The 115,343-nt window shown below is 45.2% G+C and carries 90 protein-coding genes and 1 pseudogene (2 of these 91 running past the window's edge); 59 read left to right on the top strand and 32 right to left on the bottom strand.

Translation table 11 applies throughout. The features are described from left to right. The 4 genes from DYH48_RS15745 to DYH48_RS15730 all read left to right on the top strand — a co-directional run. Positions 1-503, top strand: the final stretch of a protein-coding gene (locus DYH48_RS15745; protein ID WP_115335305.1) for a M16 family metallopeptidase. Its footprint begins 2,350 nt before the window's first position; 503 of the gene's 2,853 nt are visible here — the last part of the coding sequence; the start codon falls outside the window, past its left edge; it ends in the stop codon at positions 501-503. Positions 504-687: 184 nt separating this feature from the next. Beyond that, positions 688-2,337 (top strand): glutamate--cysteine ligase, encoded by a 1,650-nt coding sequence (gene gshA / locus DYH48_RS15740; RefSeq protein ID WP_107402434.1) that lies wholly within the window; start codon positions 688-690, stop codon positions 2,335-2,337. Beyond that, positions 2,334-2,798, top strand: coding sequence for a hypothetical protein (locus DYH48_RS15735; RefSeq protein WP_107402433.1), 465 nt, complete (start codon positions 2,334-2,336; stop codon positions 2,796-2,798). Before gshA ends, DYH48_RS15735 begins: the two co-directional genes overlap by 4 nt. Positions 2,799-2,963: 165 nt before the next feature. Further along, positions 2,964-3,581 (top strand): transglycosylase SLT domain-containing protein, encoded by a 618-nt coding sequence (locus tag DYH48_RS15730; RefSeq protein WP_305888104.1) that lies wholly within the window; start codon positions 2,964-2,966, stop codon positions 3,579-3,581. A 266-nt stretch (positions 3,582-3,847) separates the two neighbouring features. On the opposite strand, the gene DYH48_RS15725 is transcribed toward DYH48_RS15730, so the two are convergent. The 4 genes from DYH48_RS15725 to dauA all read right to left on the bottom strand — a co-directional run bounded on the left by DYH48_RS15725 (position 3,848) and on the right by dauA (position 8,892). After that, positions 3,848-5,101: a GGDEF domain-containing protein gene (locus tag DYH48_RS15725; protein WP_063883441.1), complete on the bottom strand. Its 1,254-nt coding sequence runs from the start codon at positions 5,099-5,101 to the stop codon at positions 3,848-3,850. A 163-nt stretch (positions 5,102-5,264) separates the two neighbouring features. Continuing rightward, positions 5,265-6,368, bottom strand: a complete 1,104-nt coding sequence (gene purK, locus DYH48_RS15720) for a 5-(carboxyamino)imidazole ribonucleotide synthase (RefSeq protein ID WP_115335303.1) — start codon at positions 6,366-6,368, stop codon at positions 5,265-5,267. Beyond that, complete coding sequence (purE, locus tag DYH48_RS15715; protein ID WP_006084961.1) at positions 6,368-6,859, bottom strand: 5-(carboxyamino)imidazole ribonucleotide mutase; 492 nt, start codon at positions 6,857-6,859, stop codon at positions 6,368-6,370. Before purE ends, purK begins: the two co-directional genes overlap by 1 nt. 269 nt (positions 6,860-7,128) lie before the next feature. Next, positions 7,129-8,892, bottom strand: coding sequence for a C4-dicarboxylic acid transporter DauA (gene dauA / locus DYH48_RS15710; RefSeq protein WP_115335302.1), 1,764 nt, complete (start codon positions 8,890-8,892; stop codon positions 7,129-7,131). 232 nt (positions 8,893-9,124) lie between these two features. On the opposite strand from dauA, the gene DYH48_RS15705 reads away from it, so the two are divergent. From DYH48_RS15705 to DYH48_RS15690, 4 genes are all read left to right on the top strand, one after another. Continuing rightward, the gene (locus DYH48_RS15705; RefSeq protein WP_115335301.1) at positions 9,125-10,996 is read left to right on the top strand and encodes a vWA domain-containing protein; all 1,872 of its coding nucleotides are present in this window, start codon (positions 9,125-9,127) and stop codon (positions 10,994-10,996) included. Positions 10,997-11,041: 45 nt separating this feature from the next. After that, entirely contained in the window at positions 11,042-11,647 is a 606-nt protein-coding gene (locus DYH48_RS15700; RefSeq protein WP_006080615.1) for a sigma-70 family RNA polymerase sigma factor, read from the top strand. Next, positions 11,640-12,365 carry a hypothetical protein gene (locus DYH48_RS15695; protein ID WP_115335300.1) on the top strand — a complete coding sequence of 242 codons (726 nt, stop codon included), beginning with the start codon at positions 11,640-11,642 and terminating at the stop codon, positions 12,363-12,365. Before DYH48_RS15700 ends, DYH48_RS15695 begins: the two co-directional genes overlap by 8 nt. A 234-nt stretch (positions 12,366-12,599) precedes the next feature. Then, complete coding sequence (locus DYH48_RS15690) at positions 12,600-13,136, top strand: hemerythrin domain-containing protein (RefSeq protein WP_012088517.1); 537 nt, start codon at positions 12,600-12,602, stop codon at positions 13,134-13,136. A gap of 380 nt (positions 13,137-13,516) precedes the next feature. On the opposite strand, the gene DYH48_RS15685 is transcribed toward DYH48_RS15690, so the two are convergent. From DYH48_RS15685 to DYH48_RS15665, 5 genes are all read right to left on the bottom strand, one after another. Beyond that, on the bottom strand, positions 13,517-13,702 hold the full coding sequence (locus DYH48_RS15685) for a DUF3545 family protein (protein WP_006080618.1): 186 nt from the start codon (positions 13,700-13,702) through the stop codon (positions 13,517-13,519). A gap of 216 nt (positions 13,703-13,918) precedes the next feature. After that, a complete protein-coding gene (gene pgi / locus DYH48_RS15680) occupies positions 13,919-15,556 on the bottom strand; it encodes a glucose-6-phosphate isomerase (RefSeq protein WP_115335299.1) in 1,638 nt (545 codons plus the stop codon). A gap of 19 nt (positions 15,557-15,575) precedes the next feature. After that, a complete protein-coding gene (gene tal, locus DYH48_RS15675) occupies positions 15,576-16,532 on the bottom strand; it encodes a transaldolase (RefSeq protein ID WP_006084969.1) in 957 nt (318 codons plus the stop codon). Between the two features lie 250 nt (positions 16,533-16,782). Next, the gene (locus tag DYH48_RS15670) at positions 16,783-17,892 is read right to left on the bottom strand and encodes an OmpA family protein (protein ID WP_006084970.1); all 1,110 of its coding nucleotides are present in this window, start codon (positions 17,890-17,892) and stop codon (positions 16,783-16,785) included. 239 nt (positions 17,893-18,131) lie between these two features. Beyond that, complete coding sequence (locus DYH48_RS15665) at positions 18,132-20,498, bottom strand: phosphoketolase family protein (protein ID WP_115335298.1); 2,367 nt, start codon at positions 20,496-20,498, stop codon at positions 18,132-18,134. A 433-nt stretch (positions 20,499-20,931) separates the two neighbouring features. Here DYH48_RS15665 and DYH48_RS15660 point away from each other — a divergent pair, with 433 nt between their 5' ends. Both DYH48_RS15660 and yaaA read left to right on the top strand, forming a co-directional pair. Continuing rightward, a complete protein-coding gene (locus DYH48_RS15660; RefSeq protein ID WP_006084972.1) occupies positions 20,932-22,374 on the top strand; it encodes an alanine/glycine:cation symporter family protein in 1,443 nt (480 codons plus the stop codon). 129 nt (positions 22,375-22,503) lie between these two features. Then, on the top strand, positions 22,504-23,277 hold the full coding sequence (gene yaaA, locus DYH48_RS15655; protein WP_115335297.1) for a peroxide stress protein YaaA: 774 nt from the start codon (positions 22,504-22,506) through the stop codon (positions 23,275-23,277). A 70-nt stretch (positions 23,278-23,347) separates the two neighbouring features. On the opposite strand, the gene DYH48_RS15650 is transcribed toward yaaA, so the two are convergent. Then, entirely contained in the window at positions 23,348-24,754 is a 1,407-nt protein-coding gene (locus DYH48_RS15650) for a M28 family metallopeptidase (RefSeq protein ID WP_115335296.1), read from the bottom strand. A gap of 136 nt (positions 24,755-24,890) precedes the next feature. Between DYH48_RS15650 and DYH48_RS15645 the strand changes: the two genes are divergently transcribed. After that, positions 24,891-25,187, top strand: coding sequence for an ArsR/SmtB family transcription factor (locus DYH48_RS15645; RefSeq protein ID WP_006084975.1), 297 nt, complete (start codon positions 24,891-24,893; stop codon positions 25,185-25,187). A 63-nt stretch (positions 25,188-25,250) separates the two neighbouring features. Here the strand turns inward: DYH48_RS15645 and rpsT are convergent, their stop codons facing one another. Further along, positions 25,251-25,517: a 30S ribosomal protein S20 gene (gene rpsT, locus DYH48_RS15640; protein WP_006080633.1), complete on the bottom strand. Its 267-nt coding sequence runs from the start codon at positions 25,515-25,517 to the stop codon at positions 25,251-25,253. A 252-nt stretch (positions 25,518-25,769) separates the two neighbouring features. Between rpsT and murJ the strand changes: the two genes are divergently transcribed. From murJ to DYH48_RS15580, 12 genes are all read left to right on the top strand, one after another. Next, positions 25,770-27,329 carry a murein biosynthesis integral membrane protein MurJ gene (gene murJ, locus DYH48_RS15635; RefSeq protein WP_115335295.1) on the top strand — a complete coding sequence of 520 codons (1,560 nt, stop codon included), beginning with the start codon at positions 25,770-25,772 and terminating at the stop codon, positions 27,327-27,329. Positions 27,330-27,394: 65 nt separating this feature from the next. Next, positions 27,395-28,330: a bifunctional riboflavin kinase/FAD synthetase gene (gene ribF / locus DYH48_RS15630; protein WP_006084977.1), complete on the top strand. Its 936-nt coding sequence runs from the start codon at positions 27,395-27,397 to the stop codon at positions 28,328-28,330. A 32-nt stretch (positions 28,331-28,362) separates the two neighbouring features. Beyond that, positions 28,363-31,185: an isoleucine--tRNA ligase gene (ileS, locus tag DYH48_RS15625; protein ID WP_012196769.1), complete on the top strand. Its 2,823-nt coding sequence runs from the start codon at positions 28,363-28,365 to the stop codon at positions 31,183-31,185. Positions 31,186-31,194: 9 nt separating this feature from the next. Beyond that, positions 31,195-31,710: a signal peptidase II gene (gene lspA, locus DYH48_RS15620; RefSeq protein WP_115335294.1), complete on the top strand. Its 516-nt coding sequence runs from the start codon at positions 31,195-31,197 to the stop codon at positions 31,708-31,710. Beyond that, entirely contained in the window at positions 31,707-32,129 is a 423-nt protein-coding gene (gene fkpB, locus DYH48_RS15615; RefSeq protein WP_006080638.1) for an FKBP-type peptidyl-prolyl cis-trans isomerase, read from the top strand. The genes lspA and fkpB overlap by 4 nt, the downstream gene beginning before the upstream one ends. A gap of 28 nt (positions 32,130-32,157) precedes the next feature. Beyond that, positions 32,158-33,087: a 4-hydroxy-3-methylbut-2-enyl diphosphate reductase gene (gene ispH / locus DYH48_RS15610; protein ID WP_172481247.1), complete on the top strand. Its 930-nt coding sequence runs from the start codon at positions 32,158-32,160 to the stop codon at positions 33,085-33,087. Positions 33,088-33,272: 185 nt separating this feature from the next. Further along, positions 33,273-33,860, top strand: a complete 588-nt coding sequence (pilV, locus tag DYH48_RS15605) for a type IV pilus modification protein PilV (RefSeq protein WP_172481246.1) — start codon at positions 33,273-33,275, stop codon at positions 33,858-33,860. A gap of 14 nt (positions 33,861-33,874) precedes the next feature. Beyond that, positions 33,875-34,843: a PilW family protein gene (locus DYH48_RS15600; protein WP_006080641.1), complete on the top strand. Its 969-nt coding sequence runs from the start codon at positions 33,875-33,877 to the stop codon at positions 34,841-34,843. 12 nt (positions 34,844-34,855) lie between these two features. Beyond that, the gene (locus DYH48_RS15595; protein ID WP_011846084.1) at positions 34,856-35,317 is read left to right on the top strand and encodes a pilus assembly PilX family protein; all 462 of its coding nucleotides are present in this window, start codon (positions 34,856-34,858) and stop codon (positions 35,315-35,317) included. Between the two features lie 2 nt (positions 35,318-35,319). Beyond that, positions 35,320-38,826, top strand: coding sequence for a pilus assembly protein (locus DYH48_RS15590; protein ID WP_115335291.1), 3,507 nt, complete (start codon positions 35,320-35,322; stop codon positions 38,824-38,826). An 11-nt stretch (positions 38,827-38,837) separates the two neighbouring features. Further along, complete coding sequence (locus tag DYH48_RS15585; protein WP_012088531.1) at positions 38,838-39,230, top strand: type IV pilin protein; 393 nt, start codon at positions 38,838-38,840, stop codon at positions 39,228-39,230. Next, a complete protein-coding gene (locus tag DYH48_RS15580; protein WP_071939253.1) occupies positions 39,227-39,532 on the top strand; it encodes a TapY2 family type IVa secretion system protein in 306 nt (101 codons plus the stop codon). The genes DYH48_RS15585 and DYH48_RS15580 overlap by 4 nt, the downstream gene beginning before the upstream one ends. Before the next feature lie 91 nt (positions 39,533-39,623). Here the strand turns inward: DYH48_RS15580 and DYH48_RS15575 are convergent, their stop codons facing one another. Together DYH48_RS15575 and DYH48_RS15570 are read right to left on the bottom strand one after the other, a co-directional pair. After that, positions 39,624-40,118 (bottom strand): GspH/FimT family pseudopilin, encoded by a 495-nt coding sequence (locus tag DYH48_RS15575; protein WP_115335290.1) that lies wholly within the window; start codon positions 40,116-40,118, stop codon positions 39,624-39,626. A 149-nt stretch (positions 40,119-40,267) separates the two neighbouring features. Further along, the gene (locus tag DYH48_RS15570; protein ID WP_115335289.1) at positions 40,268-40,780 is read right to left on the bottom strand and encodes a GspH/FimT family pseudopilin; all 513 of its coding nucleotides are present in this window, start codon (positions 40,778-40,780) and stop codon (positions 40,268-40,270) included. 241 nt (positions 40,781-41,021) lie between these two features. Between DYH48_RS15570 and glnB the strand changes: the two genes are divergently transcribed. Continuing rightward, the gene (gene glnB, locus DYH48_RS15565; RefSeq protein ID WP_012088533.1) at positions 41,022-41,360 is read left to right on the top strand and encodes a nitrogen regulatory protein P-II; all 339 of its coding nucleotides are present in this window, start codon (positions 41,022-41,024) and stop codon (positions 41,358-41,360) included. A gap of 186 nt (positions 41,361-41,546) precedes the next feature. Continuing rightward, positions 41,547-42,836, top strand: a complete 1,290-nt coding sequence (locus tag DYH48_RS15560; RefSeq protein WP_006084988.1) for an NAD(P)/FAD-dependent oxidoreductase — start codon at positions 41,547-41,549, stop codon at positions 42,834-42,836. A gap of 48 nt (positions 42,837-42,884) precedes the next feature. Here DYH48_RS15560 and DYH48_RS15555 read toward each other — a convergent pair whose 3' ends face one another. Next, positions 42,885-43,901 carry a LacI family DNA-binding transcriptional regulator gene (locus tag DYH48_RS15555; protein WP_006084989.1) on the bottom strand — a complete coding sequence of 339 codons (1,017 nt, stop codon included), beginning with the start codon at positions 43,899-43,901 and terminating at the stop codon, positions 42,885-42,887. Between the two features lie 428 nt (positions 43,902-44,329). On the opposite strand from DYH48_RS15555, the gene DYH48_RS15550 reads away from it, so the two are divergent. The 4 genes from DYH48_RS15550 to DYH48_RS15530 all read left to right on the top strand — a co-directional run bounded on the left by DYH48_RS15550 (position 44,330) and on the right by DYH48_RS15530 (position 49,947). Continuing rightward, positions 44,330-46,954, top strand: coding sequence for a TonB-dependent receptor (locus DYH48_RS15550; protein WP_107404014.1), 2,625 nt, complete (start codon positions 44,330-44,332; stop codon positions 46,952-46,954). A 165-nt stretch (positions 46,955-47,119) separates the two neighbouring features. After that, positions 47,120-47,542, top strand: coding sequence for an IS200/IS605 family transposase (tnpA, locus tag DYH48_RS15540; RefSeq protein WP_115335287.1), 423 nt, complete (start codon positions 47,120-47,122; stop codon positions 47,540-47,542). A gap of 154 nt (positions 47,543-47,696) precedes the next feature. After that, complete coding sequence (locus tag DYH48_RS15535; protein WP_115335286.1) at positions 47,697-49,220, top strand: tryptophan halogenase family protein; 1,524 nt, start codon at positions 47,697-47,699, stop codon at positions 49,218-49,220. 40 nt (positions 49,221-49,260) lie between these two features. After that, complete coding sequence (locus tag DYH48_RS15530) at positions 49,261-49,947, top strand: SapC family protein (RefSeq protein WP_115335285.1); 687 nt, start codon at positions 49,261-49,263, stop codon at positions 49,945-49,947. 103 nt (positions 49,948-50,050) lie between these two features. On the opposite strand, the gene DYH48_RS15525 is transcribed toward DYH48_RS15530, so the two are convergent. Next, a complete protein-coding gene (locus DYH48_RS15525) occupies positions 50,051-50,968 on the bottom strand; it encodes a sulfite exporter TauE/SafE family protein (RefSeq protein WP_115335284.1) in 918 nt (305 codons plus the stop codon). Between the two features lie 495 nt (positions 50,969-51,463). Between DYH48_RS15525 and DYH48_RS15520 the strand changes: the two genes are divergently transcribed. From DYH48_RS15520 to nagP, 8 genes are all read left to right on the top strand, one after another. After that, entirely contained in the window at positions 51,464-52,537 is a 1,074-nt protein-coding gene (locus tag DYH48_RS15520) for a substrate-binding periplasmic protein (RefSeq protein WP_115335283.1), read from the top strand. Further along, a complete protein-coding gene (locus DYH48_RS15515) occupies positions 52,537-54,024 on the top strand; it encodes a methyl-accepting chemotaxis protein (protein ID WP_115335282.1) in 1,488 nt (495 codons plus the stop codon). The genes DYH48_RS15520 and DYH48_RS15515 overlap by 1 nt, the downstream gene beginning before the upstream one ends. A gap of 28 nt (positions 54,025-54,052) precedes the next feature. Then, entirely contained in the window at positions 54,053-56,851 is a 2,799-nt protein-coding gene (locus DYH48_RS15510) for a beta-N-acetylhexosaminidase (protein ID WP_115335281.1), read from the top strand. A gap of 223 nt (positions 56,852-57,074) precedes the next feature. Continuing rightward, positions 57,075-58,010: an N-acetylglucosamine kinase gene (gene nagK / locus DYH48_RS15505; RefSeq protein ID WP_006080664.1), complete on the top strand. Its 936-nt coding sequence runs from the start codon at positions 57,075-57,077 to the stop codon at positions 58,008-58,010. A 17-nt stretch (positions 58,011-58,027) separates the two neighbouring features. Then, a complete protein-coding gene (gene nagB-II, locus DYH48_RS15500; protein WP_115335280.1) occupies positions 58,028-59,026 on the top strand; it encodes a glucosamine-6-phosphate deaminase NagB-II in 999 nt (332 codons plus the stop codon). A gap of 174 nt (positions 59,027-59,200) precedes the next feature. Then, positions 59,201-60,337 carry an N-acetylglucosamine-6-phosphate deacetylase gene (gene nagA, locus DYH48_RS15495; RefSeq protein ID WP_115335279.1) on the top strand — a complete coding sequence of 379 codons (1,137 nt, stop codon included), beginning with the start codon at positions 59,201-59,203 and terminating at the stop codon, positions 60,335-60,337. A 163-nt stretch (positions 60,338-60,500) separates the two neighbouring features. Continuing rightward, positions 60,501-61,655: a transmembrane glucosamine N-acetyltransferase NagX gene (gene nagX, locus DYH48_RS15490; protein WP_115335278.1), complete on the top strand. Its 1,155-nt coding sequence runs from the start codon at positions 60,501-60,503 to the stop codon at positions 61,653-61,655. A gap of 317 nt (positions 61,656-61,972) precedes the next feature. Next, complete coding sequence (gene nagP / locus DYH48_RS15485) at positions 61,973-63,271, top strand: N-acetylglucosamine MFS transporter NagP (RefSeq protein ID WP_011846103.1); 1,299 nt, start codon at positions 61,973-61,975, stop codon at positions 63,269-63,271. 102 nt (positions 63,272-63,373) lie between these two features. Here nagP and DYH48_RS15480 read toward each other — a convergent pair whose 3' ends face one another. The 4 genes from DYH48_RS15480 to aptA form a co-directional block, all read right to left on the bottom strand. After that, positions 63,374-64,096, bottom strand: coding sequence for a TorF family putative porin (locus DYH48_RS15480; RefSeq protein ID WP_012588307.1), 723 nt, complete (start codon positions 64,094-64,096; stop codon positions 63,374-63,376). Between the two features lie 183 nt (positions 64,097-64,279). Continuing rightward, a complete protein-coding gene (locus tag DYH48_RS15475) occupies positions 64,280-64,645 on the bottom strand; it encodes a cupin domain-containing protein (RefSeq protein WP_115335277.1) in 366 nt (121 codons plus the stop codon). Between the two features lie 30 nt (positions 64,646-64,675). Next, positions 64,676-66,166: a CoA-acylating methylmalonate-semialdehyde dehydrogenase gene (locus tag DYH48_RS15470; protein ID WP_115335276.1), complete on the bottom strand. Its 1,491-nt coding sequence runs from the start codon at positions 66,164-66,166 to the stop codon at positions 64,676-64,678. Positions 66,167-66,235: 69 nt separating this feature from the next. Then, the gene (aptA, locus tag DYH48_RS15465; RefSeq protein WP_115335275.1) at positions 66,236-67,600 is read right to left on the bottom strand and encodes an omega-aminotransferase AptA; all 1,365 of its coding nucleotides are present in this window, start codon (positions 67,598-67,600) and stop codon (positions 66,236-66,238) included. Between the two features lie 279 nt (positions 67,601-67,879). Between aptA and DYH48_RS15460 the strand changes: the two genes are divergently transcribed. The 3 genes from DYH48_RS15460 to DYH48_RS15450 all read left to right on the top strand — a co-directional run bounded on the left by DYH48_RS15460 (position 67,880) and on the right by DYH48_RS15450 (position 71,275). Beyond that, positions 67,880-69,376, top strand: coding sequence for an aldehyde dehydrogenase (locus tag DYH48_RS15460; protein WP_115335274.1), 1,497 nt, complete (start codon positions 67,880-67,882; stop codon positions 69,374-69,376). A 998-nt stretch (positions 69,377-70,374) separates the two neighbouring features. Beyond that, positions 70,375-70,713 carry a hypothetical protein gene (locus DYH48_RS15455; RefSeq protein ID WP_063884920.1) on the top strand — a complete coding sequence of 113 codons (339 nt, stop codon included), beginning with the start codon at positions 70,375-70,377 and terminating at the stop codon, positions 70,711-70,713. 85 nt (positions 70,714-70,798) lie between these two features. Beyond that, positions 70,799-71,275 carry a hypothetical protein gene (locus DYH48_RS15450; protein WP_063884499.1) on the top strand — a complete coding sequence of 159 codons (477 nt, stop codon included), beginning with the start codon at positions 70,799-70,801 and terminating at the stop codon, positions 71,273-71,275. Between the two features lie 337 nt (positions 71,276-71,612). Here the strand turns inward: DYH48_RS15450 and DYH48_RS15445 are convergent, their stop codons facing one another. Next, positions 71,613-72,371 carry an IS5-like element ISSod6 family transposase gene (locus DYH48_RS15445; protein WP_087486575.1) on the bottom strand — a complete coding sequence of 253 codons (759 nt, stop codon included), beginning with the start codon at positions 72,369-72,371 and terminating at the stop codon, positions 71,613-71,615. Positions 72,372-72,997: 626 nt separating this feature from the next. Here DYH48_RS15445 and DYH48_RS15435 point away from each other — a divergent pair. The 5 genes from DYH48_RS15435 to DYH48_RS15415 all read left to right on the top strand — a co-directional run bounded on the left by DYH48_RS15435 (position 72,998) and on the right by DYH48_RS15415 (position 77,199). Next, positions 72,998-73,411 (top strand): septal ring lytic transglycosylase RlpA family protein, encoded by a 414-nt coding sequence (locus DYH48_RS15435; RefSeq protein WP_012588301.1) that lies wholly within the window; start codon positions 72,998-73,000, stop codon positions 73,409-73,411. A 213-nt stretch (positions 73,412-73,624) separates the two neighbouring features. Then, positions 73,625-74,482 (top strand): sulfurtransferase, encoded by an 858-nt coding sequence (locus DYH48_RS15430; protein ID WP_115335272.1) that lies wholly within the window; start codon positions 73,625-73,627, stop codon positions 74,480-74,482. 99 nt (positions 74,483-74,581) lie between these two features. Next, the gene (locus DYH48_RS15425; RefSeq protein WP_006080691.1) at positions 74,582-75,094 is read left to right on the top strand and encodes a DUF2937 family protein; all 513 of its coding nucleotides are present in this window, start codon (positions 74,582-74,584) and stop codon (positions 75,092-75,094) included. A 132-nt stretch (positions 75,095-75,226) separates the two neighbouring features. Continuing rightward, positions 75,227-76,117: a tyrosine-type recombinase/integrase gene (locus DYH48_RS15420; protein ID WP_115334422.1), complete on the top strand. Its 891-nt coding sequence runs from the start codon at positions 75,227-75,229 to the stop codon at positions 76,115-76,117. Next, positions 76,114-77,199 carry an IS91 family transposase gene (locus tag DYH48_RS15415; RefSeq protein WP_115334421.1) on the top strand — a complete coding sequence of 362 codons (1,086 nt, stop codon included), beginning with the start codon at positions 76,114-76,116 and terminating at the stop codon, positions 77,197-77,199. Before DYH48_RS15420 ends, DYH48_RS15415 begins: the two co-directional genes overlap by 4 nt. A gap of 473 nt (positions 77,200-77,672) precedes the next feature. On the opposite strand, the gene DYH48_RS15410 is transcribed toward DYH48_RS15415, so the two are convergent. After that, positions 77,673-78,980, bottom strand: a complete 1,308-nt coding sequence (locus DYH48_RS15410; protein ID WP_115335271.1) for an NAD(P)/FAD-dependent oxidoreductase — start codon at positions 78,978-78,980, stop codon at positions 77,673-77,675. Positions 78,981-79,216: 236 nt separating this feature from the next. On the opposite strand from DYH48_RS15410, the pseudogene DYH48_RS15405 reads away from it, so the two are divergent. The 10 genes and pseudogenes from DYH48_RS15405 to gabT all read left to right on the top strand — a co-directional run bounded on the left by DYH48_RS15405 (position 79,217) and on the right by gabT (position 91,671). Further along, positions 79,217-79,764: pseudogene (locus tag DYH48_RS15405) on the top strand (cupin domain-containing protein). Positions 79,765-80,463: 699 nt separating this feature from the next. After that, complete coding sequence (locus tag DYH48_RS15400; RefSeq protein ID WP_115335270.1) at positions 80,464-81,225, top strand: gamma-glutamyl-gamma-aminobutyrate hydrolase family protein; 762 nt, start codon at positions 80,464-80,466, stop codon at positions 81,223-81,225. Positions 81,226-81,227: 2 nt separating this feature from the next. Further along, complete coding sequence (locus DYH48_RS15395) at positions 81,228-82,583, top strand: glutamine synthetase family protein (protein ID WP_006080696.1); 1,356 nt, start codon at positions 81,228-81,230, stop codon at positions 82,581-82,583. Positions 82,584-83,184: 601 nt separating this feature from the next. Further along, on the top strand, positions 83,185-84,285 hold the full coding sequence (locus DYH48_RS15390) for a polyamine ABC transporter substrate-binding protein (RefSeq protein ID WP_006085019.1): 1,101 nt from the start codon (positions 83,185-83,187) through the stop codon (positions 84,283-84,285). A 178-nt stretch (positions 84,286-84,463) separates the two neighbouring features. Next, the gene (potA, locus tag DYH48_RS15385; protein ID WP_006080699.1) at positions 84,464-85,600 is read left to right on the top strand and encodes a polyamine ABC transporter ATP-binding protein; all 1,137 of its coding nucleotides are present in this window, start codon (positions 84,464-84,466) and stop codon (positions 85,598-85,600) included. Further along, a complete protein-coding gene (locus DYH48_RS15380; protein WP_006080701.1) occupies positions 85,597-86,502 on the top strand; it encodes an ABC transporter permease subunit in 906 nt (301 codons plus the stop codon). The genes potA and DYH48_RS15380 overlap by 4 nt, the downstream gene beginning before the upstream one ends. Beyond that, entirely contained in the window at positions 86,499-87,314 is an 816-nt protein-coding gene (locus DYH48_RS15375) for an ABC transporter permease subunit (protein WP_107404033.1), read from the top strand. The genes DYH48_RS15380 and DYH48_RS15375 overlap by 4 nt, the downstream gene beginning before the upstream one ends. Before the next feature lie 261 nt (positions 87,315-87,575). Further along, positions 87,576-88,862, top strand: a complete 1,287-nt coding sequence (locus DYH48_RS15370; protein WP_012196784.1) for an NAD(P)/FAD-dependent oxidoreductase — start codon at positions 87,576-87,578, stop codon at positions 88,860-88,862. 50 nt (positions 88,863-88,912) lie between these two features. Next, a complete protein-coding gene (gene gabD / locus DYH48_RS15365; RefSeq protein ID WP_012196785.1) occupies positions 88,913-90,361 on the top strand; it encodes an NADP-dependent succinate-semialdehyde dehydrogenase in 1,449 nt (482 codons plus the stop codon). Between the two features lie 32 nt (positions 90,362-90,393). Further along, complete coding sequence (gene gabT, locus DYH48_RS15360; protein WP_115335269.1) at positions 90,394-91,671, top strand: 4-aminobutyrate--2-oxoglutarate transaminase; 1,278 nt, start codon at positions 90,394-90,396, stop codon at positions 91,669-91,671. 128 nt (positions 91,672-91,799) lie between these two features. Here gabT and DYH48_RS15355 read toward each other — a convergent pair whose 3' ends face one another. The 11 genes from DYH48_RS15355 to DYH48_RS15305 all read right to left on the bottom strand — a co-directional run bounded on the left by DYH48_RS15355 (position 91,800) and on the right by DYH48_RS15305 (position 108,859). Further along, positions 91,800-92,807: an LLM class flavin-dependent oxidoreductase gene (locus tag DYH48_RS15355; RefSeq protein ID WP_115335268.1), complete on the bottom strand. Its 1,008-nt coding sequence runs from the start codon at positions 92,805-92,807 to the stop codon at positions 91,800-91,802. A gap of 812 nt (positions 92,808-93,619) precedes the next feature. Continuing rightward, positions 93,620-95,173: a peptide MFS transporter gene (locus tag DYH48_RS15350; RefSeq protein WP_115335267.1), complete on the bottom strand. Its 1,554-nt coding sequence runs from the start codon at positions 95,171-95,173 to the stop codon at positions 93,620-93,622. Between the two features lie 241 nt (positions 95,174-95,414). Next, entirely contained in the window at positions 95,415-96,188 is a 774-nt protein-coding gene (locus DYH48_RS15345) for a DUF6445 family protein (protein ID WP_115335266.1), read from the bottom strand. A gap of 9 nt (positions 96,189-96,197) precedes the next feature. Then, positions 96,198-97,709, bottom strand: coding sequence for a tryptophan halogenase family protein (locus DYH48_RS15340; protein WP_115335265.1), 1,512 nt, complete (start codon positions 97,707-97,709; stop codon positions 96,198-96,200). 20 nt (positions 97,710-97,729) lie between these two features. Further along, positions 97,730-98,749, bottom strand: a complete 1,020-nt coding sequence (locus DYH48_RS15335; RefSeq protein WP_115335264.1) for a cupin-like domain-containing protein — start codon at positions 98,747-98,749, stop codon at positions 97,730-97,732. A 13-nt stretch (positions 98,750-98,762) separates the two neighbouring features. Continuing rightward, positions 98,763-99,485, bottom strand: coding sequence for a SapC family protein (locus DYH48_RS15330; RefSeq protein WP_115335263.1), 723 nt, complete (start codon positions 99,483-99,485; stop codon positions 98,763-98,765). Between the two features lie 58 nt (positions 99,486-99,543). After that, positions 99,544-101,175 carry a tryptophan halogenase family protein gene (locus tag DYH48_RS15325; protein WP_115335262.1) on the bottom strand — a complete coding sequence of 544 codons (1,632 nt, stop codon included), beginning with the start codon at positions 101,173-101,175 and terminating at the stop codon, positions 99,544-99,546. 246 nt (positions 101,176-101,421) lie between these two features. After that, on the bottom strand, positions 101,422-104,418 hold the full coding sequence (locus DYH48_RS15320) for a TonB-dependent receptor (RefSeq protein ID WP_115335261.1): 2,997 nt from the start codon (positions 104,416-104,418) through the stop codon (positions 101,422-101,424). A 686-nt stretch (positions 104,419-105,104) separates the two neighbouring features. Next, positions 105,105-106,109 (bottom strand): LacI family DNA-binding transcriptional regulator, encoded by a 1,005-nt coding sequence (locus DYH48_RS15315; RefSeq protein ID WP_006085030.1) that lies wholly within the window; start codon positions 106,107-106,109, stop codon positions 105,105-105,107. A 58-nt stretch (positions 106,110-106,167) separates the two neighbouring features. Then, positions 106,168-107,493, bottom strand: coding sequence for a glycoside-pentoside-hexuronide (GPH):cation symporter (locus DYH48_RS15310; RefSeq protein ID WP_115335260.1), 1,326 nt, complete (start codon positions 107,491-107,493; stop codon positions 106,168-106,170). 10 nt (positions 107,494-107,503) lie between these two features. Then, positions 107,504-108,859, bottom strand: coding sequence for a GH1 family beta-glucosidase (locus DYH48_RS15305; RefSeq protein ID WP_115335259.1), 1,356 nt, complete (start codon positions 108,857-108,859; stop codon positions 107,504-107,506). A 267-nt stretch (positions 108,860-109,126) separates the two neighbouring features. On the opposite strand from DYH48_RS15305, the gene DYH48_RS15300 reads away from it, so the two are divergent. From DYH48_RS15300 to DYH48_RS15285, 4 genes are all read left to right on the top strand, one after another. Then, positions 109,127-110,422 carry a sugar MFS transporter gene (locus DYH48_RS15300; RefSeq protein WP_115335258.1) on the top strand — a complete coding sequence of 432 codons (1,296 nt, stop codon included), beginning with the start codon at positions 109,127-109,129 and terminating at the stop codon, positions 110,420-110,422. 83 nt (positions 110,423-110,505) lie between these two features. After that, positions 110,506-113,166, top strand: a complete 2,661-nt coding sequence (locus tag DYH48_RS15295) for a glycoside hydrolase family 3 protein (RefSeq protein ID WP_115335257.1) — start codon at positions 110,506-110,508, stop codon at positions 113,164-113,166. 201 nt (positions 113,167-113,367) lie between these two features. Continuing rightward, complete coding sequence (gene mak, locus DYH48_RS15290) at positions 113,368-114,264, top strand: fructokinase (protein ID WP_115335256.1); 897 nt, start codon at positions 113,368-113,370, stop codon at positions 114,262-114,264. Positions 114,265-114,488: 224 nt separating this feature from the next. After that, on the top strand, positions 114,489-115,343 hold the beginning of the coding sequence (locus DYH48_RS15285; protein ID WP_115335255.1) for a methyl-accepting chemotaxis protein. 1,266 nt of this gene lie beyond the right edge of the window; 855 of the gene's 2,121 nt are visible here — the first part of the coding sequence; the start codon lies at positions 114,489-114,491; the stop codon falls past the right edge of the window.

Here is a 115,343-nt window from a genome sequence, read left to right as displayed (position 1 = left end):
ATTATCCGCTCGGCGGCGCATTCAATAGTCGTATCAACCTGAATTTACGTGAAAATAAAGGTTATACCTATGGCGCTCGCACCAGTTTTGCGGGCGGTGCTGAAGTCGGTGATTTTGTCGCATCAAGTAACGTTCGTAGTGATGTGACGGCGAAAGCACTCACTGAGTTTGTAAAAGAAATCAGTGCGTACCAGCAAAAGGGTATGACGGATACTGAACTTGCCTTTATGCGAAATTCAGTCTCGCAAGGCCAAGCACTTGATTATGAAACGCCGTATCAAAAAGCGGGCTTTATGCGAATGATCCAACGTTACCAATTGAGCCAAGATTTTACGACTCAACAGGATAAGATCATTAATACTGTAACAAAAGATGAACTCAATGCCCTCGCGGCTTCCGAGCTAGATATCAATAAAATGGTGATTCTAGTGGTGGGAGATAAAGCGAAAATCGAAGCAGATTTAGCGGCATTGGGCTATCCAATTGAAACTTTAGTATTGTAAATTGGTATTTCGCCCTTATATAGGTGAGAGGCGGGTACGTTAATTAACGACTATTCGTCACATATTTACCGGATTTACATCGAAAGACGGTGACAGCATTAGCTGTCACCGTCTGCTTTTAACAGTACAAGTTGTGAATTTGGCTTGCCCCACAGACAGGTTTAGATTTATTTTGAGGCGTATTTTGCAAGATAAGCCTCAAAATAAAGGTCTGACTGTTAACCTTGTCGCGATAGCGAATCACCAATTAGAGAAGCGCAAATTGAAGTCATTCAATGAATTAGTACAACATCTCTCGGACGCCCATGGGCGCACCGCACTCTTGGGTATGTTACGTGGCATAGAACGTGAGGCGTTGCGGATTGATGAGTCGGGTTATCTCGCCACCGATTCGCATCCTGAAGCCTTAGGCTCAGCGTTAATGCATTCGCGTATTACGACGGATTACAGTGAGGCCTTGCTCGAGTTTATTACTCCGGTAAATAATAATGTTGAGCAATTGCTAAACGGATTAACTGAAACTCACGCCTTCAGCGTGCGCCATTTAAATGGTCAGCGTCTGTGGCCTGTGAGCATGCCTTGTTATGTGAAGGACGAGAAACAGATCCCCGTTGCCCGTTATGGTTCATCAAATACCGGTATGATGAAAACCTTATATCGTAAGGGCTTAACCTATCGTTACGGCGCCTTGATGCAGATTATTTCTGGGGTGCACTTTAACTTTTCGGTATCGCAAGAGTTATGGCAAAGCCTGTACGAATTGAGCGATAAGCAGTTAAGTTACGATGATTTTATTTCTGAATCCTATTTTGGCTTGATCCGTAACTACCGCCGTTTAGTCTGGGTGCTACCTTATTTATTTGGTGCCTCACCAGCGTTATGTAGCTCTTTCATTAAAGATCAAAAAACCGATCTCAAGTTTGAAAAAACGGGTCACGGTACTTTGTATCTACCCTATGCGACTTCGTTGCGTATGAGCGATTTAGGCTATACCAACAAAGAGCAAGAAGAGCTGAATATCAGTTATAACTCTTTGCCTGAGTATCTGGCTGGCGTGAATGCGGCCATCAAAATGCCTTCGGCAAACTTTGCCAATATCGGCGTTAAAGTCGATGGTGAGTATCGTCAGCTCAATGCTAACGTATTGCAGATTGAAAACGAGTTCTACTCGCCAATACGTGCAAAACGGGTGACGCGCAGTGGCGAGAAGCCGTCAGAAGCCTTAGCCCGTGCCGGGGTGGAATACATTGAAGTACGTGCTTTAGATGTTAATCCATTTAGCCCGATTGGCATTGAGGCGACCCAAGTGCGCTTCCTCGATTTATTCCTGCTCTATTGTTTATTAACGCAGTCGCCTAAGTCTGAAGCCAGCGAAGAGGCGAGATTAAGCGCGAATCTTAAAGCTGTAGTGCTTGAAGGCCGTAAACCTGGGCTTGAGTTATTAACCGCAGACGGTTCACGTTCGCTTAAATCTTGGTTAGAAGAGTTGTTTGATGCCCTGCAACCTTTGGCGGTATTGCTCGATGGTGAGGCGACGGATTATCAAGTGGCGTTAGCCCATTGGCGTAAAGCGGTTGAAGATCCTAACTTGACCCTGTCGGGACAAGTGCTGCAAAACGTGATCAACAAAGGCCAAGATCATGGTCAGTGGGTGATGACGTTGGCGCAGCAATACTATCAATTCTTTGTCGATTATCCCTTGTCGAGCGAGACTGTTGCGCAGTATCAAGCCGAAGCATCTAGCTCGCTTAACAAACAGGCCGAGCTAGAAGCGGCGCAGCGTTCAGTTTCGTTTGATGATTATCTGGAAGATTACTTTGGAGCTCAGTCGTGAAAGGGGGCTTATTCTCTTTCACTCGCTTGCGTATCAGCGCAGCTTTGATTGGGGCCAGTGCCTTATTATCAGGCTGCGCCGCTTCACCAGAAGATCCACTGGGCTGTGGCACTGTGTCGGGTTATTTGCAGCCCGATGCCAGCACTCACTGGTATCGCGTCGTCGTGACCCATTTAAACGGTCAGGCAGTGGTCTCTAAGCCTAATTATCAGCTATCGCCCGGCGAATATGAGTTTACTGTCGCGGAACTGATTGATGATCCTAGCTTGTCGGTCACGCTTGCCGCACGAACGCCTAAGGTATTTAAGCTCAATGTTGAGAGCCATCAGCGTTATCATATCGGTGCGCTATTTCACACCGATAAGCGTTATATGGGCAAAGACACGGGATATTGGGAACCGGGTGTGTGGCAGCAAGAAGAGCATGAGTGTCAATTTGAGCTGAGTCCCGAAACGAAATAGCCAAAGCGTTAAGCTCAAGTGCTAAGCCAGCAACATCCGATTTAAGTCAGATTGATTTACCCCTTGCGCTTAGATCTTCTAAGCGCAAAAAAGCTTTTTATGCTTGCCTCAGACTGAGTCTATGACATCATGGAGCCAGCTAACTCTCCAAAGAATATGATATTAATGAATAAACCCTCCGCTATCTTACTCTGCGCAAGTCTCGGCATCTTGTCTGGTTGCGCGACGTCTCCGCCTAAGTCTCCTGAAAATTTGTGTGAGATATTTCAAGAACACCGAGATTGGTACGATGCCGCTAAAGACGCCCGTGACAAATGGGGCGTGCCAGTGCATGTGCCGTTGGCGATGATGTATCAAGAGAGTTCATTCAAGCACAATGCCGCGCCACCGATGGAATACTTTCTAGGATTTATCCCTATTGGCCGTGCCAGCGATGCCTATGGTTATGCGCAGGCTAAGACCATGACGTGGGATGATTATGTGCGTGAGACGGGCAACAGTTGGTCGAGCCGCGGTGATTTCGATGATGCTATGGATTTTATGGGCTGGTTTATCAGTAAAACCCATAAGATTAATGGCGTGTCTAAATGGGATGCGCGGGCCCAGTATCTTAATTATCACGAAGGCTGGGGCGGTTATCGCCGTGGCAGTTACAAGTCTAAGGCGTGGTTAGTGAAAGTAGCTAACAAAGTGGATGCGCGATCTAAACGTTACGCGGCGCAATATAAAACCTGCCAAAAAGATTTGGATTCATCTTGGCTGTGGCGTTTATTCTTTGGTTAGGGTTAGGGTTAGGGTTAGGGTTAGGGTTAGGGTTAGGGTTAGGGTTAGGGTTTGGCTAGAGCTTAGCTAGAGTCTAGTTTGATCCCATTGTCAGCCATTTGAATGAGAGTCTATGGCTGATTTTAGGTGTTTAACTCAGATATTTAATTGAGAGAGTTAATCGAAGTAATCAGTTGAGATAGTCAACTCTGATATTCAACTTCAATACTTACTGACTTTTGATATTGGACAGTTGATAGCGGCTGTAGTACCTGAGTTCAACGAACTTATTGTGCTTTCACCGCGAAAGTTTCTAATGCTTTAATGGCTTTCTTCTTCGCGCGCTTTTGCTCATACATGGCATGATCTGCAGTCTTAAAGGATTGATACCAATCGGTTTCAAACGGAGCAATCCCAAAACTAAAAGCGAGGCTAAGCTCTGAGCCTTGATTCAAGGTTTTGCGCATATTATCTAAGTCCTGCTCGATTTGGGTTAGCGGTCCATGGCATAAAGCGACAAACTCATCGCCACCAAAACGGGAAATAATGCCCTTATTTTGCCAATAGGTCAGTATGGCTGTGGCTGTGCGCTTAATGGCAACATCGCCTGTCTGGTGCCCATAGGCATCATTAATGGCCTTGAGATTATCCATATCGATAATAATCAAAAAGCTGCCAAGGTGAGGTTTGTGCTGCCAGTGGTGCAGTTCATCTTCAAAATTCTTTCGATTATAAAGCCCTGTGAGGGGATCGAAATTCGCAAGTTTAGTGATCTGCTGTGACTTCTGATAGAGCGCAATGGCATTACTGGCTTCGTGGGTCAGGATAGAGACAAGGTTGCGGTCGTAATCGCTAAAGGCACCAAGGCTACTGCTGTCGAGATTGAGCATGCCATAGAGCTTGCCATCGATACGGATAGGGCTAGACAGTGTTGAGCGTATCGGCTGCTTCGACACTGTGAGTAACACTCTTTGATCATCTTCCGTTAAGGTGCTGGCCGCATTGATATTTTTCATATCATTGATGACCACGACCTGATCGCATCTCCCCTTAGTGAGCCGATATTCAAAGGTTTGCTCTAAGGTAAAATCCAGTTGTCTGAGTTTTGCTAAATCGAGCCCCACGACAGATTCGAAATGCAGTTTGTTATTGGCTTCGTTGACTTTAATGATGCTGCCCATTTCGGCACCATTAATCACGTATACGGCTTTGTTGAGCAAGGCGTCGAGAAAAGCATGCTCATTTTTATAATGGCTTGAGAGGTGCGCGAGCTCGTAAATGGCATCATTGATGGTGACGACTTGCTCTAAATGCTCCCACAGTCGAGTTAAACGACCTTGATGCAAATAGTAAATCAGGCTGTAGGCAAAAATGTAAATGATGCAAACAAACAGTAATGGCAGGATAGTCCAACCTTCTGTGGGTGCATTAAAGATAAATAGCAGGACGAATAGACATATCGGCACGATGAGCAATAGCAGATGATAGCGATAATCTAAGCGATCTATGGTCTTACGTTTGAAATTATCCCTTAATTTCACTCGAGTATTCCTTTATCCGTGTCATTGCTAGCCACAATTGAATGCTATACATCACTAACGTATCTACACTGAGTTCTGTTAAGTATATAACGAAAATTGAAATATAAACTGATATGAAACTGCGAACAATTTCATATCAGTGATTTTGGTACTAAATACTGAATTAACGCGAATTTTCTGCGTATTCGGCCAATATCCAGGCTAAAGGAGCTTGGTATTGGATGGGCATCCACGTTTGCAGTGCGGCTATGCTCTGGTTGAGCACAGCTTGATTTGGCACTGATAGGTTCAAATGGCCAACTTTACGACCAGGGCGCACTTCTTTGTTGTACCAGTACAACTCAGCATTGGGCAAACTTAACCAGCGTGGATCATTATCAATCCCGATAAGATTGACCATAACACACTGAAAATTCACTTGTGGCTGTGGGATCGCAATTCCGCAAAGTGCACGCAAATGCAGCTGGAATTGATCCATATGGGTTCCGGCTTGAGTCCAATGGCCTGAGTTGTGCACTCGCGGTGCCAGTTCATTCACCAATAACTCATCGCCAACACGGAAGCATTCCATCGCCATCACGCCAACGTATTCAAGCTCATGCATAATGGCGCTGAGCATAGCTTCGGCTTGGGCTTGCAAAGGGCTTAAGCGTGTCAGTGGCGAAATCGACGCCATTAAAATGCCATCTTGATGTAAGTTCAGCGTCAGCGGATAAAACACGCATTCGCCTTCGCGAGTACGGACGCCAACTAATGATACTTCTTCATCAAAATTAATCGCTTGCTCAGCAATTGCAAGGTTACGCCAATTGTTTGGAATATCACCCGCTTCGGCTTGTTTAAGCCAGTGTTGACCTTTACCGTCATAACCACCGGTACGGCGTTTCATCAAGACTCTTGGGCCATAGTGCTGATACAGGGTATCGACTTGGGTGTTATCGTCAACTAAGGTCCAAGGCGCTGTGGGAACACTGAGCTGGTCGAGTAGACTTTTTTGGCTAAAACGGTCGGCTAAACGGCTAAATACCGGACCATTAACAAAATGGGGGTGTGAGCTGAGTTGTAAGCTAAGGGCGGATTCAGGCCACTGTTCGCGCTCGGCGGTGATGATGTCGTGTGGCGCGAGTGGCAGGATGTCATCCGTAGGCGTCATGATATCAACGGCGTTAACTTCAATCGCCAATGGCTCGCCAGCGTGGGTCAACATAGCGCCCAGCTGACCATTACCTAATACCCAAACTTTAGGTTTAGTGTTTGTCTGGGTCATTAAACTTCCCTCGGATCTGGATTGTCCAGTACCGCACGGGTCTGTTCTTCTCTGAAAGCGTCAACACGAGCCGCTAATTCTGCATCGTTATTCGCAAGGATTTGGCAGGCCAATAATCCCGCATTGAATGCGCCCGCTGTGCCTATCGCTAAAGTGCCAACGGCGATGCCTTTTGGCATTTGAACGATAGACAATAAGCTATCCATACCTGACAGGGCTTTACTTTGGACTGGGACACCTAATACGGGTAAGCGAGTTTTAGAGGCAATCATACCGGGTAAGTGCGCTGCACCACCGGCGCCACCAATGATGATTTTAAAACCACGATCGGCGGCAGAGGCTGCAAACTCCATGAGTTTATCTGGCGTTCTATGGGCGGAAACCACTTCAACATGATAAGGCACTTGCAGTTTATCCATTATCTCAGCGGCGGCTTCCATCGTGGGCCAATCACTTTTAGAACCCATAACAACAGCAACAAGGGCTTGCATGATAACTCCTTAACTCACTAATTTTAATTATATTTTGACCTTGTTTCAGGTCTAGGTACAGTTGATGCTTGTCTAGCCGTCACCGGTAGCAAGCATCATGGCGCTGAATAATACCATGATCCTCGTCATTTCTGCCCGTTTTTGCGAGCGAAAAAACGTCTTTTGCTGCGATGAATGGCTTGAGTAATTGAGCCATAAAAAAGACCAATCCTGAGATTGGCCTTTGATTTAAGTCAGCAGCATTAAGCCGCTGAAATTGCGCTGCGGGTTTACTGTGTCTGCTTATCCGCAGTGATTTCTGTTTGCTGAGTGATAACTGGCGCTTCGGCCATGGCTTCTCGTAGGGTCGAGTAAAACTTCAACACGCCCTCAATCGGCTGGATCTTGGCTCTTGCTAGCGTTCGAATGGGCTGGAACTGTAGATCGGCAATAATCAGCTTAGTCTTATTTGCTTTACATTTTTCAATCAGTTTTGTCAGCGCGGCTAAGCCTCCAGCATCCAAAATCGAGACCCCATCGAGATACAGCACTATCACTTGTTTATCTTCGGTGAGGCTGGCGATTTCGGAGAAAATGCGATCGGCAGCGGCGAAAAATAGCGGCCCGTTAATTTTGAGAACAGCCCAATCGGCGGGTAACTCTTGATCGACATAACGCTTGTTGGTGCTGATATCGTAAAGCCTTGTCATCTCGGCAATTTCCTTCATAAACAGCAAGGCGGCGAGAATGATCCCCACGCTGATGGCAATGACCATGTCGAATATAACCGTTAATGAAAAACAGCTAACAAAGACCATGATATCGCTGGTGGGCGCGGTTTTAACTAAATGCAGCGCTTTGTGGGCCTCACTCATGTTCCAAGCTACGACGAGTAGCAGGGCAGCCATGGCCGACATCGGCAAGTAGGCGAGTACGCCCGCTAAGGCGACTAAACCAAACAATACCACTATGGCGTGGATCATGGCCGCAATTGGACTCTGTGCGCCCGCTTTGACGTTCGCCGCGCTACGGGCGATTGCCGCTGTCGCTGGAATCCCGCCAAAAAACGGCGTGATGATATTACCTATGCCTTGGCCCAGTAACTCACTGTTGGCACTATGGCGTTTGCCTGTCATACCATCGAGCACCACAGCACATAGTAGCGATTCAATCGCCCCTAACATGGCAATGGCAAAGGCGGCAGGTAACAAGGCTTGAAAGGTCGCGAGATTAAATTGAAAAGCTTGGCCATTGGCGCCAGCTTGCAGCCAAGGCCACTCGAAACTCGGCAATACTGCAGGGATCCCCATGCCTGTGGTGCCATCACTCAGTTGATAGTGAAAACGGGTTCCTATGGTTTCTATATCAGCGCCCATGGCATTGAGCACCAAGGCGAGGATAGTGCCGAGTATGATTGCCGGAAGGTGCGCTGGAACAGGTGTTTTGAGTTTAGGCCAAAGTAGCATAGTCGCTAGGGTGGCGCTTGCAACCAGTAAGCTAGGTAAATGGATTGAAGGTAGCGCTTGGGCTAATGCCATTAGCTTGGCCAGATATTGCTCCGGCATATGAGCAATTTCGAGCCCGAAAAAGTCCTTTAGCTGCAAGGTGGCAATCACTACGCCAATCCCTGCGGTAAAACCTAAGGTGACGGATTCGGGAATATACAGAATCAACCGACCTAGGCGCAGCGTCGCCATGCCGACGAGTATCATTCCCGACATCACAGTCGCGATTAATAATCCTGCTAAACCAAACTGTTGGGCTATGGGGTAGAGCAATACCACAAATGCCGCTGTCGGGCCGGACACGCTGTAACGTGAGCCGCCAGACATGGCGATAATAAAGCCGCCGACAATGGCGGTATACAAGCCGTATTGAGGCGCAACACCACTGGCAATGGCTAATGCCATCGCTAATGGAATTGCAATAATACCCACAGTGAGACCGGCAAGAAGATCTTGCCCAAAACGTTTAAACGAATACTTATCCTTCACGCAAGCTTCTGTGAGTGCGTGGGCGATCCTTAGGGAAAATAAATGAGCTGAGTGTGACACAAGAGGGTCCCATAGCGAGGCTAGCAACAAGCTTCTATTTTAGTGGCCAGATTGAATGTGCAGTGTGATCTTGCCGGCAAAAGCGATTGAAAATACTTTGTTTTGTATAAATAGTGTGCTTGGAGGCGGTTTGATTCTCATTTAAGCATGTTTTGCAAAATATCGAGATGTTTTAACCCTTTTGCTAATGCGGGCCGTTTACAGCTTTAGGTCAACATCAAAGGCATTCCACATGAAAACAAAATATTTCCCCAAAACCGTTTCAGTTTCCGATCCAACTCTCTACCAGCAACGGGGAAACGGTATCCCATCGGTGAGCAATACGGCTGCTCTATTACTGGTCGCAGTGAGTTTAACGGCCTGTGGTGGTAAAGGCGCCGAAGTTGAACATCGACAAGCCGAGCAACGTCATCAAGAAGCGTCGCAGCGCCAAGCAGAAATGCGTGATGCCGCTAAGGTTGAGATGGCGAGAGTGGCGGCGCCGATGCAAATGTCTAGCAATGGGGCAGTGATGGGGATGAGCATAGCGCCAATGCCGCGTGACTATGCCGCGATTCCGTTAGCGCAAAATAAATTCGAGCAGCAAGTGCAAAATGGCATCATGGTGGCAGGGGAGATCCCGGTATCGACGTTTTCCATCGATGTCGATACTGGCAGTTATGCCACCTTAAGACGGATGTTGAGGGAAGGGCGATTACCCGAGAAAGGCACTGTCAGAGTTGAGGAAATGCTCAATTATTTTGCCTACGATTATCCCTTACCCGCTAAAAACTCGGCGCCGTTTAGTGTGACGACAGAGTTTGCGCCCTCACCCTATAATGATGACATGATGCTGCTGCGGATTGGCCTTAAAGGTTATGACTTACCTAAATCTCAGTTAGGCGCCAGCAACTTAGTCTTTTTGCTCGACGTGTCAGGCTCTATGGCGTCAGTGGATAAATTGCCTTTACTGCAAACGGCATTAAAGCTGCTAACAGCGCAGTTAAGCGCGCAGGATAAAGTCTCTATTGTGGTTTATGCTGGGGCCGCTGGTGTGGTGCTCGATGGCGCGTCGGGGAACGACACTCAAACCTTGACCTATGCGTTAGAACAATTAAGTGCCGGTGGTTCAACCAATGGTGGGCAAGGGATCACGCAAGCCTATCAATTGGCCAAAAAGCATTTTATCCCCAATGGCATAAATCGAGTCATCCTCGCGACCGATGGTGATTTCAATGTTGGCGTGACAGATTTTGATGATTTGATTGCCTTGATTGAAAAGGAAAAAGAGCATGGCATTGGGCTAACGACCTTAGGGTTTGGTTTGGGCAATTACAACGATCAACTGATGGAGCAATTGGCGGACAAGGGCAATGGCAACTATGCCTATATCGATACGCTGAATGAAGCGCGTAAAGTGCTGGTGGACGAGTTGAGTTCGACCTTATTCACTATCGCCAAAGATGTGAAAGTGCAGGTGGAGTTTAATCCGGCCTTAGTCTCGGAATACCGTTTGATTGGCTATGAGAATCGCGCCTTAGCACGGGAAGATTTTAATAACGATAAGGTGGATGCGGGCGAGATTGGCGCGGGTCATACAGTAACAGCCTTGTATGAGTTAAGGTACGTTGAAGCCGGGAATAGGATGAATGATAAACTCAGATATGGCGTTGATGCTCAAACGGGGCAAGAGAAATACAGCCGTGAAGAAATTGCTTTCCTTAAATTGAGATACAAGTTGCCAGCACAAACGCAGAGCCAATTACTGAGTTATCCCATCAGGTTAGATCAAAGCGTTAAACAGCTCGAGCAAGCAAGTGATGATTTTAGATTTGCCGCCGCGGTTGCAGGGCTAGGGCAATTACTGAATGGCAGTCACTATCTACATCAATTTGATTATACTAAGTTAAGCTTACTCGCACGTTCAGCATTAGGGGATGATCCCTTTGGTTATCGTCATGAGTTTGTGCGGTTAATCGAAACCGCAGCGGCGATAGAGCAATCTAATCAGATGCCAATTAAGGACACATTCGATGGCTCGGATAAACCTTTTCCTCCCCAAGATAAACTCCATGGCGAGCCAGTGAGAGATAAGAGCAATCCGCGTAATGAGAGATTACAATAGTAAAAGTGAATACAGGGGGTTAACCCAAATGACGAGGAATTTCCCGTGGCATTAGCAATACCGCAATTACCAACCCATGAGCACTCAGATGAGCAATTGATGTTGTGCTATGCCAAGGGCGATTCAAAAGCATTTGAGCAGTTATACCTGAAGCACAAAGGCGCGCTTTATCGCTACTTTGTGCGCCAGTTAGGTGATAAGCAGTTAGCTGAGGATTTATATCAAGAAACATGGGGACGGGTGATCCGCGCAGCGGCTAACTACGAGGCCAGTGCTAAGTTTACTACTTGGCTATATCGTATCGCCCATAACTTATTGATTGATCATGTGCGAGCGGTAAAACCCGTCGATTTAGTCGCCACTGATGAGGACGAAACTGGACTCGATACTTTTGTGGCAGGTGAGCAAGATAAGCCCGACGTGCAGTGGCAAGAAGCGCAAAAGAGTTTATTGCTAAAGACCTGCATCGCACTGTTACCCCAAGTCCAGAAAGAGGCATTTATCCTGAACATTGAAATGGGTTTTACGGCTGCCATCATTAGCGACATTGCGGGCGTGACTTTAGAAGCGACTAAGAGCCGTATTCGCTACGCTTACCAAAGTCTAAAGGATTGCGTCAGCGCGAAATGGCAGGAGGCGGGTCATGAGTAATTCATCTTCAAATGCCGATGAGATTGCGCTGCAACAACAGGTATTAGCTTGGTATCGCAAACAGGCTTTAGAAGTTCCACCACAGCAACTCGATCAAGATATCTTGCAGCTGGCGCAAACTCACATAGCTGAAATGCATCAAAGTAAAATAACTGCTGTTGAGTCTCCAACTTCCGTCTGGCGACGCCATCCTTGGGCGTTATCGAGCGCGGCATCTTTGGTGCTTGTTGTGGGTTTACTTGTACTGAATCGGCCGCAAATCGAAGATGTTATGACTCCAAGTCCAATGGCAATGAGTGCTCCGGCGCCACAAGCCATGACGAGAATAGCAGATACGCAAGCGCTGCAATCCTCAAATATGCAAGCAGAAGCTGTGGCTAAACATGAAATACAAACTCAAATGCAGCAAGCGAAGGCCGCAGCGGGTGCGCTTGAGCGACAACATGATGCAAGCAGCCCTGCCATAGTTGCAAGGTCGATGAATGCACCCAGCGCGGCTGAGTCTGCAGACATAGATAAAGTGCCACTCGCAGAGTCTTTGCATCAGTTACATGCCTTCATCGAAGCGAAGGAGACTGAGCAAGCATTGGTGCTTGAGCAACAACTGCTTAAGGAGTATCCACAACTCGCCGTTGAGGCTGCAGATAAAGCGCTGCTAAGCGAACAACAGCTCGAATTTAAAAAGTTACAACAGCAGCTACATCAGCTTGCTAAATAAGTGTGTTGTTGTGGTTTTAGTAATAAAAGCGTGATGATCAATCATAACGTGGTGAGAAAACCGCTAAATGCCCCTGAGATTTGGATAGACGTGTTAGTGTTTGTGGTCTGTTTACTGTTTGGTATGTGATTTACTTGATCAACGTCATAAAGTGAACAGGATTTAGCCTGCTATATTGGTGTTAGTCTACGACTTGACTAGTATCAATAGTCAGATCCATATTCAGGAGGCATTATGCTTAAAAGACTCATGCATGATCATAAACATATAGCTGTATTGCTAAATGTTTTAAAAAACAAGCAGATGAAGCTGTCAGAAGGTGAGTCAATCAACTTCATCGTGGTACGCGATATCGTTGAATATATGCAAGGATATGCTGAGCGTTGCCATCATCCGGTTGAAGACATTATTTATGCCTACTATCTTGCACATAAAGCTAATGACAGTATCGATAAGTTGAGTGCCGAACACGAGTTAGTGATCCAAGCCTCAGCGGCTTTGATGACGACGTTGAATCTGATCCTCAGTGATATTGTGGTTGCCCGTGAGAAACTGATTGTTGATTTTGCAGATTATGTCGCATTACAAGAGCGGCATATGCAAATGGAGGAGCGGGAAATATTCCCGTTATTGGCCAAAACCTTGACTGAACAAGATTGGCAACTGATTGAGTCTGAGTGTCAGAAATCCTTGATTGATGATCCTTTATTCTTAGATCGCGAGCAGAAAGAATTTGAGGATTTGCGGGCTTATCTAACAATGGCTGACTAGCATTGATTCACTCATTGGGCTCACTTTGCGGGTTTGAGAGTGGGGTTTAATACTACAGAGTGACGTGTTTTTTGCGCTAGCTGTTGTTGCTCGCGAGTCACTCACGATTTATGAGAGCTGGCCTTGGTTGATTAGAGCTAAGCTAAGCTTAGCTTAGCATTAGCCATATAGCGCTAGTCATTTAGCGATAGCCATATTGTCGTAATGGGGAGTTTAGGGGGCTCGCGCTTGCAGCCGTAATCGACGCATTTTTCATTTCACACGCTTAACAGTATTCCCTCTTATTTCCCGCCACATTCAATATCACAAATAAAAAAAGCGCCTAAGGCGCTTTTCTTGTTCATGTTTAAGATGATGGTTTAGATCATCTCAACATGTGATTACAACTGGATGGCATCAATGTCGTAGTTAAAGTTATTATCGATTTCTTGGAGTTCTTTGAGCAAACGATGCTTATCTTTCAACGCTTCGATCTCACGCCATTTACGCTTTTTATTGGAGCCTCGCGAACGATCGGGTCTTTCAACGACTTCATCTAGCGCACAACCATAATCTAAACGATCCATGGCAACCTCCTGTTGTTGTATGTTTTGTCAGCGATTAAATAACATATTTTTAAAACAGGGTGCAAGAATTATGTTTCAATTGTGTTAAGTTGAAATGAACTTTGAGTGATATGTCGTTGATCTTAAGTGTGGATTTAGAGCGGGGAATAGTCGAAAATTTTAATAAAAATAAAAGGATAAAATTAAAAAGCCAGCAATTGCTGGCTTTTTGTTCGATTAGATTTTGCCTTGTCGATAAAGGTTAATCAATGCGTTACTTGAGGCATCTAAGGCATCACAATCCTGGCTTGCACCTATGCGTGTTAACACATCGTTACCCAGATCCTTACCGAGTTCTACACCCCATTGATCGAAGGAGTTAATGTCCCAAATTGCACCTTGAACGAAGGTTCTGTGTTCATACAGGGCAATCAAAGCACCTAAGGTACTCGGCGTGAGCTTATCCATGAGTAAGGTGTTGCTCGGCTTGTTACCTGGCATCACTTTATGTTTTGCGATCAACTGCTTTTCAGCCGCAGGTAATGCGCTATTAGCGAGTTCGGCTAAGGCTTCATCAAAAGTACGACCTTGCATTAAGGCTTGAGTCTGGCCAAAGCAGTTTGACGCTAATTGGTCGTGGTGCTCACCGATAGGATTATGACTTTGCAGTGGCATAATAAAATCGGCAGGGATCAGTGCAGTACCTTGATGCAACAGCTGGTGGTAGGCATGTTGGCCATTAGTACCTTCGCCACCCCAAATCACCGGACCTGTACTGTAGTCAACATCCGTCCCGTTTAAGGTGACAGACTTACCGTTACTTTCCATATCGAGCTGCTGGAAGTAAGCGGGTAGACCACGCAGATAATGATCGTATGTCAGTACAACATGGGACTGAGCATTGAAGAAGTTACCGTACCATAGGGATAATAAGCCCATGATCACTGGCATATTTTCTGTCAGCGGCGCATTGGCGAAATGCTCATCCATTTGGTGCGCACCTGAGAGCAAGGCTCTGAAGTTATCCATGCCAATCAAGAGTGCTATCGGTAAACCAATCGCTGACCAGAGTGAGTAACGACCGCCAACCCAATCCCACATTGGGAAAATGTTGTCTGCATCAATACCAAAATCAGTCGCTTTAGCGACGTTTGACGTCACTGCGACAAAGTGTTTTGCCACATCCGACTGCAAACCGCCTTTTGCTAAGAACCATTCTCTAGCAGTGAGTGTATTGGTTAAGGTTTCCTGTGTTCCAAAAGACTTGGACGACATGATGAACAGAGTCGTTTCAGGATCCAGTAATTTCAGCTTCTCACTGATTGAAGTACCGTCGACGTTTGCCACAAAGTGACATTTCAACTCTGGGTTCCAATACGGGCGCAGCGCCTGAGAGACAATTTTTGGACCAAGGAAAGATCCACCGATACCGATACTGACAATATCGGTTATCGCTTTACCTGTGTAACCTTTCCATTGACCCGACGTCACTGAGCTCACAAACCCTTGCATTTTATTCAGAGTTTGTTGAACTTCAGGAACGATGTCTTGACCCTCGGCAATAATCGACTGCTCCGCAGTGCTACGCAGCGCTGTGTGCAGAACGGCGCGCTTCTCGGTGGTGTTAATGATCTCACCAGCAAACATCGCTTTGATTTTTGCTTCAAGTTGACTATTGCTTGCCAACGTAAATAACAGATCAAGCGTTTCCGCCGTTGCTCTGTTTTTAGAGTAATCCAGTAATAAACCACAGGCAGATAGCGACATTTTATTGAAACGTGCCGCGTCAGTGGCAAACAATTCCCGCATATGCGGCACATTTTTACTGTGTGCTGATAAAGCTTGCCATGTTGAGCTTTGGGTCAAGAGTGTCATCTCACTGTCTCCAGAATGCTTAGTTTGCGAGCTTAGCCGTGAGCATCACTTCGAGTTTGCCTTGGTCTATGGCAAAGTTTCGAATACCTTCCGCAAGCTTATCTACAGCCATTGGATCTTGGTTAAAGTCCCAACGGAATTGCGCTTCTGTCAATGGGGCTTCGGCAGCAACAGTGCTGGTTGCTGCAACCAGTTTAGGGGTAATGTCGACTTGCGAATTAGCCAGTTCTTCTAACAGAGAAGGGCCAATTGTGAGACGATCGCAGCCTGCTAGTTCGATGATTTCACCGATATTACGGAAACTTGCACCCATAACGACAGTATTAAAACCATGCTGTTTGTAATAATTATAGATTTCGGTAACAGAAATGACACCTGGGTCATTTACGGCATCGTAGTCTTTACCTGTATCTTTTTTGTACCAATCAAGAATGCGGCCAACAAAAGGCGAAATCAGATAAGCACCCGCTTCGGCACAAGCACGTGCTTGGGCAAAGCTAAATAGTAGGGTTAAGTTACAGTTGATGCCTTCTTTCTCCAGCTCTCTAGCTGCACAAATGCCTTCCCAAGTTGAAGCGAGTTTGATCAGAATACGTGACTTATCAACGCCCGCTTCTTTGTAGAGGCGAACCAGCTTATGGGCTTTAGCGATTGATTGTTCTTTATCGAATGATAAACGGGCATCGACTTCAGTAGAGATACGACCAGGAACGAGTTTCAGTATTTCTACACCGATATTAACGGCGAGCTTGTCGCTGGCATCATCAAGTTGCTGCGCGAGATCGTCACTTTGTGATTTTGCCCAGTCGATAGCGTTATCAATGAGGGATTCGTATTCAGGAATTTGAGCCGCTTTCAAGATGAGCGATGGATTGGTTGTCGCATCTTCAGGTTGGTAGCGTTTAATCGCTTCGATGTCGCCTGTGTCAGCGACGATAGTGGTATATAACTTGAGTTGCTCTAATGTATTGGCCATGAAAAACATCCTTCTCAGGTAGCAGTCTTAACTCGGAATTCACTGATGACTATTAGAAGCGATTTTGCCAACTTTTCCAACCTTGAATGTAAAAAAATTACAAAAATGACAATTTTATGTCTATTTAGGTTTGGCTTGAGATACAGGTTCTCATCTTGGCTGCGGTAGAGGGCATCGCTTGTCCTAGTGTATACCCCATAAAAACAAAAAGTCGCTGCAAGCAGCGACTTTTTTACGTCAGTAAGTAATATTACTTAAGAACAGGTTGTTTAGTCGTAGTCGTTACAATGGCTTCGATACGACGGTTCGCTGCGTAAGCTTCTTTCGAGTCACCAGCAACCAATGGCTGAGTAACACCGTAACCGTTAGAAGTTACGCGGCTTTGGCTGATACCGTATTTCTCAACAAGAATTTGGGCAACTGCGTCAGCACGTTTGTCAGACAGCACCATGTTGTACTCTGGTTTACCTACGTTAGAGGCGTGGCCAGCGATTTCAACTGTGAACTCTGGGTTCTTGTTCAGGTAGTTAGCTAGTCTTTCGATATCTTTGTAGAAAACTTTTTTAACTACAGCAGAATCGTTAGCAAACTGAATTGAACCCACGTCTTCTTTATTTTTTACGTTTTCGTAAATGGTACAGCCAACAGAGTCAACTTTATGCGTTACTGGTGTGGCTGGACATTGATCTTTGTCGTCATAAACACCATCGTTGTCTGAGTCAACAGGTGCTGCTGCGATAACCGCTGCTGCAACAGGTGCTGCAGCTGCTGGTGAACCGAAACGGTAGCTCAGTTCAAGACCCCAGTAGTTGCTATCAGCTTCAACGATGTTGTAATCGTCATTTAGGTTTTCATAACGACGATATTTAGCTTGTAACTTCAGGTTATCAGTGAAGTTGTAACCAACACCTGCACCTAAGTATGGAGCAAAGTCGTTTGTACTGTATTTGCTTGATGTAATGCCATTATTTTGGCTGTTCTCAAGTGAATAATACATAGCACCCGCTTCGGCTGATAAGCTCCAACGATTAGCTAGAGGCCAAATACCTACTAAGCCTAGCGTTGAACCTTTAACGCCAGCATCATTACTGGTGGCCCCATTAGTCCAATCTGCATTACCTAAATCACGGAAGCCGATTTCAGCGCCGAAGTAATCATTGAACATATAGCCTGCGAATACATCCCATGCATATGGGTCATCTTGACCATTCTGGGTCGCGATATGTTCATAGTTGTTAACGCCTAAACCTGCGCCAACATACCAAGGAGTCAGTTCTTGAGCCGCAGATACAGTGAAAGGTAATAGCGATGCAAGCAGTACAAATTTTAATTTATGATTCATCATGTTCTCCAATTCCATTATTTATGATTCTCCACCAATATGTCTTGCCGTATATGTGCAAAACATTGCTAGCACTTAATGTGGGGATCCTTTGGTATTGTAGCCAGCGATTAATTATCACTTGGTTTGTTACATTTTACTAGTGCTAAGAATTTCCTTTTTAGGGTCTCGCGTTCTGTAAGTGTGTTTCTCATTCAAAAAAAGGCACTCCGAGGAGTGCCTTTAAAATGAACTGTTATGTTAATTTTTTGTGACTTTTAACGTGTCCATATCCAATTTTCAATTTCTATTGGGTCGACACCATTCGCTTTAATGTAGTTGCGGTGGTCAACTAGTCTTTGCAGCATGTCAGTGGTTATAGAAACGTGCATAGTTTCATCAATAACGCCCTGTTGGAACAGTTTGTAAGCCATATCAATCACTAGGTGATAACGTGATGTGCCGTTACGAACGCCCATATCGAATGGAGTGGTTGTTGAACCTTCTTCTTCATAGCCTTTAATTCTGAAGCGACGGCTGCCTTTGTAATCAAATATTAACTTTTTAATCGTATTTGGGTAACCATGGTAGTTGAATACCACGCCTTTATCTTGGGTAAATATTTCGTCCATTAACCAAGGTTTTTCTTTAAATTTGCGGCTTCCTAAGCCATCACTGCTTAATTCGGTGACGCTAACGAAGCGAATTTTGACTCTTGGAAGGAGTTCTCTGATCAATACTAATGAAGCCATACACTCTTGAGTGACGTAATCACCACAACCTGCCAGCACAATATCTGGATTCTCATCAGAGGCGAAATCCCACACCATCACGCCATCTTTTGCTTGTTTACGCGCTTCTTCCAAGCTCAACCATTGTGGTAACTCTTTCTTACCAGCAACAAGAATATTGAGTTTGTCGCGGTCGGCGTAAGCCCGTTCGGTATAAACCAAGGTGCTGTTAGCATCTGCTGGTAAATAAGCAGAGATAATTTTTGGATGCTTCTCTAGCATAGCCCCAAGGAAAGACGGGTTTTGATGCGAGTAGCCATTATGGTCTTGGCGTTCAAGCAGCGAAGATAATACGACGTTACATGAAGGCAGTGGCTTACGGAAATGCACGCCTTGGCTTGCATAGACGTATTTACAGTATTGGTCGGCCATCGATGAGATCACTTGTGAGAATGACTCATAGGTTGGGAACATGCCGTGGCGGCCTGTTACTGTGTAGCCGTGCAACATACCAAAGAGCAAGTTTTCAGAAAGGAGCTCAATCACTCGTCCTTCGCGGGACATGTCTTCATCCCAGCTCTCAATTGGCCATTGCCATGCACGATCGGTTTCTTCAAATACGGCTTGTAGTTGATTTGAATAGGTTTCGTCAGGGCTGAAAATACGTAGATTGCGTTGATCGCGGTTTAACTTGAATGCATCACGCATCCATTCACCCATTTTCAGCATGGAATAACCACGGTGACCACGTGGTACTTCTGGGCCGTAGCTGAGTTTTTCAAGATCAGGGTTCGTTAACGCTCTAACTACTTCACCACCATAGGTGAGATGTTGACGACCACAGGCAAGTTGCTTAGGTGGAATTAATGAGCAAATGTCTGCATCAAAAATCAGCTCGCCTTTATCATTCATTTGGTAAAGTTCTTGGAAGTGGTAACTGGCAAGCCAATTGTCAAGTGCATCCAGATGACCTTTATCTGTGGCACATTTATTGACGATCACTTGGTGTGATTCGCAGTTACCTTCTAATTTCTTACCTTTATACTCACTGACACCCGTCCAACCTTTGGCAGTGCGCATTAAAATCACTGGCCATTTAGGCTTAACCACATCTTCACCGCTACGGGCACGACGTTGGATTTCATTGATCATGGCATAAGCGGTATCCATGGCATTCGTCATCTGCACATAGATATCTTCTTCTAATTCGTTATCAACGATAATTGGGAAGTAGCCAAGACCACGGAATTCAAGATCCAGTTCTTCATGACTCATGCGTCCCATGCGGGTAGGGCCTGAAATTTTATAGCCATTGATATGCACAATCGGTAATACTGCACCACTTGTCGCAGGAGAGACTAGACGGTTTGCGTACCAAGATGCTGCTAATGGTCCGGTTTCTGCTTCACCGTCACCAATTAAGACAGTGGCGATCAGATCTGGATTATCGAGTACTGCACCCCAGCCTACAGAAAGTGAGTAGCCTAGTTCGCCACCTTCAAGAATTTGTCCTGGAGCTTCTGGGTTTGCATGAGAAGGGTAGCCATAAGCGGCGGAAAACTTCTTACAAATATCTTCGATACCCGTTTCATTGTAGGGGATCGTTTCTGGATAGAAATGGCTTAATGAACCTTCCATGAATAAGTTAGCTTGTACTGCTGGGAAACCATGGCCTGGACCAACTAAATAGATGAACGAGCGATTATGTTTCACTATCAATCGGTTAATGTTGGCATAAACAAAGTTAATGCCGGGGCAGGTACCCCAGTGGCCAAGTAAACGTGGTTTGATATCTGTATGGGCAAGTGGACGTTTATGTAAGACGTTTTGTTTGAGATAAATCTGCGAGGTCGCGAGAAAGTTAGTCGCTCTGACATATTTTTTCAGAGCATTGATTTCATGTATTTGTGTCATATAAAGCCTCACTAAAACAAACAAGAGATGATTGAAGTTTCTATGTGGATACTATATTTGTAGTTTTATTACAAAAATGTGCCCTACATCCAAATTTTAAAAGTTGTTTTTACTGTTAAAAATAATGGGGCAACTTCTCTATTTTGTTAATGTAGCTTTAACAGTGGCTTAGCTTATGTTGTGAGGCGTGATGTTGGTGGCGTTTAACTGTGCAAACGCGAGCTTGATCACATGAGCAATTTCGAATACTGTGCTATTTTGCTGCGTTGAATTCGGTAGCCGTGATGTTGTAAATTCACGGAAGGATAATTTGAAAAAATAAATCTACCGAAATTCTTACCTTTAACTTGGAAGGATTCATTCACCACAGATGTTGTACCTCTAATTGCCATTCAATTAGAGGAGCATTTGCTACGGGAAGAAGTAAAATAATATGTTAGAAACCATAGTTAATTTTTTGAATGCGCTACTTTGGGGTAAGTTGTTAGTATATGGACTGGTAGGAGCTGGTCTTTATTTTACCATTAGACTTGCCTTTATCCAGTTAACCTACTTTAAACATTCCATCAAAGTCATGACCATGAGTCGCCAAGGTTGCGATAGCGGTCTTTCATCATTTCAAGTCTTTTGTACCAGTATGGCGGCCCGTGTTGGTGCCGGTAATATGGCCGGTGTTGCAGTCGCTATTGGTGCTGCAGGTCCTGGTGCGGTATTTTGGATGTGGCTTATCGCTATCTTAGGTATGGCTACCGCTATGGTTGAATCAACCTTAGCGCAGGTTTACAAAGTGCGAGATCATAACGGTCAGTTCCGCGGCGGTCCTTCCTATTATATGGAAAAAGGCTTGGGTCAGCGATGGATGGGCATTTTGTTTGCTGTCTTTCTGATCATTGCCTTTGGTCTGGTATTCAACGCGGTACAAGCGAATACGATTACCGGAGCGATGGAGCGAGTATTTGGATTTAATCCTACTTATGTCGGGATTGGATTGGTGATTGCCAGTGGATTTGTGATTGTCGGTGGTCTGCGTAAAGTCGCACGAGTCTCTGAATTTATCGTCCCTATCATGGCATTAGCCTATATTCTCGTTGCCTTCATTATCGTTATTTTCAACCTAGATCAACTGCCTGCAATTATTAGCTTAATTGTGAAGAGTGCTTTTGGTTGGCAAGAGGCGGCTGCTGGCGGCGTGGCTTATACCGTCGCGCAGGCTATGCAAGCGGGTATTGCACGCGGACTCTTCTCAAATGAAGCGGGTATGGGCAGTGCGGCGAATGTCGCGGCAAGTGCATCGCCTAATCCGAACCATCCGGCATCCCAAGGTTTTGTACAGATGATGGGGGTATTTGCGGATACTATCGTTATCTGTACTGCAACGGCTGCAATTATCCTGCTATCAGGGGATGTGGGTTCGAGTGACGATGGCATTCGTTTAACTATCAATGCCATGTCATCCCATGTCGGAGACTGGGGCGGTGCGTTTATTGCAGTGGCGATTTTCTTATTCTGCTTTACATCCATCATAGCCAATTACTCTTACGCTGAAACAAACGTGATGTTTTTAATGGGTAACAGTACCAAATTACTGCCTTTGTTCCGTTTGTGTGTATTGGGCATGGTAATGTTTGGTGCCGTGGCGAAGATAAGTCTAGTGTGGAACTTAGCCGACGTTTCTATGGGATTGATGGCGACAGTGAACATTATTGCGCTCTTACTGTTGTCAGGTTTGGCCATTCGCGTCATCAATGATTATCGCGAACAGGTTAAAGCGGGTAAGACGCCAGAGTTTGACCGCAGTAAGTTTCCAGAATTGTTGGATCAACTCGATGATGACATTTGGCAAGATGCCAGTCTCAAGCCGGTTAAAAAGCCTTAGTTAACCGAAATTATCGACGACAAGTATTACTGATTGTCGTAATCGAAAAGACCACGCCGTTAAAGCGTGGTTTTTTTATGTTCGTTCAGTATCATAGACATGTCTTTTTGTTTCTGTTGGGAGTTTTTGATGTTGATATTGGTTTCGCCGGCGAAGACCTTAGATTTTGAACAGCCGCCACTGACGCAGGTGTATTCACAGCCTGATTTCTTAACTCATAGTCAGGAGTTGATCCAAGTTTGTCGGCAATTAACTCCTTCAGATATCGCGACTTTGATGAAGGTGAGCGATAAAATTGCGGGTTTAAATGCGGCGCGTTTCGGACAGTGGCAGCCAGACTTTAGTTTAGATAATGCTAAACAGGCCATTTTTGCCTTTAGAGGGGATGTGTACACAGGTTTTGATGCTGACACCTTATCTGAGGATGAAATCGCCCAGACTCAGTCGCAGCTGCGTATTCTATCGGGTCTTTATGGTTTGCTAAGGCCGCTGGATTTAATCATGCCTTACCGTTTAGAAATGGGAACGGCGCTTTCGAATCCAAAAGGTAAAAATTTATATGAATTTTGGGGTGATACCTTAACGCAAGCGGTAAATGAAGCGCTTGCAGAAAGTGGTAGCGATATTATTGTCAATCTTGCTTCTAATGAGTATTTCAAAGCGATAAAGCCTAAAAAACTGCAAGGGCAATTAATTTCACCCGTATTTAAAGATTGTAAAAATGGTCAATATAAAGTGATCAGTTTTTTTGCTAAGCGTGCTAGGGGCATGATGGCGAGATATATCATCACCAATAAAGTGAATACGTTAGCTGAGTTAAAAGCATTTAATCTCGCGGGTTATTACTATAGTGAAGAGCAAAGTTCACCGACAAATCCAACATTTTTACGTGCAGAGCAATAGCGAAATATCGATAAGATGTTAATTGAGAGAGAACAGCTTATGCTGTTCTCTCAATTATTTTATCGATTATCTATTTTTCAGACTGAGTGGCCAAAGGTGTTAATGCCGTGTTTGCATTTGCCATGATATAAGCAAATTGTGCGTAGGCTGCGACGTTTTGAGCCAATGCGGCGGGGTCAATCTTATCTAAGGTATCATTCGGTGTGTGATGGTAATCGAAGTAATCGTGACCATCTTGCCTTAATGATGCAACTGGTACGCCTAGAGCCGGCAGCATAGACACGTCAGGCCCGCCAGAAGCTTGGTTGTTGCCGAGTGCGACACCATTGAATGACATAGGGCTAAGTGCATGCTGTACCTCTGCAAATGCGCTCTCATTGACCTTAGTATCGATTTGATAAATTCGGCCTGCTCCAAAATCGGATTCCGCAGCTATGTAGTGCAGTGATAATTCCGATTTATGAGCTTCAGCATAGGCTTTACCGCCCACAAGCCCTATTTCTTCAGCGGCATATAGCACCACTCTGACAGTACGAGCGGGTTTTACTGGAAGATCTTGAATGTGCTTAGCTGCAGCTGTCACTATCGCGACACCCGCCCCATCATCAATCGCCCCCGTACCTTCATCCCAAGAATCTAAATGAGCGCCAATGAGCACGATTTCATTGGGCTTACTGCTGCCAGTTACTTCGGCAATGACATTGTAAGACGTATTAAAGCCTGCGTTTTTTGGTGACATCTGCAACTCAAGTAAAGCATCAGGATTGCGTTTTAGTAATGCATCGACCAAATCGGCATCAGGGTTTGACATGGCTGCCGCAGGGATCTTAGGCACGTCATCTTGGTAGCGCATAACACCTGTATGGGCCATGCGGTCATGATCTGTGCCAATAGAGCGGATCACGATAGCAACTGCGCCTTTTTGCGCTGCTGCGACGGCACCTTTTGAGCGGCCGCCAACGCTTTTGCCATAGCCTTCACCAGTAATGTGGCGCTCGGTTTTTTGGTCAATAAACGCAATCTTACCTTTTACGTTTTCAGGCTTGGCTTGTTGTAGTGCCTCTAGGCTATCAAAACGTGCGATTTTAGCCTGTAAACCACCTGCTGGTGTCGCAACGCTGCCACCAAGCGCAGTAATGACCAGCGGCTGCTCGACAGGGAAGGTTATTTTGGCTTTGGCTTCACCGCGTTCCCAAATGGGTACTTGTACTGGTTCTTTATAAACGCGGTCAAATCCAAGGCTGGTCAGTTTATTCATCGCCCAGTTAACGGCGATGATATCTTTTGGGCTTCCAGCTAGTCTTGGACCTACTTCAACCGTGAGAGATTCGACTATGTCATAACCTAATTGTGAAGCTAATGCTGTCTGTTGTAATTTAATGACTTCACTTGTCGGGGCTGTTTCTACTTGGGTTTGGCACGCACTTAAACTCCCGATTAAAAGACTCGAGAGAAGTGTAGTTCGATAGGGCTTCATTAGATTTCCTTTATTTTTATTAAGCATGTCCCATTTTTAAAAACAATCTAGCAAAAAGTGTGCTTTATGTCCCGACTATATCCGTAAGGCGACGCTATATTAGCGCAGGGGTTAGTTTTAGGAGAGAAAGTGCGTAATGAATATTGAATTAATGCAGGAGCGAGCCGATCATGCCGTAGTGCTATTAAAGGCACTTGCGAACGAACGCCGTTTATTTATTCTTTGTTATTTATTGAATGAAGGAGAAATGTGCGTTGGCGAAATGAATAAAAAATTAGGCTTAAGTCAATCGGCACTGTCACAACACCTTGCTTGGTTACGCAAAGATAATTTAGTAACCACACGCAAAGAAGCGCAAACGGTATTTTATTCACTCAAGAGTGATGAAGTTCGGGAGATGATCCACTTATTGAACAACATCTATTGTCATTAATAGTGTTTTTCAGATATAAAAAAACCGGCAATTGCCGGTTTTTTTCATTTGCTATTTTATAGATTAAGCAGCGATTGCTTTGATCTTAGCGTTCAAACGTGCCTTTTGACGAGCGGCTTTATTCTTGTGAATAAGACCTTTAGTCGCCATACGGTCAACGATTGGTTGTGCAACAGCAAAAGCTTCTGCTGCTGTTTTGTGATCGCCTGCTTTAATTGCAGCGATTACTTTTTTAACGTATGTACGTAACATTGAGCGACGGCTGGCGTTATGCTGACGACGCTTTTCAGATTGAAGCGCGCGCTTCTTTGCAGACTTGCTATTAGCCAAGGTGCAACTCCTAAAAACTGGATTTGATACTTTTAAAGGCCGAGGAATATGCCTGCATTTAGTCACTTTGTCAATGACTATGATTGAATATTCATCATAAAGATAAATTAATCCAACCTGCCTTGGCTATCTTCGACCCAACTCGTGTAATATGTGGCGCAATTCTAGCAGCTATTACCGCAGTGTGACAGAGCCTGAATCGATTTTTTGAGATGTATCACCTAATCAATTCGATATGGGTCTGGGGGACGTTTGAGTAGAAAATTATTAAAATCTGGTCTGATTGTTAGTGCTATGACATTGATATCCCGTGTGTTAGGTCTTGTTCGGGACGTCGTCGTTGCTAACTTGATGGGGGCCGGGACAAGTGCCGATGTGTTTTTCTTCGCCAATAAAATTCCTAACTTTTTACGTCGTTTGTTTGCAGAAGGGGCATTTGCACAAGCCTTTGTGCCTGTTTTAACTGAGTATCAAGAGAAACACACCGCGGAAGAAACCCGTGACCTGCTGAGTAAAGTCGCAGGCACATTAGGTTTGCTGGTGACGATTGTGACGCTTGTGGGCGTGGTAGCTTCGCCCGTGTTATCAGCCTTATTCGGTGGTGGTTGGTTTATCGCTTGGCTTAACAACGAGCCAGATGGTGCTAAATTTGAACTCGCAACCGTTGTGCTTAAGATTACTTTCCCTTACCTGTGGTTTATTACCTTTACCGCACTGGCTGGATCGATTTTAAACACCCGAGGCCGATTTGCGGTTTCGGCGTTTACCCCTGTATTCCTCAATGTGGCGATTATTACCGCGGCCATATTTTATGCGCCAACATCGACTCAACCCGAAATCACCCTTGCTTGGGGCGTTTTTTGTGGCGGATTAATCCAGTTCTTATTTCAAATTCCTTTTTTGTTGCGTGAAAAAGCACTGGTTAGACCCTCGTGGGGTTGGCATCACCCTGGAGTGGTGAAAATCAGAACCTTGATGATCCCGGCGCTATTTGGCGTATCGGTTTCACAGATTAACCTGTTATTTGATACTTTTATCGCCAGTTTTTTGATGACGGGCTCGATAAGCTGGCTCTACTATGCCGACCGTTTATTGGAGTTTCCCCTAGGATTGTTTGGGATCGCGATTGGTACTGTTATTTTGCCTGCGCTGTCACGAAACCATGTCAATGCTGAAGGTGCGGGCTTTGGCTTGACGATGGATTGGGGAGTTAAAGCGATTCTGCTGCTAGGTCTTCCTGCCATGATGGGTTTGATCGTGCTCGCCAAACCTATGCTGATGGTGTTATTTATGCGCGGCGCTTTTTCTATGCATGATGTTGAAATGGCTTCTTATAGTTTGATGGCTTACGGTAGCGGTTTACTCAGTTTTATGCTGATTAAAGTGCTCGCTCCAGGTTATTACTCCCGCCAAGATACCAAAACCCCCGTGCGTTATGGCATTATCGCCATGATCACCAATATGGGCTTTAACTTATTGTTTGCTATTCCTTTTGGATATGTTGGATTGGCGATTGCGACTTCAATGTCAGCATTGCTCAACGCCACTTTACTTTATCGAGGATTGCATTTAGCCGGCGTTTATCGCGTTTCTAGGCCGACTATGGTGTTTTTTGCTAAAGCCGTGGTCTCTACCTCCTTGATGGTGGTAGTCTTGTATTACTTTTTACCTTCGCAACAAATTTGGTTAGATTGGCATTTGTTCGAGCGTGCAAAAGCCTTGATAGGCTTGATTTTAGCGGGGGCAGTCAGTTACTTGTTGGGACTGCTTTTGCTCGGAATTCGTCCTTGGTCAATTAAACGGGGAGTTTGATTGCTGATTCTCATCGCTAGCTGTTATATAATCAGCCGATTTGCGCTTGGCAGTTGTCTAAAGTTATGGAATTAATCCGCGGTATACATAACATTTTGTCATCCCACCACGGGTGTGTATTGACTATAGGTAATTTTGACGGCGTCCATCGTGGTCATGCACAAGTGATTGCGAACTTAGTGCAGAAGGCGAAGCAGTTATCGCTGCCATCTACGTTGATGACGTTTGAACCTCAGCCGCAGGAATTATTTAGCGGCGACAATGCGCCAGCTCGTTTAAGTTTATTACGTGATAAAGTCATGTTGCTCGATGAACTTGGGGTTGAACGGTTAGTGTGTGTTAACTTTAATCGCACTTTTGCCAATCAACCTGCTGAGCATTTTATTGAAGAATTGTTGGTCCGCAAACTCGGTGTTAAATACCTAGTGGTCGGCGATGATTTTTGTTTTGGTCAGGGCCGTAAAGGCAATTTTGAGATGCTTGTGCAGGCAGGTATTCAATATGGCTTTACTGTGGTTAGCACCCAAAGTTTTATGCTGGGCTCGCAAAGAGTGAGCTCAACCGCCGTGCGTGAACAATTGGCTAAGGGTAATCTTGAGCAAGCAAGACGCTTGCTCGGTCATCCTTTTACCTTGAGTGGTCGTGTCGCGCATGGGCAAAAAATTGGCCGCACCATTGGTTTCCCCACAGCCAATATCGCCTTAAAGCGCAATGTTGTGCCTGTACGCGGTGTGTTTGCGGTCAAATGTTATTGGGATAACAGCGATATTTATGAGGGCGTAGCCAATATTGGGTTTCGTCCGACAGTGAACGGTCAAGTGTGTCAGCTTGAGGTGCATCTTTTTGATTTTGAAGGTGACATTTACGGCAAACATGTTGAGGTCGAGTTGGTGGCTAAACTCCGTGATGAGCAACCTTTTGACTCATTGGATGCGCTAAAACAACAGATTTTAAATGATGCAAATGAAGCCAGAGCTTTATTTGGTAATGATGCAGGCTGAAATTTATCAGTTTAATTAACGGTATAGGATCAATGAGCGACTATAAATTTACTTTGAATTTGCCGGAAACAGAGTTTCCGATGCGTGGTAATTTGGCAAATCGCGAGCCAGAGATGTTAGAGCGCTGGACAAAAGACGGTTTGTATCAGCAGATCCGTGATAGCCGAATTGGCCGTACTCCCTTCATTTTGCATGACGGCCCACCGTATGCAAATGGCAGTATTCATATTGGTCACTCAGTTAATAAAATCCTCAAGGACATTATTATTAAGTCAAAAACCATGTCTGGTTTTGACGCACCGTATGTGCCAGGTTGGGATTGCCACGGTTTGCCTATCGAGCTGAAAGTTGAGCAAAAAGTGGGTAAACCAGGTCAAAAAATCTCTGCGGCAGAATTCCGCGAAGAATGCCGTAAATACGCCGCCGAGCAAGTTAACGGTCAACGTGAAGACTTTATCCGTTTAGGCGTATTGGGCGACTGGCAAAATCCGTACCTGACGATGGATTTTTCAACCGAAGCTAATATCGTGCGTTCTTTATCGAAAGTGATTGAGAGTGGTCACTTACATAAAGGCGTTAAGCCAGTGCATTGGTGTACTGATTGCGGTTCTGCCTTAGCTGAAGCTGAAGTGGAATACGAAGACAAAACATCACCTGCTATTGATGTAGCATTTGTGGCCGCCGATAGTAAAGCCGTTGCGGCTAAGTTTGGGGTAAGCGATTACTCACATCCTGTTTCTATGGTGATTTGGACTACCACGCCATGGACTCTGCCTGCGAACCGTGCCTTGTCTTTAAGCCCTGAGTTAGATTACAGCTTAGTTGAATTCGAAAAAGACGGTGTTACGCAAGCGCTTATTTTAGCTGAAGTATTAGTCGAGTCTTGCCTGACTCGCTATAACGTAGAAAGCCATACCGTGCTTGGCTCTGCCAAAGGCGCAGCGTTTGAGCTTGTCCGCTTTAATCACCCGTTCTTAGATTTTGATGTTCCGGCAATTTTAGGCGATCACGTCACGACGGATGCGGGTACTGGTATCGTTCACACTGCCCCTGGTCACGGTCAAGACGACTTTGTGGTTGGTCAAAAGTACGGTTTAGAAGTGGCAAACCCTGTTGGCGACAACGGTGTGTACAAGCCTGATACCGAGTATTTTGCTGGACAACATGTCTTTAAAGCCAACGATAACGTTGTTGCTTTACTGAGAGAAAAGAGCGCCTTGCTGAATCACGTGGCTTACCGTCATAGCTATCCACATTGCTGGCGCCACAAAACACCGATCATCTTCCGTGCGACGCCGCAGTGGTTTATCTCTATGGATAACCATGGCCTGCGTACGCAAGCATTGAAAGAAATCGAACAGACTCAGTGGATCCCTGATTGGGGCCAAAGTCGTATCGAAAAAATGGTTGAAAACCGCCCTGATTGGTGTATTTCACGCCAACGTACTTGGGGTGTGCCTATCACGCTGTTTGTGAATCGTGAAACAGAAGAGTTGCATCCAGATAGCGTGTCGCTAATGGAACGTGTAGCCTGCCGTATTGAACAGCAAGGCATTCAAGCTTGGTGGGATCTCGATGCCGCCGAATTGTTGGGTGACGAAGCAGAGCAATACCGCAAAGTAACCGATACCTTAGACGTTTGGTTTGACTCAGGTTCAACCTTCTCGTCAGTGGTAGCGGCTCGTCCTGAATTCCACGGACACGGCGTTGACTTGTATCTTGAAGGTAGCGACCAACATCGCGGCTGGTTTATGTCATCTTTGATGATTTCAACCGCTATGAATGGCAAAGCACCTTATAAGCAAGTACTGACTCACGGTTTTACCGTCGATGGTAAAGGCCGCAAGATGTCAAAATCTATCGGTAACGTGATTGCGCCGCAAACGGTAACCAACAAATTAGGCGCCGATATTCTGCGTTTATGGGTTGCGGCAACAGATTACAGCGGTGAGATGACGGTTTCTGACGAAATCTTAAATCGTAGCGCCGATGCCTATCGTCGTATTCGTAACACTGCCCGTTTCCTATTAGCCAACTTAAACGGTTTCGAGCCTGCTAAGGATTTAGTTGCTGTTGAAGATATGGTGGCGTTAGACCGTTGGGTTGTTCGCCGCGCTGCTGCATTGCAACAGGAAATTATTGAAGCCTATGAGCAATATAACTTCCATATTGTGACTCAAAAACTGATGCAGTTCTGCTCGGTTGAGTTAGGCAGTTTCTATCTGGATATCATCAAAGATCGCCAATACACGGCTAAGCAAGAAGGTCATGCGCGTCGCAGCTGTCAATCGGCGCTGTATTTGATCTCTGAGGCCATGGTGCGTTGGATTGCGCCAATTCTAAGCTTCACAGCGGACGAAGTGTGGCAACTATTGCCTGGCGAGCGTGATGCCTATGTCTTTACTCAAGAATGGTACCAAGGCTTAAAGTCAGTCACCTTAGCGACGGATTTGAGCGACGACTATTGGCAGCAACTGCTAACTGTGCGTAACGAAGTCAATAAAGTGATTGAACAAGCTCGCCGTGATAAACGTATTGGTGGTTCATTAGAAGCGGAAGTGACCTTGTTTGCTGATGCAGCTTTGACTGAACAATTAACCCATATCGGCGATGAGCTAAGATTTGTGTTGTTGACCTCTGAAGCCAAAGTCTTGCCTTTAGCGGATGCGACATCAGAAGCGGTTGAAACTGAGCTGGCGTCACTGAAATTAGTGGTTGCTTCAAGTACTGCTGAGAAGTGTGAGCGTTGTTGGCACCACAGAGAAGAGGTTGGCACTATCGAGGCCCACCCAACACTCTGTACTCGCTGCGTAACAAACATTGAAGGTGACGGCGAAGTTCGTCTGTTTGCGTAAAGGATCTGTATGCCATTAACTTGGAAAGACAGTGGCTTACGTTGGTATTGGGTAGCTGTATTGGTGTTTTTCGCCGATCAGCTATCTAAACAATGGGTCTTAGCCAATTTTGATTTGCATGAATCGCTGAATTTATTGCCTTTCTTTAATTTCACTTATGTACGTAACTACGGGGCGGCCTTTAGTTTTTTAAGTGACGCCGGTGGTTGGCAACGTTGGTTATTTACGATTGTAGCGGTTGGATTCAGTACTTTATTAACAGTGTGGTTGCGTAAGCAATCTGCTTCTTTGTTGAAACTGAATCTGGCTTACACCTTAGTGATTGGTGGTGCTCTCGGTAATTTAGTTGACAGATTAATGCACGGTTTTGTGGTTGATTTTATCGATTTTTTTTGGGGTAAAAGCCACTACCCAGCTTTCAATATCGCTGATTCGGCGATTTGTATTGGTGCTGCGTTGATTATTTGGGATGCATTTTTAAGCGGTAAATCTGAAACAGATAGCACCGAAGGGGTTAAGAAGTGACTGTGACGCGATCTTTACTATGCCATATGAATATTGTGCTTTCTGATGGTTCAACCGCAGACAGCACTAAAGCTTCGGGTAAACCAGCTCGATTAAATGTGGGTGATGGTACGTTAAGTCCTGCATTTGAGGCACAATTGGCAACACTTGCTGAAGGCGATAAGCACAGTTTTACCCTTGAAGCGATTGATGCCTTTGGTGAATCGAATCCTGATGCTATTCACTATCTAGACAGAAGCCGTTTTCCGGCAGACATGAGTTTAGAAGCTGGCGTGATTGTCAGTTTTGCAGGCCCTGGTGGCAGTGAAATCCCGGGTATTGTCCGTGATGTCGCGGGTGATTCCATCACAGTCGATCTGAATCATCCTCTGGCAGGGCACAAGATCACTTTTGAACTGGACGTAGTAAAGGTACTTTAAGATGAAACTCGATCCTACCAGCCCAAGTTTGAATATTATGCTCGCAAACCCACGCGGTTTTTGTGCGGGTGTTGATCGTGCTATCAGTATTGTCGAACGGGCGTTGGAATTGTTTTCACCGCCTATCTATGTTCGCCATGAAGTCGTACATAATCGCTATGTCGTGCAGAATCTGAAGGATCGCGGTGCGGTTTTTGTTGAAGAGTTAGATCAAGTGCCGGATAACAACATTGTTATCTTCAGTGCTCATGGTGTATCCCAAGCGGTGAGACAAGAAGCAAAGACGAGAGGGTTGAGAGTTTTTGATGCGACTTGTCCCTTAGTGACCAAAGTGCACCTTCAAGTGACGCGTGCAAGCCGTAAAGGTATTGAATGTATCTTGATTGGCCACGAGGGGCACCCTGAAGTCGAAGGCACTATGGGTCAGTATGATAATCCTAACGGCGGCGTTTATCTGATTGAATCGCCTGCTGATGTGGATGCGCTAGAAGTGCGCGACCCTAACAATCTCTGCTTCGTGACCCAAACAACTTTATCTGTCGATGATACGTTAGACATTATTGCCGCGTTGCAAAAAAGGTTTCCTTCAATTGAAGGACCTCGTAAAGACGATATCTGTTATGCAACACAGAATCGTCAAGATGCGGTACGTAATCTGTCTGCAGATGTGGATTTGTTGATTGTTGTTGGTTCAAAAAACAGCTCTAACTCTAATCGGTTACGCGAGCTCGCATTGAAGACCGGAACCCAGTCTTATCTGGTGGATACTGCTGACGATGTTGAATCAAGCTGGTTCGATAATGTTTCGCGTGTTGCTGTTACCGCAGGCGCTTCTGCACCTGAGGTCTTAGTTCAACAAGTTGTCCAAGCAATTGCGAAACTTGCTCCTAGCGTGGTGACCGAAGTCGAAGGCCGTAAGGAAGACACTGTCTTTGCGGTGCCTGCCGAACTGCGCTAAATATATGTGATGTTAAGTTATTTATAAAAAAGAGGCGATAAGCCTCTTTTTTATTGCCTCAAATTCATTCAAGGCATAATGATATCAATGCTTATACGCTATTGTTACTGGCTACTTACATTTTACTCATCTATTATTAACTGTTGGTAATTTTTTGTCGTAAGACTAAGATTTTAAAAGGGTAAATAGCTGAAAAGCTTGTCAAAAATATGACTAAATTCGAACGATTGACACAAGGTGACTTTCAACGGGGCTTCTCATTAATTGAAGTGCTTGTTGCATTGGTGATCTTAGTCATTGGCTTAATCGGTATTTTTAATCTACATATCGTTGCAAAGCGTGGCAGCTTCGAGTCATTTCAGCAAACCCAAGCCTCCTATTATGCGAACGATATTATCAATCGAATGAAGCTGAATAGAACACAACTGAGCAATTACGATGGAGAGTACACAGGTTCTCTGGGTAAACCCGGTAGTGTTTGTGATGTTGCAGTTGGAGCCTTGAATATATGTACTCCAGAAGAGACAGAAGCTTGGGACCTATATCAGTGGGAGCAGAGTTTTATGGGGGCAGCTGAAGTTGTGGATAGTCAGAATGTTGGGGGATTAGATTCACCAACGGCTTGTATTAGTGTAAATGGTTCAACTGTAACAGTTGCTGTTGCGTGGAGAGGGATCCGAGAGGGCGCGGGTACAAGTTATTCAGGTAGTGAATGCGGAAAAGATATTGGTACGCGTAGACGGCTTTTTATTCTTTCGACAGTGATTATTTAGGTTAATTAATTATTATGGCCAATTCAAGAAACAGCCAGAAAGGGATGTCATTAGTTGAGTTAATGGTCTCTATGGTCATTGGCCTATTTCTCACTCTTGGGCTTTTTGCCATGTTTAGCATGTCCTCTTCTAATGTAATTACGACGAGCCAATTTAATCAATTACAAGAAAATGGCCGAATTGCTTTATCACTAATGGAAAGAGATATCAGCCAATTAGGTTTCATGGGGGACATAACGGGAACCGATTTTGTACTTGGGACCAATATGACCTTGAGGGATGGTATTGCAAATGATTGCATTGGTGCAGGCGTAAATAACGGTACTTTACCTAATGCAGAACCTGCACATTTTAGACGTCTGTGGGGATACGAAGAAGGTAAGAGTGGAGATACGTTAAGTTGCTTATCTGGTGTAAATCAGAATACTGACGTAATTCAAATCAAAAGGTTAGTAGGGCCACCGGTCACTAATCCAGATGGTGAACGTTTTTACATGGCAGCAACCTCGAGTGAAGCAGTGATGTTTAAAGGTGGTAATCCGCCTAATCCTGTGCTCGAAAATGCACGTTTTTGGGAGTATCAACATCATGTCTATTTTATTAAAAATGATGGTTCCGTACCTGTTTTACGTCGAAAAACGTTAACTAAAAATAATGGCATGAACAACGAAGAGCAGTTAGTTGAAGGCATAGAGAATATACGTATTCTCTATGGTTTTGATAGTAACGGAGATGATACGGCCGATAGTTTTATGCCAGCAGAAAATGTAACAACATTAATGTGGGATAACGAATTATTTCAACGGCTTGTTGCATTAAGGGTTTTTTTATTGGTTCGTGCTATCGATGAAGATAAAAGTTATACCAATGAAACAACTTACACTTTAGGCGATAAAGAAATTAAGAATTTGAATGATCATTATCGCCGCAAGATTGTCTCGACGACTATGGTACTTGCTAACCCTGTACTAATTAGAAACTAGAAGGCTGGTGACATGAAAAAGCAAAAGGGAATAGTGTTATTTTTTGCTCTGATTGTATTGTTACTTATGACTATCATCGGTGTTGCTTTAGCTGTTAATTCAACCCAGTCCATGCGTATGTCTGGAGCTGGCTCAGAACGAATAGAAGCGAAGTCTATTGCCGATGGCGGTTTAGAAGCTGCAATTGAGGCAAATAAAGGCGCTAGCTTAGCCAAATTATCTGAGATTTCATCTGTGGCTGAATTTGGTTCTAACCAAACATTAACGCCAATTCCTTACGAAGTTGATGGAGCCGGTAATGTCGTCATTAGTGCTAAAGATGTCGGCTGTCAGCGAAGTGCAAGGGCGAATAGTGGTAATTTAATCAGTTGTCGGCGGATTGAAATTAGTAGTACTGCCGCCTTTGGTCGGGATGATTTAGGTCAGCTCACTGTAGTCGCAGGTGTGGAACAAGAAGTTTTAACTGGGAGTTAGATATGATTATTAAAAAGCTGGCTTGTTCTACACTACTTGTGCTGACTTTTGTGTCGGCTTACTCCTTTGGTGATGATACTGAATTGTATGTAAAAGAGTCGACAACTCGAACAGGCGCAAGACCGAAAGTACTTGTCATATTTGATAACTCGGGAAGTATGTCGACAGAAGAAATCACTCAGGTTGTAGATTATGACCCTAACTATAACTACCCAGCTGTAAGTGGTTCTGGGTATAGTGATACTCTTATTTATTATGCTGTTGGCGGTGGAGGATTACCAACTCCTGATACCAGTTCTGACAAGCGTTATTTTAAAGCAAGTTTAAATGGATGTAGTCAAAGCAAAGCAGCATTAGCAGAGCTTGGACGTTTTACTGGCTATATTCGAGAGTTTACAGCGAGTGGTACTACAGGTATTTGGAAAGAACTGCCTGAAACTAACGGTACTGCAATAAGTGTAGTTGATTGTTGGCAGGATATTTCAAAAACAGATCCTAACAATTCATCATCATACTCTAATGGATTTCCTGCCAATGGCCTAACAACTGGGTCTGGTAAAAAAAAGAAAGCCTATCCCTATTTTACTTCTTCATCTCCAGGGACGAGTTGGGCTGATGCTTTAGCCGCTGCAAATAATACTGATTTTGGCGTTGGTCAACCTGTTACCTTGTACACTGATAATTATCTAAGATGGTACGGATTATCTAAAGCAGGGAAATTACCAACAGTAAAAGTTTCAAGACTAGAAATTGCGAAGAAAGCGATTTCTAATATTATTAGTTCAACTCCAACAGTGGATTTTGGACTTGCTGTATTTAACTATAATTATCCAAATGAAGGTAACCGAGACGGTGGGAGAATTGTCTCTGGCATTACTCAGATGACGGATAGTACGCGTGCGAGTTTACTAACTACTATTGATAATTTGTTGGCAAAAACAAATACACCACTATGTGAGACTATGTATGAAGCTTACCGTTACTTTGCAGGAAAGGGAGTTAAATATGGTCATGGTGATACTGATTATGGCTCGTATGTAGGAAATAAACCCCCTTATGATAGTTTAGTGGAGAAGGGGGGGAGCTACGAAAGTCCATTTAAAGTATGTACGGATATTGCTTATGTTATTTATGTCACTGATGGCACTCCTACTGTTGATAAAAATGCAAATAATGATGTTATTAGTTTAACGGCTTCAGGAAGTAAAGAAGGTAATTATTCCTCATTTTCTAAAAATTTAGATACGGCAAGTTATTTACCCGCCTTAGCTAGTTATATGTTTAATAATGATTTAATCAATAAACTGGACAGCTCGAATACTGAGCAGGTGCAAAATGTTCGAACTTATACTATTGGCTTTAGTAAAGGTGCTGAAGATGCCGCCCCTTTACTTGCTGAAACTGCAAAAAGAGGTGGCGGTTTATATTTTGCGGCTCAGAACAGTCTTGAACTACAGAATGCACTGAATGATGCTTTATCGAATATTTTGAACATTGATTCAAGTTTTACCTCCCCCAGTATCGCCAGCAATAATTTTGATAGAACTCAAACATTTGACGCAGCTTATTACGCGATGTTTTTACCTGGCAAAGGGCCTCGTTGGAGTGGTAATTTAAAGAAATTAAAAGTGACTGCAGATGGAACACTGGTTGATAGCAAAGGTAATGCCGCTATCGCCGATAACGGGAATATTAAAGACGGCGCCTGTACTATATGGTCAAACTGTGATGCGCAAAAGGACGGCAATAAAGTTGAGGTAGGAGGCGTTGCAGCGCAAATAAGGACACAATCGGTTAGAAAAATTGTAAGTGATTTAGGGGCGGGATCAAGTTTAACGCCATTAACGCTTGCTAATGCACAAAGTGCAGCAGGTGGTGATACAGCGTTAGCTAGTTACATGAGAACTAGTGTAGATGAGCTTACAAATACATTCGATTGGCTCAAAGGGATAGATGTCGATGACGATAACAAAGATGGTAGTACGACTGATAAACGTAATGATGTTATGGGTGATCCACTTCACTCTAAGCCGCTAGCTCTTAATTTTGGTTCATCTACAGCAACTGATATTCGTATTATGTTAGGCACTAATCAAGGTGTTTTGCATATGTTTAAAGATGCGGGAGAGTCTGTATCAGAAACTTGGGGATTTATTCCCTATGAATTATTGCCTAATTTAACAGAACTAAGGAGTAATGATCCTTCAGGTGTGCATACAGTATATGGAATAGACTCATCACCAGTCGCTTACACTGAGACGGATGCTACAGGCAAAGTAATTAAAGCATGGGTTTATGTCGGCATGCGTCGAGGTGGTTCGTCTTATTATGCCCTTAATGTGACAAATCCTGACAGTCCTACTTTAATGTGGTCGATTAATCCTTCAACCGAAGGTTTTTCAGATCTCGGACAAACATGGTCTGAACCAATAGTGACAAAAATCGTCGGTTATGAAAAGCCTGTACTCATTTTTGGTGGTGGCTATGATACAAGCTTTGATGCCACTCCTTCTTCTTCGCCGGCTGGTCGTGCAGTGTATATTGTCGATGCAGAGAAGGGGACTTTGATTCATTCTTTTGGCGGTTCGGCCTCGGGTGCAACAGTACTTTCTGGCATTCAGGATAGCATTCCAAACTCAGTCGCGGTACTTGATAGTAATAATGATGGTTACACAGATCGAATTTATGCAACTGATGTTGGTGGTAATGTTTGGCGTATGGATTTGCCCAGTGCTAGCCAGAGTAGTTGGACCGCATTTAAATTTGCAGCGCTGGGAGGAAGCAATAACGATAATAGACGCTTTTTTGCCGAGCCCGTGGTTGCACAAACGATGTTTACTAATATTGCTGAAGTTAAAGTGACGACTGGTACTGGAACGACAACTACCAAAACCTACCAAAATGTTCCCTATGATGCCGTCGTGATAGGCAGTGGCGCCAGACCTCATCCTTCTAGTACTGCAGTGAATGACATGTTTTTCACGTTGCAGGATAGGAATGTGGTGACTAAGAGTTTTACTGGCAGTGATATTCCAAGCGTGATTACCATCAATGATCTCTATGACGTGTCTTCTAGCGCACCAGTTTCGGAGACTGATAATATTAGCTTTGGTAAAAAACTAGGCTGGTTTTATGATTTTTCTGGATTAGGAGAGAAGAGCTTAACTGCCGCCTTAATTGTGCAAGGGAAGGTATATTTCACCTCTTACTCACCACCTGCAGATTCTGTTGCCGAAAACGTCTGTGTAGTTTCTGGGTCTGGGAAGCTCTATGTATTTGATCTTCATAAGGGAACAAGAACCTTCTCCCAGTTGTATTTTGAGCTTGGTGAGCGAGTACCCGATACGCCTCAGATTGTTATCCCTGCACCTGAAACGGGGAAGGATCCTTACATTTATATTATTGGAGTGGGTAAGGGTGAGAAAAACAAAGATGGTGAATATAGTGGAACGATAAATGTAGCCTCTGGTTTAGGTGTGAATAAAATTTATTATCATATAAATGAATGAGTTATTAATTTATGAAGGTTCAATGTAAAGGTTTTACACTAATTGAAGTTATGATAACGGTTGTTATTATCGGAATCTTAGCTGCTATTGCTTACCCGTCCTATACTCAATACATAGCATTGAGTGCTAGGTCGGAAGGATTGGCTGCATTAATGCGTATTGCAAATTTACAAGAGCAGTATTACTTAGATAATCGTGTGTATGCAACTGATTTAAGTAAGTTAGTTGGTGCTAATCCCTATGTAACAGAGCATCAGCACTACTCTGTGTCATCAAGTGGGACGTCAAGCTTTACGATTAAGGCTGTTGCTCAAGGCGTTCAGGCTAGCCGTGATGCTGCTTGCTCTCCTTTAACAATATCAGATACTGGGGCAAAAGGTCCGAGTGCGGAGTGTTGGAAATGAAATTAATTAACCTCGTTATCGCAGTCGTTTTATTGCCTAACTTAGTTTGGGCGGACTCTAGCATTACTGCCAGCGAACAGGACTTTAAATGCTATATTACTTCGAAAAAAAGTGCTGAGATCGCTTTTTATCGTTGGAAGAGTAGTGAAATGAATTTAAGAATGGCGAGCCTTGTTGGCACGATTCATCAATCAAATGATGGCTCTAAATATTACATCTATAGTGCGGAAGAGTGTGTCACATTAAACGCTGAATTTACTAATACGAAGGCGCAAGTGTTGGATAAGTTAACACCGAGATAAACATGGACATATATTTTTAAATGTTAACAACTAACGATTTAAGGATCATATTATTTTAGGGTAGTGAACGGTAGATTTAATCTCCTTTAGTTTATGTGCAGTTTTGCCCATCTGCGCCTTCTCTTATCAAACCTGAAGTACTAATCTTAAGGCTTTTAGAACCGTCACTTTTCCCGTTTGAACAATAAATTATTGATGTTTCGACTGATACTAAGCCATCTGGTGTGAAGTCCACTTTTTTATCAGCTGGCCCCGATAGTGAAATGACATCATGCTCATTAAAACTATCAATTACTTTGAGTACATTTTTTGCTCCTCCATTATCAATATAAACACTGAATCCTTTATTCCAGTCAGTACCGCATGGAGATGCTGCGTATGGGCAAACAGTAACCGTGGCACCATAGTTGACGGCTTGATTTCTTGCAAAGGCAAACACATCGCTAATTTTTCGTATTTCATTAGTGCTGCGTGTCCCTTCGTATAGTGACGTAAGTGATGGAACGCCTATTGCTAACAAAATTGCCGCTACAGCGATCGTTACCATCAGTTCTACTAATGTGAACCCTTTTGATATGACTAACATATAAATATCCTCGTTAAAACTTAACTAAGTATATGCGAGGAGAGTACTAATGGTCAGTACCTATTCTATATTTTTAGTATAACCAATAAGTTGTTGTTCAAGGTTTTATATAATTGAATTTGTTTGAATACGGAAATACACATATTAATCTAATTACAACTGATATTTTTAGCTGTAGAAAATCGAATTCTACCTGCCTGATTAACAACAATTGCACGGGAGTTTTTGCTATCTACGGTCCTTGGGCAGTATTTGAAAGTACCATTACTTCCTGAAGCCAATCCATCGGGTTGAAACTTTATCGAGCTTTTGTTGTATTTTAAAAAGTCTTTTGTATCAAATTCATCAATAATACGAATGACTTTATCGTTAACATCTAAGGTTTCTACCGTATCAGAATCAATGAATACAGTTAATCCTTTTTGCCAATTTTGAGTACATTTTCCATCCACGAGTGGGCAAACAGTAACTCTATATCCATAATTAATCGCCGTATTTCGAGCCAGCATGAGTGTTTGTTGGATAGTCCTGATATTGGAATCCGCTCTTATTTGATCGCTGAGATCCGTAAAGGATGGCGTACCCACAGTAAACAAGATGGTTGAAATCGATAGCGTAGTCATAAGTTCTATCAGGCTAAAGCCTTTTTGATGAGTGTTCATAACAAATCCCTGTTATTTTGCGCTTGCATCCCGCGAGCGAGTTAGTTTTGGCTAGAATGTAAGTATAAAGTCTGGCGCTATACTCATAGTGCTTTTTTTAGACTTTTATGTGCTAAAAGCGATTTTGTAGAAACTGTGTTTTATGAGTAAAGCACTACATTCACTTCAATATTGACCTAACCCCGTGTAAGCTAGTGTTATTCTGTTTGTTTATGTTATTGCAAGGGATGAGGAATTTTTAATGAAAAAAGTTGAAGCCATTATTAAGCCATTTAAATTAGACGACGTAAGAGAATCCCTTGCTGAGATTGGCATTACAGGTATGACGGTTTCTGAGGTCAAGGGTTTTGGCCGTCAGAAAGGGCATACAGAGCTCTATCGTGGCGCTGAATACATGGTGGATTTTCTGCCAAAAGTGAAAATAGAGTTAGTGATCCAGGACGATCTGCTCGACCAAGCAATTGATGTGATCGTTGAAACTGCCCGCACAGGAAAGATAGGCGATGGTAAAATTTTTGTTACTGATGTCGAGCGAGTGATTCGTATCCGTACCGGTGAAGAAAACGAAGAAGCGGTATAAGCTGCTTAAGAACGATTCTAAAGGGCTTAGTTGCCCTTTTTTGTTGGCTAAGCTGATGGAAGTACGGCTGAGTTTCTGAAATATCTTTAATGCAAAATCGTCAGTTTTACTGAACTAATGTAGTTATCTCTTATCTGTAACATGGTATAACTGAGCCTCGCAAATGAGTTTTATGAGGTTGTCATTTTGGCTACAAAAAGAATAGTGATCGTGGGCGGTGGTGCAGCTGGTTTAGCACTTGCATCTAAGTTGGGCCGTAAATGGGGCGGTAGTGATGTCGTCGATGTGTGCTTAATTGACCGAAGTCCTATTCATATTTGGAAGCCTAAATTACACGAAGTTGCTGTTGGCGTGATCGATCAATCTATTGAAGGTTTACTCTACCGCGATCATGGGCTTAAAAATGGTTACCGCTATATTCGCGGTGAGATAGAGCAGTGCGACCCTGATGCTAAATCGATTCAGTTAGCCGCCGTCTATAATGACGAAGGCGAGTTACTCTTAGAGCAGCGACAAATCGATTATGATTTTTTAGTCCTTGCTCTTGGTGGTGTTTCTAATAGTTTCAATACATTAGGAGCTGATGAACACTGCATCTTCTTAGATAGCCTCGAAAATGCCAACCTATTCCACCATAAATTACTCGACGCATTACTCCAATTAAACGAAACACAAGAAAGAGTCAGTATTGGCATTGTTGGTGCTGGTGCGACCGGTGTTGAATTGGCGGCAGAACTTCATCATGTGATTGAATCCGTTAAAGAGTATGGCTATCTGAATATTGCTACACATCATCTTGATGTGCATTTGATTGAAGCATCACCCAAAATTCTCCCCCAATTACCTGAGCGTGTGAGCGCTAGGGCGCAGGCAGTTCTTGATAAGATAGGTATACGTTTACATATCGGTGTTCAAGTTAAAGAAGTGACTCGTGATGGTTTTATTACCCAAGATGGGGATGTGATTAAAGCGGGCTTAAAAGTCTGGGCGGCAGGTGTAAAAGGGCCAAAAGCGTTTCAGAACTTTACAAAATTGCCCATTACGCCGCGAAATCAGGTTGAAGTTGATGACTGCATGCGAGTCAAGGGCCATCAAGATATTTACGCCCTTGGCGATTGCGCTCTATTGATCCAAAGTTCTGGTCAGCCTGTTCCACCAAGGGCGCAAGCTGCGGCACAGATGGCTGATACTTTGTTTGATAATATCGTTAATCGATTACAAGGTAAGCCTGAAAAGGCCTTTGTTTACAAAGATTACGGTTCATTAGTGTCTTTAAGCCGCTTCTCTGCGGTAGGTAATTTGATGGGGAACCTACGCTCTGGCACTTTCTTTGTCGAAGGGCATATTGCAAGATTGATGTATATCTCTTTGTATCAGAGGCATTTAGCCAGCCTTTATGGTTGGTTTTCGGCAATAGTGTATCGAGTGGCACAAAAGTTATTGAGGTGGCAGCGTCCAAAGCTCAAATTACATTGATTTCTATGTAATGTAGGGCAAAAAAGAGAGCAAATATGCTCTCTTTTTTTATTGTTTAGGAATTGCTGACGAGTCACGAATGATAGGTTCAGGTGTAAAGGTCTTAGAATATATCGCATCCTGCTCGCGACGTTTTGCTATTAATAATTCTGTTGCGACTTGCGCTATTTCTGCGTTTGGCTGATGTACTGTGGTGAGTTTAGGCCAGGTTTGACGTGAGAATGGGCTATCTTCGAAACCGACAATCGATAAGTCTACTGGGATATCTAAACCCGCTAAACGAGCAGCAAAAAGTGCTCCAGCGGCAATTTCATCATTACAAGCCACAATCGCAGTCGGACGATGTTTTAGTTTAATAAGCTTATTCGCACCGTCAACACCAGACTCAAATGAGTACTTCCCTTCAATTATGTAGTTTTCATTCAGTTTCAGGCCATTTATTGTTAATGCTTGTTTAAAACCAAGTAACCGTTCTTTAGTGGATTCATGGTGTAAATCCCCACTTAAAAACGCAATATGCTTGTGGCCTAAGTCAATCAGATGCTGGGTGATTTCAACTGCACCAAATTTATCGTTGACTAAAATAGTCAATCCATTCTGATCGTTGTCCTTTTCACCTGCAATAATGCGCACATAGTTAGCATCAATCTCAGTAAGCGCTTTGAGTACTTTCGGATCTTCTGACAAGGGAGGCGTCAGTACTAATCCCGCTAGCCTAGAATATTTGACTAGTGCAGTAAGCTCATCACAAATGGTCTCTGATTTGGCATTGCAAGGATGGATGACAAGTTCATAGCCCTTGTCTTTACAGGCTGCCAAGATCCCATTTTGCATATCAATAATGTAGTAAGCGTTTGGATTATCGTAAATAAAACCAATAGCATAGGATTTAGTACCCGCGAGGTTTCTCGCCGCTAAATTCGGTTGGTAGTTAAGCGCTTTTATCGCCTCGTTCACTTTGTCAACTGTGGCCTGCTTTACTGAAGGTTCGTTATTGGTGACACGGGATACTGTCTTGATAGACACTCCAGCATATTTAGCTACGTCGTTGATAGTGACTTTCATTGATGTAAAAACTCTTTGTCTAAGGTCGCGAAGGGTTAACTGTTCTATGAACGTAAATTCTTTACCAGCAATTTACAAGCTTACATTTTTATCAGTATTTTCTTACTTATGCGTCTTATAGTGCGAGCTTTTGATGTGCTTAGCAATCCTGAATTGTTACAAATTGGCGTTAATTTATCGTTGTTACAATTATGCTTGGAGTTGTAAATTTACGTCATAATATTAAAGCTCATGTTTTATAATGATTTTTAATAAAATTACTGATTCAAAATTCTGCTTTATGACATTTTTTTGCATCCATCGTTATTTTGTTGTGGCAAGGCTGTTAATTATTGTGTAATGTTTGCACTAGACATGACAGCGTTGTCATTCCGCAGGGAATGGTTATGAATACTAAAACGATAATAAAGTTATGGAAGGGAAACGAGATGCGACCATCAATCTTTAAGAAAACTGTACTAGCAACAAATATTGCTATCCTACTCGGCAGTGCTGTATCCATCAGCGCTGTCGCTGCAGATGCCGCGGCAACCACCGCAGCACCAGAAAATATTGAAAAAATTGAAGTTCGCGGTATGAGAGCATCAATGAAGGCATCAGTTAACGATAAACGTTTTTCTGATGCTGTAGTAGATGCTGTTACTGCTGAAGATATTGGTAAGTTTCCTGATGGAGACGTGGGTGAGTCATTAGGTCGTATTCCTGGTGTCGCAGTAAACCGTCAGTTTGGTCAAGGTCAGCAAGTATCGATCCGTGGTGCTTCTAGCCAATTAACCAGTACTCTGCTAAATGGTCATTCTGTGGCTTCAACGGGTTGGTTCGACCAACAAGCAATTGACCGTAGTTTCAATTACAGCTTATTACCACCAGAAATGGTTGGTGGTATTCAAGTATTTAAATCATCTCAAGCAGATATTGCTGAAGGTGGTATTGGCGGTACTGTAATTGTTAAAACACGCAAACCATTAGACTTAGATGCTAATTCAGTATTCTTAAGTGCTAAGGGGGACTATGGCACTGTATCTGAAGAGATAGACCCGCAAACCTCAGGACTTTATAGCTGGAAAACGGAAGATGAAAAATTTGGTTTCTTAGTTGCAGGTTCTTTGGATAAAACTCAATATCAACGTAATGGTATTGAGTCTTTGCTTGGTTGGGGAGAGATCGTTCCGACCACATTCCAGCAAGATCGTGAACGAACAGCTGTAAATGCTGCATTCCAATACAGACCAACTGACAATCTTGAGTTTGGTTTGAATTTGATGAGCCTTCAACTTGATGCAAACAATGCTAACACTTCAATTTTCTTATTCCCTACTCAACAAGGTGAAAATACTTGCCTTAAGAAAAATGCTGCAGGTGTTTGTACATTAGTTGAACACACAGGTAAAGGCGGTTTTGCTTGGGCTCAAACTTGGGCACGTAAAGCTAGCATGTCATCTGACACTATTGATTTAGATTTTGCATATCAAGCAGATGCTTATAAATTAGAAGGGCGTATCGGTAAAACTAAAGCTGAAGGCGGTACCGATATAACTTCAAACTATGGTCAGTCTATTGGTAAGCCTGAAGATTTCGCGGGTACTTATGATGCTACTGGTGATGTAATTGGAATCAACATTGCTAATAACTCATTTGATGCTTCAGATTTCAATGGGCAATTAGAAACAGCGGGTTGGGCGCTCAAAAAACAACCTAATACAGATGAAGAGTCATTTGCGACATTTGACATTACCATTCCTGTTGAACTAGGCGCTATCACATCATTTAAGTCAGGGATTAGCTATGCTGATCATGATGTTACACAGACGACAGAAGCTGCCCAATCATCCAATATAGTGGCAAAAGATGCTTCGGCTTATTATTCTGGCACTATGTCATCAGGTGCTGGCTTCACGTTACCAAAACCAATTTTTGATAACATGATTAATGATGCTTATGCAGCTATTGATGGTTTTACTCTTGATAAGTCTGGATATGGCACTCTGCAAGAAAAGAACTTAGCACTCTATACTATGGCTACATTTGCTGGTGAAGGTGTGCGCGGTAACTTTGGCTTAAGATATGTTTCTACTGATGTTGAGTCTGATTATTATGCATTTAGTAAAACAGGTACTTACGCAGATGGCTTAAGTACTGATAAAGCCAGTTATAACGATGTGTTACCAAGCGTGAATATTGCATTTGACCTTGCCAGTGATTTAATTTTAAGAGCCTCTGCCGCTCAAGTTATTTCACGTCCAAATTATGCTGATTTATTCGCTACGTCTAAGTTACCAGGTTTCAATGACGGTACTCCTGGCAATGAGAAGAAAGTCACAGGTAGCGTGAATTTACAGCCTTTTAAAGCTTCACAAGCGGATGTAAGCTTGGAGTGGTACTTCAGTGGTGAAGGTTTATTTGCTGCAACATATTTTATTAAAGATGTGAGTTCATTCATCTCTACAAGAGAAAAACTGAATCAACAAATCGGTATTGAAGATCCTAACTTAATTGCTGCCGGCGGTAGTACATGTGGTGCAGGTATTTACGATTGTTGGACTGTGAGTGAGAATTATAACGCTAACGGTGGTTCAATTGACGGTATCGAGCTTCAGTTACAAGATTCATTCGATAGTGGTTTAGGTTACTCAGTTAACTACACATTTGCAGACGCTTCATCACCAGCTGAAAATTATGCAGATCGTGTTGGAGTATTCTCTGACTCATCCAAACATACTGTAAACTTAGTTGGTTACTACGAAATGGATGATTTTTCTGCTCGCGTAGCTTATAACTGGCGTTCTGAATACATGATGCGTGAATTACCAGGGTTCTATGGTAACCGTGAACATCAAGCGTATGGTACCTTAGATTTAAGTGCTAGTTATAATCTAACAGATTATCTGTCGTTAACTTTTGAAGTGGTTAACTTGCTTGAAGAAGATAGCGTACAAAAAGGTGTATCACCTGTAGATGCTGAAGGTGTTATCAGTGAATTTAAAGATAACTATCCAGTATGGAGCTTCGATGGTGAAGCCCGTTATAAACTGGGTGTAGCATTACGCTTCTAATGTAGATGTTGTGATTGATAAGAGCCTAGCATTTGCTAGGCTTTTTATTGTCATCCCAAAACCACCGCCTCTGGCGGTGGTGATTGTTCCTTGAGGCTATAGCCTGAATTACGCCCATGCTAAAAGAGACTTCTTATTCACCACAAGTAAGAGGAAACGAAAAGCATGGGCGATTATAGAAGTTCATCACATGTTTATTGGCGTTGCAAATATCATATTGTTTGGACTCCGAAGTACCGTTTTAAAATTTTAAAAGGAAACCTTGGTAAGGAGTTATATAGGTCAATTTATATCCTTTGCAATATGAAGGGTTGTGAGGTTTTAGAATTAAACGTTCAGATAGACCACGTTCACTTGGTAGTCATAATCCCGCCGAAGCTGTCAGTATCAACGCTGATGGGAGTATTGAAAGGAAGAAGTGCGATAAGGCTATTCAATAAATTCCCTCATGTACGTAAAAAGCTATGGGCCAGAGGTTATTTTGTAGATACAGTAGGGGTTAATGAAGAAATCATTAGACGATATGTGCGCCATCAAGATAAACAAGATCAGGAACATGAGGCTCAATTGTCGTTGCTGATGATGTAGGTTCTTGGAATAGCCCCTTCCAGGGGCAAGTCAAAGCCGCTTTCTAAGAAGGCGGATTCTTTACTATTTTCTATAAAATATTAAATTAAGTGTGTTAATTTTCGTGATGTAAGATATCAATTTATATATTCATGCTTAATTTTGGAATCATGCTATGACAATAAAAACGATAGCGATTGTTGGTGGTGGGACATCTGGTTGGTTAGCCGCTAATCATATAGGTCGATTTTTAAAGGATAATCCAGAGTTATCTATTACGCTCATAGAATCACCTGGTATTCCTATTATTGGTGTAGGTGAGGGGACTGTCCCCTCGATTCGTAAATCATTATCTAGTTTTGGAATAAGTGAATCAGAATTTATAAATTCTTGTGATGTAACTTTTAAACAGTCAATAAAATTTGTAAATTGGTTAGATAGAACTAAACACGGTAACAATAATTTTTATCATCACCTTTTTGATATGCCGAGTCCATTTGGTGAGGATTTAACACCATATTGGTTAATTAATCCTAGGGAGCACTTTGCAGATTTAGTCTCGTCACAACATGCCGTTTGTGAAGAAAATAAGGCTCCAAAATTCATAACAACTCCGGAGTATAGTGGAGTTACGGGTTATGCTTACCACCTTAATGCCGCTAAGTTTGCCATGCTATTAGCTAAGAATGCGACTGAACGCTTTAACGTTGAACATGTTCACGCAACTGTGAATGATGTTTCATTTGGTATAGATGGTTCAATTCGCTCACTGTTGACTGACAAAGGCGAGCTAATTTTTGACTTTTACATTGATTGCAGTGGTTTCGAATCTATTTTGTTAGCAAAAAGGTTTGATGTACCATTTATCGATAAGTCACAACAACTCTTCGTTAATACAGCGTTAGTTACTCAAGTGCCCACACAGGATTTCGAAAAAATTCCTCCATTTACTATTGCAACTGCCCATAAGGCGGGATGGATTTGGGATATCGCCCTTACACAAAGGCGCGGAACTGGATTCGTCTACTCAAATGATCATATGAGTAATGCTGAAGCTGAAGATAAATTTGACCAGTACTTAGGTGGTAAACTTGCAGAGCTTACACCTCGAAAAATCCCAATGAAAGTTGGCTATCGTCAACAGTTTTGGGTAAAAAATTGCGTCGCATTAGGTTTAGCGCAAGGTTTTTTAGAACCGATAGAAGCAACATCTATTTTACTCACGGACTTTTCTGCGCGATTTCTTGCAGAACGATTTCCTTCTGATAAAGATGATATTGATTATCTTGCTAAGCGTTTTAATGAAATAGTTTCTCAAGCGTGGGAGAGAGTCGTCGAATTTGCTAAGTTGCACTATTGCTTATCTGACAGATCTGACTCAGCTTTCTGGCGCGATAATCGTTCTGATAAAACAATCCCTGAGGGCTTAAAACAACGTCTTAAAATGTGGCGAAATTTTATTCCAATCGCAGAGGATTTTCCTTCAAAGTTTGAAGTGTTCAACAGAGAAAATTATTTATATGTACTTTATGGTATGAAGTATTTTACTCGCCCAACTTATAGCAATGCGGAAGTTGATAAACGCGTTGTTCAACATTTGGCTAAGATGAAGTTGTTAAAAAGTAAAATGATAAGTGAGTTGCCAGAACATAGAGAACTACTTGATAAAATCCGTCTCTACGGATTGCAATCCATATAGATTTTTATGAATTGCATAAAAACATTAACAAGGAAAAAAGATGACAACACATTATGTCCCTTTGAATAATTCTATTCATAGACACTTAAAAGTAAACAATATTGTTGACTATAAAGTTTTTGAAAAAATGCACATGTTGCCTCTTCAGGTTCAAGAGTTCATGTCAGCAGCGACTAGTTTTCCCATTATATTTACCAAAAATGCTCAAACAGGTGAATTCTTACCTGTAGCTATTACATCTTTAAAAGAAAATTCGAACAAATTAATGATAAACGGTAGGTGGATATCGCGTTATTTACCTATTCAAGTTCAATTGTATCCTTTCGGTGCGAGCTATACTGATAATAAAATAATTATTGGAATTGATCTAAATAATTCGTCGGTGTCCGAAATCGGAGATAATTCTTTGTTTACAACTGATGGCGATAACACCGCTTATCTCAATACACAACTAGAGTTAGCTAGTCTTCAGGCTAACTATCAGGAAATGACAAAACATTTTATTAGTATTTTAATACAGCATGATCTATTGCAGCCTAGAACATTAACTGTAAATGCTCAGGATGGAACTAAGACCAATATTAATGGTATTTATACCGTTGATGAACAAAAAATGCATGAGCTAGAAGAAGTAGTCATGTTAGATTTTGCAAAACGTGGATTCTACTCTGTGATTTATGCGCATCTTTGTTCTCTTAGTTTAATTGATTTAGTCATGGAAAAATAACATTTAAAGAATGGTGCCATGCTGTATTGGTGGCATCAAACTATGCGATTTACTTATGCTAGTTTTTAATTAAAGCAATGAATATGAATCAATTTTAGAGTTTTTAACTCGCCAACATGACGCTACCCGTCAAAATTATCCAAATGGAGAAAAAGAGTTTTAATACTTTTACTGGGAGATATAGCGCTAATTTACGAGCGAGTAATCCTCCGATAACTGCACCTGGGCCTGCGAATAACACTAACTCAAAGAGGGCATGGCTATTTGTTGAAAAAATATGAATAGGGCTTGCCGACCAAACGGTAATGGCAGAAACAATGACGCCGGTGGCGACCGCCATTTTGGCGCATAGCCCCCGTAACATCAGATAAATGACGACTAATTCACCGACGCCTACCGATAACCAAGCTGTGATAATGCCGCCGAAATAGCCTATGAGAGCGAGCCAAAGAAAATCGACAGGCATTATAGCGCGAGTTATTGGCGTGCTACTTTTGCTACTAATAACGATGGCGATACCGAGTACAATCGAGAAGATGCTGAAACTTGTGTGTAGCGAAGAGGGGGAGTTGAGCTGTAGTAATTGGCTACTCCAGAAACCTAAGACAGAAAAGAAGGCGGTAAGTAATGCTGCTTTCACAAAACCAGACCAGGCGGCATCTTCCCGGTGGCGCTTTTTATAATGCAGTGACCATGAAATCGCGCCTGCTGTCATACCAAAGCATTGGATCATAAATGAAGTCGCAACACTTTGAGACTCACTAAAGTTGAGGCTCGAAAAAACGGGAATAAAGATGACGCCACCGCCAGCTCCCGTCGAATTGGCAAATATCGCTCCTGTAATACCCAGAAAAATAAAGCGGCCATATTCTTGGATAAGATCAAATGGCGAATGAAAATGGCTCGCCCAAAATAACCAAGCTCCACAAAGTAGCAATATCAAACTGAGGTTTCGGTAGTGCCGAGTTAAGCGCGGAGCAGATTGGGTATTACTGGGCACTAATGTGTTAAGGGGACTCATCGATAGCTACCGTGATCTTTGTCATGTTATCGCCATGTTACCAATGAAAGACAACGTTGTCACATAAGCTTGAATAAATAAATTAAACATTTTAAGTGATTGAATAATAATGGTTAAGTATGTTTTTTCATAAAAAACAACAATAATTGTCAAAAAAATGTAGAAATCCTGTTCTTTCTTGTGTACTTTAATAATGACAACGCTGTCATCTGCTTGTGTGATACGTTGTTTGTAAGGTCTGCATGAGAGGATGAGGTCTCCTTTTCATGTGTTTGGCAGGAGTATTGCTGTCGGGCGGCGATACGTTTGTCTTTGATATTTTGATAGTCTCTCCCCAGAAACTAGCGTGGGCTGGGTACTGTAAGCAGTGCCCAGCCATTTTTTTAGGGTGTTTTACAATATTACTTCAATGCCTACCTCAGCATTTGAACGTTAGCGGCATAGATAAATAAAACTCACTGGTAAAAACCAGATAATAAAAAGAGGCTGCAATTTATGGCGATTCATTTAACGGCTGCAATGCGCGTCATTGCGACGGGCATGACGAGTGTCATTCGTTATGTTTTTACACTAACGACCTCACTAATCATCACTAAACGAGCAGCTTGCTGGTCACTGTTTATCATGGCTCTGACGGGGCTTTCAGCCTCATCCTTCGCTGTGTTTGCCGCCGATACCGCCTCAAGTCATTTTGCCGCTAACTCAAACTCAAATTTAAACTCTAATTCTGGTTCCTCTGAAGCCATTAAGTCTGACGTTTCTCACACTCAGGCGCCGATTTCAAAAACAATCGTCACCACCATACAGCAGACTTGGCAGCTAAATTTGCTTAAGGAAGCACTGCGCCGTTCGGATAGCGGCTATCAAGTGCAGCAAATGTCGACTCAAATGAATCAAAAACGCAAGGTCGAAGAAGCAATGGCAGGAACAGTCGATGTGTTTTGGAGTATGACCTCAAAAGAATTAGAAGAAACTGTGCTACCCGTGCGCATTCCATTGTTTAAAGGATTACTCGGTAATCGACTGCTGATTATCCGCAAAGCGGATGAAACGCGATTTGCCAAGGTGAAAACCATGGCGGATTTTAGGCAGTTAAAGGCGGGGCAAAATCGTTATTGGCCCGATGCCACGATTCTAGAGGCCAATGGATTACCCGTCGTTACGAGTTATCAGTACACCAATTTATACCCCATGTTAGAAGGTGGGCGTTTTGATTATCTTGCCCTCGGCGCCCAGGAAATTGGTGAAGAACTCGCTAGTCACCCCGATCCCGCACTTAAGGTTGATAGCCATATTCTGCTTCAATATCGCTCGCCAGCTTATTTCTTTGTGTCCCCTAAGCGCCCCGAACTTGCGGCGGCCATTTTAGCAGGGCTTGAAAGTATGGTAAGCGACGGCTCTTTTGATGAGATGTTCAATCGCGAGCTAAAAATTGAGCAACTGTACCGCGAGGCAAAGTTTGAACAAAGGGTCATTATCCGCCTCGATACGCCTGATTTAAGTCCGTTAACGCCAATAGAACGCAAAGAATTATGGTTAGGTCTCTTTAGTATGCAAGGTGCAAAATAATGAAAACATTAGCCTTAAAAGTACAGATTGGGTTAGCGGCAGCGATTTTTATGATAGTCAGCGTTTTGTTCGGTGCATCTTACTGGTTGGCGAGCGATAAATTGGCCGCCAGTGAAACTAAGTTTGAAGACAATACCGTCGCCAATTTGCAAGTCACTATGGCGCAGCCCATCTTCACCTACGATTATGAACAAATCCAAGCCGTGTTATCTGTGATGCTTAAATCTGCGCAGATTTATCATATCGTGGTGAGCGACCATCGCGGTAAAGTGTTGGCCGAGAGTCAACAAACTCAAACGGTAGCCGATGAGTATCTGGTAAAACGTGAAATTCACTTTGCTGACCAAGGTAATCCGACGGGCCAATTGGCCATTCAGTTTTCTATGTTGCCCATTCGCGCTCTGTTGTCAGATTTACTCTTAGGTTATTTCTTGCAGGCGCTGTTAATTCTCGGTGGCAGTTTAATTGTTATCTTTATCATTCTTAAACGTTTAGTGATTAATCCATTGGAGAATGTTGTTCGCGCTATGGAAGAAATTGCCAGCGGTGACGGCGATTTATGCCACAGATTACCGGTTGAGAGTCAGGATGAGATTGGTCAGCTTGCCAAGGCATTTAATGGTTTTGTAGAGCAAATCCACGCCACGATTTCCAGAGTGCACGAAACCTCAGGGCAATTACTGGGCGATGCCAAAGCGCTTGGTTCACTGTCGCAAACCAACAATGATCGCGTTCAAACCCAACTAAAAGAAACCGAGGCCGCAGTAACGGCTGTCACTCAGCTGAGCGCCAGTGCTAACGAAGTTGCGATTAACGCCAAGCGCACCGCGGATGCGGCGAGTCAGGCCGATAAAGCGGTCGATGACAGTCAGCGTCAGTTTGATTCGGGATTAGACATTACCCGCAAGCTGGCATCTGAATTAGCTCGCTCGGCATTGTCCGTCTCACAGTTACAGCAAGAAACCCAAAAGATTGATGAAGTGGTCGTAGTGATCAACAGTATTGCCGAGCAGACCAACTTACTGGCGCTTAATGCTGCTATTGAAGCGGCAAGGGCGGGTGAACAAGGGCGCGGTTTTGCTGTGGTGGCCGACGAAGTGCGCACGCTGGCGAGCCGAACCCAACAAGCCACAGGTGAAATACAGAAAATGATCCAGCAGGTTCAGAGCCGTGTGGCAGAAACGGTCACTGTGATGCAAGCGAGTCAAGCCCTCTCGACTCAGGGCGTAAACCGCTCGGAAGAAATTAAGTTAGTACTCACTAAAGTGACTGATTTAGTCTCAAATATCAGTAATATGAACATCGAAGTTTCCCATGCGGCGCAGGAGCAAACCTGCGTCACCGAAGCGATTTCTCGTACGTTAAATGATCTTGCCAATGTCTCAGGTTCAGCCTCACTCGATAGCGAGCACTTAGCGCACTCGAGCGAGCGACTGTTTCACCAAGGGGAAAGACTGCGGACGTTAGTAACTTCCTTCAGATTGTAGCCATTTCTGGAGCTAGATAAGGATAATCATGAATAAAACACTCTCAGCAAGCGCCATTTTACTGGCTTTAGGATTAGCGGCCTGTTCCGAGGCGCCAGTGACGCCTTCCTCTGCGTCAGCCAATAAGGCTGTGACTCAAACACAGCAAGCTCAGGACGCATTAACTCAAGCGCAGTTACAACAACTCGGGGATTCGTTAGTCGTAACTTACCGTGTTGTGACCAATGTGCCAGACGATAAGTGCCTAAAAGATAAAGCCGATGGTCGCTGTTTTGTCGCTCAAATTGATTTCGTGCCCGGTATGGATTTAGCCAGCCAGGATTGGGAAATTTATTTAAGCCAAATGCGCCCAGTGCAATCGGTTGAAAGCGGTGAGTTGACGATAACGCACGTTAAAGGCGATTTACATCGTATTACGCCAACGGCCGCTTTTAAGGGATTTGTTAAGGGCGAGAAAAAGCAACTGACATTCCGTGGTGAGCCGTGGCAATTGGCTGAAACCGACGCTATGCCAAACTATTACCTCGCAGCAAACGGATTAGAACCCGTCATTATCGCCAGCACTCAAGTGGGTAAAGATGCCGAAACGGGTTTAGAGACGCGTCCGTATGTTGAAGGGTTTACGAATTTTAAAACCCAATATCAACGCACTGAAACGGATAAACTCGCGCCAGCCGATGCCGCGCAATTATTTAAAGCCAATCAAAGCGTGAGTGAAGATGCCGCCTTGGCTGTGGATACCATTATCCCAACGCCACAAAAGGTGAAGATCCATTCAACTGATACACCAGTATCCCTTGCTGGCGGTATTAAGGTCGAATATCAGCAAGATAACCCAGAGCAAAAGAGTCAAGTTGCGGCAGCGGTGGCACGTTTAGCTCGCCTGGGTGTGGCTGAATCTGCGAGTGGCATTACGGTGAAATTTGCCAGCCAAAAAGGGGATGAGGGCAGTTATCGCTTAGATATTCAGCCAACTGAAATAGTGATCGCTGCCAATGATGCGGCGGGCTTCTCTTACGGTTTGTCATCATTAGCAAGCCTTGTGGATGTGAATTCGCTGAAAGTGAATGCCATGACCATTGAAGACAGCCCACGTTATCCGTTCCGTGGTATGCACATTGATGTGGCACGTAATTTCCACAGCAAACAATTGTTGCTGGATTTGCTCGACCAAATGGCGGCTTATAAGCTCAATAAACTGCATTTACACATGGCTGACGATGAAGGTTGGCGTTTAGAAATCGATGGTCTGCCTGAATTAACCGACATTGGCAGTAAACGTTGCCATGATTTAGATGAAAATTCCTGCTTATTACCGCAGTTAGGCAGTGGGCCGTTTGGCGATACTAGTGTTAATGGCTATTACACCAAACAAGACTATATCGACATAGTGAAATATGCCGAGGCGCGTCAAATTCAAGTGATCCCATCGATGGATATGCCGGGTCATAGCCGCGCCGCGATTAAAGCGATGGATGCGCGTTTTCGTCGATTACAGTCTGAAGACGTAGAGCTTCAAAACACGGGCAAAGTGCAGGTTGTCCCTGTGCAGGAAACGGTAAATCAAGCTAGCACAGCGGTAAAAGCGTTAGATGCGGGCGCTCGTCAATTGCAAGCTGAAGGGAAAACCACTGCAGCTGAGCAATATTTGTTATCCGATGCAAACGACAAAACGGTTTATTCTTCAGTGCAATATTACGACGACAATACGCTTAACGTGTGTATGGAGTCGACCTATCAGTTTGTCGATAAGGTAATTGATGAAATTGCCAAGTTACACCAAGCCGCGGGTCAACCATTGACGCGTTACCACATTGGTGCCGATGAAACGGCGGGAGCTTGGAAACAATCACCCCAGTGTTTAGCATTTGTCGCCAATAACGATAAAGGCGTTAAGTCGATAGATGACTTAGGCGCTTATTTTATCGAGCGAATTTCGACTATGTTAGCGGCCAAAGGTATTGAAGCTGCGGGGTGGAGCGATGGCATGAGCCATGTTCGCCCTGAGAATATGCCCGCTAAAGTGCAGTCTAATATTTGGGATGTGATTGCCCATAAAGGCTATGAGCGCGCCAATCAGCAGGCGAATCTTGGTTGGGAAACCGTGCTCTCTAATCCTGAGGTGTTGTACTTTGATTTCCCCTATGAGGCCGATCCTAAGGAGCATGGCTATTACTGGGCGAGTCGCGCGACCAACAGCCATAAAGTCTTTAGCTTTATGCCAGATAACTTGGCCGCCAATGCCGAGCAATGGACCGATATTCAAAATCAGCCGTTCGAAGCGGACGACAGAATAAAACTTGATGAGGCGGGTAAAAAAATCTCGGGTCCAAGGGAGAAAGGCAAACCTTTTACTGGCTTGCAAGGGCAGGTTTGGAGTGAGTCGATTCGCAGTGACGATACAATTGAATACATGGTGTTCCCGCGTTTGTTGATGTTGGCTGAGCGTGCTTGGCATCAAGCCGCATGGGAAGTGCCTTATCAATATCAAGGCGCTATATATAATCAAAGCTCGCGCGCTTTTACTTTAGCCATGCGTGATGCACAGGCAAAGGATTGGCAACAACTCGCGAATACTTTAGGCCACAAAGAGTTTATTAAGTTAGATAAAGCGGGGATTGATTATCGCGTACCGACGGTCGGCGCCGAGATCCGTGACGGTAAACTGTTTGCTAATATCGCCTATCCCGGACTCAAACTGGAATACCGAAGCCTAAATGGCCAATGGCAAGCTTATCAAGCGGGGCAGGCGGTCACTGCACCGATTGAGGTCCGTGCCATAGCTGCCGATGGTATTCGTAAAGGCCGAAGTTTAATCGTTAACTAAATCGATTTTTATATCTGGCTGTATTTTATAGATAAAATACAGCCTTTTTGTTTTTCTGTGTCAGTGATTGCCTAAATTTGATTTTAGATCATAAATCACTTAAAAAAGTAAATGACAACGCTGTCATTATTGCTGTAACATTGAGTTAACTAAAGTTGAGCGCTGTATTAACGGCAAATAATAAGCAACGGTAGCGCTGCATTGATAGGTGAAGAGGGGTGTCATGGGGTTAGTCCAGACAAAAGATCAACAACTGTTTATAGGTGTAGATGGCGGCGGCAGTAAATGTCGAGCCACCATCTACTGCGCAGACGGTACCGTTTTAGGGACAGGTGTTGCAGGACGCGCAAATCCACTGCATGGTCTCACACAAACATTTGAATCCATTGAAGCATCGACTCGCCTGGCGTTGCTGGATGCGGGCATGAACGAGAGCGATAGTCACTTGCTGGTGGCGGGTCTTGGTCTTGCTGGCGTAAATGTCCCTAGGTTATATCAAGACGTGATCAACTGGCAGCATCCTTTTGCGGCCATGTATGTCACCACAGATCTGCATACGGCTTGTATTGGTGCCCATCGCGGTGCCGATGGCGCTGTGATCATCACGGGCACAGGTTCTTGCGGTTATGCCCATGTTGGTGATACCAGCTTGAGTATTGGCGGTTATGGTTTTGCATTAGGTGATAAGGGCAGCGGTGCTTGGCTGGGATTAAAAGCCGCCGAACACGTGTTGTTAGCACTCGATGGCTTTGCCGTACCAACCCGATTAACCGATATGCTGCTGAGCTACTTTAACGTCACCGATGCGCTCGGTATTGTCGAAAATCTAGCCGGTAAATCATCAAGTTGCTATGCCGCATTAGCCAGAAGCGTACTCGATTGCGCCAGTGAAGGGGACGCGGTCGCGACGGCGATAGTGCAAGAGGGCGCAGATTATATTAGCGACATGGCGCGTAAGCTATTTAGCCTAAATCCGGTGCGTTTTTCGATGATCGGTGGCCTTGCAGAGCCTTTACAAGCCTGGCTCGGTGCCGATGTGGTCGCCAAAATTTCAGAAACCTTAGCACCACCCGAACTCGGTGCTATGTATTTCGCCCAGCAAGAATTTAATAAGTCGTTGTCAGTGCAAATAGGCACTGAAGCCAAATCCTGTATTTGAACGTGAAGGTAAAAGACATGACAAACACTATTATGGAGCAAGAAGCTCGCACCGCACCGCAAAAAATCGCTGGCCAGTTAGAAGCTAACGCTGAAATCATGCAGCAGTTAGGTGAAAAGCTGCGCGCCTTCGATCCCCGTTTTGTAATGATCGTTGGTCGTGGTTCATCGGATCATGCGGGTGTTTTTGCTAAGTACTTATTTGAAATCGAAGCGGGCGTACCGACGTTTGCCGCCGCCCCTTCAGTGGCGAGTGTGTATGGTAAGACCTTGAAACTCGAAGGCGCATTAGTGATTGTTATTTCACAATCTGGCCGTAGCCCTGATATTTTGGCGCAGGCGCGTATGGCAAAAAATGCTGGCGCTTTTTGTGTTGCCTTAGTCAATGATCAAACCGCACCGATTAAAGATATCGTCGATGTTGTTGTGCCTTTACGTGCCGGCGAAGAAAAAGCGGTTGCCGCGACTAAGAGTTACCTCGCAACGTTGTCAGCGATTTTACAGCTTGCCGCCGCTTGGACTCAAAGCGAATCGCTTGCTAGCGCCGTCGCTTCTTTACCCCAAGCGCTGCAAACGGCGGTGGACGCTGAGCCACAACTCACGCCAGAATCTGTTGCCGACGTGAAGAACTTAGTCGTACTTGGCCGTGGTTTAGGTTATGCGGTATCCAAGGAAATCGCGCTTAAGTTAAAAGAAGTGTGTTCAATCCATGCTGAAGCTTTCAGTAGCGCTGAGTTCCTCCACGGTCCTGTGACCTTAGTTGAGAAAAAACTCACTATCGTTGATGTGTGCATTGGCGATGAATCCTACGCTAGCCATATCGAACAGATTGAAAATGTGAGCCAACGCGGCGCCGATTTAGTGCATCTGAATCAAACCTCTACTGACATTCACCCACGTGTGGCGCCGTTAGCGTTATTACAACGTTTCTATATCGACGTGGCTGCGGTTGCGATTGCCCGCGGTATCGATCCCGATCAACCTGCTGGCCTTAAAAAAGTGACCCAAACGCTCTAAGCCGCCGAGCTTTAAGCGGCCAACGTTTTAGAGGTTTAGGTACTGCGGATTAGACTTCGCTGACTTTTAGCTGCACGATTAAACCTGTTCAGCTAAGCCCGTGCAGCTAAGCCCTCGCAGTGAACTTAATTTAAAACTTAAGTCACTCGTGTTATTTATTGAAAGAGGTTTGCGATGAAAATCACCTTGATCGCCGAGCGTATTTTTGATGGTGAATATTTCCATCAAGATGTGCCTGTTACTGTTGAAGACGGGCACATTCTGGCGTTTGATACGGTTGTTGGCGCGAAGGAAATCCGCCAAGCCGGAACGCTGGTGCCAGGTTTTATCGATGTACAAGTGAACGGTGGCGGCGGGGCGTTATTCAATGCCGATCCGAGTGTTAATTGCATTGAAACTATCGGCCGTGCCCATGCGCGTTTTGGCACGACCGGATTTTTACCTACGCTTATCACCGATGATGTCAGCGTGATGGCCAATGCGGCCGATGCAGTGGCCGAGGCGTTAGTCAAAGGTAGCGCTGGCGTTTTAGGGGTGCATTTTGAAGGACCACATTTATCTGTGCCTAAAAAAGGTGTACATCCGCAGGGTTTTATTCGCGAAATAACCGATGCTGAACTCGCGGTATTTTGTCGTCAAGATCTGGGGATTAAAGTTGTCACGCTTGCGCCTGAAAATGTGTCGCCAGAGGTGATCCGCACGCTCGTCGCTTCGGGCGTGAAGGTGTGTTTAGGCCACTCTAATGCAGACTACGATACTGTTGTTGCGGCATTAGCGGCAGGCGCGACGGGCTTTACCCATCTTTATAATGCGATGTCACCACTGGGTTCCCGTGAGCCGGGCATGGTTGGCGCGGCGATTGAGAGTGAAACCGCTTGGTGTGGTTTGATTGTCGATGGTCACCATGTGCACCCAGCGGCGGCAAAGGTTGCACTAAGGGCAAAATCTAGGGGCAAGATGATGTTAGTCACCGATGCTATGCCGCCAGTTGGTATGGAGGATGAGACTAGCTTCGAGCTCTTTGGTACTCGAGTGTTAAGAGTCGGCGACAGACTAAATGCTGTGACAGGTGAGCTGGCGGGCTGTGTGCTCGATATGGCGACTGCGGTCAACAATACCGTCAACTTGTTGGGTTTACCTTTGGCGGAAGCCTTAAGAATGGCGGCGTTATATCCCGCGCAATTCCTCGGGATTGACCATAAGGCAGGCCGTTTAGCACTGGGACACAGGGCTGACTTTGTCTTGCTCGATGCGCAGAACAAAGTGCAGGCAAACTACATTGCGGGACAAGCCGTTTATGCACACCCTTAAATTGCATTTACATTTGCAGTTTAGGCGATTTTTAACATCTGGCCCTTGTCGTATTTTGATGGCAGGGGCTAAGTTTTTTTATTGTACAGCACTAATTTTAAACAGTATTAGTTTTGCTCAACTTTTATAAAAGCTTTTAATAACAATAATAAAGGATGATGGCATGGGGACGACACAGACAAACGCAATTGCGCCAGTAAAGGTGAATAAACCTAGGTTAATGTCGCTGGATGCACTGCGCGGCTTCGATATGTTTTGGATTTTGGGCGGTGAGGCTTTGTTTGGTGGCTTGCTTATTCTAACTGGCTGGGCAGGCTGGCAATGGGGCGATGAACAGATGCACCATAGCCAATGGCACGGCTTTCGGTTTTACGATTTAATCTTTCCGCTATTTATTTTCCTCTCTGGTGTGGCCTTAGGTTTATCTCCCAAACGTTTAGATAAATTACCCATGAGTGAGCGATTAACTGTGTATCGTCACGGGATTAAACGACTCTTTTTATTGCTGCTACTGGGTATTTTATACAATCACGGTTGGGGAACGGGCGCGCCTGCCGATCCTGAAAAAATTCGCTATGCCAGTGTGTTAGGTCGAATCGCCTTTGCATGGTTTTTTGCCGCATTATTGGTGTGGCACACGAGTCTACGAACCCAAATTATCGTCGCCTTGGGCATTTTGCTCGGTTATGGCGCAATGCAACTTTGGCTACCTTTCCCTAGTGGACAGGCAGGCGTGCTCTCGCCAACGGAATCCATCAATGCCTATGTCGATTCGATTTTATTACCCGGCGTGAGCTATCAGGGACGCACGCCCGATCCAGAGGGTTTACTGTCGACTATTCCCGCTATAGTCAATGCGTTAGCAGGGGTATTTGTCGGCCACTTTATTGTTAAATCTCATCCTAAAGGAGAGTGGGCCAAAGTGGGGTTGCTCGCCGCTGCGGGTGGCGTTTGCTTAGCCTTAGGTTGGCTGTTAGATCTTGTTATTCCGGTCAATAAAGAGCTGTGGACCAGTTCATTTGTGCTGGTGACGTCGGGCTGGAGCATGATACTGCTGGCGGTATTCTATGCCTTAGTCGATGTGCTTAAGTGGCAAAAAGCCGCATTTTTCTTCGTGGTGATAGGCACCAACGCCATTATTATTTACTTAGCGTCGAGCTTAGTGGATTGGAAATATATCGCTCAAAGCGTGTTTGGCGGCTTAGTGCTGGCCTTGCCTGAAAGCGCTCAAGCGTTAGCTGCGGTTATCAGCTTGCTCGCGGTGCAGTGGCTGGTTTTATATTGGATGTATCGCCGCAATATTTTTGTCAGAATTTAGTCAGTTGGCTTAATCGCTTGAGATCAGCCGCACGCACTCAGTGTCTGCGGCTTTTTTTACATTATTTTCTGGATGTGAGTTACAACTTAGCTATCGGCCAATTGATGATTACGAGGGAATATTCGCGAGAATTTATTAAATGACAGCGTTGTCTTTTTGTGTTATTTGTTTTAACATCACTGAAACAATGGTGCGTTTGGATGATAACATTAGCCATTGCGGACGAGTCGCGATACGGATATTCGGGAACTTAGGCATTAATTTAAACCCCGTTATCACCTCAATAATTAATTACTATAAGAAGCAGGTTTATGGAAATGACACTCGATAAAAGCCAGCAAAAAAGCAGCTTTCTCCCCATGGCCATAGTGGCCGCTCTCTTTTTCATCCTCGGATTCGCCACTTGGTTGAATGGGTCTTTGATGCCATATTTGAAACAAATATTGCAACTCAATCCCTTTCAAGCGTCGTTGATCCTGTTTTCTTTTTATATCGCAGTGACCTTTACTGCCTTGCCATCCGCCTGGCTTATTCGCAAAGTCGGTTATAAGAATGGCATGGCGATCGGCATGGGCGTGATGATGCTGGCGGGTTTACTGTTTATCCCCGCCGCGGAAACCCAAATATTTGCCTTGTTCCTATTGGCCCAATTAGTGATGGGCACAGGCCAAACCCTATTACAAACTGCGGTTAACCCTTATGTGGTGCGTTTAGGCCCTGAAGAATCCGCCGCTGCCCGTGTGAGCGTGATGGGTATTTTGAACAAAGGTGCGGGCGTGATTGCGCCTGTGGTGTTCTCTGCACTGATTTTAGACAGCTTTAAAGACCGTATTGGTACTGAGCTGACTCAAATTCAAATTGATGAAATGGCCGATGGTTTAGTATTACCGTATTTAGGCATGGCGATTTTTATCGGCATTTTGGCGTTAGCGGTGAAGAAGTCGCCATTACCAGAATTATCCAATGAAGATGAAGCCGTTGAAAATACCGATAAAGGCCAACTTAAAGCGGCGCTGTCTCACCCGAACTTAGCCTTTGGCGTGTTGGCGCTGTTTGTTTATGTGGCGGTGGAAGTGATTGCCGGTGACACTATCGGCACTTTTGCGTTATCACTCGGGGTTGAGCATTACGGGGTGATGACCTCCTATACCATGGTGTGTATGGTGCTAGGTTACACGCTCGGTATCCTGTTAATTCCTCGCTTTATTTCACAGCCTAAGGCTTTAATGGTGTCGGCTATTTTAGGTTTGTTACTGACATGCGGTATTTTGTTCGGTGACAATAACTCCTACGCTATCGCGAATGTTGTGTTAGTGCCTTTTGGTGGTGTTGCGCTACCTGACACCCTGTTGATGATTGCCTTTCTCGGTTTAGCCAATGCGATCGTTTGGCCTGCAGTATGGCCGCTAGCCTTGTCTGGTATGGGCAAATTGACCAGTACAGGTTCTGCGCTTCTCATTATGGGGATTGCTGGTGGCGCCTTTGGTCCTGTATCTTGGGGCTTAATGAGCTCGGCGACAGATATGGGCATGCAGGGCGGTTATATTGTGATGTTGCCCTGTTATCTGTTCATCCTGTTCTACGCGGTGAAAGGCCATAAGATGCGTAGTTGGTAAACAAGTCTGCTTGAATAGCTAAAAAGAAGCCCTCGATGATGAGGGCTTTTTTGTGTCTTAGTTTATCTAAGCGGTTCTTCCGAACTTTATACTAAGGCGAAATTAGAACGCGTAACTTACGCTAGCAAGCACGGTATCTGAGGTTTTGAATGCGCCATCAGAGACCTTTTGATCGCCGCTAAGATCTGTGCCTAACCAAGCAAGAGAAAGCCCAAAGCCTGACAGTTCAGTCGATACGCCAACAGAGTAATCTGAGTAGCTATCAAAGCCTTCACCGTCATCCAAAGCATCACCAACGTTATAGCCGTAGTGTAGATCGAGACTCCAGTTCTCAACAAATTCATAGGAATAGTTAAGCTCAGCATAGTGATAGTCTAAATCACTACCGCCGTAGTCATTGGTGTACCAGTAAGCGGCACGAAAGCCTTTATAATCCATGCCAGCTGTGACTTCAAAATAGCCAATGTCACTTTCGCCTGAGTAGTTATAACGGTTAAGGGTAATGTCGTAGGTCAGATCTTCGTTGATCTCACCGCCATAGGCGACATAGAAATCGTATTCGATAGCAGGGCCGTTATAACCTGGCTCATCAAAATCCACGTTACTTGCCCAAGCGCCGACAGAGAAACCCGAGTCGAAGCTCCAATCAATACCGCCTTGCAGGGCAGGATCGCCAGCGGTTTGTGAAACGCCGCGGAAACGATAGTCGTTAGTGAGACTAATTTCTCCTGTTACTTCGGCGGCGGCCATGCCGGAGAATAGGGTCGTGGTTAGCGCGAGTCCGACAAGCTGTACCAGCCGTTTTTTATTCAGATTGTTATACACGGTATTTCTCCCATTTTCTTTGTTGACTCGGACGTGTTACTGGCGGCCATGATTATTCAATTGCGCCAGTGCATCCGTTGGTTTGCCAAACAACAGCCTAGGAAAACCCGTTGCTGTGACCTCATGGCGAGTTATTGCTAAGATAACTTAGCTTTTTTGAGGCTAACATCAGCCTCGTTGATCTCACTTTTGTTCGAAAATGACGTAAACCTTGCGGCAGGGTTCCACTACTTCCCAAGTGCCTTGAAAACCCGCGGGTATAATAAACCTGTCACCCACAGTGAACGTCTGCGATTGACCTTGAAGATCTGTGATAACACTTATCCCTTCAAGGATTTCGCAGTACTCGTATTCAGTGTAGTTTATTTTCCAAGCGCCTGATTCACTTTGCCAAATTCCACTGTGAAATTGATCACAAGGACTAGAATAATGATTCTCTAGCCCTTGAGTTGGATTGCCTGCTAACAACTTTTCCGTCGGTAACTGATAGGTTTCGACGGGTGTTTGCGCCGTAGCAAAACGAATAATGGCGTTGATACTCACAGTCATTTGCGATTTCCTTGTTGAGCTGACATTCGGCTATTTCATCGTAGGCATTACAAACTCGGCTTGAGTTTGTTTACCCACGGGCCAGCGGGCAGTAATTGCCTTACGCTTGGTATAAAAACGCACGCCATCTGGACCATGCATATGCAGCGGCCCAAAGAGTGATCGCTTCCAACCGCCAAAACTGTGGAACGCCATTGGCACCGGGATCGGCACGTTCACTCCAACCATGCCGACTTGCACGTGGTGGCAAAAATGTCGCGCCGCTTCACCACTTTGGGTGAAAATCGCCGTGCCATTGCCAAATTCATGTTGGTTAATCAGCTCAAGCGCCGTCGGGTAATCTTTCACGCGCACAATCGCCAGCACTGGGCCAAAGATTTCTTCGCGGTAGATGCTCATTTCAGGCGTGACGTGGTCGAACAAACAGGCGCCGAGGAAATAGCCCTGTTGATGATCTTCAACACTCAGTTTACGGCCATCGACCAGCAGCGCTGCGCCTTCTTGCACACCAGCTTCAACATATTGGGTGACCTTGGCAAGGTGCTGTTTGGAGATTAGCGGACCCATTTCCATCTCTGGCGTTAGGCCGTTGCCGACTTTTAAGCTTTGGATTTGCGGTAGCAGTTTTTCCACTAACGCGTCGCCTACATCGCCTACTGCCAGCACGACTGAAATTGCCATACAACGCTCACCAGCACTGCCGTAAGCGGCGCCCATTAAGGCGCTAACGGCTTGATCTAAATCCGCATCTGGCATAAGTAACATATGGTTTTTCGCGCCGCCTAAGGCTTGCACGCGTTTGCCATGTTTAGAGGCTGTGCTGTAGATGTATTCGGCGATCGGCGTTGAGCCTACAAAGCTCACCGCTTGCACATCTTTATGGGTGAGTAAGGTATCGACGGCTTCTTTGTCGCCGTTAATCACGTTAAACACGCCATCGGGAAGACCCGCTTCTTTAAGCAGCTCAGCAATACGCATCACCGAGCTTGGGTCTTTTTCTGAGGGTTTCATAATAAAGGTGTTACCGCAGGCAATCGCGATTGGGAACATCCACATGGGAACCATCACGGGGAAGTTAAAGGGCGCTATGCCTGCGACAACACCTAAAGCTTGATTAACTGACCAAGAATCGACCCCGCCACCGACTTGCTGGGTGTGTTCACCTTTAAGCAAGTGCGGAATACCACAGGCAAACTCGACCACTTCGAGACCACGGATCAACTCGCCCTTAGCATCGTCGATCACTTTGCCGTGCTCGCGGGTGATAAGCTGCGCCATTTCATCTAGGTTCTGCTCAACTAAGGCTTTGAATTTAAATAGCACTCGAGCACGGTTGAGCGGCGTGACTTGTGACCATGTTTCAAAGGCGGTTTTAGCGATTGCGATGGCTTCACCCACTTCAGTTTCGCTTGCGAGTGAGACTTGGCCACTTAGTTCACCCGTGGCGGGTTCAAAAATATCTTGGGTTCTGGTACTGGCAGGGGTGTGCTGACCATTAACAAAGTGAGTGATCTTGAGCATAGTTAACCTTTGATGTTCCCCGCCGCAGCGGGGTGTTAAATGTGAGAGTGGAACGAACCGCTGGCGCTATTATCCAACGGCGTTAATGGCATCGCTTAGGCTATTAACCATTTGGTCTATCTCGCGTTTATCGACAATCAGTGGTGGTGACATGGCAATAATGTCGCCCGTGGCTCGCACTAAAGTGCCATGGCGGAAGCAGTGTTCAAATACGCCGTAACCCCGTTTACCCGCGCCTTGAGCGTTAGGGGAGAATTGAATCCCAGCGACTAGCCCTGTGTTGCGAATATCAATCACATTCGGCAACCCTTTGAGGCTGTGCACGGCGTCTTCAAAGTAGCGCTCAAGCTCAAAACTTCGTTCGAATAATTGCTCATTCTCATAAATCGATAGGGTGGCAAGCGCCGCAGCCGCGGCCACTGGATGACCGGAATAGGTGTAGCCGTGGAAGAACTCAATCAGTTCATTAGGGCCTTGCATGCAAGTGTCGTGGATAAAATCTTGCACGAACACTGCGCCCATAGGAATCGCACCGTTATTGATGGCTTTAGCCGTGGTGATAATGTCTGGAATAACGCCCCAACGCTGACTCGCGAAGGCGGCGCCAACGCGGCCAAAAGCGGTAATGACTTCATCAAAAATCAGTAGGATGCCATGCTTTTTAGTGATTTCACGCAGACGTTTTAAGTAACCTTGTGGCGGCAATATCACCCCTGCTGAACCCGACATAGGTTCAACGATCACGGCGGCAATATTCTCGGCGCCATGCAGGGTCACTAGTTGTTGTAATACCTCGGCTTTTTCTGCGCCAAAGTGTGAGAGTCCACGGGTAAATGCCGCATTTTGGATATCTAAGGTATGAGGTAAGTGATCGACGCCTTGCAGTAACTGGCCGCTAAATGCCTTGCGATTATTGCTTAACCCACCCACAGAGATGCCGCCAAAGCCGACACCGTGGTAACCCATTTCGCGCCCAATAAAGCGAGTGCGTGAGGCTTGACCGTTGGCTCTGTGATAGCAAAGTGCCATCTTAAGTGCTGTATCGACGGACTCAGAACCTGAGTTAGTAAAGAAGACTTTGTTTAATCCTTCAGGACTGAGCTCGACTAAGCGCTCGGCAAGTTCAAAGGCGATAGGGTGACCCATTTGGAAGGAGGGCGCGTAGTCCATCTCTTTAATTTGTTTGCTGACCGCTTCGCTGATTTCTTTGCGACCATGGCCTGCGTTACAACACCATAAACCTGCGGTAGCATCTAATACCTTATTGCCATCAATATCCGTGTAATACATGCCTTCCGCTTTGGTGAGTAACCGCGGGTTGGTTTTGAATTGGCGGTTGGCGGTAAAAGGCATCCAGAAATGTTCAAGTGAGGGATGCTCAGTTGAAGATTGATGTGAAGCATCACTTGAGGAATTGAGCGGCAAATCGGCCATAGTGTCTACCTTGTCCTGTATTTTCAGGTCTTGTTTTAGGGTGGCTAATATTTGCTATGCTATGTTAGAAATAATGAACATGGAAGAGCTGTGTGCAGTTATTTGTGGCAAAAAAGCTATTTTTGTAAAAAATATTGAATTTTATTGCTCAAACAGCGTAATCTGAAGCTCGGATTACGACTGTGATGATGTGTAGCATTTGCGCTAATGTCGTCACTGGTCACTATTTCTTGTCGATGAACGATAAACCACACCTATGCGAACTATTAAGAGGTCATCATGAGCACACCGAAGAAACGCAGCGAATGGGAAAGTCTTGCTGCCAGCCTGTCTATTAATGGGAAGGCGTTTATCAATGGCGAATACCAAGATGCCGTTTCGGGTAACACCTTTGATTGTATTAGCCCTATCGATGGCCGCTTGCTGGTAAAAGTGGCGAGTTGCGATCTTGCGGACGCCAATCTTGCGGTTACCAATGGCCGCAGCGTATTTGAGTCCGGTGTTTGGTCGCAGCAGTCTCCAGTAAAACGCAAGCAAGTGATGATACGTTTCGCCGAATTACTCGAAGAAAATGCCAATGAACTCGCATTGTTAGAAACCCTCGACATGGGTAAACCTATTCGTTTCTCTAAAGCGGTGGATGTGGCGGGCGCCGCCCGTGCGATTCGCTGGTCTGGTGAAGCGATTGATAAAATTTACGATGAACTCGCACCAACCGCTCATAATGAAATAGGCATGATCACCCGTGAACCTGTCGGTGTTGTCGCTGCGATTGTGCCGTGGAACTTCCCCATGCTGATGGCGTGTTGGAAGCTCGGGCCTGCACTTGCCACGGGCAACAGTGTGGTATTAAAACCCTCTGAAAAGTCACCCTTAACGGCTATCCGTATGGCGCAACTCGCCATTGAAGCTGGGATCCCACAAGGCGTACTAAACGTGTTGCCAGGATTTGGTCATACCGTAGGTAAAGCCTTAGCCCTGCATATGGATGTGGATACGCTGGTGTTCACAGGTTCGACAAAAATTGCCAAGCAATTAATGATTTACGCTGGCGAGTCGAACATGAAACGCGTGTGGTTAGAGGCGGGAGGCAAGAGCCCCAATATCGTCTTTAATGACGCGCCAGATCTGAAAGCCGCTGCTGTTGCTGCGGCCGAAGCGATTGCCTTTAACCAAGGTGAAGTTTGCACCGCAGGTTCGCGTTTGCTGGTGGAATCTGGGGTGAAAGATGAGCTTATCGCGCTTATTGCAGAGGAGCTAGCCTCATGGCATCCGGGTCATCCACTCGATCCTGCGACTGTGAGCGGCGCCGTTGTCGATAAACAACAGTTAGACACAGTACTCAGTTACATTAAAGCAGGTAAAAATGAAGGTGCGACCTTAGTCCACGGTGGCAGCCAAGTCATGGCCGATACGGGCGGTGTATATGTGCAGCCAACGGTATTTTCTAACGTAAACAACCAAATGAAAATTGCCAGTGAAGAGATCTTCGGCCCAGTGTTATCTGTCATTGAATTTAATGGCATGGAAGAAGCGATATCAATCGCCAACGATACTATTTACGGTTTAGCCGCTGGCGTGTGGACTTCGGATATTAGCAAGGCCCATAAAACTGCCAAAGCCCTGCGCGCTGGCATGGTGTGGATCAACCATTACGATGGCGGCGACATGACAGCGCCATTCGGTGGCTATAAACAGTCAGGTAATGGCCGAGATAAATCTCTGCACTCCTTCGACAAATACACAGAATTGAAAGCGACTTGGATCGTGCTCTAAGCGTTCTGTTTTTATAACCGCTCTTTTTGGTCTATATAAAAGAAGGAGCTGCTTTCGCTCAATACTAAAACCTCTTTTCATATTACATGGAAAGAGGTTTTTTATTTTTAGGGCGTCTTTACCCCAAGCAAGCTCATTGAATCGTCAGTTGTGCTGCATTAATTGCCATTGTTTCCCCTGTGATTCGCCGTCTTTAGATTTAAAAAGAAGAATCCCTCTAGGCTCGACGGCAACATCTACAGCACACGGAAGTGTATATGCCGTGTTCGCAGGGATGTGAAAAAGCGGCCATGTCGCTAACGGTCACTGTTACAACAATGCCAATCCTAACCAACCCTCTCGCTGCCGTTCTGCGAAAAAGCTATTGCCCCAAAGCAAGATAACTTTGTTGTCAGTTTGCAGCATGAATTGTCATTGTTTCCCCTGTGACTCGCCATAAACTCGTCCCTGAGGGCTCGACGACGGCATCCATGCCGCCAACGGTCACAGTTGCAACAATGCCAATCTTAACTAACACTTCTGCTGTTCGTTTAGCTAAAAAAATATTGCCCCTAAGTGCGCCACGGCTCGAAGATCAGCCCTTTGTTATCTGATAATTTGAGATACTTAAAGTAATGGGTACCCAAAAGAAAGACCTGACCATGAGGGATTGCAAAAATCGTTACAGTGAATCAGACTTACCTAGACTGATTCAAGCCTCAAAACCTACCATTTTACGTTCGCTTCTGACTAACTTGCTGTTGCCTAAACGCGTGAGCGCCGAGCGTTTACCCACACACTGGTTACTTCATTACTTTATAAATTTCTGCTTTCAGCTATTAATCACAAGTGATCGAAACTAGAGCGTCATATAACCGTATTCAAAATTAGCATAGTGTATTTGATTGAAAACTGATAATTTACTTTTATTACAATGGATTAAATTTGATTTTTGCTGGTTGAATGAGGTGAACGTACATGCGCATCAATCCTAAGACGTTAACCAGATGGAGATAATCATGGACAAGCATGCATATATAAAATTAATCGAATACGCACTAGAGAATAAAACCTTTACGAAAGAACAAGCTTGTAAAAAGTGTGGTTTGTCTTTAGTAGAGTTCGATTTTATTCGTAGTGATATTTTTATTCTTAGCAAAGCTCAAGATCAACCAATTGCTAGTCATGATAGTTTTGAATGGAAAGTTAGTCCTCAGAGTTATTTTAATTACTTACAGTATTGCCAATATCAACATGCTATTAAAACGGCTAATCGAGCGCATATGATATCTATAGCTGCAATGGTAATATCAGGTGTGTTGGCTGTCGGGTCAATCTTGGTTGGACTATTTGATTAACAAACGCCTCGAGAGGGACCGTCAATGCGCGGCGTTTCCAGTCCCAATGAGTCGCAGTGTTTACTAGTTGTTAGGGATGATTTATATGAAAAAATTGCTTTCTATTTTCGGATTAATCGCAGTTCTTATCGCTGCCGCTATTGGGGGCGGTATCGGAAAAGAGGCCGGTAAAGCAGCCTTTTTTTCTTCAAAGTCGACTCAGGAACAGGTTGAAGCTGAACTATACGAGGGCTTCAACAAGGCGGCTGAACTATCCAACAAGCGCGGACCAATTATGGTAGATCAAGATACAAGATGGGATAAAACAGTAGCGGGGCCAGGAGCGCGCCTGACCTATTACTATTCTTTCCCGAAGTACTCTTCTCTAGATATAAAACGCGACTGGTTACTTACAAATATTCAACCTGAAGTAAAAAAATCAGTATGCGGTAGCGAGGAGATGAAACCATCACTCCAATATGGTGGAGCTTATGTTTACTCATATATAGGTAATGACAGTATTGAAATCGCAAAATTTGAGATCAATAGACATGATTGCGGCTTTCCCCAAATCTCACCCTAAAAAATGATTCAAATCGTTCGCTTCGCTCACTGAGATGGACTTAAGCCCGCCCCTTAACCACACGTTAACCATAGATTTTCTCATGGTAGTTTTACCTCAAATAGTGCCCGTGAATCACTCTACACCAGACTGATTCACGCCAACCGCTAAAACCCGCTCTAGCGCCCCATTTGCGGCTATTCTGGGGCGGTTTGTTCCCTTAAGATGAATCAAATCTCTAGAGAACTGATTCATGTCCCTGTTATGCCTATTCCGACTGGTTATATCGTTCATTGATTAGTTTGTAGCCAAACGAAGCATTACTAGGGTCTGTTGATCTTTGCTGTACAAATGGTGTTCAGCAATACATCGGCAGCCACATTAACATAAACGCCAGTGACACCATACTGGCGTAATTTCTTGCTAGCTTGTCATACCTTGTTGATATTGCTCGATAATGTTTAATTCTTCCAAAAGCATTCTCCACTAAATGTCGATACCGATATAAGCACCAATCGACTCTTTCTTGAGGTGTATTCTTATAGCGGCGCCTTGGAATAACAGATTTCCCGCCTTTATTTGCGATAAGTTCACGAAATGCATCGCTGTCATAACCTTTATCTGCAATGACGGTATCAACCTGCTTCAGGTGTTCAATTAAGCTGGGGGCGTGTGTAATATCGTGTTTTTGGCCTTCTGATAATTCGAAATAAATCGGTAATCCTCCGCTGTCGACGGCTAAGTGAATTTTGGTTGAATTACCGCCTCGACTTTTACCAATACTCTCATTATTTAGCGTCGCTGCACCTGCACTGTGCTGGTGAGCCCGCACTATCGAGCCATCAATAAAGACCCATTCTATATCAGCAAGGTTGGCTAAGGCCTTGAATAAATGTGCTAGAACGCCTTTCTTAGACCATAAATGAAACCGTCTAAAGACCGTGCTCCAATGACCGAACTCTTTAGGTAAATCTCGCCAAGGGATACCTGTTCTAAGCCGGTAAAGAATACCTTCGAATGTTTGTCTATGTTCAGGTTTGTCATAAACACGGCCTGTGCTTTTCATTAAATGAAATAGCTTTTCCCAGCGTGCATCGGTTAGCATAAGTCTTGGCATGGCTTGAGGTTATGGTTACTTTTGGCGAAGCAAATTATAACGTCTTGCCATGCTGTCTAAAAATCACTCTCGAAAGATCAACAGACCCTAATAGAATAGCTAATCCGAATCTGGCTCATAAGAGTGAATTATCTAACAAGGTTTTGTTCCAAAGCGTGCTGCGTAAAGCTTTTAAATCTATAGGTTACGCTAATGCAAAAAAGGTGAGCCATGGTGATTGGCGAGACGACCGTCCGCCCCATGGATGGGGCGGTCGAGCATCCAGGGAGGGACTTGCTGCGTGTCGGTGAGTGAACATCATGGCTTGCCCATTAGTAGGGGCCAGCATTTAAGTTACCAAACAAGTTATTTAGTCGTACTAGGCCTCTATTTTTAACGCTATTCTGTCTGTTTTTAAGTCAGTATGTCCGCAACCTTTTGACTTCAAACAGAGAGCATTCACCTGTAAGTACGTGATTTTAGCGTGCAACTGCTGTAGCCTCGTGGAAATTTATTGTTTCTTGTTCTGATCTTTTAGGATGCAAGCTTCGAGCTTTGCCATCTAAGGTTGTTCGTTATTTTCCCCGTGACTTTTGCTGAGCCTATTGCTCGTCAGCAAAGCGTTCACTCATTAGAGAGGGTGTTATGTGAATGCACTTCAAAACCTAATTAGGCCGTTCAATTTCGTCAAACTATCGGTACTGGCATTGTTAAGTTTTTTGGCTGGCTGTTCTTCAATGCAGACGGGTGAAAATGGTAACTGGGTGGGATTCACTGAAGCTGGTCAGGCTTCCTTTTATGGGGATAAACATCAAAATAAGCAGACGGCTAGTGGTGAACTTTACAAACATAAATTAAAGACGGCAGCGCATAAAAAGTTACCCTTTGGTTCGAGCGTTAAGGTCACCAATGTTGATAATGGCAAAAGTGTGATTGTAAAAATCAATGATAGAGGGCCTTTCGTGCGTGGCCGCATTATAGATCTGTCTAAATCGGCGTTCAGTAGCATAGGCAACACTTCCTCTGGTTTGATTGACGTGAAAATAGAAGTGATTAAGTAGCGGCTATATTGAAAAGGATTATTTCGAAAGGGCTTTCTCGAAAAGCTATCTTGAAACACTGTTTCGCTGCAATCTAATGATGGAGTGTATGAAACCGAGTCGACGCTTTTAAATAAAATCCCAAAGCAGACAATTTGTTAAGCCGATATTTGGGCTTTACGGTATTTGGTGAGAGACTAGCGGCAGACTTGGATAACAGTAAAAGGACCCGCTATGGAATACCCACTAGTAAGTACGCAGTGGCTCGAAGCACACCTCACCGATCCCCATTTAGTCTTGCTCGATGCCAGTATGGAAACCGTTATTGGTAAAGAACCTCTGGTTTACGATGAGCCTATTTGCATTCCGCGCTCACGTCGATTCGACTTGGAAAATGTGTTTTGCGATAAGACTTCAACTCAAATCCATGCCTTGCCGACGTTTGAACAATTCAGCCAAGGGATAGCGCAACTTGGGATTGAGGCCGACAGTGTTATCGTTATCTATGATAACCAAGGCATTTATTCATCTCCACGGGCGTGGTGGACCTTTAAAGTTATGGGTTTTAATCGAGTCTATGTGCTCGATGGTGGCTTGCCTCAGTGGATTGAAGAAGACCGCATTACCTCATCGCGTTATCAAGCCGAAGGCGTAGATTACGGCCCGACGGATGTCGATACTTTAGTTGATGTGCTGCAATACCACCCCGAGCGCGTGATGGATGCCGAGGCCGTGTTATCACGTATCGAAGATGCCGGAACCGCGATTGTCGATGCCCGTGGTGCGCCACGCTTTTTAGGCCAAGTGAGTGAGCCGCGCCCCGGTGTGCGCTCAGGGCATATTCCTCGCTCGGTTAACTTACCCTTCGCTCAAGTGCTCGATGGCAATAAAATCAAAACGACCAGTGAGTTACAGGCTATTTATCAAGGGCTAACAGCAGACAAGTCCGCACGGATATTTAGCTGTGGCTCTGGGATTACGGCGTGTATTTTGATCTTGGCTTCGGTTGCGGCAGGGCATACACATCCCATCCTCTATGATGGCTCGTGGGCGGATTGGGGCAGTCGTACCGATCTGCCGATTGAGTGCTAATTGTACCGTGCATTGATTGAGTCAGCTCAGTTTTGAGCATTATGTCTTTGCAGTGTCGTAACCCCTGCGTTGTTTGGCTAGATCACCAAGGAGGATCCCTTGATTGGTAGATTGATTGATAAGTTGGTTTTTGGGTTGATTCTTGTGATTGCCTTGCAGTTGCCGCAACTTGCTGATCATTATCAGCAATTTCTCGCTGGACTCTATGCATCGACCCAATGGCAGGTAGAAGGCTACGAGGCAACGGCTAAGGAATATCATTATGCCGATGCTGAGGCCATGATTGCCCGTCACCAGCAAAATGAAGAGCCTAGCGTGCGTGCCGACGCCGAGCAAAAGGTACAGACAATCGCGCTTTATAAAGAGTTAACACAAGGCTTGGCGATGTTTAACACGGGCAATTTGTTTGAGAAAACTGCCTATATGTTTAATCCCGTTCGCTTTGATTATCTGGAGAAAACCGTCAGTAACTTTAAGCCTGGAATACCTTTAACCACCAGTGGGATTGGTTTTGGCGTTGTGGTGGCGTTAGTCGTGCATTATCTCGGGTCAATCCCTTTTATCCTGTGGGCAAGGCGTCGAAAGCGACAGAGATTAGCGAGAGCAAATTAGCTTTTAAAAGTTGTTATGCTTGTTGAACGAAGCCGCTTTGCGGCAGGAACAAGATAAAGCCATCCTTTTGCCCCTCATCCTAAATACTTGCTAGACGCGACCTGCTTCGGTCGCAAACCTAGGAGTATCATCATGGACATTCACGAACAACAACGCTTTGATTTACTTTATGAACAACATCTTACCAACTTAACCTTGCAAGGCAAGCGGCCTGCAACCATTGATGCCTATAGCCGAGCTATACGCCGTATTGCGGCATATTTTGACTGCTGCCCCGATACCCTGACCACCGATGATTTAAAACGCTATTTTGCTGATTTGATTGCCTCACATTCATGGAGCACCGTCAAACTCGATCGCAACGGTTTGCAGTTTTTCTACTTTCACGTCCTCAATAAATCTTGGCAGTGGCTTAATATTGTTAAGCCACCACAGGTGAAACACCTGCCCGATATCCTGACGCCCTGCGAGGTCGCGATGGTTATCAGCCTCACGCGTCAACTGCGTTATCAGGTTTGTTTCTTAACCCTGTACAGCATGGGATTGCGCCTTGGTGAAGCGATTTCATTGCAGGTCGGGGATATTGATGCAGGACTCATGCAGGTGCATATCCGTGATGCTAAAGGTGGCAAGGATAGACTGGTGCCGTTACCTCAACGCACCTTGTTAGCTTTACGCTATTATTGGCGCACCCACCGTCATCCTCGTTTGTTGTTTCCGGGTAAAGATAATCAACCTGATTCACTCATGGACAGAGGCGGGCTCCAAAAAGCCATGAAGCAAGTCATTTCCGAGTGCAACATTCATAAAGCCATCAGCCCGCACAGTCTACGCCACAGTTATGCCACCCATTTACTGGAGCAAGGACTCGATTTGCGCTCAGTGCAAACACTGCTTGGCCATCACAGCCTGAATACCACCGCCCGTTACACGCGGCTCACTGATATCACCCGTAAAAATACCTGTGAGGCAATTAACCAACTGACCAACGACTTAGCTTTGAGGTGGGAGTGTGGGTTATGAGCCAGTTTATCGATATTTTACGCCAACATCTGGCGGATTTTCGGCGGCGTTATGCCCATCAAATCACCCCAGAAATACATGCTGCTATCCATGCCATGCTCAGCTGTCGTTGCAACACGGCGAGGGTGAGTTGCTGGGATTGTCAAACCTGCGAGCAACAGCTTGAGTTTCCGCTCTCTTGTGGTCATCGTAGTTGCCCACAGTGCCAACACGGCACCACATGTGACTGGCTGAGTAAACAACAAGCCAAGTTATTACCGGTGAATTATTTTATGGTGACCTTTACCTTGCCGTTTGAATTAAGAGCCATAGCGAAGTCGCAACCCGAGCCGTTCTATCACGCCATGTTTACCGTGGCAGCGAGTGTACTCAAAGACTTTGCCGCACGCTCCCCTAAGCTCAGTGGTGACATCGGCTTCACCGGCGTACTGCATACTCACAGTCGGCGCAGAGACTACCATCCACATCTGCACTTCATTATCCCAGCAGGGAGCTACCACTCAGGCAAGCGGCAATGGCGCAAGTGTCAAACCCATTACTTATTTAACGCCTTTAATCTTGCCAAGGTGTGGCGAGCACGTTTACTGGCTTATCTGAGTGACACGCTTCAGCTTAAACTGCCACATCAATCCCAGTCGAAATGGGTGGTCGATTGTCAGTTCGTCGGTAAAGGTGCTCCTGCACTGCAATATCTGTCGCGCTACCTTTATCGGGGCGTTTTACCCGACAGCAGTATTTGTCGTCATGTCGATAATCAGGTGAGCTTTACCTATCAAGACAGTCAGACTCGCTGCCAACAAGTACGCAGCTTGCCCGCGGTCGAATTTCTGTGGTTGATATTACAACATGTGTTACCCAAAGGATTACGGCGAGTACGAGACTATGGCTTACTGCGAGGCAATGCCAAAAAGCTACGGCAACAAATCCAACTAATGTTGGCTGTCGCAGGTGCAGTGTTCCCCATGTTACCTGAGGTCAAACGTACCTTAGCCGTGCGCTATTGCCCTTGCTGCCATCAAGCTATGCATTTTATGGGTGTTCATATGCGTCATCGACCGACAGGCGCTAATATCACCGCTTAAGGCGAGAAGTATAAGGATAACGGGTTAACCAAACAGAATGAGGACTCGATAACAGCTTGATGAACAAGTGATAAAAATATTAGCTCGTTCGCTAAGGGCGGGTCATGTCTGCAAAAAAGTCTCTTTCAAAGTACGACCTTAGCACCCTCAAATTCTCAATCAGCTATTTGCATAATAAAGTGTCAACAACCAGCATCGGGCTTGTTCAACACTTGGGATAAGGTCGCGGCTACGCGCGGCCTATCCTTATTTGTTAGAACGCGGCGATCTCTTAGGCGAGGCTTAGCGTTGTTGCAGCCCTAATTGTAAAGAATGACTTGCAGTTGAATGACTCGTATCTAAATAGCGAGTGGTTAAATGGCTCGCGCATATGACAATGATGCCCATCGGATTGTTTATCCGATGGGCATCATGCGTTATGTCTTAAAACCAGCCCTTAAAATCTGTTCTTAAAAAGTGCTTAAAATAAGCCTTTAAAACAAGTCTTTAAATCTGTGATACAGCATGCCAGCCGCGAGCATAGGTGAGCGGAATGTCGGGCCGCCGGGGAAGGTCATGTGTTTGATTTTTGCGAACACATCGAAATGTCCCGCCTGTTGGCAAATGGCCTCGGCCAGTAGTTTTGCCGCCATGTGAGTGGCATTCACGCCATGTCCAGCATAGGCTTGGGCGTAGAAAATATTATTGGCATCGGGCAGGCGACCAATTTGTGGCATACGGTTCGCGCCAATACCTATCATGCCGCCCCATTCATAATCGATGCGCACGCCTTTTAATTGTGGAAATACCTTCTCCAGATTCGGTCTCAGTGCTGCTTCAATATCTCTGGGGTCTTTACCTGAGTAAGTACAAAGGCCACCAAACAGCAGTCGACGATCTGCGGATAAGTGAAAGTAATCTAAGGCAATTCGCATATCGGCGAAGGCCATATTCTGCGGGATAATGCTCGCGCATTGGGCCTCAGTTAAGGGCTCGGTCGCCAATAAATAACTTCCGGCGGGTAATACTTTACCCCCAACAAAACTGTTAAGTTTGTGGCCAATATAGGCATTGCCAGCCAGTACTAAGTATTGGCAAGTGACTTCGCCCTTGGCGGTCATAACCTTAGGTTTAGCGCCTTGAATGATTTTTTCGGCGGCGCTGTATTCAAACAACTGCGCGCCCAGATTACGGGCGACGCGTGCCTCACCCAGAGCAAGGTTCAGCGGGTGTAAATGGCCGCTGCCCATATCAACCAGCGCACCTTGATAAAAATCTGAGCCTATGACTTCACCTAATTGCGGCTTAGTTAACAGCTTGATTTCTTGCTGATAACCCATGGCCTTGAGTGCGCTAAATTCTTCTTCAAGCTCATCCATGTGACGAGGTTTAACTGCTAAGTCGCAATAACCCATTTGCAGATCGCAGTCGATACTGTGTTCTTGTATGCGATTTCGCACAATTTCGACGGCTTCAAAGCCCATCTGTTGAATTGCTTGAACACCTTCAGTGCCGATTTCACTGTGAAATTGCGAGGGGTCATGGCCTATGCCACGAATGAGTTCGCCGCCGTTTCGGCCCGATGCGCCCCAGCCAATGCGCTTGGCTTCTAATAGGACGACACTCATGCCGCGCTGTGCGAGTTCTATGGCGGTATTGATACCGCTAAAGCCGCCGCCTACTATGCAGACATCGGCACTGATATTGCTTTCGAGTTGTGGGTGAGCGTAAATTTCTTTAGCAGTATCAACATAGTATGAGTGTGGGTACTGTTCGCTGTGCACTGGAGGTTTGCTTGCCATTATGGCTCCAAAAAATTGTTTTTATTGTAAATTGGACTTGTCTCAGTATACTCATCACACTTTTAACATGACGCAAAAAAGTGTTCGTTTTATTTAACACGCTTTTTATGTAGAATACAATGAAAGCAGTAAAACACGCGCTTTTTGGGCGAAAATGCGTTCTGGATGGTGTTTATCCTGAACAACCTGTTCGTCATCTATCGGGGTTGACCCGAGCCTTCAGGGGGATGTGAAATTTGGATATTGGAGCCAGCCTCAAAACTGTTCGAAAAATGAAAGGCTTATCTCAACGAGAATTGGCCAAACGTGCTGGAGTGACTAACAGTACGATTTCAATGATCGAGAAAAACAGTGTTAGCCCGTCAGTCAGCTCTCTAAAAAAGTGCTGTCGGGTATCCCTATGTCTTTAGTGGATTTTTTCTCCATTGAAGCCTCTGCGGATAGTGAGCAAAAGGTCGTCTATCGATCCAATGAATTACTGGATATCGGCACTGGACCACTTGAATTTAAACTGATCGGCCGTGATTATCCGAATCGCGCTATGTCAGTGATGAGTGAAATTTATCCGCCCGGTTCAGATACGGGTGAAGAAATGCTGAAGCACGAAGGTGAAGAGGCTGCCATGGTGATCGAAGGTAAATTCGAACTCACTGTGGGTGATGAAGTGTATATTTTGGAAGCGGGTGACAGTTACTACTTTAACAGTGAAGTGCCCCATAGATTCCGCAATCCCTTTGATGAACCTTGCCGTCTGGTGAGTGCGACTACGCCTGCAAACTTCTAGTTAAGTCATCAACTTACCCTATTATTCAACATATTAGGCCACTTATTCGCTAGAAGTGAGTGGCGTAATACTGTTATTCAACACAACTGCGGATTTATACCAATCACATTAAATATCTAATCAGTTCAGAGCCTCACAGGCATTTCAATCCAAGGCGCATTGACGCAGAAATGGTCATTCCCTTTTAAGTCAATGCAACACGGGAGTGGGATGCCTGTGAGGCTCCCGAAGGGCGGGTTTCAACGCACTTTATACTGCGTTTAAGGCTTTCGACAGAGCACCACTATGCCTTCAAGCCTTCGCCTTGTCTAAAGCGCGTTAAACTCCCGCTGAATGAACAGATATTTAATACGATTGGTATTACCTACTTTCTAATCCTGTCATATTTGTTATATATCCTCTTCTTTGTGTAAATAATATTGGTTCAAATTTAGCGCGAATACGGTTTAATTTACGCTGCTAAAAGCGAGAATTTTGCCAGCTGAAGCACTATTTTATTCACATGAAATAACATTAAATAACCAAAATATAGGTTTAACTACATGTTATTTATGCTTATTAAACACAAGTGGATGAAATAATCTTTAACAAGTGCTTAACCTCTTGCCTAGTGTGAAATTTCGGTGTACTGTGTGAAAAAATGAACATTTAAAGACAAGGTGTTCGTTATGCTAGTAAAACGAATTCTAAAGGTGAGATATGTCAGCCGATTTGCCCCTCATAGGTGTTATTGCTTGTAATCAACAACTGGGTTCACATCCCTTTAATATTGTTGGTGAAAAATACCTTTTAGGTGTAGTTAATGGCGCGAAAGGCTGGCCGTTAGTTATCCCATCGTTAGGCGGCGATTTACCGATAGACGCGATTTTAGAACGTCTTGACGGTATTTTGTTTACTGGCTCTCCTTCTAATGTAGAACCCCATCTTTATGCAGGCCAACCGAGCGAGCTTGGTACACACCATGATCCTAAACGTGATGCGACGACTTTGCCGCTGATCCACGCCGCTATTGCTGCTGGGGTACCTGTATTAGGTATTTGTCGCGGTTTTCAAGAAATGAATGTGGCCTTTGGTGGCAGTTTGCACCAGAAGCTATATGAGGTGGGTGGCTTTATTGAACATAGAGAAGATAAAACCGCATCCTTAGATGTGCAATATGGGGCTTCTCACAGTATTACTGTTGAGCCCGGGGGGCTTATTTACGAGGCCTGGGGCCGTAACTCTGCAGAGGTCAACTCTGTGCATACTCAAGGCGTGGAGCGTCTGGGGGTTGGGTTGCGGCCAGAAGCTTATGCTCCAGATGGGTTAGTGGAGGCTTTCTCCGTAATAGGTACTAAAGAATTTGCCCTCGGTGTGCAATGGCATCCAGAGTGGAAGGTGAGCGAAAATCCGTTTTACTTCTCCCTTTTCAATGCCTTCGGTGATGCATGCCGACGCAGGGCTACAACTCGAGTGAAATAATAATGAATAAGCTAATCGCTTTTTTAAAAGAACGAAAAATCACGGAAGTCGAATGTGTTATCAGTGACATGACTGGCATCGCCCGTGGCAAGATTGCACCAGTCGATAAGTTTCTCGATGAAAAAGGTATGCGTTTGCCCGAAAGCGTGCTGTTACAAACCGTGACCGGCGATTTTGTGAATGAAGATGTTTACTACAGCTTGCTCGATGCTGCCGACATCGATTTTGTCTGTGTACCCGATGAAAACGCTGTTTTTATGTTGCCTTGGACCATCGAAGCCACGGCGCAAGTGATCCACGATTGCTACGACAGAATGGGTAATCCGATTGAGCTGTCACCACGTAACGTATTGAAAAAAGTCTTGTCTCTCTATGACGAACAGGGCTGGGAACCGGTTATCGCTCCTGAAATGGAGTTCTATTTGACCCGTCGTAGTGACGACCACGATTTACCCCTAAAGCCACCTATTGGCCGTTCAGGTCGCCCCGAAGCGGGTCGCCAGTCTTTCTCTATCGATGCTGCCAACGAATACGATCCTATGTTTGAAGACATGTACGATTGGTGTGAGCTTCAAGGTCTAGATATCGATACTTTAATCCATGAAGATGGCCCTGCGCAGATGGAGATTAACTTCAGCCACGGCAATCCATTGTCCCTTGCTGATCAAGTGTTTATCTTTAAACGCACCTTGCGCGAAGCGGCACTGAAGCACGATGTTTGCGCTACTTTTATGGCTAAACCTGTGACTGATGAGCCTGGCAGTGCAATGCACATTCACCAGAGTGTGATCAATAAAGAGACAGGCAAAAATATTTTCACCAATGAAGATGGCACTAAGAGCCAGTTATTCTTGGGATATATCGCCGGTCTGCAAAAATTCATCCCTGAGTTGCTGCCGCTGATGGCGCCCAATGCTAACTCTTTCCGTCGTTTCCTACCCGGCACTTCAGCGCCAGTGAACTTAGAGTGGGGCGATGAAAACCGCACCTGTGGATTACGTATTCCAGAGTCTTCACCACAAAACCGTCGTATCGAAAACCGTATTCCCGGCGCCGATGCTAACTGTTATTTGGCAATTGCCGCGAGCTTATTGTGTGGTTATATCGGCATGGTTGAGCAGCTAAAACCTTCGACGCCAGTGCAGGGTAAAGCCAACGAAAGCCGCAGTAACAACACCCATTGTTTGCCTTTAACCTTAGAAGAAGCGTTAGCGGCGATGGAAGAAAGTGATGCCTGTAAGCAGTATTTAGGTGAAGCCTTCACCACAGGTTTTGTGGCGGTGAAACAGGCCGAACTTGAAAACTTCCGCCGTGTGGTCAGCTCATGGGAACGTGAATTCCTATTGCTCACTGTGTAATGTTTTTGTATTGAGCGTACTGACAGTGTTGCCGAGTTAACCCAAGGAAAACTGAAGTTAATGTCGGTAATCACAAGACTGAGCTTTGCACTGTTTTAGTGAGATTGCACCCAACCGGTGCAACTCATTTGTTAAATAATCTGATGGTTTTTAATGGCTTGTTGATTAAAGTGATTATTCAATTCAGATGCGTGTCCGCTAGAGAAGTGAAATATGTCTAACTTTTTTAAGTCGCTCGTTTGATAGAGTCGCTAACTAATTGTTAGTCATATTTAAAATGTGTTTTATCTTAGTGGTTTTTGCGATTGCTTAGGGACTTGAGGCATTTGCCTTAATGTTGCAATATGTACAAGCAGTGTCATATCTAGTCTATTTTTTTGAGTGTTAATGCAATACCGATGCCTCGAAAATTTGGCACGAAACCTGATACTTAACAAATAGCAGCAAGATATAAAGGTGGCATGGAACTCATGCCGTAGAGACTGCCGATGCGGTTTGTAAGGTGTAGCATTGGTCGAAAATAACAACAATATCCGGATAGCCCGGTGACACAATGTCAGAATTTGCTTAAGCAATTCTGCTACCCGAGAAAGGAGAAAGCATGAAGCTATTTAATAAGATGACCACTCTAGCTCTGGTCACTGCGAGCGTATTAGCGAGCGCAGCGGCCCAAGCGGAAGAAGTGGTTCGCGTGTATAACTGGTCAGATTATATCGCGGAAGATACCTTAGAAAACTTCAAGAAAGAAACGGGCATTCGGGTAATTTACGATGTGTTCGATAGTAACGAAGTGCTTGAGGCTAAATTACTGTCTGGTCGTAGTGGCTACGATATCGTTGTCCCTTCTAACCACTTTCTCGCTAAGCAAATCAAAGCGGGTGCTTTCAAACCTTTAGATCGCGCTAAGCTACCTAACTTCAAAAATTTAAATCCAGCCCTGATGAAGCTACTTGAGAAAGCCGATCCGGGTAACCAGTATGCCGTGCCTTATTTATGGGGAACCAATGGTATTGGTTACAACATAGATAAAGTGAAAGCGGCTGTGGGTGAAGATGCGCCATTCAACTCAATGGAACTGATCTTCAATCCTAAATATGCTGAAAAAATCTCTAAGTGTGGCTTTGCTATGCTGGACTCTGCCGACGATATGGTGCCTCAAGCACTGATTTATTTAGGTTTAGATCCTAACAGTTCCAACCCAAGCGATTATGAAAAAGCCGGTGAGTTACTGGAAAAAATCCGTCCTTACGTGACCTATTTCCACTCATCTCGCTATATTTCCGACTTAGCAAACGGTGACATTTGTGTGGCCTTTGGTTTCTCTGGCGACGTATTCCAAGCTAAAGCACGTGCTGAAGAGGCGGGTAATGGCAATAAGATTGGTTACTCGATTCCAAAAGAAGGTGCCAACCTGTGGTTTGATATGTTAGCTATCCCAGCCGATTCGACTAACGCAGATAATGCACTGACGCTGATTAACTATTTCCTCCGTCCAGAAGTCATAGCCCCTATCTCTAACTATGTGGCCTATGCTAACCCGAACGATCCTGCCCAACCTCTGGTTGATGAGGCTATCCGCACCGATCCCGCGATTTATCCACCACAAGAAGTGTTAGATAAACTTTATATTGGTGAAATCCGTCCTTTGAAAATCCAACGCGTATTAACCCGTGTTTGGACCAAAGTGAAGTCAGGACAATAGTCGATAAGGGGCAAGCCTAGCTTGCCCCTAACTTGGCAGACTTGCTATGTCCAATCCTATGCATAGTTCATCCACGTATAGGATTTGACACAGTTTGGTTAACCTCTTTTCATTCATTAATCGTGTTGAACCCAGAGTTTGAGCGTATCGACGCATCATTTTCGGGTGGAGAAGTACTATGGCAATCACCTCGGGCGTCACCAATAAACCGACAACAAAGACGCAAGAAAAAGTACTGCTCAGAATTGAGCGGGTAAGCAAGTTATTTGATGACGTACGGGCTGTCGACGACGTGTCATTAACCATCAATAAAGGCGAAATCTTTGCCTTACTCGGCGGCTCTGGCTCGGGTAAGTCGACGCTATTGCGCATGTTAGCGGGATTTGAAAAGCCCACCTCTGGCCGTATTTTCCTCGATGGCGAAGACATCACAGATTTACCTCCCTATGAACGTCCGATCAATATGATGTTCCAATCCTATGCTTTGTTTCCCCACATGACAGTGGCACAAAATATTGCCTTTGGTTTGAAGCAAGACAAGTTACCTAAGGCCGAGATTGAGCAGCGCGTACAAGACATGCTCAAGTTAGTACACATGGAGCAATACGGTAAACGTAAGCCGCATCAGTTATCCGGTGGTCAACGTCAGCGTGTTGCCTTGGCTCGTTCACTGGCAAAACGGCCGAAATTATTACTGCTCGATGAGCCTATGGGCGCATTGGACAAAAAACTGCGTACCCAGATGCAACTCGAAGTGGTTGAAATTCTTGAGCGTGTCGGTGTGACCTGCGTGATGGTGACCCACGATCAAGAAGAAGCCATGACAATGGCGGGGCGCATTTCAATTATGAGCGACGGTTGGATTGCCCAAACAGGCTCGCCCATGGATATTTACGAAAGCCCGAACAGCCGCATGATTGCCGAGTTTATCGGCACTGTGAACTTGTTTGGTGGCGCGATTGAAGTGGATGAAGTCGACCATTTGATCATTAAACCTAATGAGTTGGCTCAATCTTTTTATGTCGGTTACGGTGTGTCGACCAACGTAGAAGACAAGAATGTGTGGCTCGCTGTGCGTCCGGAAAAGACTATCATTAGCCGTGAACAGCCTGAAGGTCAGTACAACTGGGCGAAAGGAATCGTACACGATATCGCGTATTTAGGCGGTATTTCAGTGTATTACATTCGTTTAGAGAATGGTCAAATAGTACAGTGCAGTATGACTAACCGTGAACGCCGCGCCGATCATGCCACATGGGATGACGAAGTGTTCATCAGTTGGGAGGACACCAGTGGCGTGGTGTTGAGATCATGAAGATACCGACTAAATTAAAGTGGCTCAAAGGCCGCATTTGGACCATAGGCATACCCTATGCTTGGCTGTTATTGTTCTTTGCCTTGCCATTTGCGATTGTCCTTAAACTGAGTTTTTCGACGGCGGCGATTGCGATCCCGCCCTATGAAGCCACGTTCCAATATGCCGATGATGTGTTAAATATCTTCCTGCATTTTGGTAACTATTTGATGTTGCTTGATGATTCGCTGTATTACATGGCGTATCTCAGCTCATTGAAAATGGCGTTAATCTCGACTATCGGCTGTTTGATTATTGGCTATCCAATGGCCTATGCGATTGCCCGTGCGCCAGCGCGTTTGCAAACTGTATTGCTGCTGTTAGTCATGTTGCCTTCTTGGACCTCATTTTTAATCCGGGTTTACGCTTGGATGGGGATCTTAAGTAACACAGGGATCATCAACCATTCGCTGATGTGGCTGGGAATCATCTCTGAGCCGTTACAAATCCTCAATACCAATATTGCCGTGTATATCGGCATTATCTATGCGTATTTACCTTTTATGATTTTGCCTTTGTACGCCACCTTAGTGAAACTCGATATGAGTTTGATTGAAGCCGCGTCTGACTTAGGCTCAAGCCGTTTAAATACCTTCTGGAAAATCACTTTCCCGCTGTCAAAAAGCGGTGTGATTGCCGGTTCTATGTTGGTGTTTATTCCTGCCGTGGGTGAGTTTGTGATCCCTGAACTACTCGGTGGTCCAGATTCCTTAATGATAGGTCGAGTCTTATGGCAAGAATTCTTCAATAACCGCGACTGGCCTGTGGCTTCGTCACTGGCGATTGTGATGCTGGGCTTATTGATTATTCCTATTACTTTATTCCATCGCTATCAGGCGCGTAGTTTGGAGAAAGACCTATGAAAAAGTTAAGTTTTTCTTCAGCGATGTTGTGGTTTGGCTTGTTCTTCCTGTATGCACCTATGTTAGTGCTGGTGATTTACTCCTTTAACGACTCTAAATTAGTGACGGTATGGGGCGGATTTTCACCTAAATGGTACGGTGAGTTATTTGCCGATCAACAGATTTTAGATGCAGTATGGACCAGTCTACGGATTGCCTTTTATAGCTCAACCATGGCGGTGATTATTGGCACTATGGCGGCTTTTGTGATGACACGCTTTAAGCGCTCATGGGCGAAGCTGACATTATCGAACATGATTACAGCACCACTGGTTATGCCAGAGGTGATCACAGGTCTGTCTTTGCTACTGCTATTTGTGCACATGGCCGACTTGTTTGGTTGGCCTAAAGAGCGCGGCATGTTGACCGTGTGGATTGCGCATTCGACCTTCTGCGCTGCCTATGTGGCTGTGGTTGTGTCGTCAAGATTGCGCGAGCTGGACATGTCTATCGAAGAAGCGGCAATGGACTTAGGGGCAACCCCGCTTAAGACCTTCTTCCTCATCACTGTGCCTATGATTTCGCCGGCGCTGGTGGCGGGTTGGTTGTTGTCATTCAGTTTGTCCTTGGACGATTTAGTGATCGCAAGCTTTGCCTCGGGCCCAGGTGCAACGACGCTACCTATGGTGGTGTTCTCCTCAGTACGTTTAGGGGTATCACCTAAGATCAACGCCTTAGCGACGCTGATCATTCTGTGTGTCTCCTTAATCGCCTTCTTGTCTTGGTATATGGCAAGGCGGGCAGAGAAACGCGACCGCACACCGATGAACTAGTTTGCTTAATCTTGGGGTGGCTTTGGTATCGCCAAAGCCACACTTGTTAAGTGTCACCACTCCCATCACCGCTTCGCTTTGCAGGCCAGTTCTGCTACTCGACACCATTAGCATGACATCGCTGCGCTTAATATTATTGTGTGTTTGAAATATCAAACAAAATGTAAATTATTGCGCGTATCTGGCTAGTGTTTCGTTTTCTGAAGGTGTAGGATGTGATGGCTGTTTAAAATAATGAACATTAGAATTCAAGGGAACAACATGTCTGCCATAGCTCACGCTGGATCATATTATGCGGCATCGGCCAACGATAAGGTTGAACGTCCGCGCCTAGAGGAATCGATTGAAGCCGATGTTTGTGTGATTGGCGCGGGTTATACGGGCCTTTCTGCTGCGCTACATTTATTAGAATCTGGCTTTAGTGTGGTGGTGTTAGAAGCCGCTCGCATTGGCTGGGGCGCCTCGGGTCGTAATGGCGGACAAATCGTCAATAGTTTTAGCCGTGACATTGATACTATTGAAAAAACAGTCGGCAAAGAACAAGGTAAACTCTTTGGCCAAATGGCCTTTGAGGGCGGAAAAATCATCCGCGATCGGATTGCTAAGTACAACATTCAATGCGATCTAAAAGATGGCGGCGTGTTTGCTGCGATGAACGAAAAACAAATGGGTCATCTGCGCCATCAAAAGCAACTGTGGGAAAGCCACGGTCATGTTAATCAGCTCGAACTCCTCGATGCCAAAGGCATTCGCGGTGTGGTAAATACTGAGCGCTATGTCGGTGGTCTGCTCGATAAAAGCGGCGGCCATATTCACCCACTTAACTTAGCTCTTGGCGAAGCGCGTGCGGTCGAATCCCTCGGCGGCAAGATTTTTGAAGACTCAGCAGTGCTGAGTGTCGATGAAGGCGATAGCCCAGTTGTGCATACGGCGCAGGGCAGTGTCAAAGCCAAGTTTGTGGTCGTGGCGGGTAATGCTTATTTAGGTAAGTTAATGCCAGAGCTGCAGGCGAAATCTATGCCCTGCGGCACGCAAGTGATTACCACTGAGCCTTTGAGTGACGATTTGGCGGCGAGCTTATTACCGCAGGATTACTGCGTCGAAGACTGTAACTATCTACTCGATTATTTCCGCCTGTCTGGCGACAAGCGGATGATTTACGGCGGCGGCGTAGTGTATGGCGCCCGCGATCCGGCGGATATCAAGTCGATCATCATTCCGAATATGCTCAAAACCTTTCCGCAATTAAAAGATGTGAAGATCGATTATGCGTGGACAGGTAACTTCCTACTGACGCTATCGCGCCTGCCACAGGTCGGTCGTATCGGTAAGAATATCTATTATTCACAGGGTTGCAGTGGCCACGGTGTCACTTATACCCATCTGGCAGGCAAGTTACTGGCCGAAATGCTCAACGGCCAAGCCACGCGTTTCGACGCCTTTGCTGCATTGCCACATTATCCATTCCCCGGTGGTCACGCACTTCGCGTCCCTTTTAGTGCTATCGGAGCTTGGTATTACACGTTAAGAGACAAACTGGGTCTCTAATATCATCACTTTTAAGAAGCTAGGTAGCTTCACAATACGAGGAAATCCTTGTGCAATTAAATGATCCGAGTTTGCTACATCAACAGTCTTTTATTAATGGTCAATGGTGTGATGCCGTTTCTGGTGACACATTAAAGGTGGTTAATCCCGCAACCAATGCCCTGATTGGTCATGTTCCTAATATGGGACAAGTTGAAACCGAGATGGCGATTAAGGCGGCAGAAGCGGCTTTACCTGCATGGCGAGCGCTCACAGCCAAAGAGCGCGGCGCTAAGTTAAGGCGTTGGTTTGAATTACTCAATGAAAACAGTGATGACTTAGCATTGCTCATGACGACTGAGCAGGGTAAACCGCTGGCAGAAGCTAAAGGTGAAGTAACCTATGCCGCTTCGTTTATCGAGTGGTTTGCCGAAGAAGCGAAACGTATTTATGGCGATACCATTCCCGGACATCAAGGGGATAAGCGCTTGATGGTGATCAAGCAGCCTGTCGGTGTAACCGCTGCGATAACGCCGTGGAACTTTCCTGCGGCGATGATCACCCGTAAAGCCGCTCCAGCGTTAGCTGCTGGTTGCACTATGGTGGTAAAACCGGCGCACCAAACACCATTTACCGCATTAGCGATGGCTGAACTCGCTAAGCGTGCCGGTATTCCTGCGGGCGTATTTAGTGTGTTAACGGGTGATGCGGTGCAGATTGGTAATGAAATGTGCAGCAACCCGATAGTGCGTAAGCTGTCTTTCACTGGCTCAACCAATATCGGTATTAAATTAATGGCGCAATGTGCGCCTACCTTAAAAAAACTGTCGCTAGAGCTTGGCGGCAATGCGCCATTTATCGTGTTTAATGATGCCAATATCGATGCCGCTGTCGAAGGCGCTATGATTGCTAAATATCGTAATGCTGGCCAAACCTGCGTCTGCGCTAACCGCATTTATGTGCAAGACGGTGTATACGACGAGTTCGCCTTAAAACTCAGCACTGCAGTGGGCAAGCTTAAGGTTGGAGAGGGCATCAAGGAGGGCATCACTACGGGTCCGTTGATCAATGCTGCCGCAGTCGAAAAAGTGCAAAGTCATCTTATCGACGCCATAGCTAAAGGTGCATCTGTGCTCGCAGGCGGTAAAGTCCACGACCTTGGCGGTAATTTCTTCGAGCCAACCGTGCTGACTAACGTTAATAAAAGCATGCTCGTTGCCCGCGAAGAAACCTTTGGTCCACTCGCGCCGCTGTTTAAATTCAGCGATGTCGACGATGTGATTAAACAAGCTAACGATACTGAATTTGGCCTTGCCGCTTATTTCTATGGCCGCGATATTTCACTGGTGTGGAAAGTCGCCGAAGCCTTGGAATACGGCATGGTTGGGGTCAACACTGGCTTGATTTCGACGGAAGTCGCACCCTTTGGCGGGATGAAATCCTCTGGACTGGGCCGCGAAGGTTCTAAGTACGGCATCGAAGAATATTTAGAAATGAAGTACATCTGCATGTCCGTTTAATACGGTCCGATTTGGCGTGTGAGGAACACTAAATGACAACAACCAATGATTCATTGATGGCACGTCGCCAAGCCGCAGTTGCGGGTGGTGTCGGGCAAATTCACCCGATCTTTACCGCGCGCGCCGAAAACGCGACCGTGTGGGATGTTGAAGGGCGCGAGTTTATCGATTTTGCGGGCGGCATTGCTGTGCTTAATACCGGTCATCTTCACCCTAAAGTGAAGGCGGCGGTTGCGGCTCAGCTGGATAATTTCTCCCACACTTGTTTTATGGTGCTTGGTTACGAGAGCTATATCCAAGTGTGTGAAAAGCTCAATCAATTGGTGCCAGGGGATTTTGCCAAGAAGACGGCATTATTCACTAGTGGTTCAGAAGCGGTTGAAAACGCAGTTAAAGTGGCGCGTGCCTATACCAAACGTGCTGGCGTGATTGCGTTTACCTCTGGCTACCATGGTCGCACTATCGCGGCCTTAGCACTGACCGGAAAAGTCGCGCCTTACAGTAAAGGTATGGGTCTGATGTCGGCGAATGTGTTCCGCGCTGAGTTCCCGTGCGAGATGCACGGCGTGTCCGATGATGATGCTATGGCTTCGATTGAACGTATTTTTAAAAATGATGCCGAGCCAAGTGATATTGCCGCCATTATTTTAGAGCCAGTACAGGGCGAGGGTGGTTTCTACGCCGCATCACCTGCTTTTATGCAGCGGTTGCGGGCATTGTGTGATCGTGAGGGCATTATGCTGATCGCCGATGAAGTGCAAACGGGCGCTGGTCGTACTGGTACCTTCTTTGCCATGGAGCAAATGGGCGTGAGTGCGGATATCACCACTTTTGCTAAATCTATTGCGGGTGGTTTCCCTCTTTCGGGCATTACTGGCCGCGCGCAAGTGATGGATGCGGTGGGGCCTGGTGGTCTTGGCGGTACGTATGGTGGCAGCCCGTTAGCGTGCGCCGCAGCGCTTGCTGTCATTGAAGTGTTTGAAGAAGAAAAGCTGTTAGACCGCGCCAATACCATAGGTAAGCGCATTAAGTCTGCATTGAATGTGATGCAAGTCGAGCATGCACAAATCGCCGATGTGCGTGGTTTAGGCGCGATGATCGCCATTGAATTAATGGAAGATGGCAAGCCTGCACCGCACTATTGCGCGCAAGTGTTGGCTGATGCCCGTGACCGTGGATTGATTTTATTATCCTGCGGCACTTACGGTAATGTGCTGCGTATTTTGGTGCCATTAACCGCGCCGGATGCACAAATTGATGCAGGCCTTGGTATCCTCAAAGCCAGCTTCGATGCCGTTTTGAAAAGCTAATATTGCTTTGATATAAAAGCTGTTTTAGATGACAGTCTTACATAATAAAAATCCCGCTTCGGCGGGATTTTTTATGGCAGTCGTTTTGACTGCCAATGACTTTTAGAACGAGTCAGTTTACTGAATCGCTACTGTTTAATCTCCATTAGGATCTGCAGCGCTTTTTTGCGTTTATCAAGATCGTACAAGTCATTGGTGAAGATAAACTCATTCACGCCAAGTTCTTTGACGATCATTTCCAAACGATGCTTAATCGTCGCTGGGCCGCCAATGACAGATAAACCTAAGAAATTATCGACATAGGTTTCTTCTTGCGCACTCCACAAGCCATCCATCGTTTCAACTGGAGGTTTTAACCATAACTCGTGACCACGGATAAGTGCCAGCACGCGCTGTTTCGAGGTCGTGCCCAGAAATTGCGCTTCTTCATCAGTGTCGGCGGCAACGAGCGGCAAACCTAACATCACATACGGCTTATCCAGCACTTGAGAAGGTTTAAAATCGCGGCGATAGATTTCAATCGCATCGTAGAGAAAACGTGGTGCAAAGTGGCCCGCAAACACATAGGGCAAACCGCGCTGCGCCGCTAACTGTGCGCTAAAGAGACTCGAGCCCAATAACCAAATCGGCACATTGGTGCCTTCCCCAGGAATCGCTCGCACCGCATGGCGACCATTATAAGGGCCGAGTAAGGTTTGTAATTCACTGACTTCTTCAGGGAATTGTTCGTCGCGACTGGTATCACGGTTCAGTGCTCGGCTGGTAACTTGATCGCTGCCCGGTGCGCGTCCCAGTCCTAAATCGATGCGACCAGGATAGAGACTTTCAAGGGTGCCGAACTGTTCGGCGACCACCAACGGCGCATGGTTTGGTAGCATAATGCCACCCGCGCCGACGCGAATACGCTGAGTATTGCCAGCAATATAACCAATTAATACTGAGGTCGCCGCGCTGGCGATACCGGGCATATTGTGGTGTTCGGCAAACCAAAAACGATTAAAGCCGAGGCGATCGGCTTCCTTGGCATACCGCAAACTATTGTTCAGCGTTTCACCCACAGTCGAACCTTGGCGCATGGGCGCGAGTTCCAATAGCGAGAAGGGAATATCGGCCAATAATGATGTCGGTTGTGACATAGTGTCTCCAAGTGACTGCCGTCTTTTGCTAGCGAAAACAAGCGGTGCTAACAGTGTTAGTCGCATTGCTAGTGGCATTGTTAGGCGCATAGCGAAGAACAAGCGTTAACGGCTCAGTCTTGATGAATAAAAGGTATTCAGTGATATTGATATGGGGCTAAGTACCGCGCTTCTCAAGCTTGAACGGTTAACTCTTTTCCCCTTCGTTATTTCATTAGTCATGTCAATTTGAGTTTGCACTTGAGCAGCGCTATTAAAGCGAGTGCGTCTAGGTTCATACTTGCTTTGTAACAAATCGAGACGGTGAAGTCATCCCAGCGTGAGGGACGATAATGTGGAACTGAAGATCTTATTCTCAGCAACTCAGCGCTAGGCCTGTCACTGTGGGATTGGGTGACGTTTGCTACAGCTCATTTGGTTATGAGTTGCAACACAAGGGTATAATACCAATCGTATTAAATATCTGTTCATTCAGCGGGAGTTCAACGCGCTTTAGACAAGGCGAAGGCTTGAAAACATAGTGGTGCTCTGTCGAAAGCCTTAAACGCAGTATAAAGCGCATTGCCATGCTGTTAACATCAGCCGCCCTTCGGGAGCCACACAGGCATCCCACTCCCGTGTTGCATTGACTTAAAAGGGAATAACCATTTCTGCGTCAATGCGCCTTGGATTGAAATGCCTGTGAGGCTCTGAACTGATTAGATATTTAATGTGATTAGTATCACTAAGTGAAGTGATAAAAAAACTGCCGATAGCAGGGCTACCGGCAGTTGAGGTTATGCAATAGATAAATCGCTATTGTCAGTCGAGCATTACTGCTCGGCTTTCACATCCCGTAGCGATGCCGCAGCACTTTCATTCTCAGTATTATTATGTGAATGGTGAGTCTCAGTCAGGCGACGCATTAGCGGTAATACCGCAAGTGCGATAAAGGTACAAACCACAGCCGCGATACCCAATTTATTAAATAGGCTGGTGTATACGGGTAAGGTTTGCAGTGGATCGACTAAATCTTTTGGCACACTGGCGAAGTTAGCGACCACACCGCCCAGATACTGTGAAATACCTGAGGCGACGAAATAGGCGCCCATCATAAAGCCGCCCATACGCGCAGGTACGTAGCGGGCAATCATGGCAAGACCAAGACCACTCACCAGCAATTCGCCTAAAGAGTAAGAGGCATAGCCCCAGATCATGATCCATGAAGAGGTTTTACCGTTGACGGCGAATTGTCCGGCAAAGCCATAGATAAAGAAGCCGATAGCGACGACGGCAAAACCGAGGGCAAATTTCGCCGCGATAGAGAAGTCTTTATCATTGCGACCCGCCCACGAATAACTCCAAGCCAAGATTGGACTTAACACCATAATCCATAATGGATTTAATGCTTGGAACTGAGCCGGTGACCAAGTCCACAAATGGGTACCAAAGATTTGGAAATCCCAGTCCACGTTACGCAGGGCAAACAGCGCCAATGACGTCGACATTTGTTGATAGAAGATAAAGAAGAACACGGTTTGCACTGTGAGGATCAGCGCCGCAATCAGTCCCGCTCGTTCACTGGTTTCGCTGGTGCGGATCAAGTGGAAGAAAATGGCCAATACGGCTACGCCAGCTGCATAAACGAAGACGCGCGCAACAGCTTCGTATTCAAGAATAATGGCTGAAGCGACAACCGACAATGCGGATAGGCCCAATACAATCGTGAGGTTTTTCTTGTTCACTGGGCGAGTATCTGGCTCAGAACCGTAATGGACTAGACTCTTACGCATAAGTGCATAGTTACCTAACCCCACCAATATACCGACACAGCACACGGCAAAGGCGGCATGCCAGCCAAACTCGTTGCCATACTGGGCGTTGACGTAATCTTTAATCCAAGGCGTGAGCAACATAGAGAAGGTCGAGCCGACGTTGACCGCCATATAATAGATAGTAAACGCACTGTCGATTTTAGAATCGTCACCTTCGTAAATTTTACGAACTAAGTTACCGGCATTGGGTTTGAACAGGCCGTTACCGACCACAATCACGCCGAGCGCTGAAAACATAAACCACGTATTTTCAGTGGGTACGGCCATCAGCGCATAACCCAGAGACAAAATCCCCGCACCCAGCAGCATAGTGCGTTTAGTGCCGAGGATCTTATCCCCAACCCAACCACCAATGGCCGGTGATACATAAATGAGCGCCGCACAGGCACTCCATACTAAGTTTGCACGTGAGTCATCAAAGCCAAGGCGCTGCACCATAAAGTACACAATCAGCGCTTGCATGCCGTAATAACCAAAGCGTTCCCATAATTCGATAAGAGACACTGTCATAAATGAATGTGTTTTACTTACCGGAGCAGTCCCAATAGTCATATCGCTTGCTTCCAACATTGTTGTTTTAATATTTGAGCTCAAAAGTATAAGGCGATAACCCAAGCAAACCAATGGCAGAGACTGGTAAAACAGACTTTGTTACAAATGAATTGATGAATTTTAATGTGTGTTTAAGGCGTTGGGCTGTGTTAACTAAGACTTTGGGGACGTCAATAAACCCAGCTAAACCTAAAGTCGTCAGCGTCAGTCACTGTGAGATAACACTTTGTGAATCGATGTGTTAGCGGACTGAGGGTTTAAACTCGATAAAAATATTGCTCGTTAGCCGGCCGGTTCTTGGGTTGGCATCAATATCGGTTTGTGGGTTCACTAAGGTGGAATGCAGCAAATTACCGGGATAAATCACTAAACGATTCGGGCGATATTCTACTTGATGATAAATCTCATAATGACTGTCGCTTTCAACACAATAGCCCGAAGGATGGCGAGTAATGTCATCGACTAAAGGTTGAGCAGACTTAAAGTAGTCTGGCATACGTTCTTCATTTATCCGCTCAAAGCCCGTCGGAATATGGCGGAAAAACGCCGTATTACCATGGGGGCCGTCGTTTAAATAGTGCAGTAGCGCGAAATAGTGTGGGGAGGGAGTATCAAAATGCGGCAGGCATTGCAGCGGTTTAAGCTCACACGCGGGGGTACTGATCAGCGAGAAATACAATGCCTGTAATTTGATGCTTAAGCTCGAAGGGATTTGATACACATCATAAATCAACTGGTACACAAGATTGAGCACATCGGTGACATAGGCCTGCGGCAAGGGGGCACGCACGCCGGGGTAAAAAGACCCATTATCGGCAGAAAAGTGCGCTTGGGTGTAAGCACACTGACGTATTGGCAACAGATCTGCCGCAACATCATCGATAATAATCAAGGGCGTCTTTTCATTGCCAAGATAAACTAGCTGAGGCGTGAGCTTGACTGGCTGTTGCTTAGTTGCCTGCTGCTTAGTTGCTTGTGGCTTAGCCGTATTCGTGTTGCGATCTAAGGTTTGCATCCCTGTACCTCACATTGCCATAGGTTTAGTGTTGGCTAGAACCTCAGCTGGGCAATAGTGCTGAATAAAATCGATGTGGGCAGGTAGGCTTTCGACCTTACGCTTAACGGTTGATTTAATGTTGTTTAAGAAGGCTTCGAGTTCAGGCTCTTCCATCACATCGACTATCGGGTGATAGTGTTTTGGCATTATGCCTTGGCCCATCATCACTTGGATCCATGAGCTTTCGCCAAAGAGTTCACTACCGTATTTATAGACTTTGCCGCTGTCGGCAAACATTTCGATTCGATGTTTGAGCGACGCTGGAATGTCCATATTTTTGCAATAACGCCAGAAACGGCTGTCTTCGCGTTCCGTGGCCTTGTAATGCAAGATAATAAAGTCGCGGATATTGTCCATTTCGAGTTTAGTTTGTTGATTAAACTCATCAATATCGGATTGCACTATGCCCGCCGACGGAAATAGTTGCATCAATCTGATAATACTACGTTGGATTAAATGAATGCTGGTGGATTCCAGTGGCTCTAAAAATCCTCCGGACAGCCCGACGGCAACACAGTTTTTATGCCAATGCAGGCGACGGGTGCCGGTTTTAAACTTAATGACCCTAGGCTTATTCAGCGGTTCCCCTTCAAGATTAGCGAGGAGCAACTCAGTGGCATCCTCATCGGAGATAAATTTGCTGCAAAAGACCAGGCCATTGCCCGTGCGATTTTGCAGTGGAATGCGCCACTGCCAACCCGAGTCGCGGGCAATCGAGCGAGTATAAGGAATAGGGGCACCCACTGACTGGGTTTGCACCGCAATCGCACTGTCGCAGGGGAGATAATGGCTCCAATCCTCAAAGCCAGTATTAAGCGTTTGCTCAATCAGCAGTGCGCGAAAGCCAGTGCAATCGATAAATAAATCCCCTTCGATTGTTTCGTCATTCTCTAAGACGAGCGCTTTGATATTGCCGCTATCGTGATGTTGTAATACCTGTTTTATTTTTCCTTCAATACGGTGAATGCCGTGTTGTTCAGCCATTTTTCGAAGGTACTTGGCATAGAGACTGGCGTCCATGTGGTAAGCATGGTTGTAATCTTGGTTTGGCAATACGGCAAAGCGTCCTTGACGGGCGGCGAGATGTTCGGCGCAGTAGTCGCCTATTTCACTCACCATGCCAAGCTGCTTACCTTTCAGCCAAAAATGTTGAAAACCACAGGCCCAGCAATCTTTGCCTAAAAAACCAAAGGAATGCAGGTAGTTTTTATTGATATCCTGCCAATTTTCAAAGGAGATCCCGAGTTTAAAGGTCGCATTTGTCGCTGCCATGACCTCTTGTTCTTTGAGGCCGAGTAATCGATGGAAAATATGTAATGTGGGGATCGTCGCTTCGCCCACACCGACCGTACCTATTTCATCGGATTCGACCAGCACCATTTCTAAGTGTTTGCCCATCAACTTAGTCAGCGCCGCAGCAGCCATCCATCCGGCTGTTCCGCCACCCGCAATCACGACTCTTTTTATGGCTGTTGTCATCGTTTATATCCTCAACTGGGCTAACGTTTGAGCTTATTGGTTAAATCTGCCCGCAATTTTCGGGCGTTGATTTCATCGAGTGGGGTGGTCAGCATGCCTTGGGCTGCACTAGGAATATGCTCTAGATCGCCATCTTCATGGTCAAAAATATAGTGATCGAACAGGGCTTTCCACGCCTGACGCTGCGCCTTGGGTAAGGAGCGTAAACTTAACATCGCGTGCAGTAACGCATTATTGGGGCGACCAAGATAACCGGGCGTATCTCGCCACCAATGGGTAATGAGAACATTAAAGTCATCCATTCCGCGCACATGGTGCCACCACATACTGGGGATGAATAACACATCACCGGGTTCCAGTGCGGCGACCTGCGCGGCTTCCATCGCCTTGGCAAATTTAGGAAAGCGGTCAAAATCGGGATTATCCATATCGACTAAGCTAATGTCTTGGCCGCCCGGGGCAAACTCCATTGGGCCAATATACAGATTGCTGATTTGCTCCGGCGGAAACAGGGTAAAAGTGCGTCTACCGACGACATTGCAGGCTAAGTTGTGGGGAAAGTCGAAATGCGCAGCGATACGAGTTTGATTGCCAAGCCAGATATTGGTGAGCGGTGACAAAGGCGCAAGATTAAAACTATTATCGGCGCCAAGTCCAGGTAAGCACTGATTAATATCGGTTGAGCCCATATAAATACTGGCGGCTTGCGGCGCAGTGAGCTGCGTGAAGATTTGCCGCAAATCTAACTTACCCGCCTGATAATTAAACCCATCTAAAGTGTCGTTATAAAATACGCGGCCTCGATGTTCTGGCGCTAAATAATAGGCGGTGACGGGCATGCCTTGATAAAACTGGGCCAGATACTTCATCGCGCTATCGCTGGACTCAAGCCCTGCTTTCACTAAAGGCCAGTTTGCGCAAAGTCCTTTAAATACCAAAGGCTGCTCAGCATCTTTAATCAGCGCGAGCATCTCCTCTGTTGAGCAGTTTTCAAGGTGTTTGACGACATTAGTTTTAGGTTTAATCACATCAAGACTCATGGCTGCGACCTAGTTAACCTTGCGCATTTTTAAGGTTAAGCAAGTCACGTACTCTTGCCTGTGAGGCCAAGGTCATGTAAATCGCCTCTAGATAACTTTTAGCATGTAATTGAGCGAGCACTTCTGCCGAAAGGGCCGCTAGCGTTTCTTCATTAATAGTATAGAAACCCATCATTTGATGTTGGTGGCCATTGTCGAGCTTGATATCTAAGGTAAAGGATTCCAGCAACTTATGTTCGATAAGCAAATCGATAAAGTGCTTACTGTCGATAAGCCCGTGGTGGATACCTTCTAACATATCCCCAATGTCATCCAGATATTGTGTATTCCCACCATAGGGATGGAACAAAGCTTCGCCTTCGGTTGTGCTGACTTTTGGGCTCGCCATATCGATATGTATGACCCTTTGTTTTAGCTCGACACCGTCTTCGTGCACGCTTTGTTGACCAATAAGAAACGGCTGACGACGTAGGGTGAGAGGGATATAAGAAGCCTGCCAAGTGCCGTTATTTAAAAACAGATTCTCATTATTTTGAAAACCATAAAGCGCCACTGCAAAGAACTGGCCTGTGGTCTGATCCTTTTGGAAAAAAATCGGATAATGCGCCTGTACGCTGCGAAACTCCGCCGGAAAAGTGACACTGAACCAGACATTATCGCCGTACTTAGCACTACGCTCAGTGATAATTTTAATATCTTTATGATCTACGCTGTTAAGTAATACGTGTTGGCTCATAGGGTTACCTTTGTCCTTTGTTGGTTCTCACTGCCGCGAGTTATTTTTGTTATTTGTGCTAAATCTTAGGGAAACCAAATTGCCTGACCTTGTTTAATAGGTCGCGATTGCTCGGAAGGCTTTGGCTCAATCCATGGATCTTTTGCTGATTCTCGCTAAAAAGTCTTTGGGCAACTTGTTGTTGCGACGGTTTGATATGAGTCGGTAGGGCAGTATTAAAGCCCATACCATAAAGCACATATTGGAAACTCGCCGCCGGAAATAAGGGTTCTTTGTAGCTAATATCGTGACTGCTTGGCGCTTGATAACGCCATAGGTCGAGTTGCTGCTGTAATCTTTCAGGAATGGATGCGGCCTCCCGGTGATCGCGCCAGTAGTCATCCACTTCGCGTCGACTCACGACATAATGCAGTTTCAAAAAGTCGATGATTTGCTGCCAGTGGCGCTCGTAGCGTTCATTCACTCGCTGGGCAATCGTGTCCATTACGCCGCGATGCGTTGGCAGTTGCGTGGCTAAGGTATTCGCCGTCCATTCCACTAAAGCCAATGCTGATGCTTCTAAAGGTTCAATAAAGCCTGCCGCCATGCCGATGGCAATACAGTTGTTTTGCCAGCATTTTGCATGGTAGCCGGGGTTGATATTCAGCTTTCGGCATTCTTGTTTACGACTATCAAGCGCGTTGCTGGATGCCGATTGAGGCTTAGTTGATGTGTCATTGGCTAAATAGGCTCTTAAGGTTTGTTCAGCCTCGTCATCGCTACAATGGGCTGATGAATAGACATAACCCACGCCTTTGCGAGTCGGTAAACCTATATCCCAGATCCAGCCATTGGGCTGCGCCGTCGAGAGTGTGCATGAGGCGATAGGTCTATTTTCTTCGGTATAGGGGACTTGTATTGCTAAGGCGCTGTCGTTAAACAGCACAGCTTTTTGGCTGAGGAAGGGCACGTTAAAATGCTCGCCCAGCAGCAATGATTTAGTGCCGGAACAATCGATAAACATATCGCCTAAGATCACGCCATGTTCTTTGGTCGCAAGACTTTCGATATCGCCATTGGCATGACTGTGAACCTGAGTGACATGATCACGAATGTACTTGATCCCCAGTTTTTCGGTGCAATGCTGCATTAACAGCTGGCTAAATTTACCCGCATCTAAGTGATAGCCGTAATTGTTTTGAAAATGATATTCCGGCGTCGCAATGGTTTTAGGCGCTAGCCCTAACTGAGTCAGCGCATCTTGGTTGGATACCGCCTGAGCAAAACTGACCTTGTCACTGTGAGGCAACCAAAAGGGACACAAGTCTAACTCTTGATGGCCATGGGGCAGGCTAAAGGGGTGTAAATATTGGTTAGAACCGAATGGTTTAGTATGTTCAGTATCATCGTGCTGCCAGTGAATAAAGCGTGAGCCTTGCTTGAAACTCGCGTCGCATTGGCGGATAAATTCGGTTTCGCTGATGCCGATTTTATCTAAGGTGTTACGCATCGAAGGCCAAGTACCTTCGCCGACGCCGATAGTGGCCACATCGGGGGATTCTATTAATGTGATATTGAGTTTAGGCGAGTGCGCAAGCTGGCCTTTATCGACATTATGCTCGGCGGCCAAAAGGGCAGCGGTTATCCAACCGGCTGTGCCGCCACCGACAATGACAATGTTATTAATGGCTGTGTGAGTTGCTTGTTGCATATCGAGTGCCTAATCTTTTATTGTTGTTTATAAAGGCTTTTATGTTTTTAGTTACCACTAACGCGGTTAACTATTGCGCTAGCATTGAATAGTTTTACTGCGATTTCCAGTATTTATTTTACTCATATTGACTAAAAAGAGCGGCTACGTCCGTGTAGCCTGCTGTCATCCTGATAAAAATGAGGTATCTATGGCATACCTCATACGACCTTAGGGTAAAGATCTGTTGCTCTTAAATCGGTACGACTAGAAAGTGTAACGTGCGCCTATACTGTAACGCGCACCCGTCTGGGTGTAGTTAAGGACTTGTTCCGTCGCACGGCCGTGTACACGCGTGGCTTCATTGGTGATGTTTAAGCCTTCGATGAAGATGGTTAAACCTTCAACCGCTTCAACGTCGTAGCCTATGTTAAAGTCCACCTGCGAATAAGCTTCGGTGTATTTAGGGTTAGAGCCAGTATCCTGACCTGTTGAGTTTAAGAACTCATCACGCCAGTTATAGGCGATACGGGCCGAGAAACCATAGTTTTCATAGATACCGACCAAGTTTGCGGTATCGCTGATCCCTAAAATCACGTTCTGGGTCGCATCACCAGGGCGACCTAAGTTAGTGTTATCATAGCTGTCCCCCGCATCCACCATAGTGTAGTTGGCTTGGATACCAAATCCTGACTCACCAAAGAAGTGCTGGATAGAAAACTCCCAACCATCAATCACATTACTTAAATCACTGTTAGTGGGGTTAGTAATGAGGAAGTTTAACGATGGATCACCTGGGTTACCGGTAATCTCGATATTGCCGTTATCAGGATTGATCTTCACATTTGGATCGGTTGCACCGTATTTGTCATAAATCCATTGGCGTTGTTGAATCGCAGTGGTGGCACCTGCCGCAATGGCTTCATCAACATATTTACCGTGTGCTGGATCCGGAATGTTGTAGATGTCTGAGTTTTCAGGGTTACTGCTGATAAAGTTAGTCACATCTTTACGGAAATAACCGATTGAGACGTAACTGGCATCGTTGTAATACCATTCTGTCGACAAGTCATAGTTCGTTGACTCGAGTGGTAACAGACTTGGATTACCCGCCGAGCCGCTACCACCGTTGCGATAGGCAAGCGTTCCTACTGTGGTGCCACCTTGAATCGAGGTGTAATCAGGACGACCAATCGTTTGGCTAAAGGCGGCACGGACAAACACATCTTCCAGCATTTCAATATTAAAGTTGAAGCTGGGTAGCAGGTAATCGTAATCACCCTTTTGAGTTTGGTAAACGCGATTATTATCCACTGAACTCGTTAGCGCGATTTCAGACTCTGCAATCCAAGTAGCTGTATCATAAGAGGAAACAACCGAAGTCGATTCAACATCTGTTTTTTCGTAGCGTAAGCCAAAATGCACGTCATAGGGCATGTTGGCAATTTCGCTGGCGAAGTTGTATTGGATATAGGCTGATTGAGATTTTTCTTCAGTGAAACGGTCTGTGCCCTTAGAGTAATCGGTAGAAGGGCAGAAGCCATTACCACAATCACCCATTATGCTCGTTGCATAGAGTTCTGCTGCACGGGCACGAACTGCCGCAAAGTCCCAAAGGAACATAGTGTTTAGCGGATCTGTCGATGCATTACCGTTATAACCTGCGAAATTACCTTTTGAACCATCGAATTTATCGATAACTGAACTGGTTGGGAACCAAGCTGCGTCTAAATCGCCCGCTGCACCAACGCCACCCCAGTCGTTACGTTGAATATCAACCTGTTGAGAGTGGTTATTCACGTCTGACATCGCAATACCAAAATCGATACTGCCTGCTTCGGCTAAATCATATTTACCCGACATTTGCAGCTGTTCAATTTCGGAGCGATTGACGGCATTGGTAAAGGTTGAACCAGTCACGCGCATATCTTCTGGGCGAACCGCATTTCCACCACCAACGGCGAGTACTGGGACATCACCGCTAAAATCGGTCGCTGCACTGGTACGAATAAAGGCGGCAGTACTGAGGTTGCTCGTACTGCCATTGACATTGTTAGGCGTACGTTCGGCGTAGGAGTTATGGTAATCCAAGTTTAACGTCAGATTATCACTGGCTTCCCAAGCTAAGTTAAAACCCAGTGAACCACTTTGGTCGCGGGTACCGAAATCGCCAGCAGCCATTGAAAGGTCGGCTGGTGCATCGTAGGTTTCGGAATAAACGAGTGGTGATGAAACTGGGCCATCACTCCAAATATTTTCTTGGGACGGCACAAAGTTAAACCATGCCGAGACGTCGTGCGTTTGAGTATCGATGTCGTTACGCATGTAAGTGTAATCAAGCGTTGCGCGCAGCGAATCAATCGGCTCGTATTGCAGCACTAATTGACCGTTGGTGCGTTTGCGTTGTTGTTCTTCAAAACGGTAAATCGTGGTTTGTGGCACGCTATACACGTCATCATCGCCAGGGCGATTGACTTGATTGTCGTTTTTAGGAACGCCGCCCCATTCTGCGTTGGGGCCGCTGTAATCTTGGTCAACAATACCTGGAAAACTGCGCCAACCGGTACCGACTTGGGCTTGTTGATTACCACTTTCCCTTTCTTGATAGCTACCTGAAATAGAAATCCCAAATTTATCATCGGCAAAGGTATTTGAGTACAAGCCAGAAAGCTCTGGTGTGGTAGAGCCTTTATCCGTGGATGAGTCATCAACGGCCTTTGCACCGAAAGTGGCCTTCATGCCTGGCGAGCTTAGCGGTCTATGGGTGAGCACATTGATCGTTGCGCCAATACCGCCCGTTGGATTTTCCGCCTTAGCGGTTTTCTCCACTTCAACCGCACTGATGGCTTCTGACGCTATGTTGGCAAAGTCGAATGAGCGAGAGCCAGTGGTGACTGGCATTTGACGTCCGTTTAACAGCACTAAGTTTTGATCGGCACCAAAACCACGAACCGACACTCGGCTACCTTCACCGTTTTGACGGTCGATAGATACGCCAGAAATACGTTGTAGCGATTCAGCTAAGTTACTGTCGGGGAATTTACCGATATCTTCGGCGTTAATTGCATCAACAATACCTTCTGAGCCGCGTTTTACGTCCATCGAACGGACTAAACTACCGCGGATCCCTGTTACTTGAATGACTTCAATATTTTCTTCTTTTTTGTCAGTATCGGTGGCATAGGCGGGCATGATAGAGCCCACGCCTAAGACTAGCGAAAGGCTAGTGGCCAATCTGGTTTTTCTAAATGTTCTAAGTTCCATCTACATCTCCCCGTTGAGTAGATATTCAGGCTACAACTCTCTGATTTGTGGTGTGGGTTGAACAAATCATGTACAACACAGACATTTTTTTGTTCTTGTTAAGGTTTATGTAAGCGCTTACATAAAGCTAGTTTAAATTATCAACAGAGTCAACGGTAAGTTACTTTATTGTTGCAATATAATGCGTTTTTTGTTTGAGATGATATTCTAACTCATTGTTTTAAAATAGAACCAGTTTTATATTTTGTTACACATTTATGATGAAATTGGTGATTAAGGGGGGCTGAATTCACATGATGACGTTTGAAATGGTGTTTTTACGCTAGGGTGAATGTCAACATTTGAGGGATATTTTGCGCGAGCGGGGATGATTGACCATTTCGGCAGTGGTTTTCACGCCTAAAAGGGGAATTATTAAGGCTTTCGTTGGGGCTGAACATAGGTGCTCAAAGGCGATAAATATGGGTTTTAAAGATGCTGAAAAGCATTTTTAACACTCATTAAATGCCCTTTAAAAAGTAGGTTATGAGCGAGTTTTACTTGGGTTTATAGACCGTTTTTCACATCGTTTTTGAGTCAAACTTGCTCACTTGTGCACGTAAAATCTAACGAGAAAACGCAATGCAGTGCTCATTCTTGCAGTTCAACATGGTCAGGCTAGAGCAGTACTTGCCTTCACTTATTCGCTATTTCTCTAGCTTAACTGCTGAATCTCTTACAAATAATGAAGGCGTAAAATGGCTAACAATCTCCACATCGGTTTTATTGTAAACGTGTTTTAGTACCCAGAACGCCGCCATTTTACCCATTTCATGGATGGGGTTACTGACTGAGGTGAGCTTAGGGGAAATATATTGGGGAAACGGGATGTTATCATAACCCATGAAGGACAAATCTTCGGGTACATTAAGCCCTTGTTCAAGGCAGGTTGAAATCGCTCCCGATGCCATTTGGTCATTGGCGCAAATCACCGCAGTAAACGGCCGTTGCAGGCTGAGTAAATGTCGCATGCCATCGCAACCGCTCGACTCTTTAAACGTCCCTTCGTAGAACAGCTCGCTTTCATAGGGAATGGCCGATTCAGTGAGCGCTTTTTTATGGCCCATCAGGCGCTGCCTAGCGTCTAGCTTGAATAAAGGTCCTGATATATAAGCAATATGCTCATGCCCTAACGACAACATATGCTGAGTCGCGAGGTAACCGCCAAGCTCGTTATCGAGATAAATACAGCGCTCACGTATAGCGGCAACATAGCGGTTAATCAGTACGATTGGCGTGCTGCGCTTACAGAGATCGATAAGGTAGTCATCTGAAACCGCTTCCACGTCGATAATCAACGCATCACAGCCGCGATCAAGTAAAAACTGCACCGCATCCTTTTCTAGGGATTCATTGCTTTTACCCGCGGCAATAATGACGTGTTTACCCGCATCACGCAGGGCATCTTCAATTTCAGTCATCATAGGCCCATAAAATGGGCCATCCAATTGTGATACTAGGACGCCCACACTATTTGAGCAGTTGGACGCTAATGATTGGGCTATCGCATTGGGGCGATAGTCCAACTGAGCCATAGCGTCTAATACCTTTTGTTTGGTTTTCTCACTGACATTGGTGTTTTTATTCATCACCCGTGACACAGTCGCAAGTGAAACGCCTGCAAGTACCGAAACGTCGTAAATAGTGGCCATATCATCTCAAATTAGAGGTACTGAAAAGTACAATGCCTTGAAGATTAGCATATTTTTATTAGCTGGCTCTATTTAATTCCAGATGGATTTCATCCACTTTCTGGTTATTTAGCGTATAACGACGCATGATAAATGCGACCAAAATTGAGCCGATAGCGGGATAAAGGGTAAATGAAATTAAGATGCCATTGAGCGTCGTTTCACTCTGAACGGCATCGGCTTGATAGCCATAACTTGCCAGTAACCATCCCGCCGCCGCACCGCCAATCGCGACGCCAAGTTTGATAAAGAAAATCACCGAGGAGTAAATCATGCCTGTGATACGCACGCCGGTTTTGTATTGACCATAATCGACTGTATCTGCCATTTTCGCCCAGAGTAATGGGGTGGCCATATTGAAGGTAAATCCCCAGACAATATAAAGAGTGAAGGCGAGAACGACTTGATCTTTAGGGACAAAAAAGTGCAGTACACACAGGGTCGCGGCTAGAATTTGCAACACGATATAGGCTTTAACCTTACAAACGCGCTTGGCTAATGGCTCTGCGAGAATACAGCCAAAAATATTGCCCACCATGCCTAAGGTGATGAAAAGAGTGATCATATCTGGCAGGTTAAGAAAATATTTTACGTAGTAAATGGCGAGGCTAGTGCGCAATACCATGCCGGATAATAGGCAAACTGCAGCGGCGGATAACACTCGCCATTGGTCATTCTGTAATAGGTAGGTAAAGTCTTGTTTAAAGCTGGAATTTTGATCCACGGGCGGATGTAAGCGCTCTTTTGTGCCCCAGAAGCAGGCCAAAAACATGGCAACGCCTAAGATACTCATGGCGAGAATCGTGAGCTGATACCCTTTTGCTTGGTCACCTTTACCGAGAAATTCGACTAGAGGCAGGGTGAGTCCTGAGACAAGTAAGCCACCGAGCATAGCGAACACAAACCGATAGGATTGCACCGAAACCCGCTCTTTGGGATCGGCCGTCAGTACTCCACCTAAGGCGCAATAGGGAATATTAATGGCGGTATATACCATCATCAATGCTGTGTAAGTCACGAAGGCATAAATCATTTTCCCATCTTCAGATAAATCTGGGGTCGTAAAAGCCAATACACTGATAATCCCAAAGGGCAGGGCAAACCAGAGTAAATAGGGTCTGAATTTACCCCAACGGGTGTTCGTGCGGTCAGCCAATGCACCCATTAAAGGATCGGTGACGGCATCAATCAACCGTACCAGTAGAAACATAGTGCCGACAAAGGCAGGTGAAATACCAAAAATGTCGGTGTAAAAAAAGGTAAGGAACAGCATAACGGTTTGAAAAACGATGTTGCTGGCAGTGTCGCCAAGCCCATAGGCTATTTTTTCTTTTATGCTAATCATGGCTTTAGCCTTATTTATTATTGTTATTAGTTAAGTGAGCCCTTGAGCGAATTAAGTCGCTGTAGGCTTGACCACTGGCCTTTATCGTTCGGGTTTGGCTTGCATAATCCACATAGACAATGCCAAAACGTTTTAAGTAGCCTTCGGCCCACTCAAAATTATCCATCAAGCTCCAGGCAAAGTAACCCTGAATGTTAACACCTTGTACTATTGCATTGTCTACTGCGGTTAAATGGTGCTGGTAATAGCTGAGCCTATCGAAGTCATCGACACGCCCATCAATGCATTTATCGTCCATGGCTGCACCATTTTCTGTGATGAAAATAGGCGGTAAATCATAGGTTTGATTTAAAGAAACCAGTAAATCGGTAAAGGCCTGTGGATGGATCTCCCAGCCTATGTCGGTTTTAGGTACCCCAGGTAAATCAACTTGCACAAATCCTTGCTCTGCATCGGCCTGATATACGGCGCGGGTATAAAAGTTAACCCCTAAAAAATCAATTGGTTGACTGATAAGCTCAAGGTCGCCGTCGTGAATTTCCGGTCTGTCTTCTGGCGCTAATGCTGTGAGAAGGTCTGGATAAGCCGCATCGAAAATGGGCTTGATATACCACTGGTTAAAGTAATCATCGGCTTGTTTTGCGGCCTGAATATCGGCAGCACTTTGGGTTAATGCGTAGCAAGGCGTGAAGTTAAGAACTATGCCATTCATGCTGTTAGGGCTGTTCTTTTGCAGCACTTGCATCGCTAAGCCGTGGGCGAGCAATAGGTGGTGAGCCGATTGACGGCCATAGGCTTTTTTCATTAAACCAGGGGCGTGAATGCCTGCCTCATAGCCTAAATATGAGCTGCAAAAGGGTTCGTTTAAAGTGGCGTAGGAATACACTCGGTCGCCGAAGGCTTGGCTTATTTTGTCAGCATAGTCTTTGAAAAGGTAAGCGGTATCTCGGTTTAACCAGCCGCCTTGATCCTCAATATGTTGAGGAAGATCCCAATGGTAAAGCGTGACAAATGCTTTGATATTTCTACGTTTTAGTTCGTCTAGAATGCCAATGTAGAAATTAACTCCCTGCTGATTAATGCTGCCATCTTGATTTAAGACCCGTCCCCATGCGATGGAAAAACGATAGGCATCAACCCCGAGAGACGCGATTAAGGCGATATCTTCTTGCCATAGATTCAGGTGGTTGCAGGCGACATCGCCATTGGAGGCATCACGGATCTTATCTGGTGTTGCACAGAAGGTATCCCAAATACAGGTTTGGCGAGAGTCCACGCCACCTTCGATTTGAAAGGAAGCGGTCGCCACACCAAAAGTAAACGCTTCGCTTTGGAGTATCGAGTTCTTTGGTAAAGATATTTTCATATATTCAGTCACTTAATTATATTTTTGAATTCATGCCTGTGATTTAAAACACAGAGTTCAAGATAAAGAGAGTAAAGATGCTTGCCGACTGTCACTAAAAATATTGACTTTGGTTATCGACATGTTAACAATGAAAGCGCTTACATCGAGGTTAGTGACTAATCATAAAAAGGTCAATATGTGATTTGGATAAATTAATCACGCCATTTTGACTAAGAAGATTAAACGTTTTTATCTAGATAATCGGTTGGGGAGAATAGGGCAAACATGGCTATTGCAAATGAAACTGAGGCGAGTTCGGTGAGTGAGGCAGCAACGAGTGTGCACCAGAGTGGCAACTTTAGGTTCGCTTTAGTGGCATTAACATCGTTGTTTTTCATGTGGGGATTCATTACTTGTCTTAACGATATCTTAATACCTTATTTAAAAAACATGTTTGAGCTGAATTACGCCCAAGCCATGTTGGTGCAGTTTTGTTTTTTTGGGGCTTACTTTATTGTCTCAATCCCAGCGGGTGCACTTGTGGGTAAGATTGGTTATCAAAAAGGCATAGTCACTGGGCTTGGTATTGCGTGTTTAGGCTGCTTATTATTTTATCCTTCAGCGAGTTTCGCTTCGTATTGGATGTTCCTAGGCGCTTTTTTTGTTTTAGCCTCTGGCATTACCATTCTGCAAGTGGCGGCTAATCCCTACGTCAGCGTGCTGGGACCTGCAAAAACCGCGTCATCAAGACTCACTCTGACCCAAGCGTTTAATTCCTTTGGCACCACAGTTGCCCCGTTTTTTGGTAGTTGGTTGATTTTATCGACTTCACATCAAATGACAGGAGAGGCTGCTCCTGACCTTGTAGTCAGCACTGCGGCCCAAGCGAGCACAGTACAAGTTCCCTATTTGATTTTAGCGGCCAGTTTATTTGTGCTGGCGGTGATTTTTATACTGTTAAAGCTGCCTTTTTTAGGTAAAAAACTGCCTGCGAGCAGTGCTAAAGTGCTGGGCAGTGCATGGCAATTTCCGCATCTTGTTCTCGGTAGCGTGGGGATTTTTGTGTATGTGGGGGCCGAAGTCGCTATTGGCAGTTTTCTGATTAGCTTTTTAGTTCAGCCCGATATTGGCGGTTACACCCATGCCGAAGCTGCGCATTATATTGCCTACTATTTTGGTGGCGCTATGGTTGGGCGTTTTATTGGCGCGGCCGTGATGCAAAAAATCAAGGCCGGCAAAGTATTAGCCTTTAATGCAATTTGTGCTTGCTTGCTGGTGGCCTTAGCCATGTTGAGTACCGGAGCGATGGCGATGTGGGCCTTACTGTTAGTCGGGTTATGTAACTCTATTATGTTCCCGACTATTTTTAGCTTGGCATTACAAGATCTTGAACAACACACCAGCCAAGGTTCTGGCATTTTATGTTTGGCGATAGTGGGCGGCGCGATTGTGCCCTTATTCCAAGGTATGTTAGCCGATCATTTTGGTATCCAATTGGCCTTTATTTTACCGCTGCTTTGTTATGGCTTTATCGCCTATTACGGCGCCAAGGGCTGTGATGCCCCAAGACCAAGATTTTAAATTAATTAAAACACGACGATTAAACACATGGATGCGCACACGGCGTGTGTATTAAGACATTTTATTTTTTGAGGGTGAGAATTATGAGCGTTATCGCATTGAGACCCAAAACCTTTAGCTTGAGTTTATTGGCTGTGCTGACCTGCGTCAGCTTAAGTGGATGCAGCAAAACAGAGCAGATAAAAGCCGACGATAGTCAGTCAGTTAAGCCCAATCATGTTGCCGCATCTAGCTCACCCAATAGCCCCAATGGCTACAGTATCGACGGTAAGCCTACCGATATTAATATTTGGCCGCAGTTAACTATCCCCCATAAAAATCAGCCAGATGTTGAAAAACGCGTCGCAGATTTATTAGCAAAAATGACGCTAGAGCAGAAAGTTGCGCAGATGATCCAACCTGAGATCCGCGATATCACGGTCGAAGATATGCGCAAATACGGTTTTGGCTCTTATTTGAATGGTGGCGGTTCTTACCCGAACCAAGATAAACATGCGACGCCAGCAGATTGGATTGCCTTAGCCGACGCTATGTTTCAAGCCTCTATGGATGACTCGCTCGATGGCATCAGTATTCCAACCATGTGGGGCACGGATGCGGTTCATGGTCACAACAATGTGATTGGCGCAACGCTGTTCCCACATAACATAGGGTTAGGTGCGGCTCATCATCCTGAGCTTATTCAGCAAATTGCTGCGATCACCGCCAAAGAAGTCATGGTGACGGGGATTGATTGGGTATTTGCACCGACTGTCGCTGTGGTGCGTGATGACCGCTGGGGACGAACCTACGAGGGTTATTCTGAAGATCCTGCCATCGTTAAATCCTATTCGCACGCGATTGTCGAGGGGTTACAAGGTGGCAATGATAAAGACTTCTTATCAGATCAGCATGTTATCGCTACGGTAAAACATTTCTTAGGAGATGGAGGGACCGAAGACGGGGATGATCAGGGCGATAATATCGCATCCGAACAAGCCTTGTTTGACATTCATGCCCAAGGTTATGTCGGCGGGTTAACTGCGGGCGCGCAAACTGTGATGGCCTCATTTAATAGTTGGCACGGCGCTAAAAATCACGGTAATCCTTATTTATTGACCGATGTACTTAAGACTCACATGGGCTTTGATGGCTTTGTCGTTGGCGATTGGAATGGTCATGGGCAGGTTGAAGGTTGCAGTAACGAATCTTGTCCTCAGGCCGTTAATGCGGGCTTAGACGTATTCATGGTGCCTACGGCCGCATGGAAACCATTATATGAAAACACTATCGCGCAAGTTAAGTCGGGTTTGATCAGCCAAGCGCGGATTGATGATGCCGTGAGTCGTATCCTGCGAGTAAAAATTCGGGCGGGATTATTTGAAAAGCCAAGTCCAGCTAAGCGTCCTTTATCGGGTAAAACCGAGTTAATTGGACAAGCTAGTCACAGAGACGTTGCACGCCAAGCGGTGCGTGAATCACTGGTGTTATTGAAGAATAATCAGCATTTATTGCCTTTATCTCCTAAAGCTAAAGTGCTCGTTGCAGGCGATGCTGCTGATAATATTGGCAAACAATCGGGTGGTTGGTCTATTACTTGGCAGGGTACTGATAATCAGAATGCAGATTTCCCTGGAGCAACATCGATTTATGCTGGCATAGCAAAGGCGGTTTCTGCCAGCGGTGGTAGCGCTGTGCTGAGTGTTGATGGTCAATTTGATGCTGCGAATAAACCCGATGTGGCGATTGTGGTATTTGGTGAAGAGCCCTATGCCGAAGGCAATGGTGATATTGATAATCTTGAGTATCAAAGAGGGAATAAGCGTGACTTAGCTTTATTGCAAAAGCTCAAAGCCGCAGGGGTTCCTGTGGTCTCTGTGTTTATTAGCGGCAGACCTTTGTGGGTCAATCCTGAGCTTAATGCCTCTGACGCCTTTGTCGCCGCTTGGTTGCCTGGCACTGAAGGAGCAGGGATTAGTGAAGTGTTATTCACTCAAGCTAATGGTGATGTTCAGTATGACTTTAATGGCAAATTATCTTTCTCATGGCCGTCGACACCGCAGCAAACTCAAGTGAATGTTCACGACAGTGATTATTCGCCATTACTTCCCTATGGCTATGGCCTGAGCTATGCGGATAAGGCAAATAGTACTGCGCCTGCGATATTATCGAATAGTTTGTCTGAAGATAATTTCAGTGAACAAATGCAACTCAGCCAGAAGCCGTTATTCGAGCGTGCCGTTAAGGCGCCTTGGAAAATGCTGATTGGCAGTGTTGAAGGTGACAAGGTTTCGATGGAACCCATAGCCAGCAGTGTGCAATCGAATGATGTTGTCACGATTAAAACCTTTGACAAACAAGTACAAGAAGATGCTCGCCATGTCAGCTTCAACGGTAAGGCGCTCGGTTTTGTGAGTTTGCAGGGGAACTTCCCTGAAGACTTACGGGCTTATCTGGCGAGCAAGTCAGTGTTGAGTATGCAGGTCAAAGTCGGTTCATCGATTACAGCGCCTATTAATGTTGGCATGACCTGCGAAGGCGATTGTCGAGCCGATGTGGATATCAGTACTCAACTAAGCGCGTTAAGCCTTGATACTTGGAGTGAACTAAACATAGATCTCACTTGCTATCAGGCGCAGGGGATAGATTTTGGTAAAATTATCTCGCCTTTCATATTGTCATCATCGGGCGCTGTGGATATCAGTTTTAGCGATATCACCTTAAAGCCAAAAACGGCGAGTATGGCGTCAGTCGAGTGTCCGTAATGTAACACTCCAAGGCGCAGTGGGTCGTTTACATGACGACTGTGCCTTCATTGTTTGCTGTAATAAACAGCCTTTATTTTGACAGGGGCTAATGTTGTTTTTGACCTGAGGCAGTTTTCAATTACAGTGTATGGCATCAGGCAGTAGAGCCGAGCTTCACTGAGCCGCTTTGCGTTAAATATATTGAGATGGAGTAAGTTGATGTTACGAATTGGTATCGATCTTGGCGGCACAAAAATCGAGTTAATTGCATTAGATGACGATGGTAAAGAAGTGTTTCGTAAACGCATCCCAACGCCAAGAGAATATGTTGCAACAGTCGATGCATTAGTCGCACTCGTGACAGAAGTCGAAGAGAGCTTGCAACAAACCGCCACAATAGGCATAGGTATTCCTGGGGTGATTTCTCCTTTTACTGGCCTAGTTAAAAATGCTAATTCAACGTGGATCAATGGCCATCCCCTCGATGTGGATCTGGGCGCTCGATTAAACCGTAAGGTGAAAATCGCTAATGATGCGAACTGTTTTGCCGTATCAGAAGCGGTCGATGGCGCAGCTGCTGGCAAGTCAGTGGTCTTTGGCGCCATTATTGGTACTGGATGTGGTGCAGGTATCGCCATCAAAGGCCAAGTGCATGATGGTGGTAATGGTATCGGCGGTGAGTGGGGGCATAATCCTTTACCTTGGATGAAAGCCGATGAATTTAATACCACGACGTGTTTTTGTGGTAACAGAGACTGCATCGAGACGTTTATCTCAGGGACGGGTTTTGTACGCGATTTTCGCGCAGCAGGTGGAGTAGCTGACAGCGGTATTGAAATCGCCCAAATGATGCAAGCAGGCGATCAGCTGGCGACTCAAGCATTTGATCGCTTTATTGACCGTTTAGCCCGCTCATTGGCCCATGTGATCAATATGATGGATCCAGATGTTATCGTCCTTGGCGGCGGAGTGTCTAACATCGATGCCATTTACACTGAATTGCCAAAAGTTTTACCGCGATATGTGGTTGGCCGTGAGTGTCACACTCCGGTTGTTAAAAACTGTTATGGCGCTTCATCGGGCGTACGTGGTGCCGCTTGGTTGTGGGGACGCTAACCTTAATTTGAAATAGTGTTTGATATTTAAGGCCGAATTCATTTATTTGAATTTGGCCTTTTTTTGATTTTGTCATTCTAAAGTTTTACATTTCATTAGCAAATCTTTATCTTAAGTGCTGGTAATTCTTACGCTAAGTGCTATTTTTAATGCTGGGTAGAAAGTATAAAAATGAATTAGATCATAATAATTACGCTATTGTCGTTCTCTTGGGAGTTTACTAGATGAAGCATTTGTCCATCAGTACTAAGTTGTTGTGGATTACATCAGCATTATTTTTATCGATAGTGGCTATTTTATCTATCAGTTTATGGTGGACGCTGTCGGCTCAAAACGCACAATTGTCGGATCAAGTTCAAAATACCCTACAAACGGAAACTCGGGATAAACTCGAAGCCCGCGCCGGTGAATATGGTGAAATGGTCGCCGGATTTATCAATGAAGCCTACCGAATTCCTTTCTCTTTTGCGGGTATGCTTGAAAGTACTGCCGAGGAATTACCCTTAAAACGTGACCGCTTAGAACTCGCAGTAGCGGCAGTGCTGAAGAAGAATGCGCAAGTCTCTTCCATGTATGCCCAGTTCGAACCTAATGGTTATGATGGGCTCGACAGTGAGTTTTTGAATGTGAATGTCAGTCACAGTGTGGCGACATCTGGCGCTCTAGAGGTCTATTACACCCGTAACGACGATGGCACTGTGGAGCATAACCAAGTTGAAGATTCAGCAGAAAAGTACCTCACTAGCCTGAATGAGTTTGGGATCCGTGATGCTGAATGGTATTTATGCGATAAGGAAACCTTAAAGCCCTGCCTAATGGAGCCGTATTTATACGAGATCACTCCAGGCAACAAAGCATTAATGACCTCGCTGACAGTGCCAGTGCTTAAACATAAGCAATTTATCGGTGTGGTCGGTGTAGATGTAAATTTGCCAGTCTTTCAAACTCTTATCGATAAGTTGTCTAAGAGTCTTTACGATGGACAAGCAAAAGTGACTTTGCTGAGTACCCGCGGTTTAGTAGTCGCGGCAAGTCATTACAGTAAAAAGGCGCGTCCATTAGCTGAGTCGGTAAATCCT

It is taken from the genome of Shewanella baltica, from assembly GCF_900456975.1.
Taxonomy (GTDB): domain Bacteria; phylum Pseudomonadota; class Gammaproteobacteria; order Enterobacterales; family Shewanellaceae; genus Shewanella; species Shewanella baltica.
Note: the sequence above shows the minus strand (reverse complement) of the source record. Positions and strands in the feature narration are given on the sequence as shown.

Bases quoted from the DNA above. Each gene is read 5' to 3' on its own strand.
- DYH48_RS15730 (WP_305888104.1), top strand. From the start codon at position 2,964: ATGAATAAACCCTCCGCTATCTTACTCTGCGCAAGTCTCGGCATCTTG.
- purK (WP_115335303.1), bottom strand. From the start codon at position 6,368: ATGACCCAGACAAACACTAAACCTAAAGTTTGGGTATTAGGTAATGGT.
- purE (WP_006084961.1), bottom strand. From the start codon at position 6,859: ATGCAAGCCCTTGTTGCTGTTGTTATGGGTTCTAAAAGTGATTGGCCC.
- DYH48_RS15705 (WP_115335301.1), top strand. From the start codon at position 9,125: ATGAAAACAAAATATTTCCCCAAAACCGTTTCAGTTTCCGATCCAACT.
- DYH48_RS15695 (WP_115335300.1), top strand. From the start codon at position 11,640: ATGAGTAATTCATCTTCAAATGCCGATGAGATTGCGCTGCAACAACAG.
- DYH48_RS15690 (WP_012088517.1), top strand. From the start codon at position 12,600: ATGCTTAAAAGACTCATGCATGATCATAAACATATAGCTGTATTGCTA.
- DYH48_RS15685 (WP_006080618.1), bottom strand. From the start codon at position 13,702: ATGGATCGTTTAGATTATGGTTGTGCGCTAGATGAAGTCGTTGAAAGA.
- pgi (WP_115335299.1), bottom strand. From the start codon at position 15,556: ATGACACTCTTGACCCAAAGCTCAACATGGCAAGCTTTATCAGCACAC.
- tal (WP_006084969.1), bottom strand. From the start codon at position 16,532: ATGGCCAATACATTAGAGCAACTCAAGTTATATACCACTATCGTCGCT.
- DYH48_RS15670 (WP_006084970.1), bottom strand. From the start codon at position 17,892: ATGGAATTGGAGAACATGATGAATCATAAATTAAAATTTGTACTGCTT.
- DYH48_RS15665 (WP_115335298.1), bottom strand. From the start codon at position 20,498: ATGACACAAATACATGAAATCAATGCTCTGAAAAAATATGTCAGAGCG.
- DYH48_RS15660 (WP_006084972.1), top strand. From the start codon at position 20,932: ATGTTAGAAACCATAGTTAATTTTTTGAATGCGCTACTTTGGGGTAAG.
- yaaA (WP_115335297.1), top strand. From the start codon at position 22,504: ATGTTGATATTGGTTTCGCCGGCGAAGACCTTAGATTTTGAACAGCCG.
- DYH48_RS15650 (WP_115335296.1), bottom strand. From the start codon at position 24,754: ATGAAGCCCTATCGAACTACACTTCTCTCGAGTCTTTTAATCGGGAGT.
- DYH48_RS15645 (WP_006084975.1), top strand. From the start codon at position 24,891: ATGAATATTGAATTAATGCAGGAGCGAGCCGATCATGCCGTAGTGCTA.
- ribF (WP_006084977.1), top strand. From the start codon at position 27,395: ATGGAATTAATCCGCGGTATACATAACATTTTGTCATCCCACCACGGG.
- ileS (WP_012196769.1), top strand. From the start codon at position 28,363: ATGAGCGACTATAAATTTACTTTGAATTTGCCGGAAACAGAGTTTCCG.
- lspA (WP_115335294.1), top strand. From the start codon at position 31,195: ATGCCATTAACTTGGAAAGACAGTGGCTTACGTTGGTATTGGGTAGCT.
- DYH48_RS15600 (WP_006080641.1), top strand. From the start codon at position 33,875: ATGGCCAATTCAAGAAACAGCCAGAAAGGGATGTCATTAGTTGAGTTA.
- DYH48_RS15595 (WP_011846084.1), top strand. From the start codon at position 34,856: ATGAAAAAGCAAAAGGGAATAGTGTTATTTTTTGCTCTGATTGTATTG.
- DYH48_RS15590 (WP_115335291.1), top strand. From the start codon at position 35,320: ATGATTATTAAAAAGCTGGCTTGTTCTACACTACTTGTGCTGACTTTT.
- DYH48_RS15585 (WP_012088531.1), top strand. From the start codon at position 38,838: ATGAAGGTTCAATGTAAAGGTTTTACACTAATTGAAGTTATGATAACG.
- DYH48_RS15580 (WP_071939253.1), top strand. From the start codon at position 39,227: ATGAAATTAATTAACCTCGTTATCGCAGTCGTTTTATTGCCTAACTTA.
- DYH48_RS15575 (WP_115335290.1), bottom strand. From the start codon at position 40,118: ATGTTAGTCATATCAAAAGGGTTCACATTAGTAGAACTGATGGTAACG.
- DYH48_RS15570 (WP_115335289.1), bottom strand. From the start codon at position 40,780: ATGAACACTCATCAAAAAGGCTTTAGCCTGATAGAACTTATGACTACG.
- glnB (WP_012088533.1), top strand. From the start codon at position 41,022: ATGAAAAAAGTTGAAGCCATTATTAAGCCATTTAAATTAGACGACGTA.
- DYH48_RS15555 (WP_006084989.1), bottom strand. From the start codon at position 43,901: ATGAAAGTCACTATCAACGACGTAGCTAAATATGCTGGAGTGTCTATC.
- DYH48_RS15550 (WP_107404014.1), top strand. From the start codon at position 44,330: ATGCGACCATCAATCTTTAAGAAAACTGTACTAGCAACAAATATTGCT.
- tnpA (WP_115335287.1), top strand. From the start codon at position 47,120: ATGGGCGATTATAGAAGTTCATCACATGTTTATTGGCGTTGCAAATAT.
- DYH48_RS15535 (WP_115335286.1), top strand. From the start codon at position 47,697: ATGACAATAAAAACGATAGCGATTGTTGGTGGTGGGACATCTGGTTGG.
- DYH48_RS15530 (WP_115335285.1), top strand. From the start codon at position 49,261: ATGACAACACATTATGTCCCTTTGAATAATTCTATTCATAGACACTTA.
- DYH48_RS15525 (WP_115335284.1), bottom strand. From the start codon at position 50,968: ATGAGTCCCCTTAACACATTAGTGCCCAGTAATACCCAATCTGCTCCG.
- DYH48_RS15520 (WP_115335283.1), top strand. From the start codon at position 51,464: ATGGCGATTCATTTAACGGCTGCAATGCGCGTCATTGCGACGGGCATG.
- DYH48_RS15515 (WP_115335282.1), top strand. From the start codon at position 52,537: ATGAAAACATTAGCCTTAAAAGTACAGATTGGGTTAGCGGCAGCGATT.
- DYH48_RS15510 (WP_115335281.1), top strand. From the start codon at position 54,053: ATGAATAAAACACTCTCAGCAAGCGCCATTTTACTGGCTTTAGGATTA.
- nagK (WP_006080664.1), top strand. From the start codon at position 57,075: ATGGGGTTAGTCCAGACAAAAGATCAACAACTGTTTATAGGTGTAGAT.
- nagB-II (WP_115335280.1), top strand. From the start codon at position 58,028: ATGACAAACACTATTATGGAGCAAGAAGCTCGCACCGCACCGCAAAAA.
- nagA (WP_115335279.1), top strand. From the start codon at position 59,201: ATGAAAATCACCTTGATCGCCGAGCGTATTTTTGATGGTGAATATTTC.
- nagX (WP_115335278.1), top strand. From the start codon at position 60,501: ATGGGGACGACACAGACAAACGCAATTGCGCCAGTAAAGGTGAATAAA.
- nagP (WP_011846103.1), top strand. From the start codon at position 61,973: ATGACACTCGATAAAAGCCAGCAAAAAAGCAGCTTTCTCCCCATGGCC.
- DYH48_RS15475 (WP_115335277.1), bottom strand. From the start codon at position 64,645: ATGACTGTGAGTATCAACGCCATTATTCGTTTTGCTACGGCGCAAACA.
- DYH48_RS15470 (WP_115335276.1), bottom strand. From the start codon at position 66,166: ATGCTCAAGATCACTCACTTTGTTAATGGTCAGCACACCCCTGCCAGT.
- aptA (WP_115335275.1), bottom strand. From the start codon at position 67,600: ATGGCCGATTTGCCGCTCAATTCCTCAAGTGATGCTTCACATCAATCT.
- DYH48_RS15460 (WP_115335274.1), top strand. From the start codon at position 67,880: ATGAGCACACCGAAGAAACGCAGCGAATGGGAAAGTCTTGCTGCCAGC.
- DYH48_RS15455 (WP_063884920.1), top strand. From the start codon at position 70,375: ATGGACAAGCATGCATATATAAAATTAATCGAATACGCACTAGAGAAT.
- DYH48_RS15450 (WP_063884499.1), top strand. From the start codon at position 70,799: ATGAAAAAATTGCTTTCTATTTTCGGATTAATCGCAGTTCTTATCGCT.
- DYH48_RS15445 (WP_087486575.1), bottom strand. From the start codon at position 72,371: ATGCCAAGACTTATGCTAACCGATGCACGCTGGGAAAAGCTATTTCAT.
- DYH48_RS15430 (WP_115335272.1), top strand. From the start codon at position 73,625: ATGGAATACCCACTAGTAAGTACGCAGTGGCTCGAAGCACACCTCACC.
- DYH48_RS15420 (WP_115334422.1), top strand. From the start codon at position 75,227: ATGGACATTCACGAACAACAACGCTTTGATTTACTTTATGAACAACAT.
- DYH48_RS15415 (WP_115334421.1), top strand. From the start codon at position 76,114: ATGAGCCAGTTTATCGATATTTTACGCCAACATCTGGCGGATTTTCGG.
- DYH48_RS15410 (WP_115335271.1), bottom strand. From the start codon at position 78,980: ATGGCAAGCAAACCTCCAGTGCACAGCGAACAGTACCCACACTCATAC.
- DYH48_RS15400 (WP_115335270.1), top strand. From the start codon at position 80,464: ATGTCAGCCGATTTGCCCCTCATAGGTGTTATTGCTTGTAATCAACAA.
- DYH48_RS15395 (WP_006080696.1), top strand. From the start codon at position 81,228: ATGAATAAGCTAATCGCTTTTTTAAAAGAACGAAAAATCACGGAAGTC.
- DYH48_RS15390 (WP_006085019.1), top strand. From the start codon at position 83,185: ATGAAGCTATTTAATAAGATGACCACTCTAGCTCTGGTCACTGCGAGC.
- potA (WP_006080699.1), top strand. From the start codon at position 84,464: ATGGCAATCACCTCGGGCGTCACCAATAAACCGACAACAAAGACGCAA.
- DYH48_RS15380 (WP_006080701.1), top strand. From the start codon at position 85,597: ATGAAGATACCGACTAAATTAAAGTGGCTCAAAGGCCGCATTTGGACC.
- DYH48_RS15375 (WP_107404033.1), top strand. From the start codon at position 86,499: ATGAAAAAGTTAAGTTTTTCTTCAGCGATGTTGTGGTTTGGCTTGTTC.
- DYH48_RS15370 (WP_012196784.1), top strand. From the start codon at position 87,576: ATGTCTGCCATAGCTCACGCTGGATCATATTATGCGGCATCGGCCAAC.
- gabT (WP_115335269.1), top strand. From the start codon at position 90,394: ATGACAACAACCAATGATTCATTGATGGCACGTCGCCAAGCCGCAGTT.
- DYH48_RS15355 (WP_115335268.1), bottom strand. From the start codon at position 92,807: ATGTCACAACCGACATCATTATTGGCCGATATTCCCTTCTCGCTATTG.
- DYH48_RS15350 (WP_115335267.1), bottom strand. From the start codon at position 95,173: ATGACTATTGGGACTGCTCCGGTAAGTAAAACACATTCATTTATGACA.
- DYH48_RS15345 (WP_115335266.1), bottom strand. From the start codon at position 96,188: ATGCAAACCTTAGATCGCAACACGAATACGGCTAAGCCACAAGCAACT.
- DYH48_RS15340 (WP_115335265.1), bottom strand. From the start codon at position 97,709: ATGACAACAGCCATAAAAAGAGTCGTGATTGCGGGTGGCGGAACAGCC.
- DYH48_RS15335 (WP_115335264.1), bottom strand. From the start codon at position 98,749: ATGAGTCTTGATGTGATTAAACCTAAAACTAATGTCGTCAAACACCTT.
- DYH48_RS15330 (WP_115335263.1), bottom strand. From the start codon at position 99,485: ATGAGCCAACACGTATTACTTAACAGCGTAGATCATAAAGATATTAAA.
- DYH48_RS15325 (WP_115335262.1), bottom strand. From the start codon at position 101,175: ATGCAACAAGCAACTCACACAGCCATTAATAACATTGTCATTGTCGGT.
- DYH48_RS15320 (WP_115335261.1), bottom strand. From the start codon at position 104,418: ATGGAACTTAGAACATTTAGAAAAACCAGATTGGCCACTAGCCTTTCG.
- DYH48_RS15315 (WP_006085030.1), bottom strand. From the start codon at position 106,109: ATGGCCACTATTTACGACGTTTCGGTACTTGCAGGCGTTTCACTTGCG.
- DYH48_RS15310 (WP_115335260.1), bottom strand. From the start codon at position 107,493: ATGATTAGCATAAAAGAAAAAATAGCCTATGGGCTTGGCGACACTGCC.
- DYH48_RS15305 (WP_115335259.1), bottom strand. From the start codon at position 108,859: ATGAAAATATCTTTACCAAAGAACTCGATACTCCAAAGCGAAGCGTTT.
- DYH48_RS15300 (WP_115335258.1), top strand. From the start codon at position 109,127: ATGGCTATTGCAAATGAAACTGAGGCGAGTTCGGTGAGTGAGGCAGCA.
- DYH48_RS15295 (WP_115335257.1), top strand. From the start codon at position 110,506: ATGAGCGTTATCGCATTGAGACCCAAAACCTTTAGCTTGAGTTTATTG.
- mak (WP_115335256.1), top strand. From the start codon at position 113,368: ATGTTACGAATTGGTATCGATCTTGGCGGCACAAAAATCGAGTTAATT.